Source organism: Patulibacter defluvii (assembly GCF_034096925.1).
GTDB classification, from domain to species: Bacteria; Actinomycetota; Thermoleophilia; order Solirubrobacterales; family Solirubrobacteraceae; genus Patulibacter; species Patulibacter defluvii.
The window spans coordinates 1-115,343 of the sequence record NZ_JAWZSQ010000018.1; the positions used below are offsets into that span (position 1 = coordinate 1).

Annotated in this window: 91 protein-coding genes and 1 tRNA gene (1 of these 92 running past the window's edge); 58 read left to right on the top strand and 34 right to left on the bottom strand. The window is 75.4% G+C overall.

What is annotated here, in order from left to right:
• Positions 1-95: 95 nt before the first annotated feature.
• Together SH587_RS17025 and SH587_RS17030 are read left to right on the top strand one after the other, a co-directional pair.
• Positions 96-893 (top strand): 2-oxo acid dehydrogenase subunit E2, encoded by a 798-nt coding sequence (locus tag SH587_RS17025; RefSeq protein WP_320671839.1) that lies wholly within the window; start codon positions 96-98, stop codon positions 891-893.
• Between the two features lie 135 nt (positions 894-1,028).
• Entirely contained in the window at positions 1,029-2,843 is a 1,815-nt protein-coding gene (locus tag SH587_RS17030) for a hypothetical protein (protein ID WP_320671840.1), read from the top strand.
• Positions 2,844-2,963: 120 nt separating this feature from the next.
• Here the strand turns inward: SH587_RS17030 and SH587_RS17035 are convergent, their stop codons facing one another.
• The gene (locus tag SH587_RS17035) at positions 2,964-4,397 is read right to left on the bottom strand and encodes an NAD-dependent epimerase/dehydratase family protein (RefSeq protein WP_320671841.1); all 1,434 of its coding nucleotides are present in this window, start codon (positions 4,395-4,397) and stop codon (positions 2,964-2,966) included.
• A gap of 59 nt (positions 4,398-4,456) precedes the next feature.
• On the bottom strand, positions 4,457-5,821 hold the full coding sequence (locus SH587_RS17040; protein WP_320671842.1) for an FAD-binding oxidoreductase: 1,365 nt from the start codon (positions 5,819-5,821) through the stop codon (positions 4,457-4,459).
• A gap of 169 nt (positions 5,822-5,990) precedes the next feature.
• Between SH587_RS17040 and SH587_RS17045 the strand changes: the two genes are divergently transcribed.
• Positions 5,991-7,163, top strand: coding sequence for a LuxR C-terminal-related transcriptional regulator (locus SH587_RS17045; protein WP_320671843.1), 1,173 nt, complete (start codon positions 5,991-5,993; stop codon positions 7,161-7,163).
• 8 nt (positions 7,164-7,171) lie between these two features.
• On the opposite strand, the gene SH587_RS17050 is transcribed toward SH587_RS17045, so the two are convergent.
• Positions 7,172-8,677: a DUF3089 domain-containing protein gene (locus SH587_RS17050; protein WP_320671844.1), complete on the bottom strand. Its 1,506-nt coding sequence runs from the start codon at positions 8,675-8,677 to the stop codon at positions 7,172-7,174.
• A 67-nt stretch (positions 8,678-8,744) separates the two neighbouring features.
• Between SH587_RS17050 and SH587_RS17055 the strand changes: the two genes are divergently transcribed.
• Entirely contained in the window at positions 8,745-9,545 is an 801-nt protein-coding gene (locus SH587_RS17055) for an enoyl-CoA hydratase/isomerase family protein (protein WP_320671845.1), read from the top strand.
• Positions 9,535-9,942, top strand: a complete 408-nt coding sequence (locus tag SH587_RS17060) for a nuclear transport factor 2 family protein (RefSeq protein ID WP_320671846.1) — start codon at positions 9,535-9,537, stop codon at positions 9,940-9,942. Before SH587_RS17055 ends, SH587_RS17060 begins: the two co-directional genes overlap by 11 nt.
• Positions 9,943-9,960: 18 nt before the next feature.
• Here SH587_RS17060 and SH587_RS17065 read toward each other — a convergent pair whose 3' ends face one another.
• Positions 9,961-11,070: an AAA family ATPase gene (locus tag SH587_RS17065; RefSeq protein ID WP_320671847.1), complete on the bottom strand. Its 1,110-nt coding sequence runs from the start codon at positions 11,068-11,070 to the stop codon at positions 9,961-9,963.
• Between the two features lie 185 nt (positions 11,071-11,255).
• Between SH587_RS17065 and SH587_RS17070 the strand changes: the two genes are divergently transcribed.
• Positions 11,256-12,308: a DUF7064 domain-containing protein gene (locus SH587_RS17070; RefSeq protein WP_320671848.1), complete on the top strand. Its 1,053-nt coding sequence runs from the start codon at positions 11,256-11,258 to the stop codon at positions 12,306-12,308.
• 34 nt (positions 12,309-12,342) lie between these two features.
• On the opposite strand, the gene SH587_RS17075 is transcribed toward SH587_RS17070, so the two are convergent.
• On the bottom strand, positions 12,343-13,011 hold the full coding sequence (locus SH587_RS17075) for a TetR/AcrR family transcriptional regulator (RefSeq protein WP_320671849.1): 669 nt from the start codon (positions 13,009-13,011) through the stop codon (positions 12,343-12,345).
• Between the two features lie 199 nt (positions 13,012-13,210).
• Between SH587_RS17075 and SH587_RS17080 the strand changes: the two genes are divergently transcribed.
• The 12 genes from SH587_RS17080 to SH587_RS17135 all read left to right on the top strand — a co-directional run bounded on the left by SH587_RS17080 (position 13,211) and on the right by SH587_RS17135 (position 27,882).
• Positions 13,211-14,056, top strand: a complete 846-nt coding sequence (locus SH587_RS17080) for a hypothetical protein (RefSeq protein ID WP_375341782.1) — start codon at positions 13,211-13,213, stop codon at positions 14,054-14,056.
• 25 nt (positions 14,057-14,081) lie between these two features.
• A complete protein-coding gene (locus tag SH587_RS17085) occupies positions 14,082-15,197 on the top strand; it encodes a phosphotransferase family protein (RefSeq protein WP_320671851.1) in 1,116 nt (371 codons plus the stop codon).
• Positions 15,194-16,177 carry a DUF7064 domain-containing protein gene (locus SH587_RS17090; protein ID WP_320671852.1) on the top strand — a complete coding sequence of 328 codons (984 nt, stop codon included), beginning with the start codon at positions 15,194-15,196 and terminating at the stop codon, positions 16,175-16,177. The genes SH587_RS17085 and SH587_RS17090 overlap by 4 nt, the downstream gene beginning before the upstream one ends.
• Before the next feature lie 20 nt (positions 16,178-16,197).
• A complete protein-coding gene (locus SH587_RS17095) occupies positions 16,198-17,832 on the top strand; it encodes a phytoene desaturase family protein (RefSeq protein WP_320671853.1) in 1,635 nt (544 codons plus the stop codon).
• Between the two features lie 263 nt (positions 17,833-18,095).
• Positions 18,096-18,956 carry an MlaE family ABC transporter permease gene (locus tag SH587_RS17100; RefSeq protein ID WP_320671854.1) on the top strand — a complete coding sequence of 287 codons (861 nt, stop codon included), beginning with the start codon at positions 18,096-18,098 and terminating at the stop codon, positions 18,954-18,956.
• A 4-nt stretch (positions 18,957-18,960) separates the two neighbouring features.
• Positions 18,961-19,785, top strand: coding sequence for an MlaE family ABC transporter permease (locus SH587_RS17105; RefSeq protein ID WP_320671855.1), 825 nt, complete (start codon positions 18,961-18,963; stop codon positions 19,783-19,785).
• A 3-nt stretch (positions 19,786-19,788) separates the two neighbouring features.
• On the top strand, positions 19,789-21,159 hold the full coding sequence (locus SH587_RS17110) for an Mce/MlaD family protein (RefSeq protein ID WP_320671856.1): 1,371 nt from the start codon (positions 19,789-19,791) through the stop codon (positions 21,157-21,159).
• Positions 21,156-22,484 (top strand): MlaD family protein, encoded by a 1,329-nt coding sequence (locus tag SH587_RS17115; protein ID WP_320671857.1) that lies wholly within the window; start codon positions 21,156-21,158, stop codon positions 22,482-22,484. The genes SH587_RS17110 and SH587_RS17115 overlap by 4 nt, the downstream gene beginning before the upstream one ends.
• Positions 22,481-23,839: an MlaD family protein gene (locus SH587_RS17120; protein WP_320671858.1), complete on the top strand. Its 1,359-nt coding sequence runs from the start codon at positions 22,481-22,483 to the stop codon at positions 23,837-23,839. Before SH587_RS17115 ends, SH587_RS17120 begins: the two co-directional genes overlap by 4 nt.
• Complete coding sequence (locus tag SH587_RS17125; protein ID WP_320671859.1) at positions 23,836-25,188, top strand: MlaD family protein; 1,353 nt, start codon at positions 23,836-23,838, stop codon at positions 25,186-25,188. The genes SH587_RS17120 and SH587_RS17125 overlap by 4 nt, the downstream gene beginning before the upstream one ends.
• Complete coding sequence (locus SH587_RS17130; RefSeq protein ID WP_320671860.1) at positions 25,185-26,498, top strand: MlaD family protein; 1,314 nt, start codon at positions 25,185-25,187, stop codon at positions 26,496-26,498. The genes SH587_RS17125 and SH587_RS17130 overlap by 4 nt, the downstream gene beginning before the upstream one ends.
• 16 nt (positions 26,499-26,514) lie before the next feature.
• Entirely contained in the window at positions 26,515-27,882 is a 1,368-nt protein-coding gene (locus tag SH587_RS17135; RefSeq protein WP_320671861.1) for an MlaD family protein, read from the top strand.
• Between the two features lie 21 nt (positions 27,883-27,903).
• Here the strand turns inward: SH587_RS17135 and SH587_RS17140 are convergent, their stop codons facing one another.
• The 4 genes from SH587_RS17140 to SH587_RS17155 all read right to left on the bottom strand — a co-directional run bounded on the left by SH587_RS17140 (position 27,904) and on the right by SH587_RS17155 (position 31,433).
• Positions 27,904-28,818, bottom strand: a complete 915-nt coding sequence (locus SH587_RS17140; protein ID WP_320671862.1) for a helix-turn-helix transcriptional regulator — start codon at positions 28,816-28,818, stop codon at positions 27,904-27,906.
• A gap of 23 nt (positions 28,819-28,841) precedes the next feature.
• On the bottom strand, positions 28,842-30,062 hold the full coding sequence (locus tag SH587_RS17145; protein ID WP_320671863.1) for an ABC transporter ATP-binding protein: 1,221 nt from the start codon (positions 30,060-30,062) through the stop codon (positions 28,842-28,844).
• A 127-nt stretch (positions 30,063-30,189) separates the two neighbouring features.
• Positions 30,190-30,804 carry a TetR/AcrR family transcriptional regulator gene (locus SH587_RS17150; protein WP_320671864.1) on the bottom strand — a complete coding sequence of 205 codons (615 nt, stop codon included), beginning with the start codon at positions 30,802-30,804 and terminating at the stop codon, positions 30,190-30,192.
• Complete coding sequence (locus tag SH587_RS17155) at positions 30,801-31,433, bottom strand: TetR/AcrR family transcriptional regulator (protein ID WP_320671865.1); 633 nt, start codon at positions 31,431-31,433, stop codon at positions 30,801-30,803. Before SH587_RS17155 ends, SH587_RS17150 begins: the two co-directional genes overlap by 4 nt.
• Before the next feature lie 122 nt (positions 31,434-31,555).
• Between SH587_RS17155 and SH587_RS17160 the strand changes: the two genes are divergently transcribed.
• The 6 genes from SH587_RS17160 to SH587_RS17185 all read left to right on the top strand — a co-directional run bounded on the left by SH587_RS17160 (position 31,556) and on the right by SH587_RS17185 (position 37,013).
• On the top strand, positions 31,556-32,383 hold the full coding sequence (locus SH587_RS17160; RefSeq protein WP_320671866.1) for an SDR family NAD(P)-dependent oxidoreductase: 828 nt from the start codon (positions 31,556-31,558) through the stop codon (positions 32,381-32,383).
• Positions 32,384-32,418: 35 nt separating this feature from the next.
• The gene (locus SH587_RS17165; protein WP_320671867.1) at positions 32,419-33,576 is read left to right on the top strand and encodes an acyl-CoA dehydrogenase family protein; all 1,158 of its coding nucleotides are present in this window, start codon (positions 32,419-32,421) and stop codon (positions 33,574-33,576) included.
• An 89-nt stretch (positions 33,577-33,665) separates the two neighbouring features.
• The gene (locus SH587_RS17170) at positions 33,666-35,006 is read left to right on the top strand and encodes a phytoene desaturase family protein (protein ID WP_320671868.1); all 1,341 of its coding nucleotides are present in this window, start codon (positions 33,666-33,668) and stop codon (positions 35,004-35,006) included.
• Positions 35,003-36,256, top strand: coding sequence for an aromatic ring-hydroxylating oxygenase subunit alpha (locus SH587_RS17175; protein WP_320671869.1), 1,254 nt, complete (start codon positions 35,003-35,005; stop codon positions 36,254-36,256). The genes SH587_RS17170 and SH587_RS17175 overlap by 4 nt, the downstream gene beginning before the upstream one ends.
• A complete protein-coding gene (locus SH587_RS17180; protein ID WP_320671870.1) occupies positions 36,253-36,741 on the top strand; it encodes an aromatic-ring-hydroxylating dioxygenase subunit beta in 489 nt (162 codons plus the stop codon). Before SH587_RS17175 ends, SH587_RS17180 begins: the two co-directional genes overlap by 4 nt.
• Positions 36,741-37,013, top strand: coding sequence for a hypothetical protein (locus tag SH587_RS17185; protein WP_320671871.1), 273 nt, complete (start codon positions 36,741-36,743; stop codon positions 37,011-37,013). The genes SH587_RS17180 and SH587_RS17185 overlap by 1 nt, the downstream gene beginning before the upstream one ends.
• 43 nt (positions 37,014-37,056) lie before the next feature.
• Here SH587_RS17185 and SH587_RS17190 read toward each other — a convergent pair whose 3' ends face one another.
• The 6 genes from SH587_RS17190 to SH587_RS17215 all read right to left on the bottom strand — a co-directional run bounded on the left by SH587_RS17190 (position 37,057) and on the right by SH587_RS17215 (position 44,362).
• Complete coding sequence (locus SH587_RS17190; protein WP_320671872.1) at positions 37,057-38,874, bottom strand: AMP-dependent synthetase/ligase; 1,818 nt, start codon at positions 38,872-38,874, stop codon at positions 37,057-37,059.
• A 239-nt stretch (positions 38,875-39,113) separates the two neighbouring features.
• Entirely contained in the window at positions 39,114-40,202 is a 1,089-nt protein-coding gene (locus tag SH587_RS17195) for an ABC transporter permease (protein ID WP_320671873.1), read from the bottom strand.
• Entirely contained in the window at positions 40,199-41,194 is a 996-nt protein-coding gene (locus SH587_RS17200; protein WP_320671874.1) for an ABC transporter ATP-binding protein, read from the bottom strand. Before SH587_RS17200 ends, SH587_RS17195 begins: the two co-directional genes overlap by 4 nt.
• Positions 41,195-41,256: 62 nt before the next feature.
• The gene (locus tag SH587_RS17205; RefSeq protein ID WP_320671875.1) at positions 41,257-42,498 is read right to left on the bottom strand and encodes a cytochrome P450; all 1,242 of its coding nucleotides are present in this window, start codon (positions 42,496-42,498) and stop codon (positions 41,257-41,259) included.
• 159 nt (positions 42,499-42,657) lie between these two features.
• A complete protein-coding gene (locus SH587_RS17210; RefSeq protein WP_320671876.1) occupies positions 42,658-43,293 on the bottom strand; it encodes a TetR/AcrR family transcriptional regulator in 636 nt (211 codons plus the stop codon).
• A 40-nt stretch (positions 43,294-43,333) separates the two neighbouring features.
• A complete protein-coding gene (locus SH587_RS17215; RefSeq protein WP_320671877.1) occupies positions 43,334-44,362 on the bottom strand; it encodes an MBL fold metallo-hydrolase in 1,029 nt (342 codons plus the stop codon).
• 117 nt (positions 44,363-44,479) lie between these two features.
• Here SH587_RS17215 and SH587_RS17220 point away from each other — a divergent pair, with 117 nt between their 5' ends.
• From SH587_RS17220 to SH587_RS17235, 4 genes are read left to right on the top strand one after another with little or no spacing between them, the layout of a single operon-like run.
• Positions 44,480-45,880, top strand: a complete 1,401-nt coding sequence (locus SH587_RS17220) for an OB-fold domain-containing protein (protein WP_320671878.1) — start codon at positions 44,480-44,482, stop codon at positions 45,878-45,880.
• Positions 45,881-45,890: 10 nt separating this feature from the next.
• The gene (locus SH587_RS17225) at positions 45,891-47,087 is read left to right on the top strand and encodes an acetyl-CoA acetyltransferase (protein WP_320671879.1); all 1,197 of its coding nucleotides are present in this window, start codon (positions 45,891-45,893) and stop codon (positions 47,085-47,087) included.
• 47 nt (positions 47,088-47,134) lie between these two features.
• Positions 47,135-48,868, top strand: a complete 1,734-nt coding sequence (locus SH587_RS17230) for an AMP-binding protein (protein WP_320671880.1) — start codon at positions 47,135-47,137, stop codon at positions 48,866-48,868.
• Complete coding sequence (locus SH587_RS17235; RefSeq protein ID WP_320671881.1) at positions 48,865-50,091, top strand: acetyl-CoA C-acetyltransferase; 1,227 nt, start codon at positions 48,865-48,867, stop codon at positions 50,089-50,091. Before SH587_RS17230 ends, SH587_RS17235 begins: the two co-directional genes overlap by 4 nt.
• A gap of 51 nt (positions 50,092-50,142) precedes the next feature.
• On the opposite strand, the gene SH587_RS17240 is transcribed toward SH587_RS17235, so the two are convergent.
• Positions 50,143-50,703 carry a hypothetical protein gene (locus tag SH587_RS17240; protein ID WP_320671882.1) on the bottom strand — a complete coding sequence of 187 codons (561 nt, stop codon included), beginning with the start codon at positions 50,701-50,703 and terminating at the stop codon, positions 50,143-50,145.
• Between the two features lie 554 nt (positions 50,704-51,257).
• Between SH587_RS17240 and SH587_RS17245 the strand changes: the two genes are divergently transcribed.
• The 5 genes from SH587_RS17245 to SH587_RS17265 all read left to right on the top strand — a co-directional run bounded on the left by SH587_RS17245 (position 51,258) and on the right by SH587_RS17265 (position 55,928).
• A complete protein-coding gene (locus tag SH587_RS17245; RefSeq protein WP_320671883.1) occupies positions 51,258-52,367 on the top strand; it encodes a GmrSD restriction endonuclease domain-containing protein in 1,110 nt (369 codons plus the stop codon).
• 8 nt (positions 52,368-52,375) lie between these two features.
• Entirely contained in the window at positions 52,376-53,059 is a 684-nt protein-coding gene (locus tag SH587_RS17250; protein ID WP_320671884.1) for a HEPN domain-containing protein, read from the top strand.
• 122 nt (positions 53,060-53,181) lie between these two features.
• On the top strand, positions 53,182-54,342 hold the full coding sequence (locus tag SH587_RS17255; protein WP_320671885.1) for an IS481 family transposase: 1,161 nt from the start codon (positions 53,182-53,184) through the stop codon (positions 54,340-54,342).
• Positions 54,299-55,489 carry an AlbA family DNA-binding domain-containing protein gene (locus SH587_RS17260; RefSeq protein WP_320671886.1) on the top strand — a complete coding sequence of 397 codons (1,191 nt, stop codon included), beginning with the start codon at positions 54,299-54,301 and terminating at the stop codon, positions 55,487-55,489. Before SH587_RS17255 ends, SH587_RS17260 begins: the two co-directional genes overlap by 44 nt.
• 124 nt (positions 55,490-55,613) lie before the next feature.
• Positions 55,614-55,928 carry a type 2 periplasmic-binding domain-containing protein gene (locus SH587_RS17265; protein ID WP_320671887.1) on the top strand — a complete coding sequence of 105 codons (315 nt, stop codon included), beginning with the start codon at positions 55,614-55,616 and terminating at the stop codon, positions 55,926-55,928.
• Between the two features lie 184 nt (positions 55,929-56,112).
• On the opposite strand, the gene SH587_RS17270 is transcribed toward SH587_RS17265, so the two are convergent.
• On the bottom strand, positions 56,113-57,294 hold the full coding sequence (locus SH587_RS17270) for an acyl-CoA dehydrogenase family protein (protein ID WP_320671888.1): 1,182 nt from the start codon (positions 57,292-57,294) through the stop codon (positions 56,113-56,115).
• A gap of 82 nt (positions 57,295-57,376) precedes the next feature.
• Positions 57,377-58,165, bottom strand: coding sequence for a crotonase/enoyl-CoA hydratase family protein (locus SH587_RS17275; RefSeq protein ID WP_320671889.1), 789 nt, complete (start codon positions 58,163-58,165; stop codon positions 57,377-57,379).
• Positions 58,166-58,220: 55 nt separating this feature from the next.
• On the opposite strand from SH587_RS17275, the gene SH587_RS17280 reads away from it, so the two are divergent.
• Positions 58,221-59,021 carry an enoyl-CoA hydratase-related protein gene (locus SH587_RS17280; RefSeq protein WP_320671890.1) on the top strand — a complete coding sequence of 267 codons (801 nt, stop codon included), beginning with the start codon at positions 58,221-58,223 and terminating at the stop codon, positions 59,019-59,021.
• A 76-nt stretch (positions 59,022-59,097) separates the two neighbouring features.
• Here SH587_RS17280 and SH587_RS17285 read toward each other — a convergent pair whose 3' ends face one another.
• Together SH587_RS17285 and SH587_RS17290 are read right to left on the bottom strand one after the other, a co-directional pair.
• The gene (locus tag SH587_RS17285) at positions 59,098-59,841 is read right to left on the bottom strand and encodes an SDR family NAD(P)-dependent oxidoreductase (protein WP_320671891.1); all 744 of its coding nucleotides are present in this window, start codon (positions 59,839-59,841) and stop codon (positions 59,098-59,100) included.
• A 12-nt stretch (positions 59,842-59,853) separates the two neighbouring features.
• Positions 59,854-61,434 carry a 3-hydroxyacyl-CoA dehydrogenase NAD-binding domain-containing protein gene (locus SH587_RS17290; RefSeq protein ID WP_320671892.1) on the bottom strand — a complete coding sequence of 527 codons (1,581 nt, stop codon included), beginning with the start codon at positions 61,432-61,434 and terminating at the stop codon, positions 59,854-59,856.
• 94 nt (positions 61,435-61,528) lie between these two features.
• Here SH587_RS17290 and SH587_RS17295 point away from each other — a divergent pair, with 94 nt between their 5' ends.
• Genes SH587_RS17295 through SH587_RS17315 form a run of 5 tightly spaced genes read left to right on the top strand, consistent with a single transcriptional unit; the run spans position 61,529 to position 66,601 of the window.
• Positions 61,529-62,350: an enoyl-CoA hydratase/isomerase family protein gene (locus tag SH587_RS17295; protein ID WP_320671893.1), complete on the top strand. Its 822-nt coding sequence runs from the start codon at positions 61,529-61,531 to the stop codon at positions 62,348-62,350.
• Complete coding sequence (locus tag SH587_RS17300) at positions 62,347-63,174, top strand: enoyl-CoA hydratase/isomerase family protein (protein WP_320671894.1); 828 nt, start codon at positions 62,347-62,349, stop codon at positions 63,172-63,174. Before SH587_RS17295 ends, SH587_RS17300 begins: the two co-directional genes overlap by 4 nt.
• A 29-nt stretch (positions 63,175-63,203) precedes the next feature.
• Positions 63,204-64,607 (top strand): OB-fold domain-containing protein, encoded by a 1,404-nt coding sequence (locus SH587_RS17305; RefSeq protein ID WP_320671895.1) that lies wholly within the window; start codon positions 63,204-63,206, stop codon positions 64,605-64,607.
• Between the two features lies 1 nt (position 64,608).
• Positions 64,609-65,796 carry an acetyl-CoA acetyltransferase gene (locus SH587_RS17310; protein WP_320671896.1) on the top strand — a complete coding sequence of 396 codons (1,188 nt, stop codon included), beginning with the start codon at positions 64,609-64,611 and terminating at the stop codon, positions 65,794-65,796.
• Between the two features lie 58 nt (positions 65,797-65,854).
• A complete protein-coding gene (locus SH587_RS17315; RefSeq protein WP_320671897.1) occupies positions 65,855-66,601 on the top strand; it encodes a tyrosine-protein phosphatase in 747 nt (248 codons plus the stop codon).
• Here the strand turns inward: SH587_RS17315 and SH587_RS17320 are convergent.
• Entirely contained in the window at positions 66,598-67,470 is an 873-nt protein-coding gene (locus SH587_RS17320) for an SDR family oxidoreductase (RefSeq protein ID WP_320671898.1), read from the bottom strand. The two genes, SH587_RS17315 and SH587_RS17320, sit on opposite strands and share 4 nt — an antisense overlap.
• A 125-nt stretch (positions 67,471-67,595) precedes the next feature.
• Between SH587_RS17320 and SH587_RS17325 the strand changes: the two genes are divergently transcribed.
• The 5 genes from SH587_RS17325 (at position 67,596) to SH587_RS17345 (ending at position 75,152) form a co-directional block, all read left to right on the top strand.
• Positions 67,596-68,612: a MaoC family dehydratase gene (locus SH587_RS17325; RefSeq protein ID WP_320671899.1), complete on the top strand. Its 1,017-nt coding sequence runs from the start codon at positions 67,596-67,598 to the stop codon at positions 68,610-68,612.
• On the top strand, positions 68,609-69,841 hold the full coding sequence (locus SH587_RS17330) for a CoA transferase (RefSeq protein ID WP_320671900.1): 1,233 nt from the start codon (positions 68,609-68,611) through the stop codon (positions 69,839-69,841). The genes SH587_RS17325 and SH587_RS17330 overlap by 4 nt, the downstream gene beginning before the upstream one ends.
• 176 nt (positions 69,842-70,017) lie before the next feature.
• On the top strand, positions 70,018-71,877 hold the full coding sequence (locus tag SH587_RS17335; RefSeq protein ID WP_320671901.1) for a DUF7933 domain-containing protein: 1,860 nt from the start codon (positions 70,018-70,020) through the stop codon (positions 71,875-71,877).
• Positions 71,878-71,882: 5 nt separating this feature from the next.
• On the top strand, positions 71,883-72,716 hold the full coding sequence (locus tag SH587_RS17340; RefSeq protein WP_320671902.1) for a L,D-transpeptidase: 834 nt from the start codon (positions 71,883-71,885) through the stop codon (positions 72,714-72,716).
• A 30-nt stretch (positions 72,717-72,746) separates the two neighbouring features.
• Entirely contained in the window at positions 72,747-75,152 is a 2,406-nt protein-coding gene (locus SH587_RS17345; RefSeq protein WP_320671903.1) for an HAD-IC family P-type ATPase, read from the top strand.
• On the opposite strand, the gene SH587_RS17350 is transcribed toward SH587_RS17345, so the two are convergent.
• From SH587_RS17350 to SH587_RS17365, 4 genes are all read right to left on the bottom strand, one after another.
• Positions 75,149-76,645: a hypothetical protein gene (locus tag SH587_RS17350; RefSeq protein ID WP_320671904.1), complete on the bottom strand. Its 1,497-nt coding sequence runs from the start codon at positions 76,643-76,645 to the stop codon at positions 75,149-75,151. The genes SH587_RS17345 and SH587_RS17350 overlap by 4 nt on opposite strands.
• Before the next feature lie 50 nt (positions 76,646-76,695).
• Complete coding sequence (locus SH587_RS17355) at positions 76,696-77,622, bottom strand: hypothetical protein (protein WP_320671905.1); 927 nt, start codon at positions 77,620-77,622, stop codon at positions 76,696-76,698.
• Between the two features lie 221 nt (positions 77,623-77,843).
• Positions 77,844-78,230 carry a DUF1304 domain-containing protein gene (locus tag SH587_RS17360; protein ID WP_320671906.1) on the bottom strand — a complete coding sequence of 129 codons (387 nt, stop codon included), beginning with the start codon at positions 78,228-78,230 and terminating at the stop codon, positions 77,844-77,846.
• Positions 78,231-78,314: 84 nt separating this feature from the next.
• Positions 78,315-79,685: an oxygenase MpaB family protein gene (locus SH587_RS17365; protein ID WP_320671907.1), complete on the bottom strand. Its 1,371-nt coding sequence runs from the start codon at positions 79,683-79,685 to the stop codon at positions 78,315-78,317.
• Between the two features lie 80 nt (positions 79,686-79,765).
• On the opposite strand from SH587_RS17365, the gene SH587_RS17370 reads away from it, so the two are divergent.
• Together SH587_RS17370 and SH587_RS17375 are read left to right on the top strand one after the other, a co-directional pair.
• A complete protein-coding gene (locus SH587_RS17370) occupies positions 79,766-80,374 on the top strand; it encodes a TetR/AcrR family transcriptional regulator (RefSeq protein WP_320671908.1) in 609 nt (202 codons plus the stop codon).
• 75 nt (positions 80,375-80,449) lie between these two features.
• A complete protein-coding gene (locus tag SH587_RS17375; RefSeq protein WP_320671909.1) occupies positions 80,450-81,868 on the top strand; it encodes a TolB-like translocation protein in 1,419 nt (472 codons plus the stop codon).
• A gap of 47 nt (positions 81,869-81,915) precedes the next feature.
• Here SH587_RS17375 and SH587_RS17380 read toward each other — a convergent pair whose 3' ends face one another.
• The 3 genes from SH587_RS17380 to SH587_RS17390 form a co-directional block, all read right to left on the bottom strand.
• Entirely contained in the window at positions 81,916-82,338 is a 423-nt protein-coding gene (locus SH587_RS17380) for a PIN domain nuclease (protein ID WP_320671910.1), read from the bottom strand.
• Positions 82,335-82,556, bottom strand: a complete 222-nt coding sequence (vapB, locus tag SH587_RS17385) for a type II toxin-antitoxin system VapB family antitoxin (RefSeq protein ID WP_320671911.1) — start codon at positions 82,554-82,556, stop codon at positions 82,335-82,337. The genes SH587_RS17380 and vapB overlap by 4 nt, the downstream gene beginning before the upstream one ends.
• Before the next feature lie 119 nt (positions 82,557-82,675).
• Positions 82,676-82,748, bottom strand: a tRNA-Ala gene (locus SH587_RS17390).
• A gap of 76 nt (positions 82,749-82,824) precedes the next feature.
• On the opposite strand from SH587_RS17390, the gene SH587_RS17395 reads away from it, so the two are divergent.
• A complete protein-coding gene (locus SH587_RS17395) occupies positions 82,825-83,436 on the top strand; it encodes a TetR/AcrR family transcriptional regulator (protein WP_320671912.1) in 612 nt (203 codons plus the stop codon).
• A 99-nt stretch (positions 83,437-83,535) separates the two neighbouring features.
• A complete protein-coding gene (locus SH587_RS17400) occupies positions 83,536-85,683 on the top strand; it encodes an MMPL family transporter (protein WP_320671913.1) in 2,148 nt (715 codons plus the stop codon).
• On the opposite strand, the gene SH587_RS17405 is transcribed toward SH587_RS17400, so the two are convergent.
• Positions 85,684-86,511, bottom strand: coding sequence for a hypothetical protein (locus SH587_RS17405; protein ID WP_320671914.1), 828 nt, complete (start codon positions 86,509-86,511; stop codon positions 85,684-85,686).
• A 63-nt stretch (positions 86,512-86,574) separates the two neighbouring features.
• Entirely contained in the window at positions 86,575-87,249 is a 675-nt protein-coding gene (locus SH587_RS17410) for a hypothetical protein (protein ID WP_320671915.1), read from the bottom strand.
• Between the two features lie 91 nt (positions 87,250-87,340).
• On the opposite strand from SH587_RS17410, the gene leuS reads away from it, so the two are divergent.
• The 4 genes from leuS to SH587_RS24705 all read left to right on the top strand — a co-directional run bounded on the left by leuS (position 87,341) and on the right by SH587_RS24705 (position 94,926).
• Positions 87,341-89,956, top strand: a complete 2,616-nt coding sequence (gene leuS, locus SH587_RS17415; protein ID WP_320671916.1) for a leucine--tRNA ligase — start codon at positions 87,341-87,343, stop codon at positions 89,954-89,956.
• 93 nt (positions 89,957-90,049) lie between these two features.
• Entirely contained in the window at positions 90,050-91,057 is a 1,008-nt protein-coding gene (locus SH587_RS17420) for an iron-siderophore ABC transporter substrate-binding protein (RefSeq protein ID WP_320671917.1), read from the top strand.
• 138 nt (positions 91,058-91,195) lie between these two features.
• Positions 91,196-91,831: a ComEA family DNA-binding protein gene (locus SH587_RS17425; protein ID WP_320671918.1), complete on the top strand. Its 636-nt coding sequence runs from the start codon at positions 91,196-91,198 to the stop codon at positions 91,829-91,831.
• The gene (locus tag SH587_RS24705) at positions 91,828-94,926 is read left to right on the top strand and encodes a ComEC/Rec2 family competence protein (RefSeq protein ID WP_320671919.1); all 3,099 of its coding nucleotides are present in this window, start codon (positions 91,828-91,830) and stop codon (positions 94,924-94,926) included. Before SH587_RS17425 ends, SH587_RS24705 begins: the two co-directional genes overlap by 4 nt.
• An 810-nt stretch (positions 94,927-95,736) precedes the next feature.
• Here the strand turns inward: SH587_RS24705 and SH587_RS17435 are convergent.
• The 4 genes from SH587_RS17435 to SH587_RS17450 all read right to left on the bottom strand — a co-directional run bounded on the left by SH587_RS17435 (position 95,737) and on the right by SH587_RS17450 (position 101,781).
• Positions 95,737-96,291 (bottom strand): RNA polymerase sigma factor, encoded by a 555-nt coding sequence (locus SH587_RS17435; RefSeq protein WP_320671920.1) that lies wholly within the window; start codon positions 96,289-96,291, stop codon positions 95,737-95,739.
• A gap of 61 nt (positions 96,292-96,352) precedes the next feature.
• Entirely contained in the window at positions 96,353-97,606 is a 1,254-nt protein-coding gene (locus tag SH587_RS17440) for a hypothetical protein (protein ID WP_320671921.1), read from the bottom strand.
• Between the two features lie 55 nt (positions 97,607-97,661).
• Entirely contained in the window at positions 97,662-99,650 is a 1,989-nt protein-coding gene (gene ftsH, locus SH587_RS17445; RefSeq protein ID WP_320671922.1) for an ATP-dependent zinc metalloprotease FtsH, read from the bottom strand.
• A gap of 205 nt (positions 99,651-99,855) precedes the next feature.
• Positions 99,856-101,781, bottom strand: coding sequence for a hypothetical protein (locus SH587_RS17450; RefSeq protein ID WP_320671923.1), 1,926 nt, complete (start codon positions 101,779-101,781; stop codon positions 99,856-99,858).
• Positions 101,782-101,998: 217 nt separating this feature from the next.
• On the opposite strand from SH587_RS17450, the gene SH587_RS17455 reads away from it, so the two are divergent.
• From SH587_RS17455 to SH587_RS17480, 6 genes are all read left to right on the top strand, one after another.
• The gene (locus SH587_RS17455; RefSeq protein WP_320671924.1) at positions 101,999-102,649 is read left to right on the top strand and encodes a hypothetical protein; all 651 of its coding nucleotides are present in this window, start codon (positions 101,999-102,001) and stop codon (positions 102,647-102,649) included.
• 251 nt (positions 102,650-102,900) lie between these two features.
• A complete protein-coding gene (locus SH587_RS17460) occupies positions 102,901-104,358 on the top strand; it encodes a type 2 periplasmic-binding domain-containing protein (protein WP_320671925.1) in 1,458 nt (485 codons plus the stop codon).
• A 262-nt stretch (positions 104,359-104,620) separates the two neighbouring features.
• Complete coding sequence (locus SH587_RS17465; protein WP_320671926.1) at positions 104,621-107,890, top strand: RHS repeat domain-containing protein; 3,270 nt, start codon at positions 104,621-104,623, stop codon at positions 107,888-107,890.
• Between the two features lie 150 nt (positions 107,891-108,040).
• Positions 108,041-110,077: a hypothetical protein gene (locus SH587_RS17470; protein ID WP_320671927.1), complete on the top strand. Its 2,037-nt coding sequence runs from the start codon at positions 108,041-108,043 to the stop codon at positions 110,075-110,077.
• Positions 110,074-111,792, top strand: a complete 1,719-nt coding sequence (locus SH587_RS17475; RefSeq protein WP_320671928.1) for a hypothetical protein — start codon at positions 110,074-110,076, stop codon at positions 111,790-111,792. The genes SH587_RS17470 and SH587_RS17475 overlap by 4 nt, the downstream gene beginning before the upstream one ends.
• 41 nt (positions 111,793-111,833) lie before the next feature.
• A protein-coding gene (locus SH587_RS17480; protein WP_320671929.1) for a hypothetical protein crosses the window boundary here: on the top strand, positions 111,834-115,343 show its 5' portion. The gene runs 843 nt beyond the window's last position; only the first 3,510 of its 4,353 coding nucleotides appear in the window; its start codon is at positions 111,834-111,836; its stop codon lies beyond the right edge, outside the window.

A 115,343-nucleotide genomic window follows, 5' to 3' on the forward strand; every position in this document is an offset into this window, starting at 1 on the left:
CCAGCAGCGCCCGCGGGTCGGTGCCCTTGACCAGCCCGTGGGCGTGGTTGCGGTGGGTCGAGACGAGCGCGTCGTCGGTCCGCAGGACCCCGGCCATGCCGGCGGCGATCGAGGCCGGGGCGGAGGCCACCCCGACCGCGCCCGTCGCGGCCGCTCCGGCGCCGGCGGCGACGTCGCCACTCGGCCGCGCCGCGGGCGGCACGGGCCAGGTGACGGTCGAGCCGCTCAGCCGCAGCCAGCAGGTCGTGGCCCGGCGGATGCAGGAGGCGAAGTCGACCGTCCCCGAGTTCACCGTCTCGAGCGAGATCGACATGGGCGAGTGCGTCGCCCTCCGCGCGCGGCTGAAGCGGATGGCCGCCGAGGGCGAGCCGGTGCCGTCCTACAACGACATGGTGGTGAAGGCGGCGGCGCTGGCCCTGCGCGACCACCCGCGGGTCAACGGCAGCTTCCGCGAGGAGGGCTTCGCGCTCCACGAGCGGGTCAACGTCGGGGTCGCGGTGGCGGCCGGCGACGGCCTGCTGGTGCCGACCGTCTTCGACGCCGACCGGCTCTCGCTGCGCGACGTCGCGGCCCGCGGCCGGGCGCTGATCGAGGCGGTCCGCGGCGGCACGATCGCCCCCGACGACCTGGCCGGCGGCACCTTCACGGTCTCGAACCTGGGGATGTTCGGCGTCAGCGACTTCACCGCGGTCCTGAACCTGCCGCAGGCGGCGATCCTGGCCGTCGGCGCGCTCGAGCAGGTGCCGGTCGTCCGCGACGGCGCGCTGGTCCCCGGTCACCGGCTGCGGCTGACCCTGACCTGCGACCACCGGATCGTCTACGGCGCCGACGCGGCGCGGTTCCTGGCCCGGCTCCGCGAGCTGCTGGAGGAGCCGCTCGCGCTGCTCGTCTGACCGCGGCGGCCCCGCCCGCGCCGCCCAGCCGGCGGCTGCGACGTTCCGGTCCCCCAGCGACCGGAACGTCGCAGCGGCCGGCTAGCCGGGGCGGGCGGCGCGTCGCACGCGGTGGGCCTGGCAAGATCTCCGCCGGTGAGGGCGTGGGGAGCAGGGGGTCGGACCCGATCACGGGCGCTGGCGGTCGCCGCCGCGCTCGCGCTGCCGCTGGCCGCGGCGCCGGCCGCCGACGCGCTGCCGGTGCCCTCGGCGGCCGACATCCGCGCCTACAGCGACGAGATCGCCGCCGCCTGGGTGCCGCAGGTCGGGCCCGGCGGCGAGGTCGCCGATCCCGCCCCGCAGCCGCGGACCGCGGCCTACGGCAACGAGATGCTGGGCTACGCGATGCTGCGCCGCTACGCCCGCACCGGCGACCGGGCGGCGAAGCTGGCCGGCCTGCGGGCGCTGCTCTACCCGGCCAACACCACCGTCACCAACCCCTTCACGCTCTGGGCGCTGACCGAGGCGTTCGCGTGGGCCGACCGCAACCTCGCCGGCGACGCCGAGTGGCTGCCGGCGCGGGCGCGGCTGGTCGACTTCCTCTCCGGTCTGACCGGGACGATCGGCCGCTGCGTGCCGCCGCAGCCGTGCGTCACCAACTGGACGCTGATCGACGCCCAGGCGAAGCTGGCGCTGCTGCACCTGGGGCTGCCGGGCAAGCCGGGCTCGCTGATCGCCCGCGGCGCCGAGGTCAAGCGCGACGCGCGCGAGTTGCTGGGCGAGCGGATGCGCCACTCGGCGCCGGCCGCCGGCACCTCGAACTGGACCAACGGCCCGGTCCAGGTGCTCTCCGACCCCGGCGACGAGCCGCTCGCCTACCACGCCTTCTCGCTGGTCCAGCTCCAGCACGTGCGCGAGGACGACCCCGACCTGTTCCCGGCCAAGAACTGGACCCTGGTCGACGAGATGGCCGAGCTGCTGGGCGCGATGACCGCCCCCGACGGCCAGGTCGCCTGGTACGGCCGCTCGTTCGACGAGTCGTTCGCGTTGGCGGCGGCGCTGCGCGGGGCGGCCGGCGAGCTGTACTCCGGCTTCCTCTCCTCCAGCCGCGCCGGCGGGGTCCTGGCCCAGACCTGGCAGCGGCTGCTGGAGCGCCACGGCCGGGTTCCGGGCAGCGGCGTGATCGCCGTCGTGCCGGCCCTCCGCCAGCGGCTGACCTACGCCGGGATCGACGCCTACGCCGGGCTGGCGGTCTACAACGGCCTGACCCTGCTGCTGCTGGAGGAGGCCGCCGACCTGCTCGACCGGATCATCGTCCCGCGCAACGGCGAGGCCGCCTCCGCTCGCCGCGACGGGGTCCTGATCGACCGCCGCGGAAGCGGGGTGGTGGCGCTGCGCCGCGACCGGGTCTGGATCGGCGTCGCCACCCGCACCACCGACCTGCGGCGGTTCGCCCGCGATCCCCGCTACCGGGTCGGCCTGAACGTGCTCCAGGTCCGCGACGGCCGTGGCCGCTGGCGCAGCGTGCTGCCCGCGCCGCCGCCGACCGGCGAGTCGCTGCCGGCGATGCCGGTGCCGGTGGTGGAGGGACGCGCCTGCGAGCCCTCGATCACCGCCGTGCGGGTGGTCGGCGGCGCGCGGCTGTCGCTGCGGGGACGGTGGCGCTGCGGCCGCCAGCGCCCGCGGCTCGACGTCGGCCTCCGTCCCTCCGGCGGCGGCGTGACGGTGACGATCGCCGCCCGCCGCGGGTGGAAGCTGCGGGGCGCGCTCGACGTGCCCGGCGACGCTCGCGGACAGGCGACCGGCGCCCGCTGGCCGACCGGCCGGATCACCGTCCCGGCCGGCGCGACGGTCGCCCCGCTGGAGCCGCTGGCCGCACCCTCCTCCTCGCACGCCGAGCTGCGGCGGCTGCGCTGGTCGCTGCCGGTCCGCCGCGACCGCACCGTCGCGATGCGGGTCGCCGCCGGCTAGCGCCCCCGCCCGAACTGGCGCCGATCGACTCCGCTATCCGGGGCGGATCGCCACCGCTTCGCGACCGCAGGGGCCAGATGACGCCAGTTCGCCGGCGCGCGCGGCCGGCCGCCGGCCGGCTCAGGCGCGGGTCTGCTCGGCGCGGGCGCGGGCGCGGACCCCGCGGACGACGGCAACGGCCAGCAGCAGCACCAGCGTGACCGTCGTCGCGCGGCTGCGGCCGACGTCGGCCAGCTGCTCGGGCGTCAGCGAGGTCGAGAGCACCACGCCGAGCACGCCGAGGCTGGCGGCCAGCGTCCGCTGGGCCCGCCGCAGCGCCTCCGGCCAGTCGCCGGCGGCGATCGCCCACAGCGGCAGCACCAGCACCAGCGCCAGCGTCATCACCCCGAGCGCGTCGGCGCGGCCGTGGGTGGCGGTCACCGCCGGCAGCAGCGTCGAGACGATCGCGATCAGCGAGACCAGCCCGATCGTCAGCGGATCGCGGGCGATCGCGGCCACCCGCGCCACCGCCCGTCGCGGGCGCCCCGGTCGGCTGGCCACCGTCGCCGCCGGCTCCGACGCGGGCTCCGTGCTCGTCGCCTCCGCCGCCACGACCGCCTCCGGCTCCGATGCCGCGGCGGTGGCCGCCCGCCGCTCCTCCTCGGCCACCCACTCGGCGTAACGGCGGACGCCCTCGCGGAGCGGGGTCGCCGCCCGCCAGCCCAGCTCGGCCGCCGCCCGGTCGTTGCGGATCGTCGCGCCCCGCAGGTCGCCGGCGCGGCCCTCGCGGTGGACGATCTCGACCGGGGCGACCACGTCGCGGACCACCTCGGCCAGCGCGCGGATCGTCGTCGTCTCGTCGCTGCCGAGGTTGTAGGTGCGGCCGGCGGCGGCCGGGGCCAGCGCGCGGACGACGCCGTCGGCCAGGTCCTCGACGTAGACGAACGACCGCTCCTGCTCGCCGCCGCCGGCGATCGTCAGCGGCTCGCCGCGGCGAGCACGGTCGACGAAGCTCGGGATCACCGCCGCCGGCCGCGCCCGCGGGCCGTAGGGGATCCCGAACCGCAGCACCGTCGAGACCACCCCGTAGAGCTCGGCGTAGGAGCGGCAGTAGAGCTCGCCCGAGAGCTTGCCGGCGGTGTACAGGTGCGCCGGCAGCTGCAGCGGGGCGTCCTCGTCGACCTCCTCGGCGTCGACGTCGGAGTAGACCCAGACCGTCGACGCGTAGACCACCCGCGGCGTCTGCAGCCGGCGGGCGGCCTCGAGCACGCTGAGGGTGCCGATGCCGTTCAGCTCGGTCGCCCAGTGCGGCCGCTCCAGCACGTCGTTGACGTCGGCCGCGGCGGCCAGGTGGCAGATCGCCGCGCAGCCCTCGGCGGCGGCGACCACGTCGTCGACCGAGCGCACGTCCCCGATCACCGTCTCGACGGCGTCGGGGTCGTGCCACGGCGAGGGCCGCGCGTCGAGCAGCCGCGGACGGTGTCCGGCGGCGGCCAGCCGGTCGACCACGTGCGAGCCGATGAAGCCCGCCCCGCCGGTGACGAGGACGGTCGACGGGACGGCGACGTCGCGCATGCGCAGAGCCTAAGCCCCCCGTCGGCCGCCTCGGTGACGATCGCGTGGCGTCGGCTCGCTCAGGCCTCCGACAGCGGATGGGCGCCGGCCAGCAGGCGATCGCCGTCGACGGTCGCGCGGATCTCGCGCAGCCGCGCGACCGCGGCGGCCGGCACGCAGGCGTCGAGCGCCGTCGCGGGGGCCTCGGAGAAGCTGGAGAAGCGGGTGCCGGTCGCCCAGGCGCCCAGCTCCTGCTGCATCCGCCGCAGGTGGGCGGCGATCGCGTCGCCGTCGCCCGGGCCCATCGGCACCCCGACGCCGAAGAGCAGGAAGCGGCCTTCCAGCGCCCCGCGGACGCCGGCGCCGGCCGGGGCCTCGGCCAGCGCGCCGCCCAGCTGCCGCAGCTCGGCGGCCAGCAGCGGCGAGCCCGATCCGGCCCCGGCCAGCGCCAGGAAGGCGTCGATCGCGGCGTCGTCCAGCTCGTCGAGCAGGATCGCGTCGCTGACGCCCGGGGTCGGGGGCTCGGGGTCGCCGTGCAGCCGCAGCACGGCCAGCGACGGCATCGTCTGCCAGCCGCCGAGCAGCGGCGTCGCGGCGGCCAGCAGCCGCTCGACCAGCGCCTGGCCGTCGGCCGCCTCCAGCGCCACGCCGTCGACGCAGACCACCGGGGTCGCGCGCAGCGGCGGCGGCACCTCGTCGAGCGGCGGCAGGCAGAGGATCCGCAGCGAGGTGGTGACGCTGCGCGGGGCCTCGCGGGTCCACTCGTGCCAGGCCCGCACGACCGCCGGGGCGGCGTCGACCGGGAAGAACAGCGCCCCGCCGAAGACCTCGGCGATCGGCAGCGCGGTCAGCTCGACCGCGGTCACGATCGCGAACCCGCCGCCCCCGCCGCGCAGGGCCCAGAACAGGTCGGGGTCGCTGCCGGCGTCGACCCGGCGGGCGGCGCCGTCGGCGGTCACGACCTCGAACGCGGTCACGTGGTTGACGGCCAGGCCGTGCTCGCGGGCGTAGAAGCTGAGCCCGCCGCCGAGCAGGTAGCCGATCACGCCGACCGTCGGCGAGGACCCGTGCAGGACCGTCAGCCCGTGCGGCGCGCAGGCCTCGGCGACCTCGCCCCAGAGCGCGCCGGCCTGGATCCGGACCCGCCGCGCGATCGGGTCGACCGCGACCTCGCCGTCGTGGAGCGCGGTCCGCAGCAGCAGCGTGCGGTCGAGCGACCCGAGCGCGGCGGCCAGGTGGCCGGTCGCCTGGGCAGCGATCCGCAGGCCGTGGGCGCGGGCGTAGCGGACGGCGGCCTGGACGTCGGCGACCGAGGTCGCCACGCAGACGGCCGCGGGCCGTTGGTCGACCGCCAGGTTCCAGGCCCGGCGGGCGGTGTCGTAGGCCTCGTCGTCGGGCCGGACGATCAGGGGCGACGGCGTGGTCGGGAGGAGGGGCGTGCTCATGGCCAGCACTGTGCGGCAGCCGGCCCTCGCCGCCCATCCCACGCCCCGGGGTCGTCGCGCACCCCCAGGACCCCTCGATCGTGGGGTGGGGTGGGAACGGCCCCAACCTTGGGGTGCCCCCCACGATCTTGGGGTAGGCGGACTCCCCTCCAAGCCCTACCTTGCAGCCATGGGACGATCAGGGGGAGTGGGGACGCTGGCCGCGATCGAGCGGATCTGCGACAGCGGGCTCGGCGCGCAGGCGCTGCTGGAGGAGGTCGTGGCGCGGATCGTGCCGACCCTCGGGGCGGAGGCGTTCTTCGCCGGGGCGACCGATCCGGAGACCGGCCTCTGCATGGGCGCCGGCGTCGTCGACGGGATGGCGTCGAGCATCTGCGCGCCCTTCTGGGACCACGAGTTCTTCGTCCCCGACTACAACAAGTTCGCCGACCTGACGCCCGCCCGGCCCGCCGCCGACCTCCACGAGGCGACCGGCGGCCGGGTCCAGCGGAGCGCGCGCTGGCGGGCCTTCCACGGGATCTCCGACCTCGACGCCGAGCTGCGCGTGGCCTTCCACGACGGCGGCCGGACCTGGGGCGTGCTGCAGCTGAACCGCCACAGCGGGGCGCGGCCGTTCGCCCCCGAGCACCGCGAGCTGCTGGAGCGGGTGGCGCCGATGATCGGCCGCGGGCTGCGGACGGCGATGGTCGCCGAGCCGGCCGAGCACGGCGTCGGCCGCGGTCCCGGGATCCTGATCCTCGACGAGCGCGGGACGGTCGTCTCCTGCACCTCCGAGGCCGAGGCGTGGCTGGCCGAGCTGCGCGAGGGCGACTGGTGCGGCGGCGCGTCGGGGCTGCCGGTCCCGATCGAGGTCTTCGCGCTGAGCCTGACCGCCGGCGACCCGGCCCAGCCGGCCGCGGCCCGCCAGGCGCGGCTGCGGACCCGCAGCGGGATGTGGTTGATGGCCCACGCCTCGCCGCTCGGCGCCGGCGGCCAGGTGGCGATGGTGATCGAGCCGGCGAAGGCCTCGCAGGTGGCGCCGGTGATCGTCGAGGCCTACGGGCTGACCGCGCGCGAGGTCGACGTCACCCGGCTGGTCGCCCGCGGCCTCAAGACCGACGAGATCGGGGCCGAGCTGTACCTCTCCCCGCACACCGTCCGCGACCACCTGAAGGCGGTCTTCGAGAAGGTCGGCGTCTCGTCGCGCGGCGAGCTGGTCTCGCAGCTGTTCGCCGAGCACTACCACGGCTCGCTGGCCAGCTGCGCGGAGGACGGCGGGGCGCGGGTCAGCGCCCGCCTCGGCCGCCCGACGGAGAACGCCCGGCCGCTGCGCGACTGCGACCGGATCGCCGACTTCACCTGAGCCGCGGGTCAGCCGCAGATCCGCACGCTGCGCCCGACCCGGCGGGCGCGGCCGTCGGCCAGCGTCACCCGCACGTCGACCCGCGCGACCCGCCCGGGCCGCAGCCGGTCGCGGGCGACGGCGGCGGCGAACGGCGCCCGGCGGTCCTCTCCGGCGGCCCGCCGGTCGACCCGGAAGGCGGCCCGCCGGACGAGCCTGCGGTCGCCGCCGGTCAGCGTGGCCCGCAGCGGCGGCCGGGCGCAGCGGCGGTCGCGCGCGTCGCGGGCGCGGCGGTAGCGCAGCCGCAGCCCGACCCGGACCGGCGCCGGGGCGGCGGCGGGCGGGGCGGCCGCGGGGGCCAGGTAGGTGCGGGTCTGGGCGGCGACCGCCCGCACCAGGTCGCCGAGCGGCAGGTTGCCGTCGACGATGTGCAGGCCCCAGCCCGGCTCCGGCGCCGGGTTCAGGTGCGGGGCGCTGCCGATCGACCGGATCATCAGCACGTGGGCGCCGCCGACCCGCTCGCAGCGCCCGCGGTAGCGGTCGGCCGGCTGGACCCACGGCGTCGGCGCGCTCGGCGGCCGGCCGCCCAGGTAGAGCGCCACCAGGTCGAGCGCGATCAGGCCCAGCGGGTACTGGGCGGTCGGCATCAGGGTCTCGAACGGGCGGTCGGCGTTGGCCCCGAGCGAGGCCGGGTTGGTGCAGGCGACCTCGTACTCGGCCCCGCCGGGAAGGCCGGAGATCCGGTCCTCGCCGCTCGGCGCGCGGCCGAAGGCGCTGCCGTCCGGCGGCGGGGCGTTGAAGATCGAGTAGGCGATCACGCAGCCCGCCTGGCCGTCGCGGGTGCAGATCGGGATCCGCTGGAAGTCGCCGCCGCGGTCGCTGCCGCGGCGGGTCAGGACGTTGCCGCCGAGCAGGATCGCCGAGACCAGCTTCGACCGCACCGCGGGGACCGGGTCGATCTCGTCGTGGATCAGTCGCCGCAGCACGCCGGTCCCCTGCGAGTGCCCGATCAGGACTACGCCGCGGCCGTGGTTGTCCCGCGCCAGGTACTGCCGCCAGGCGGCCCGCACGTCGCCGTAGCCCAGCTCGCGGTCGGGGCGGGTGATCGGGCTGGCGAAGATGCTGAGGATCGTCGCCTGCCGGTAGAGCGGGGCGAAGACCCGGCAGACCGAGGAGAAGCGCTGGGCCTGGAGCCGGGCGATCGCGTCGACCTCGGGCTCGCGGGTGGCGGTGGCCAGCGGCGTCAGCTGGTTGCTGACCGTCGGGTAGACGTAGAAGCAGTCGATCGGCGGGTTGGCGGGCAGCGGCGGGTCGACCACGCGGGTGCCGCCGTCCGGCTCCTGGATCGTGGTCGTCAGCGGCTCGCGGCAGGGGTCGGGGGAGCGGTCGGGGCGGCAGAGCCAGGCGACGTCGGCCGCCGCCGCCGGCGCGGCACTGGCGCCCGCCCCGAGCCCGACCGCGACCGCCAGCACCGCGATCGCGATCGCGGCCAGCCGCCGTGGTCGTCCGAGCCCGATCCCCCCGCGCGCACCCATCGCGCGAGACTAGAAGATCGAGCGGTCGTGGACATCATGTGTGGACGACCTGTAGCGTGAACCGACGATGACGGAGACCGAGACCCCGACCCGCGTGGCCGTCGTCCGCGAGGGCGACCTGGCGCGGCTGCGGCTGATCGCGCCCCAGCGCCGCAACGCGATCGACCAGCGGTTCGTCGACGAGCTGGCGGCGGCGGTCGCGACGCTGCGGACCGCCGACGGCCTGCGGGCGCTGCTGATCGAGGCCGAGGGGCCGGCGTTCACCGTCGGCGGCGACCTCGACCACATCGCGCCCCGCGCCGACGACCTGGCCGCGACCCTCGACGCGATGATCGGCGGCTTCCACGCCGCGCTCGGCGAGCTCGGCGAGCTGGACCTGCCGGTGGTCTGCGCGGTCCAGGGTGGCGCGGCCGGGGGCGGGCTCGGGCTGCTGTGGGTGGCCGACGTGGTGGTGGCCGCCGACGACCTGAAGCTGGCGACCGGCTTCGACCGGCTGGGTCTGACCGGCGACGGCAACAGCTCCTGGTGGCTGCCGCGGCTGGTCGGGCTGCGGCGGGCCCAGGAGCTGCTGATCGAGGGCCGCGTGCTCGGCGCCCAGGAGGCCCGCGAGTGGGGGCTGGTGACCCGCGTGGTGGCGGCCGCGGCGCTGGCCGAGGAGGCGGCGGCGACCGCCCGGCGGCTGGCCGACGGGCCGACGGTGGCGCTCGGCCGGATCCGCCGGCTGCTGCGCGAGAGCGGCGACGTCGGCGTCCGCGAGCGGCTGGCCGAGGAGCACCGCGCGATGCGCGAGGTCGCCACGACCGAGGACGCCCGGGCCGGCGTCCGCGCCTTCGTCGCCCGCGAGCGGCCGCGGTTCCGTGGCCGCTGAGCCGACCGTCGAGGCGCTGGTCCGCCGCGCCTACCCGGCCCTGGGGACCGGCGACGAGGCGACGCTGCTGGCGCTGCTCGACCCGGCCTTCGTCGGGCGGCTGGCCGAGGGGATGCCGCTCGGCCTCGGCGGCGTCCGCGACGGCGCGCGGGCGATGATCGAGGACGGCTGGTGGGCGGTCGGGCGGGCGTTCGCCGTACGCGCCGAGCCCGAGCAGTGGATCGCCTGCGCCGACGGTCGGCTGCTGGTGCTGGGCGCCTACCGCGGTCGCCACCGGACCAGCGGTGGGCGGGTCGAGGCCGCGTTCGCGCACCTCTGGAGCGCCCGCGGCGGGCGGCTGGTCGAGCTGGTCCAGCTGACCGACACCGCGCGCTGGGCGGCCGCGGTCGACGGCTGAGCCAGGCTGAGCGGGCCGTCAGCGGTGGCGGATCCAGCTGGCGAACAGCGGATCGAGCAGCTGCGGGGGACCGCCGTCGCGACGGCCGACGTGCTGGCCGTCGTCGAGCAGCCGCTCGACCGCCCGTTGCAGCGTCGACCGCGGGATCCCGTGCTCGGCGGCGAGCACCGTCGAGGTCGGCGGGACCCCGTCGGCGAGCGCCGCGCAGATCACCCGCTCGCCGCGGTCGAGCGAGCGCCAGATCGCGTCGCAGACGTCGGAGACCTCGTCGCGCGCGGTCGCCACCGCCTGCTCCGCGGCCGCGGCCGCCGGCGCGCCGCGGTCGAGCCGGTCGTAGAGGTGGTGGGCCAGCAGCATCGTCCGCTGGGGATGGCCGCCGGCGGCGGCGACGATCCGCGCGGTCGCGTCGGCGACCCCGGGAGCGGCGGGGTCGGGCAGCAGCGCCAGCACCTCGCGGGTGGTCTCCTCGGTCGGCAGCGGCGGCAGGTCGAGCGGCCGGGCCTGGCCGAAGAACGGCCGCTGGCGGTCGGCGAACAGGACCCGCATCATCGAGGGCGAGCTGCCGGCGAAGACGTAGGCCACGCGCTCCCGCTGGTGCTGGACGACCGAGCGGAGCAGCCCGTCGAGCCGGTCGTCGGCGGTCAGCAGGTCCTGGAACTCGTCGATCGCGACCACCACCAGGTCGCCCTGCGCGGCCAGCTCGGCGGGCAGCTCCAGCAGGTCGCGGATCGCGGCCCGGCTCTCGTCGGGACCGGGGGCGCCGCGGGCGGCGCGCGGCGCCACCTGCAGCTGCAGCCCGCCGGGCCCGACCGTCAGCCCCAGCCGTGCCAGCCGGCCCTCGAGCAGGCCGGGACCGACGCCTGGCAGCTGGCGGAGCCCGTCGACGATCCGGTCGGCGACGTCGGCGACGGTCGCGACCCGGTCGAGGTCGATCAGGCAGGCGTGGTGGCCGGCGTCGCGCATCGCCTGCAGGTGGGCGCCGAGCAGCGTCGTCTTGCCGAACCGGCGCGGCGACGCCAGCCGCACCGCGATCCGGTCGGCGGCGGCCCGCTGGAGCGCGTCCAGCTCCTCGCGACGGTCGATCAGGCGCGCCGGGTCGAGCGGTCGCTGGTAGTGGAACGGATTCACCGTCCCCGATTGTACGCAAACCCGGAGCAATCCTGTTCGCAATCCGCGTACAGTTTGGTATGCGAGCTGCGTACAGCGAGTCGGCTTGCCCCGGCCCGGGGCGCTCTATACAGTCTGTCCGGACACGATGATTGTGGGTGGGGACGCCGACGACGGCGCCGCCGCTCGGAGACGAGGAGAGAGCCGTGCCGCACGCGATCCAGCCGCCCGAGACCGACCTGCTGCTGCCGCGACCGGCCGGCGACGCGGTCTGGGATCCGCACACGATCCACACCCACTACTTCGGCTTCGCCGTGCCGGAGGCGCGGATCGGGGCCTTCCTCTACGTCCGCTACCAGCCCGCGTTCCCGCTCAGCCAGGGCGGGGTCTGCCTGTTCCGCGGCACCGACAACGTGGCCCCGATCGACATCGACTTCCTCGACTACCAGATGACGATGCCGTGGCCGGAGGTCGACGGGACGACGATCACGACCGCCAACGGCCTCCGGATCGCGTTCCTGGAGCCCGGTCGCCAGGCCCGCGTGACCTACGCCAGCGCCGACGGCCGGACCTCGATCGACGTCACCCAGACGGCGGTCTCGCCGCTGCTCGCGCGCGGCCACGTGGTGCCGGGGGAGGAGGCGCACCACGCGAGCACCAAGCTCGAGCCGGGCGGCTCGGAGCAGTTCATGCACTGCGTCGGCGAGCTGGTGCTGGACGGCGAGCGGTTCGCCGTCGACTCGTACTACCCGCGCGACCGCTCCTGGAGCCAGGTCCGGACCGAGGTCCAGGGCGGCCAGGCGCCGATCCCGCCGGTCGGCTGGTCGCCGATGTGCTTCGGCGAGGACCTGATCTTCAACCAGATCAGCTTCGAGTCGCCCGACGCCGACCCGGCCTGGGCCGGCCACTTCCAGATCCCCGACGGCGCGCCGACCCACCACTTCGCCTGGGTGGTCCTCGACGGCGAGGTCCGCGAGATCACCCACGTCCGCCGCGAGGTGCTGGAGTACCACCCCGAGTCCTTCATGGCGATGCGGCAGCTGGTCGAGGCCCGCGACGAGCAGGGCGCCGAGTACCGCTTCAGCGGCGAGGCGATCGCCGCCGCGACCCTGCCGGCCTGGCCCAACGCCTCGTTCCACGACAGCGTCTACCGCTGGGAGGACGACCAGGGCCGGATCGCCCACTGCACCTACCAGGAGCTGTGGGCCGACCGCTACCAGCGGGCGATGAAGCGCCGCTTCCGCCCCGTCGCGGCCTGAGCGGGCCCGCCCGGCGCGCGCGGCCCGGCCCGGCTCAGCCCTCCGACGGCATCGGGGCGAGCGGGCGGCGGCTGATCTCGCGGGCTTCGTCGGTCGGGACGCCGATCGCCCGCAGCACCGTCTCGGCGTGCGGGCGGTCGGCGTCGGGGCCGTGGTGGCCCTCCAGCAACGACCGCATCAGGGTCAGCGCGCCGCCCACGAGCACGGTCAGGGTGACGTCGACGTCGCTGATCTCGAAGCGGCCGCTGGCGACGCCGCGGTCGAGCGCGATCCGGCCGAAGGGGTGGGTGGCGGCGGCGAACAGCGCGTCGGCGTGGCTGAGGTTGACCAGCAGCCGCGCGAACTCCGGGTCGTCGTAGGCCAGCCGTACGAAGCGGCGGTTGGCGACGCTGACCAGGATCGCCGGGTCGGCGTCGGCCGGCGCCTCGTCGACGACCGCCGCGGCGAGCGCCTCGAGGCTCTCCGAGACGATCGCCTCGACCAGCTCCTCCTTCGACTTGAAGTGGTTGTAGAACGACCCGAGGGCGACGTCGGCGGCCTCGGTGATCTCGCTGATCCGGAGGCCGGCCACGCCCTTCTCAGCGATCAGCTCGCGGCCGGCCACCACCAGCCGGCCGCGGGTCCGCTCGCGCCGCCGGTCGCTGCGGGACGTCGGCTTGCCCGGCGTCGCCGGGTCGTCGGGGTCGGTCGCTGCGCGTGCCATCACAGTGAAAGATACCTCACTCTTGAAAGTTCTTTCATTAATCGGCTAGGGTGCCGGCAGCGAGCGCCGGAGGAGCGCCCGCGAACGAGAGCGTATGCCCACGGCGCGCCTCGTCCCCGCCAGCCCGGAGGACCCCGTGACCCTGCCCGCCACCAGCGTGCTCGCCGCCGCCGCCGTTCCCCAGCACCCGAGCACGGAGATGCCCTACACGCCGGAGGTCATCTTCACGATCTTCCTCGGCATCCCGGTGGCGATCGGCGTCTTCTTCGCCGTCCGCCACCTGCTGACCGGACGCGGGCCGCTGCTGCTGATGTGCCTGATCGGCGGCGGCATCGCCTGCCTCTTCGAGCCGATCGTCGACGTCCTCGGCCTGGTCTACATCCGCGAGGGCGCGTCGACGACGACCTTCTACTCGATGGGCCGCGACTTCCCGCTGTTCATCAACTTCGTCTACATCTGGTACGTCGGCGGCCTGGCCTACCTGGCCTACCGGATCTACTCGACCGGCGTCTCGCGGAAGGGGCTCTTCGGGCTCTACCTGATGGACGTCTGCATCAACATCTTCCTCGAGAGCCCCGGCGTGCTGATGGGGGCCTACGAGTACTACGGGCCGCAGCCGCTGAACTTCTGGGGCCTGCCGCTCTGGTGGGTCTGCGTCAACCCGCTGATGCCGCTGATCGCCGGCGCGCTGATCTACCGGCTGAAGCCGCACCTGCCCGGCTGGCGGATCGCGCTGGTGATCCCGATGATCCCGATGGCCGACGGGATGGCCAACGGCGCGCTGGCCTGGCCGATCTGGACGACGCTCAACTGGGACGCGTCGATGGTCGTCACCCACCTGGCCTGGCTGGTGTCGCTCGGGCTCGCCCTGACCGCCGTCTGGATCCTGTCGTTCGTCGTCGCCCGGCCCGAGGAGGAGGTGACGATCAGCTCCAAGCTGGGGCTGATCAAGGCCGCGATCTTCGGCGTCCCCGACGAGCAGCCGGCGGCCGCTCGCGCCGCCGCCGGCGAGCCGTCCCCCGTCGCGGTCGGCGCGGCGTCCTGACCCACCCCACGAGGAGCGAGAGACCATGGCCCTGTCCAACACCACCGATCCGGCGGTCGCCGCCGAGCAGCTGACCGCCTGGCTCGGCCGCGTGCTGCCCGACGCCGGCGAGATCGAGGTGACCGACCTCGTCGTGCCGCAGTCGAGCGGCCTGTCGAACGAGACGATCCTCTTCGACGCCGGCTGGACCGTCGCCGGCGAGCGCCACCAGCAGCGGTTCGTGGCTCGCGTGGCGCCGGCCGGCGAGGGCGTCTTCCGGACCTACGACCTGGCCAAGGAGTTCCGGATCCTGCGGGCGCTCGGCGAGCAGCCGGGCGTGCCGGTGCCGCGCGTCTGGTGGCTGGAGGAGGACCCGTCGGTGCTCGGCGCCGCCTTCCTGGTGATGTCGCGGGTCGACGGCCGGGTGCCCTCGGACGACCCGCCCTTCACCGCCAGCGGCTGGGTGCTCGACCTGGCGCCGGAGCAGCGCGGCCGGCTGCACGACAACGCGCTGCGGGCACTGGCGGCGATCCACGCCGTCGACTGGCGGGCGATCGGCCTCGGCGACCTGGCCCCGGCGGCCGGCGTCAGCGCCCTCGACCACGACATCGCGCAGTGGCGGGCGACCTTCGACTGGGCCCGCGCCGGCGACGAGAACCCGACGGTCGAGGCCGCCTTCCGCTGGATCGCCGAGCACCGGCCCGCCGACGAGGGCGAGGCGGTCCTCAACTGGGGCGACGCGCGGGTCGGCAACGTCCTCTTCGGCGATGACCTGGAGGCGGCCGCGGTGCTCGACTGGGAGATGGTGACCGTCGGCCCGCGCGAGCTGGAGCTGGGCTGGTGGCTGTTCCTCCAGCGTCACCACACGGAGGGGATCGGGGTGCCGCGCCCCGAGGGCTGGCCGACCCGCGAGCAGGTGATCGCCCGCTACGAGGAGCTGACCGGCCACGAGGTCCGCGAGATCGACTTCTACGAGGTCTGGGCGGCGACCCGGCTGGCGAGCATCATGCACCGCGCCGGCAACATGATGATCGCGGCCGGGCTGCTGCCGCCCGACGCGCCGATGCGGACGAACAACCCGGCCTCGCAGCTGCTGGCGCGGCTGATCGGGCTCGAGGCGCCGACCGGCGAGGCCCAGAGCTTCATCGGGAACCGCGGATGAGCGGCTTCGTCCAGCACCCGGACGCGTCGGAGCTGCGCCAGCGGCCCGACCCGTCCGACGAGTGGTGGCAGGACAGCGTCTTCGTCACCTGGCACGCCCACGACGCGGGGATCGGCGGGACGATGCGGATCGGCCACGAGCCGCACCACGCGGGCGGGATCGCCGCGCTCTGGTTCGGCCTCGTGACCGCCGACGGCCAGCGCTACCGCCGCAACCTGGCGACGCGCCTGACCGACGGCGACCGCCTGCCCGACGGCTTCGGCGCGCTCGGGGGCCGCTACCGCCAGCGCTTCGACGGCCGGGTCCGGATCGAGGCCGTCGACGACGAGCTGGAGCTGGCGCTGGAGATCGAGGACTTCTACCCCCGGACCGACTTCTTCCCGTCCGACGCGGGGACGGTCAGCGACGACTTCGCCAGCGCCCACTTCGAGACCTCGGGCCGGATCGTCGGCCACGTGCGGCTGGGGGAGAGGGCCTACGAGGTCGACGGGCTCTGCCACCGCGACCACAGCTGGGGCACCCGCCGCTGGGACACGCTGCTGAACCACCGCTGGATCCCCGGCACCTTCGGGCCCGAGCTGTCGTTCGGCTCGATCGCCTGGCACGGGGTCGACGGCACGGTCCGCCAGTTCGGGTACCTGGTCCGCGACGGGGCGGTGACCCGGGCCGACGCGGTCGACATCACCGTCACCTTCGAGCCCGACGGCACCACCTACCGTGGCGGCCGGGCCGTCTGGACGATGCCTGACGGCGAGCGGTTCGCGATCGACTGCGCGCCGATCGACGCGACGCTCTCCGAGCACCACGGCGTCGCCGTCGTCGACGCGATCTGCCCGCTCGAGCGCGACGGCCGCCGCGGCTTCTGCGACCTCGAGGTCTCGACCAACCCGCGCGGCGGCGCGGGCCCGATCACCGCCGCCCTGCGCGCCAACGTCAGCGACGGCCGTTCGCGCCGGGCCGCCGCGCCGGTCGCGGCGTGACCGCAACGAGGAGGAACCAGATGCACCAGATCAGCGGCCACGACCGCGCCGACGTGATCGTGATCGGCGCCGGCCACAACGGCCTGACCGCCGCCTGCTACCTGCAGAAGGCCGGCCGCGACGTGCTGGTGCTCGAGGCCTCGCCGACGGTCGGCGGGATGCTCGGCACCAACGCGCTCTTCCCCGGCGCGCCGGGGCACCTCCACAACGAGGGCGGGATCCAGGCCTCGCTGTTCCGGGCGACGACGATCGAGGCCGACCTCGACCTGCGCCGCTACGGCTTCGCGCAGCTCGACGCCGATCCGTACCACGTCCACCTGGAGCCGGAGGGCGCGTCGCTGGCCTTCTGGCGCGATCCGCGCCGGACCGCCGCCGAGATGGAGCGCTTCTCGCGCCGCGACGCCGCGGCGTTCCTCGAGTTCGCCGCCCTGCTCGACTCGGCGCTCGACCTGATGCTGCCGCTGCTGGTCGGCCACCCGACCCGGCCCGAGCCGCGGGTGCTGCTGCGCCAGCTGCCGGTGGCGGTCCGCCGCCGCAAGGACGTCGGCGCGCTGATCCGGTTCTTCGCCGGCGGCCACCGCGAGCTGATCGAGGAGCTGTTCGACCACCCGCTGGTGCGGGCGGCGATGGCCTCGATGCCGCCGTTCTGCTGGATGACCCAGGACGGCACCGGCTGGGCCCTGATCTACCTGGGGATCTGCCACCGGACCGGGTCGAGCCGCTTCGAGGGCGGCAGCGGTGCGCTGCCGCGGGCGCTCCACGCCTGCCTCGAGGACCACGGCGGCCGCGTCCGGACCTCGGCCCCGGTGGCGGAGATCGTCGTCCGCGGCGGGGGCGTCGCCGGCGTCCGGCTGGAGAGCGGCGAGCAGATCGACGCCGCGACGGTGATGGCGTCCTGCAGCCCGAAGAAGACGCTCAACGAGCTGCTGCCGGCGGGCTCGCTGCCGGAGCGGCTGGAGCGGCGGGCGGCCCAGATCCCGACCACCAGCACCGGCGCGGCGAACCTGAAGATCGACGTCGCCGTCTCCGGTCGGCTGTCGCTGCCGCGCCACGAGGCGTGGCGCGAGGACGGGCTGGACCTGCGGCGGCCGATCGTCAGCTGGCACAGCTACGAGGAGCACCTGGAGGCGTGGGACGACGCCGTCGCCGGCCGCTGGCCGCAGCGGATCCCCTTCATCGGGATCGCGCCGTCGGCGATCGACCCGAGCCAGGCCCCGGACGGGCAGGACACCTTCTGGCTCTGGTCGGGGATCGTGCCGTCGAAGCCGGACCAGCCGTGGGAGACGGTCCGCGACGAGATCGGCCGCCGGGTGCTGGCCGACGCCGCCGATTACTACGAGGGCCTCGACCGGCTGGAGATCGACCGCCGCGTGTTCTGCGCGCCGGACCTGGCCGAGCGGTTCAACGTGCCCGACGGCAACGTCTACCACGTCGATCCGTTCATGCTGCGGTTCGGCCCGCTGCGCCCGGCCCCGGGCCTCGGGTCCTACGACACGCCGGTTCCGGGGCTCTTCCTGACCGGCGCCGGCACCCATCCGACCGGCGGCATCAGCGGGATCCCGGGCCAGCAGGCGGCCAAGCGGCTGCTGCGGCTGCAGCGCCGCGGCGAGGGCGTCGGCTCGCGGGTCCGGGGGCGGGTCGCGGCCGGGCGCTGACCCACCGTCAACTGCCGGGAACGACAGCGCGTCCGGTCAGTCGATCGGGTGACGGTCGATCGGCGACGGCAGGCGGCCGGCAGGACGCCGGGAGCGCCGTCGATAGCCCAGTTTCCAAGCGATGTTCCCTGCGACTCCGGCCTCCCGCCGGAGTCGTCGTCGTACGCCGCCAACACCACCGGAAAAGAGCGCCCGTCCGGGGGTGTCGTAGCCCCCGAACGGGCGTACCGCCGGCGGCGGCCAGCTGGGAGGCTGCTCGCGCTGTGTCGAGCCCCGACGTCACCCCCGCCCGGCGCCCCCGCCGCCGTGTCGCGACCGCCCTGGTCGACACCTTCGCGGGGGGCTCGGCCTACGGCGCGATCCGCGAGGCCGGCGACATGGGCGCGCTCGGCGTGCGCGCCGTGCGGCTGGCGCTGACGCCGCCGTTCCCGTGGATCCGCGACGCGGTCAGCGAGGGCTCGCGGGCGATCCGCCGCTGCCTGATCCCGCTCTCGCTCTCGGTCTCGGCGTTCATGATCGGGTTCGCGATCATCGTCTTCGGCAACCTGCTCGGCTCGCTGGGGGCGACCGACCGCGAGGCCGGCGGCATGTGGGTCGCCTTCTCGCGCGAGGTCTGCGTCTGGATCACCACGATGATCTTCGCCGGGGTCGCCGGCAGCGCGATCACCGCCGACCTCGGCGCCCGCAAGATCCGCGAGGAGCTGGACGCGCTGGCCGTGCTCGGCGTCGACCGCTTCCGCTCGCTGGTGGTCCCGCGGGTCGTGGCGATGACCCTCGGCGCGCCGATCCTCGGGATGCTCGCGCTGCTCGTCAGCCAGGCGGTCAACTTCGCCGTCGCGCCCGGCCACCTGGGGCTGACCGACGAGGTCTTCGCCGACAACCTGGTGCTCAACGTGCTGCCGCTCGACCTCTACGCGTCGATCGTCAAGTACCTGCTGATCGGCTTCTTCGTCGGCGTCGTCAGCTGCCAGAAGGGGCTCTCCTGCGACGGCGGCGCCGAGGGCGTCGGCCGGGCCGTGAACCAGACGGTGGTCGTCTGCTTCCTCGGCATCTGGATCATCAACAGCCTCTTCAACCTCGGCTACCTGACGATCTTCCCCGAGACCGCGATCCTGCGCGGCTGACCCGATGGCGACGAGCGAGACCAGTCGACCAGCGGCCGAGCCGCCGCGCGAGGGGGCGATCGTCGCCGGCCTGCGCGAGGCGGGCGAGCTGACCGAGTTCTACGGCCGAGCGATGGTCGGGCTGCCGGGGACGCTCCGCTACACGTCGGAGATCCTGCGCCAGACCGCGATCCTGATCCGCGGCACGACGGTGCTGATGTTCTTCCTCAGCGCCTTCCTCGGGATCAGCGTCGTCAACTTCGCGTTCTTCTTCCTGCGCTCGATCGGGGCCTCGGACTTCACCGGCGCGGCGACCGGGTTCGCCAACCCGCTGCTCGGCGCGACGCTGATGTTCGGCTACGTCTTCACCGCCAAGGTCTGCTGCGGGATGGTCGCCGAGCTGGGCGCGATGAAGATCCAGCAGGAGATCGACGCCCTCGACTCGACCGGCGTCGACCCGATGCGCTACGTGGTCGGCACCCGGCTGCTGGCCGTGCTGCTCTACATCCCGATCGGCGGCACGGTCGCGCTGCTGGGGGCCACGGCCGGCTCCTACTTCGTCGGCGTGATCGTGCTCCAGGGGATCGGGTCGGAGGCGTTCCTGCAGGTCAACTGGGCGGTCCAGCCGCTCCAGGTCCAGATCAACTCGCTGATCACCCAGGGCGCGATCGCGATGGTGACGTCGGTCGTGGCCTGCTTCTACGGGCTGCGAACGACCGGCGGCCCGGCCGCGGTCGGCGACTCGGTCGCCCGCTCGCTGATCGCGAACCTCGTCCTCGTCCACCTGATCGCCGGCTTCCTGGTGGTCTTCTTCTACGGCACCGAGCTCCTGATGCCGATCGGCGGCTGAGGCGTGCCCGTCCGCCGCGTCCGCCGGATCGCCACCGGCGCCCTCCTGCTCGCGGTGCTCGCCGTGCTGGTCGCGCTGCGGCTCGACCGCGACGAGCCGCGCAACACGCTCTGGGTGACCGTCCCCGACGCGACCAACGCGATCGCCGGCCAGGAGATCCGCGCCGCCGGCCGCCGGGTCGGGCGGATCGCGTCGGCCGACCCGGTCCGCGGCGGCCGCGCCGTCCGGCTGCGGCTGCAGATCGAGGACGAGGCGTGGCCGATCGCGGCCGGCTCGCGGATCGACCTCCGCTGGGGCGGGACGATCTCGATCGTCAACCGCTACCTGGCCCTGACCCGCGCCCGCGGCGGTCGTCCGCTGCCGCAGGGCGGCAGCTTCCCGGCCCGCGACTTCCACGTCCCGGTCGAGCTCGACCAGCTGGTGGCCAGCTTCCCGGCCGGCGTCCGCCGCGACCTGAAGCAGTTCCTCGACGAGGGCGGCACGACCGCGGCCAAGGGCCAGGAGGGCCTGAAGCGCTCGCTCGACCGCGCGCCGGCCGCCGTCGACCGGGTGGCGGGGCTGATGGAGGACCTCGACCGCGACCCGTCGGGGCTGCGGACGCTGATCCGGACCACCGACGGGGTCGTCGACGCGGTCCACCGCGCCGATCCCGGGATCGAGCGGCTGGTCAGCGGCGCCGCCACCACCCTCGACGCGCTCGGCGACGAGGCCAGCGACCTGGAGCGGACGCTGGCGCGGATGCCGGCGACGCTGGCCGGCGCCCGCGGCACGCTCGGCCGCGCCGACGCGACGCTGCGCGCCGCGGTGGCCGTGACCGACCGGATCGCCCCCGGCGTCAGCGAGGTCCGCCGGATCACGCGGCCGCTCGACCGCGTGCTCGGCACCGTCGCCGACGTCGGGCCGGACGTGCGCCGGACGGTCGCGACGCTGCGGACCGCGGCCCCCGACCTGACCGGGCTGCTGGACCGCGGGCGCGCGCTGCTGCCGCAGGTCGAGTCGATCGGTCGTCAGGCGGTCAGGCAGCTGCGCTGCATCCGGCCGTACACGCCCGACATCGTCGCCTTCTTCACCAACTGGGGCGGGTTCCTGGCCAACTCCGACGGCAAGGACAAGTACCTGCGGGCGACGGTCCAGAACCTGCTGCCGGCGGAGACGAACATCGACACCCGCGACTCGGCGCAGGCGGCCGAGATGCACCCGGGCCTGGCCTACGCCTTCCCGCAGCCGCCGGGGCTCAGCGCCGACCAGCCGTGGTTCCTGCCCGAGTGCGGGATCGGCCCCGAGGTGATGGATCCGAAGAAGGACCCCGAGTCGCGGCTGCGCAACCCGCTCTCGAACCTGCAGAACGTCCCCGACATGCGGTCCGGCCGATGAGGCGCGCGCGGCTGATCGCGGTCTCGGTGGTGCTGCTGGCGCTGGTCGCGGCCGTCGCCGCGGTGGCCAGCGGCGGCGACGGCGACGACGGCGGCTACCGGCTGCGGCTGCCGCTGGAGAACGCCGCCGGCCTCCGCGACGGCTCGCAGGTGGTCAGCGGCGGCGTCCCGGTCGGGACGGTCGCCCTGAAGCTCGGCCGCGACGACCGGGTCGAGGCCGAGCTGCGGCTGGAGCGGCGCGCGGCGCCGGTGGCCAAGGACGTCCAGGTGGCGATCGCCGCCGTCAACCTGCTGGGCCAGAAGCGGGTCGAGCTGCTGCGCGGCGACGGGGGAGACCCGGCGCCGTCCGGCTACGTGGTGCCGGCCCGCAACATCGCCGTCTCGACCGACCTCGACCAGGTGCTGGCGACCCTCGACGACGACACCCGCACGCGGCTGTCGGTGCTGATCAACGAGGCCGGCGCGGCGCTCGGCGGCCGCCGCGAGGCGTTCAGCCAGGTGATCGGGGAGCTGCCCGGATCGCTGGTCAGCGCCAAGCGCCTGCTCGGCGAGCTGGTCGGCGACAACCGAGTCCTGGCCGACCTGGTCACCCGCAGCGACCGGGTGGTCGGGGCGCTGGCCGGCGAGCGCCAGGCGCTCTCGCGGGTGGTCGACGTCGCCGGTCGCGCCGCCGAATCGGTCGAGCAGCGGCGGGCGGGGCTCCAGCGGTCGCTGGCCGCGGCCCCGGCGACCCTCGACCAGCTGCGCCGGTTCCTGGCCGAGCTGCGCGCGACGACCGGTCCGCTCGGCCCGGCCGCGCGCGACATCACCGCCGTCGCGCCCGACCTGCAGGCGACCCTCGACCGGGTCGAGGGCTTCCGGCGGTCGGCCGACCCGGCGCTCCGCCGCGCCCGCGAGGTCGCTCCCGACCTGACCCGGCTCGGCGACCGCGCGACGCCGGTGCTGACGCGGGCGATGCCGACCCTGAAGTCGCTGGCGACCGTCTCGGCCGCGCTGACCCCGGTCAGCGACACGCTGCTCCACAGCGCCAACAACCTGGTCGCGACGGTCGAGAACTGGGCCCGCGCGATCCAGTTCCGCGACGGCCTGTCGCACGTCTTCCGCGGCGAGGCGTCGGTCACGCTCAACACCCTCACCAGCGTCCTCGACCGCTTCGGCGCGCTGGCGGCCAAGCAGACCGGCGGCAGCACCGCGGTGCCGCTCGACCAGGAGCTGCCGGCCGACGAACGCGCCCGGGGCCGCGACCGCCGCGGCGCCCGCGCCGACGATCGCGCGACCGCGCTGCGCGCCGCGACCCGCGGGCTGGAGGCCCTGCTCGGACCATGACCCGCCGCCCGACCCCGACCCCGACCGCGACCGGCCGCCGGCGTCCGCCCCGTCGCCGCAACCCGGACGCGCCCCACCGCGTGCTGCTGCGCGGCGGGCTGGTGCTGGCGGTCGCCGGCGTCCTGGCCTGGATCGCCCTCAGCGCCTACTCCGGCGTCCCCGGTCGCTCCTACACCCGGATCTACGTCACCGCGCCCCAGATCGGCAACCTGCTGCCGCACGACGCGGTCCGGATCGCCGGCGTCCGCGTCGGCCAGGTCCAGCGGCGCGAGGCGACCGCCGACGGCGGCGCCCGGCTCGAGCTGCAGCTGGAGGACGGGATCCGGCTGCCCGCCGACAGCGGCGTCCGGATCCGCGCCAACGGCCTGCTCGGCGCCCGCTACGTCCAGCTGCTGCCGGGCCGCAGCGCGCGGATGCTGCGGGCCGACGCCACGATCCGCGGCGGCGACGACACGATCACCTACGGCGTCCCCGAGGCGCTCGACAGCTTCGACCGCGAGACCCGCGGCGCGCTCGGCACCAGCGTCCGCGAGCTCGGCCGCGGCCTGGCCGGTCGCGGCCGCGACGTCCACCGGATGCTGCCGGTCTTCGGCCACGCCCAGCCCGGGTTCCAGGCGATGGTGCGGACCGTGCTGGAGCGCCCCGGCGCCGTCGCGCGGCTGCTGCCGTCGCTCGACCGGACGATGGTCCCGCTCGACGACGCCCGCGCCGACCTGACCGGCCTGCTGCGGCCGGCGGCCGACGCGCTCGCCCCGCTCGTCGACCGCCGCGACGCGCTCCAGCGGACGCTCGACCAGGCGCCGGCCGCGCTCGTCGCCGCCACCGACGGGCTCCGCCGCGGCACCCGCCTGGTCGCCGCCGCCCGGCGGCTGACCGTCGCCGCGCACGGCACCCTGCCGGCCGCCCCGCGCGCCCTGCGGGCCACCACCGCGCTGCTGCGCGAGAGCCCGCGGCCGCTGCGGCGGGCCGCCGCGCTGCTCGACGCGGCCAAGCCGGCGGTGCCCGCCGCGACCGGGGTCACGACCGCGCTCTCGCCGCTGCTGCCGCGGCTCGACGGGGCGCTCGGCGACGCGCTGCCGATGGTCCGGCGGATCGGCCGCTACGGCTGCGACATCGTCAACCTCGGGATCGTCTTCCGCAGCATGACCGGCTTCGGCGGCCTCGGGCAGGGCCCGGCCGGCCCGCCGATGGCCTTCCGGCTGCAGGCGATCGTCTCGCCGGGGAGCGAGTCGATCGGGGTCACCGATCCGACCGGCTTCCTGATCAAGGACGGCTACCCGAAGCCGTGCCAGTACCTGGGCGGCAGCTACCCGGCGATCAGCGTCCACGGCCTGCTGCGGAGCAAAGCGCGATGACCGTCCTCCGCCGCAACCGCACCGTCGCGCTCGGCGCGGCCACGATCGGGATCGTCGCGCTGCTCCTGCTGCTGGCCTTCTCCGGCACCCTCAACCGGCTCCAGCAGGGCGGCGGGCGGACGACGATCCGGGTCCAGCTGGCCGACGCCCAGCAGCTGCGGGCCGGCGACAAGGTCCGGATCCAGGGCGTCGACGTCGGCCGCGTCGAGCGGATCGAGCGCGACCGCGGCGCCCGCACGGCGACCGCCTCGCTGGCGCTCGACGACGACGCGGGACCGATCTACGGCGACGCCAGCGTGGCGATCCGCTTCCGGACCCTGCTCGGGGCGGCGTTCTTCGTCGACCTCGACCGCGGCCGCGCCACCGCCGGCCCGCTGGGGTCGCGCGGGATCCCCGCCTCGCGCAGCAGCAACCAGGTCGAGCTGGAGCAGATCACCTCGATCGTCCAGGGCGACGCGCGCCGCGGGCTCCAGACCCTCGCCGGCGAGCTGGCCACGACCTTCACCGACACCGATTCGCCCGGTCGCGCGGTCGACGCGCTGGCCGACGTCGCGCCCGACGTCCGCCGCGGGATCGGCGCGCTGCGCGGGCTCGAGCCCGGGCGCGACGTGCCGGAGCTGGTCCGCAACGCCGAGCGCGCGATGCGGGCCCTGAACCAGTCGTCGGAGCAGCTGCGGACGCTGGTCGCGGCCGGCGCCCGCACGCTGGAGACCGTCGCCGGCCGCCAGGCCGACCTGCGCGCGACCCTCGACCGGGCCCCGCGGACGCTCGCCGACACCGACCGGACGCTGGTCCGGCTCGACGGCACGCTGCGGACCGCCAATCCGCTGCTCGACGAGCTCCGGGTCGGCGCCGGCGACGTCGCCCCGACGGTCCGGGCGCTGCGGCCGACCGTCGTCCGCGCCGACCGGCTGGTCCACCGCGCGGTGCCGCTGGTGCGGGCGCTGCGGCCGGCCTCGACCGCGCTCGCCCACACCGCCCGCGACGGCGTGCCGCTGCTGAACGACCTCCAGCCGAGCGTCGACCGGCTCGACCGCACGATCCTGCCCTACCTCGACGAGGTCGATCCCGAGACCCAGCACAGCACCGCCCAGATGATCGGCCCGACCTTCGTCGGCGTCGGCTCGGGCGCCGCCGGGCAGGAGGACGGCAACGGGCGCTTCATCCGCTTCCCGCTGACGACCGGGAACAACTTCCTCTACCTGCCGTGCCAGCTGATGATCAACGACCCGTCGGCGAAGAAGCTGCTGGAGTGCCAGTCGCTGGAGGGGCTGCTCAACCAGGTCCTCTCCTACGACCCGACCAAGCCGCCGGCCGGCTCGTCGGAGAATCCGGGGCCGGGCCGATGATCGAGGTCCGCGACCGGATCAGCGGCCGGATCAACCGCGCCCGCCTGCAGCTCGAGGTCCGCCGCGCGGCCCGCCCGTCGCTGGTCGTGCTGCTGGGCGTGGCGATCTTCCTCGCCGCCGGCGGCTACATCGTCAGCCAGGTCAGCCGCACGCTGCTGGCCGACACCTACGAGGTCCGGATCGAGGTCGCTGACGCGCGCGGGGTCGTGGTCAACGCCGACGACGTCCGCTTCCGCGGGATCCCGGCCGGCAGCGTGACGAAGGTCGAGATGGTCGACGGCCAGCCGGTCCTGACCGCCCGGATCCAGCGCGAGTACGGCCGGATCTACCAGGACGCGCGGGCGATGCTGCGACCGAACACGGCGCTCCAGGACATGTTCGTCGACATCGTCGACCGCGGCACCCCCGCTGCCGGCCCGGTCGACGCGCAGCGACCGCTGCGGCGCGACCGCACGACCACCCCGGTCCACGTCGACGAGGTGCTCGACGTCTTCCGCGGCGACGAGCGGGCGCGGATGGCCGCGCTGCTCGACGGGCTCGGCAACGGGATGGAGGACCGCGGCGCCCGGCTGCGGACCGCGTTCGCCGAGCTGGTCCCGGTGCTGCGGGTCGCGGGCGACATCACGCGCCAGCTGGGCGACCGGCGGCCGCTGGTGCAGCGGCTGGTCCGCAACAGCTCGCTGCTGACCGCCGAGCTCGGCGCCCGCGAGCAGCAGCTGCGGCGGCTGATCGGCTCCGGCAGCCGCACCGCCGGCGCGCTCGCCGAGCGCTCGGGCGACCTCGACGCGGTCCTCCGCGGCCTGCCGCCGACGCTGACCGAGGTCGACACGTCGTTCGCCGCCGTCCGCGGCGTGCTCGGCGACGTCGACCGCGCGGTCCGCGCGCTGCGGCCGGTCGCGCGGCGGCTGCCGGGCACGCTCGCCGACCTGCGGCGGCTGAACGCGACGGCGGCCCCCGCCGTGCGGTCGCTCGAGCGGCCGGTCGGGCGGCTGCTGCCGCTGGCCGACGCGCTGCCGCCGCTGTCGGCCGACGCCAGCGCCGCGGTCGCCGCGCTGCGCCCGCAGGTGCCGGCGGTCGAGCACACCGTCAAGGCGCTGGCCGGCTGCAAGAAGGGCGTCCAGGGCTTCTTCCAGTGGAACGCGTCGATGAGCAAGTTCGGCGACTCCCGCGGGTCGGTGCCGCGCGGCAACCTCGTGGTCGGGCTGAACAGCAACGGGATCCTGCCGACGCCGTTCGAGTTCGCGCCCAAGGCCTGCACGCCGGGCGCGCCGATCCCCGGCCGGCCGCCGCGACCCGAGGACGGCAGCTGACGATGGGGGAGGACCGATGAGAGGGCCGATCGCGGGGTTCCGCGGGCACGTCGTCACGGCGCTGGTCGCGACGGCGATCGCGGTCGCCTTCCTGCTGGCCTTCGTCGGCGTCGGCGGCGGCCTGCCGCGCACGTCGCAGCCGTACGAGCTGCGGGCGCTGGTGCCGACCGCCTCGTCGCTGACCACCGGCTCGCGGGTCACGATGGCCGGCGTCAAGGTCGGCACGGTGACCGAGGTCCGCCGCCAGGGCCTCGGCGCGCTGGTCTCGATGGAGCTCACCGACGAGCGCGTGACCCCGGTCCCGGAGGACTCGGTGGTGCGGATGCGGGCCCGGACCGCGGTCGGCGAGAACTACGTCTCGATCGATCCGGGCCGATCGCGGACGACGCTCGCCTCGGGCCACGTGCTGCCGCTGCGGCAGGCGGCCGAGTACGTCGACGTCGACCAGATCGCGTCGGTCCTGCAGGGCCGGACCCGGGCGCAGGCGCGCAAGATCGTGCGCGGCCTCGGCTACGCGCTCGACCGCCGCGGCGAGCGGGTCAACGGACTGGTCGCGGGCGCCTCGCGGGCGCTCGGAACCGGCTCGCACGTGGTCGAGACGCTGGCCGGCGAACGGCGCCAGATCAGCCGCCTGATCGCCCAGCTCGGCGACCTGACCGCCGCGGTCGGCGACCGCGGCGACGCGATCCGGCTGCTGGCCCGGCAGGGACGGACCGCGTTCACCGCCGTGGCCCGCCGCGACGACGCGGTCCGGCGGATCCTCGACGAGCTGCCGCCGACGCTCGACCGCGTGCGGCGCACCACCCGCACCGTCGCCGACGTCGCCGACCGCGCGACGCCGGTGGTGGAGAACCTGACCCGGGCGGTGACCGAGGTCCGCCCGGTCGTCGCCGCGCTGCGGCCGGCCGCCCAGGAGGGTCGCTCGATCCTGCGCGAGGTCGACACCGCCGCCGGCCCGCTGACCGGCACCCTCGCCGCGCTCGAGCGGGCCGCCGGTCCGGCGACCAAGGCGCTGCCCCAGGTCGACCAGGTGCTCTGCCAGGTCAACCCGATGCTGCGCTACGCCAAGCCGTACACCCAGGACGTGATCTCGGCGCTGGTCGGCCTCGGCTCGGCCTCGAACGCCTACGACGCGATCGGCCACACGATCCGGCTGGTGCCGGTGATCACCGACAACACGCTCGTCGGCCTGCCGCGCGACGTCTCCAAGTTCCTCTACTCGGCGATCCACGAGGGCCTGCTGGAGAAGCTGCTGCCGCTCAACTGGAACCCGTACCCGAAGCCCGGAGAGCAGGGCCAGCCCTACCGCGGCAAGGGCATCCACGGCCCGCGCGAGCTGCGCGAGTCCGGCTTCGTCTACCCCCGGATCCACGAGGACTGCTGAGCGGGGGAGGCGGGCGGCCGCTCAGCGGCCGCGGGCGGCGGCGTCCTCGCCGACCAGCGCCAGGTAGCGCGCGACCGCCTCGACCCGGTTGCCGGCGCCGAGCTTGCGCAGCAGCCGGGCGACGTGGTCCTTGACCGTCTCCGGCGAGAGCATCAGCTGGCCGGCGATCTCGCGGTTCGAGCGGCCTTCGACCAGCAGCGACGCGACCTGGATCTCGCGCGGGCTGAGCAGCGAGAGCGGGCCGTCGGCCGTCGCCACCGGCTCGAGCACGTCGAAGCGGGGGAAGGCCGATCCGTGGCCGCGGCCGGTCGGGATCGCGATCGGGGCGTCGTTGACCTCGCCGATCAGGGCCTGGGTCGAGGAGGTCAGGTGCCGCAGCTCGCGCGAGAGCTCGCCGATCCGGGCCCGCAGCACCACCCGTTCGAGCGCGACGGCGAGCATCGCCGCGAACGCCCCGACTTGGGCCCGGTCGAGCGGCCCGACGGCGGGCTCGGCGCGGTCGACGACGAGCAGGGCCAGGACCCGCGCCTCGGGCTGGATCGCGCCGAGCGCGAACGACCGCAGCCCGAGCGCCGCCGCCAGCGGGCTCGGCCGGCCGTCGGTGGCGACGTCGGCGTCCGGGCGCCGGATCAGCTCGGCCTCGGGGCTGCCGGGCTCCAGCCGCACCGGCGCGGCCAGCGCCCGCCGCCGCAGCTCGTCGCTGGCCGGGTCGCTGAGGACCGCGCCGCCGCCGGCCCGCAGCCGGTCGCCGTCGAGGGTCAGCACCAGCGCCCGGTCGAAGCCGCACTCCTCGCGGGCGGCCTGGGCGCCGGCGGCGAGCAGCGCCGCGACGTCGGGCGCGTCGCGCAGCCGCCGGTGGACGGCCGGCATCCGGCGCAGCCGGCGCAGGTGCTCGAGCGGGGCGGCGGCGTCCGCGGGCGGGCGGGATGGAGGCATCGGCAGCCAGGATAGGGCGGCGATCAGGCGTCCATGCCGAGCGGGCCGACCGAGCCGCCGGAGAGGAACTGGCGGACGAAGGCGCTCTCGGACGCGAGCACGTCCGACGCCATCCCCGCCTCGAGCACCCGGCCCCGCCAGAGGACCGAGATGTGGTCGGCGATCCGCTTCGCCAGCGGGACGTTGTGGGTGACGACGATCATCGTGCCGCCGTACTGGGAGTGCTGCTCGACCAGCAGGTCGCCGAGCAGCGCCGTCCGGACCGGGTCGAGCCCCGAGTCGGGCTCGTCGCAGAGCAGGATCCCCGGGTTCAGGGCCAGCGCCCGGGCCAGGCCGGCGCGCTTGCGCATCCCGCCGGAGAGCTCGTTCGGCATCCGGTGGCTGGCGTTGGCCAGGCCGACGGCGGCCAGGTGGTCCATCACCACCTCGCGGACCTCGCGGTCGTCGAGGTCGGTGTGCTGGCGGAGCGGGAAGGCGACGTTGTCGTAGACGTTCATCGCGCTGAACAGCGCGCCGTCCTGGAACATCACGCCGATCTCGCGCCGCAGCGCGAGCACCTCCGAGCGGCTCATCCGGCTGAGCGGCCGGCCGCGGATCAGCACGTCGCCGCCGTCGGGTCGCAGCAGCCCGATGATGTGCTGCAGCATCACGCTCTTGCCGGTGCCGGAGGGCCCCAGGATCACCGAGATCACGCCCTCGGGGATCGCCAGGTCGACGCCGGCCAGGATCTGGTTGCGGCCGAACGCCTTGCGCAGGTCGGTGGTCCGGATCGCCATCAGGTCGGGGTCGGCGGCCGCGAACGGCAGCTCGCCGACGGCCAGCCGGTCGACCGACCGCTGGGGCTCGGGCTCGCGGCCCTGGCTGATCGCCAGCAGGCCGCGGAGGATCGCGTCGACCTCCAGGTACTTGCGGACCGGCCCGTGGGTGGTGACCGCCCCGCTGACGACCGCCTGCGGCATCGCCAGCCGGCCCTCGGCGACCCGCTCCAGCTGCTCGGCGGTCAGCTCGATCCGGACCTCGGCCGAGCCGTCGGCGACGATCTGCGGCGGCGTCCGGTCGAGCAGCGCGGTGACCGCTCCGCGCTGGCCGCGGAGGGCGAAGGCGACGCTGGTGCGGGCGTAGCTCAGCCGCCCGACGGCCGAGGAGGGGACGGCGATCGCGGCCTCCAGCCGCGCGCGCAGCCGGGCCAGGGCGGGGACGCCGAGTGGGTCGGCCAGGGCGGCGCCCGGTGGTTGCTCTGTCATCGCCACGTTCGTCGTTCCTCCCCTCGGCCGGCGCGCGCATGGGCACGGATCGCGGAACGGTCCGGCGCTGGGCCCGTCCGGAATGTACATGATGTCCGGACACCGTGCGTGATATTTCGGGGGTGGGTCAGCGGGCGGCCGGAGCGAGCGCGTAGAGTGTGTTCCAGACCACGTCGGCGAAGCCGACCACCAGCCGCTCCAGCGCCGCGTCGTCGCTGTGGGCGACCACCTGGTGCTCGACCCGCTCGGCCATCCAGATCAGCCAGGCGGCCGTCTCGTGGGGCAGCAGGTCGGGAGCCACCCAGCCGCCCTCCTGGCCGCGGCGGATGTGCGCCTCGAGGCTGCCGACGTGCTCGCGCATCATCGCGGCGACCTCCTCGCGCAGGTCGTCGTCGTAGACCGCCGCGTCGTAGACCGAGGCCATCACCCGGGCGTGGGGCCGGTACTCGCGCATCACGTGCCGCAGCGCGTCCTCCAGCGCCTCGCGGGTGAGGTCGGTGCCCAGCGCCCACCAGCGTCCGGAGGCGACGCGGGTGGTCTCGCTGGCGCGCACCGACCAGGCCCGCAGCAGGTCGCCCTTGTCGGTGAAGTAGGCGTAGAAGGTCGAGCGCGAGAGGCCGGCCTCGGCCATCAGCCGCTCGATGCTGATCGAGGCGTAGCTCTCGTCCTCGTCGAGCAGCGCCTCGACCGCGATCCGCAGCCGCTCGGCCAGCTGCAGGCGCCGCTCGTCGCGGCTGCTCACGGGGTCCTCGTGCGGGCGTAGAGCGTGTTCCAGACGATGTCGGTCAGGGCCCGCATCAGCCGCTCGGTCTCGTCGGCGCCGGCCGGGGTGACGAGCTGGAAGAGCCCGCGCTCGGTCATCCAGGTCAGCCACAGCGCGGTCTGCTCGGGGTCGACGTCGGCGTGGGCGAAGCCGCGCCGCTGGCCGTCGACCACGTGGGCGGCGACCTCGGCGATCGTCCGCTCCAGCAGGACCGCGAACTGCTCGCGGATCCGCTCGTCGTAGGAGGTGGCCTCGACCACCGCGGTCATCACCACGCGGTGGGTGCGGTAGGTGTCGGCGATCCGCTCCATCGCCTCGCGCAGGTCCTCGCGGGTGGCCTCGGGCGGCAGCGACCACCAGTAGCCGGCCGACTCGATGATCTCGGCGATCACGTCCTCGGCCAGCGCCCGCAGCAGGTCGCCCTTGTCCTCGAAGTAGACGTAGAAGGTCGAGCGCGCGATGCCGGCCTCGCGGACCAGCCGCTCGACGCTGACGTCGGTGTAGGTCTCGCGCTCCAGGCAGTGCTCGACCGCGCGCAGCAGCCGGGCGCGGATCTCCTCGCGGCGCTTCGCGCGGGCGGCCTGGGTGGTGCGGGTGATCGACGGCATGCGCTGACCGGACGCAGTGTATGGCAGCGCGCGGACCCACCACGATCGCGTGCTCTGGTCAATATGACTGGACAGGTTGTACGATCAGTCCTTCGACGAGGGCGAAGCGGAGGAGCGGGGACGTGGGCGAGCTGGACGGGAAGGTCGCGATCGTGACCGGGGCCGGGCGCGGGATCGGCGAGCAGGTGGCGCGCAAGCTGAGCGCGGCCGGGGCCCGGGTGCTGCTGAGCGACCTCGACGGCGACGCGGTCGCCGCGGTTGCCGCCGCGCTGCCCGGCCCGGCGGCGGTCCGCGCCGGAGACCTGACCGCCGCCGGCGAGCCAGACGCCGTCGTCGCCGCGGCGGTTGCCGCGTGGGGGCGGCTCGACATCGTCGTCAACAACGCCGGCTACGCCTGGGACGGGCCGATCCACAAGGTCAGCGACGAGCAGTTCCAGGCGATGCTCGACATCCACACCGTGGTCCCGTTCCGGATCCTGCGGGCCGCCGCGCCGCACCTGCGCGAGCCGGCCAAGCGCGAGGCGGCGACCGGCGCCGAGGTCTTCCGCAAGGTCGTCAACGTCGTCTCGCTGGCCGGGGTGATGGGCAACGCCGGCCAGGTCGCCTACGCCAGCGCGAAGGGCGGCGCCGTCGGCCTGACCCGGGCGCTGGCCAAGGAGTGGGGGCCGCTGAAGATCAACGTCAACGCGGTCGCCTTCGGCTTCATCGACACCCGCTTGACCGCGGCCGCCGGCGAGGCCGGGGCGATCGAGGCCGCCGGCCGCACGATCGCGCTCGGGATCCCCGCGGCCGCCCGCGCCGGGGCCGAGGCCGCGACCGCGCTCGGCCGCTCGGCGACCGCCGACGAGGCGGCCCGCGGCATCTACTTCCTCTGCTCGCCCGGCTCGGACTACGTCCACGGCCAGGTCCTCAACGTCAGCGGCGGCCTCCAGCTCGGCATGGCCGGCTGATCCGCCCGTCCCCGCCCCTCCCGGAGAACCACGCCATGACCGTCACCGCCGACCTGGCCGACCTCAGCGACGAGCGCCGCGCGCTCGTCGAGACGATCCGCGACTACGCCCGCCGCAACGCCGGCACGCCGGAGCAGCGCGCCGCGCTGACCGAGGACGGCGTCGAGCAGCACCACGACCCGACCTACCGCGAGCTGGCCGAGCTGGGCTTCGTCGGGATCGGCTTCCCCGAGGAGGACGGCGGGGGCGGCGGGACGATCGTCGACGTCAGCCTGTTCTTGGAGGAGGCCTTCCACGGCCAGCTGCCGATCATGGGCATCTCGACTTCGCTGGTGGCCGGCGAGGCGATCGAGCGCCACGCCCACGCGGCGCTCAGGCACGAGCTGCTGGGGCGGATCTGCGCCGGCGACACGATCGCGATCGGGATGTCCGAGCCGGAGGCCGGGTCGGACCTGGCCAACCTGCGTTGCCGGGCCGAGCGGGTCGACGGCGGCTGGCTGGTCAACGGCCAGAAGACCTGGAGCTCGAACGCGCACTTCGCCAAGCGCTGCATGCTGATGGTCCGGACCGACGCCTCGGGCCGCAAGCACGAGGGGATCACGATGCTCGACGTCGACCTGGCCGCGCCGGGCGTCGCGATCAACCTGATCCCGACGATGGGCGGGCGCGAGACCAACGACGTCTTCTACAGCGACGTCTTCGTGCCCGAGGACCGGGTGATCGGCGAGGTCGGCGAGGGCTGGCGGCAGCTGATGGGCGGGCTCAACCGCGAGCGGATCCTGATCGCGGCGATCTTCGTCGGCCACGCCCGGCGGGCGCTCGACGACACCCTCGCCTACATCACGGAGCGGCAGCAGTTCGGGCGGCCGATCGGCAGCTTCCAGGCGCTCCGCCACCGCTTCGCCGACCTCGCCACCGAGGTCGAGGTCTCGCGGCTGATGGTCCACGAGATGGCCCGCCGGCTGGAGGCCGATCCGCAGCGGGTGACCGCTCGCCAGGCGTCGATGCTGAAGCTGAAGATCACCGAGACGGCCAAGCAGGTCGCGCTCGAGGGGATGCAGATGATGGGCGGCTACGGCTACGCCAACGAGTACGGGATGGAGCGCCACGTGCGGATCGCGCTGGCGTCGACGATCTACGGCGGGACCAACGAGATCCAGCGGGACATCATCGGCAAGAGCTTCGGGCTCTGAGCGGGGCCCCGCGCGGTTGCCGGGTCACATTGTCTGGACAGACTGTGCGATACTGGCCGCGACCCCCGCAGAGCGAAGGAGCCCGTCCCGTGAGCAGCGCACCCGATCCCGAGCCCGAGCACTACGACGTCCTGGTCGTCGGGGCCGGCATGGGCGGCGTCTGCGCCGCCGCCCGGCTGGCCGACGCCGGCCAGCGGCCGCTGCTCGTCGAGCGGCTCGACCGGGTCGGCGGGCGGGCCTCGACGTTCGAGGTCGACGGCTTCCGGATCAACACCGGTGCGGTCGCGATCGAGTACGGCGGGACGATGGAGCGGACCTTCGACGAGCTCGGGATCGGCGACCGCTTCGCCCTCCGCGACCCGCAGCCGGCGAACCTCTTCCAGGTCAAGGGCAAGGTCATCGACCCGGCCAAGGGCGGCTGGAAGTTCCTGATCGACCAGATGACGCGCAAGGGCGCCGGGGTTCTGCAGAAGCTCGGCGGGGCCCGCAAGGGCGAGCTGCCGGAGGAGCAGGTGACGCTGGCCGACTGGGTCGGCGGGGCGACCTCGAACGCGACCGTCCACCGGCTCTTCCGCAACCTGGCGGCGGCGATCTTCGCGGTCAACGCCGACGAGATCCCGGCCCGCGCGTTCCTCACCTACTTCACCCAGAAGGGCGCCTTCAAGCACTTCGGCTTCCACCCCGAGGGGACGATCGGGATCACCGGCGCGCTGGCCGACGTCGCGGTCGAGCGCGGCGGCGAGCTGTGGCTGGAGAGCGAGGTCGTGCGGCTGCACGTCGACGGCGGCCGCGTGACCGGGGCGACGATCCGGCGGGCCGGCGGCGCGGAGGTCGAGGTCACCGTCGGCGCGGTGATCTCGAACGTCGGGCCGGTGGCGACCGTCGACCTGGTCGGCGACGAGGCGATCGGGGCCGACTACGCGGCGCGGATCCGCGAGCGGTCGAACCCGAGCGCCAACATCATCGTCCACGTCGCCAGCCGCCGGCCGCTGATCGACGCGCCCGGGCTGCTGCTCTGCTCCGACACCGACCGGGTCTGCAACCTCGGCAACATGACCGCGACCTGCCCCGAGCTGGCGCCCGAGGGCTGGCACCTGACGGTCGCCTACGCGGTCCCGATCCCGGCCGTCGGCGACTTCGACGCCGAGCACGAGGTCGAGCGGTCGCTGGAGGAGCTGCGCGACGCCTTCCCGGTCATGAACGACCCCGAGACGCGGGTGCTCGACGTGCGCGTGATGCGCGGCGACTGGCCGGCGCAGCGGGCGGTGTCCGGCTACGAGCTGCCGCGCGAGACCCCGCTCGACAACCTCTTCAACGTCGGCGACGGCGTCCGTGACTACGGCAGCGGCGGCACCCAGTCGTGCGCCGAGACGGCCAAGGCGGTCGTCGACGAGCTGCTCGGCGGCGTCCCGGCCGGGAGCGCGCGATGACCACCGCCGACTGGGACGCCCTGATCGAGGCCGACCGCGTCCACGGATCGCTCTACACCGATCCGGAGATCTACGCGGCCGAGCTGGAGCGGATCTGGTACCGGACCTGGGTCTACGTCGGGCACGAGAGCGAGGTGCCGGAGCCCAACGACTACGTGGTCAAGTCGATCGGCCCGCAGCCGATCATCATGAGCCGCGACAAGCAGGGGCAGATCCACCTGCTGCTCAACCGCTGCACCCACCGGGCGAACCTGGTCTGCGACGCGGCCAAGGGCAACTCCAGCGCCTTCCGCTGCCCGTACCACGGGTGGACGTTCTCGAACACCGGCAAGCTGCTCGGCTACCCGTTCAACTCCGGCTACGGCGGGCCCGAGGCGAAGAAGGACCTCGGCCTCGGCCGGGTCGCGCGGGTGGCCAGCCACCAGGGCTTCGTCTTCGGCTCGTTCGCGGAGGAGGGGCCGTCGCTGCTGGAGCACCTGGGCGCGGCGGCCGAGGCGATCGACCGGCTGGTCGAGCTGTCGCCGAGCGGCAAGATCGAGCTGTCGGCGGGCTGGCTCCAGCACGAGGCGAAGGCCAACTGGAAGATGCTGGTCGAGAACGAGACCGACGGCTACCACCCGCAGTTCGTCCACGCCTCGATCTTCAGCGTCGCCAAGAGCGGGATCGGCGACCTCTACGGCGAGAAGTCGACGGCGGTCGCGCGCGACCTCGGCGGTGGCCACAGCGAGAACGACCTGCGGCCCGAGTTCCGCCGGATCGGCGAGCCGATGGGCTGGTTCGGGACCACCGCCGAGCGGCTGCCGGAGTACGTCGCCCACCTGGAGGCGGCGCGGGGGGCCGAGCGCGCGCGGGAGATCATGATCGACGGCGCCCCGCACGTGATGATCTTCCCCAACCTGTTCATCGCCGAGATCCAGATCTTCGTGATCCAGCCGCTGGCGGTCGACCGCACCGTCCAGCACGTGACGGCGATCCAGTACGCGGGCGAGCCGCAGCTGAACCGGCGGATGCTGCAGCAGACGATCGGCTCGGTCGGGCCGGCGGGGCTGCTGCTGGCCGACGACACCGAGATGTACGAGCGCAACCAGCGGGGCGTGCACGCGCGCAATCCCGAGTGGCTGGTGCTGAAGCGGGGAACCCACCGCGAGCGGCGCGACGAGGCCGGCTTCACGATCGGCGACGCCACCGACGAGGTCCCGCAGCGGGCGATCTGGCGCCACTACCGAGAGCTGATGGAGGAGGAGCGATGAGCGGCGACCTGCTGCGCGAGGTCGAGCGGTTCCTCTACCGCGAGGCACGGCTGGCCGACGAGCACGAGTACGACGCCTGGGAGGCCCTGTGGGCGGACGAGGCGATCTACTGGGTGCCGGCCAACGGCGACGACATCGACCCGACGAAGCAGATGTCGGTGATCTTCGACAACCGCTCGCGGATCGCGACCCGGATCAAGCAGCTCCAGACCGGCAAGCGCCACGCCCAGACCCCGCCCTCGGCGCTGCGCCGGCTGATCGGCAACGTCGAGCTGCTGGAGGCCGATCCGGAGCACCCGGACGAGATCGCGGTCGGCTCGAACTTCCTGATCCACGAGGCGCGCGAGCGGGGGGTGACCCTATGGGCAGGGCGCTACGAGCACCGTCTGCGCCGGACGGCCGACGGCGAGCTGCGGATCGCCTACAAGAAGGTCCGGATCGTCGGCAACGACCGCCCTCTCCACACCCTCGCCTTCCTGATCTGATGAGCGAGCGGCGCGAGCGCTCCCTGCCCCTCGGCGAGGCCGCGGCCGGCGACACCCCGGTCGAGCTGGTCAGCGAGTTCGCCGCGGTGTCGCTGGTCGTCGACCGCGACGGCAACGGCCCGCGGCTGCGGATCGAGGACCTGAAGACCGGCCAGGTCGGCTTCCTCGACCCGCTCGAGCTGGAGACCCTGGCCTGGCTGCCCGAGGGCGCGCTGCAGCGGTTCCTGGATCCGTCGTTCCACCGTTGGCGGGAGGAGGGGGAGCGGGGGTAGGGGCCGGCGCCCGCTGGACCGCGGGCGCCGCGTTGCGGGCGCCCTACTCCCCGTACAGCCGCTCGATCGCCTCGGCGTACTTGGCGTCGATCGGCTTGCGCTTCAGCTTCATCGTCGGCGTCAGCTCGTCGCCGCCGGGCAGCCATTCGTCGGCCAGCAGCAGGTGGCGCTTGATCTGCTCGACCCGGGCCAGCCGGGCGTTGGCCCGCTCGACCGCCTCGGCGACCGCGGCCCGCACGCCCGGGTCGGCGGCGACGGCCGCGACCGAGCCGTCGGGCAGGCCGTGGCGGGCGGCGTGGGCGGCGGCCATGTCGGGGTCGAGCACCAGCAGGGCGACGTTGTAGCGGCGGTCGTTGCCGATCACCGCCGCCTGGCCGATCAGCGGGCTGGCCGCCTTCAGCTCCTGCTCGATGTTCGCCGGCGACATGTTCTTGCCGGCGGCGTTGATGATGATCTCCTTCTTGCGGTCGACGATCGCCACGTGGCCGTCGTCGTCGATCGAGACCACGTCGCCGGTGGCGAGCCAGCCGTCGGCGTCGATCGCCTCGGCGGTCTTGCCCGGCTCGCCGCGGTAGCCGGCCATCACGATCGGCCCGCGGACGAACAGCTCGCCGTCGTCAGCCACCCGCAGCTCGACGCCCGGCGCCGCCCGGCCGACGGTCCCGATCCGCCCCGCGTCGGGCGCGACGGCGGTGATCAGGACCGTCGCTTCGGACATCCCGTAGAGCTCGATCACCGGCAGCCCGATCGCCAGCAGGAACTCGTGGACGTCGCGCGAGAGCGGCGCCGCCCCGATCACGATCCAGCGCACCTGGTCGAGGCCGAGCTTCGCGCGCAGCCGCGAGAGGACCGCCTCGTCGAGCGCGGCGTGGCGCGCGGCCAGCTCGGGCGGGACCGGCTCGCCCGCCTGCTCCAGCCGGACCTTCTCGCGGCCGACCGCGATCGCGCCCTCGAGCGCGGCCCGTCGCTGCTCGTCGGGCTCGCCGGCGATCCCCGCCTCGAGCGCCGCCTTCAGCTTCTCCACCACCCGCGGCACGCCGCCCCAGATCGTCGGCCGCAATGCGGGCAGCACCTGGGCGATCCGCCGCAGGTCGTCGACGCAGGTCACCTGCGTGCCGAGCATCGCGTTGTTGTAGTGGCTCGACCAGCGGTCGGCGGCGTGGGCGGACGGCAGGTAGCTGGTGATCCGGTCGCCGGGGCGGATCTCCAGCACCGAGGCGATCGCGCGGACGCTGAAGACCACGTTGGCGTGGGTCAGCTGGACCCCCTTCGAGGGTCCGGTGGTGCCCGAGGTGTAGATCAGCGTCAGCACGTCCTCCGGCCGCACCGCCCGCCAGGTCGCCTCGAAGTCGAAGCCGGGCGACGGCCGTCGCTCCAGCTCGTCGAGGTCGATCGCGTCCGCGGCCGGGCCGTCGACGGTGACGAAGGTCGTCGGGCGCTCGCGGCCGGCCGCGGCGGCGCGGGCGCGGTCGAGGAAGGCCGCCTCGGTCACCACCACGTCGCAGCCGGCGTTGGCGTACAGGTGGGCGATCTGCTCGGGCGCGAGCGTCTGGTAGATCGAGAACGGGACCGCGCCGAGGTGGAAGGCGGCGCTGTCGACCAGGTGGAACTCGGGCCGGTTGACCAGCAGGATCGCGACCGTGTCGCCGTGGCGCACGCCGAGCGCGTGGAGCCCGCGGGCGATCCGCTCGACCCGCCGCGCGTACTCGCCGAAGGTCAGCTCGACCGTGCCGTCGGCGTCGCGCAGCGCGATCCGGTCGGCGTGGGCCGCCGCCGTCGCCTGGAACGCCGCCGGCAGCGTGGTGGCGGTCGGGTCGGCTTCGACGACGTCGACGCGGCGGGGCGTCGCGGTGGTGGCCATTCGGGGTCCTCCCTCGATCGACAGACTGCACGGCCACTATGGCCGGACACAATGTCCGACGATTGTAGGGTGTGGAGCCGCGGCGGTGGGGCTGGGGCGAACGTCACACCCCCACCGCCCCGTCCGCGTCGTGCGACGTTCGCCCCCGCCGGCGTCGGGGAACGTCGCACGGCGGTGGGGGCGGCCGCGGCGTGTGACGTTCGCCCCGCGCGCCCGGCCCGCCCGCCGGCCCGTTCCGCTCAGCCGCCGCGTCGCTGCAGCGTCCGCGCGAGCAGCGCGAAGCCGGCCACCGCCCAGACCGCCAGCACGGCGACGGCCAGCAGGTGGTGGCCGAAGATGTCCTGGTCGACCGCACCGTCGACCAGCAGCCGCATGCCCTGGGTGGTCGGCAGCGCCTGGAGGATCCCGTCGACCACCGGCGAGAGGCCGGCGTCGACCAGGAAGACCGGCGTCAGCGCAGGGAAGAGCAGCACGCCCATCCAGGTGTTCAGCTTGTCGGGGCTGCGGAACAGGTAGGCCAGCCAGAGCCCGAAGCCGATCAGGGCGATCGCCAGCCCCAGCGCCCCGAGCACGAACAGCCCCGGCCGCGGGACCGGCAATCGGGTCAGCAGCACCGTCCCGGCCGTCGCCACCGCGCCGTAGGTCAGGCCGACCAGCGCCTTGGCCGTCAGCACCTCGCCACCGCGCGCGGCCAGCAGCAGCGCCTCGAGCGTCCGCTTGTCGATCTCCTCGGCGAGCACGATCGGCGTCACCAGCAGGCCGATCATCCCCAGCAGCATCGCGACCGCAGCGAGCGCGAAGAAGCGCCGCAGCCCGAGCGCGTCGTAGGCCGACTGGTCGGCGGCGGGCACCGGTCGCAGCGCCACGCCGACCGCCGGCGGCCGGTCGGCCAGCCGCGCGATCGTCGCCGGCACCAGGTCGGCCAGGCTCGCGACCGTCGGGTCGGGGGAGGGACGGGCCAGCAGCGTCAGCGGCGGCGCGCGGCCGGCGCGGGCGTCGGCCAGCAGCCCGTCGGGCACCACGATCGCCAGGTCGACGTCGCCCTTGGCCACCTGCTGGCGGGCGCGTGGCTGCTCGCGCTCGCGCTCCACCTTCAGGTCGATCGCGCGGTCGACGTCCTTCGGCAGCGCCGCGGCGACGCGGGCCGCGTCGGCGCTGGCGCCGACCACGGCGACCTTCGCCGAGGGCCGCGGGGTGTCGTCGTCGAAGGCCAGGGAGTAGAAGACGCCGAGCCCGATCGGGATCAGGATCGCCACCAGCACCCGGCCGTCGCGGATCGCGTCGACCAGGTCCTTGCGGTAGATCGCCAGCATCCGGCGGAGGTTCATCGGCGGCCCTTCGGCTTGTAGGGCCAGACCAGCCAGTGCCACCAGGGGCGGCGCCCCGGCGGACCGTCGTCGGGCGGGGCCGCGTCGCCCTCGCCCTCCTCGCCGTCGGCGTCGAGGCTGCGGCCGGCCAGCGCCACGAAGACGTCGGCCAGGGTCGGCTCGTCGCTGTGGACGGTCACGATCCGGCCCTCGGCCGTCCACCGCGCCAGCCGGTCGTCGGCGGGGTCGGTCAGCGCCACCTCGTGCTCGCTGCGGTCGTCGAGCAGCACCCGCGCCCGCCGCTCGCCCTGCTGCTCGGCCAGCGACAGCTTCAGCTCGCGCGGGGTGTCGAGCGCGATGATCCGGCCCTCGGCGAGGAACGCGACCCGGTCGCAGAGCTCGTCGGCCTCGGTCATGTCGTGGGTCGTCAGCACCACGGTCGTGCCGCCGGCGCGCAGCTCGCGGACGATCGAGCGCAGGGTCCGGGCCGAGGTCGGGTCGAGCCCGCGGGTCGGCTCGTCGAGGAACAGCACCTCGGGGTCGTTGACCAGCGCCCGCGCCAGCAGCAGCCGCTGGCGCATGCCGGTCGAGTAGGTGCCGACCTTGCGATCGGCGGCGTGCGCGATCCCGACCCGCCGCAGCAACGCCTCGACCCGCTCGCGGGGGACGTCCTGGAGCTCGGCGAACAGCTGCAGGTTCGCCCGCCCGGTCAGGCGGTCGTAGAGGTTCTGGTCCTCGAAGACGAGGTTCAGCCGCGCCCGCGCCTGCTCGCGCTCGTCGACCACGTCGTGGCCGGCGACCGCGGCCCGGCCGGCGGTCGGCGACGTGCGGCCGGTGAGGACGCGGATCGTCGTCGTCTTGCCGGCGCCGTTGTGGCCGAGGAGGCCGAAGACCTCGCCGCGGTGAGCGGTGAAGCTGACCCCGTCGAGGGCGCGGACGTCGCCGTAGTGCTTGGCGAGGCCGTCGACGATCACCGCGGGGGACGGCTGCTCGGCCGCACGCTGGTCGGGCATCGGCGCGGACGTTAGCAGCGGCCCCCGGCGGGATCGTCGGGCGCGTGGGCGCTCGTGGACGTTCAGCCGACCCGGGCGCCCGGGCGGAAGCGGATCGGCAGCGACGTCAGGCCGTTGGCCCACGACGACGCCAGCCGCTGCGCCGGTCCCGCCTGCTCCAGCTCGTGGAGCCGGCGGACCGTCTCCTCGAAGATGATCCGCAGCTCCAGCCGGGCCAGGCCGGCGCCGAGGCAGAAGTGGCGGCCGCCGCCCCCGAACGCCATGTGGGCGTGCTCGGCGCGGGTCACGTCGAACCGCTGCGGGTCCTCGTAGCTGGCCTCGTCGCGCGACGCCGACGCGTACCAGAGCATCACCTTCTCGCCGGCGGCGATCGGCTGGCCGGCGAGCTCGGTGTCGGCGGTCGCGGTCCGCACGAAGTAGTTGACGACGGTCGTCCAGCGCAGGATCTCCTCGACCGCCTGGGGGATCAGCGCCGGGTCGCGGCGCAGCTTCTCCAGCTCCTCGGGGTGCTCCAGCAGCGCCAGCATCCCGCCCGAGGTGGTGTTGCGGGTGGTGTCGTTGCCGGCGAAGACCAGCAGCGCGAAGAAGGTCATGATCTCCGGGTCGGCGAGCGTGTCGCCGTCGACCTCGGCGTTGCGCAGCCGCATCACCAGCGAGTCGTCGTTGCCCTCGGCGGCCTGGCGCTCGACCTGCTCGTGCAGGTACATCGCCATCGCCATGAAGGTCTCGACCGCCTGGGCCGGCTCGATCGCGCGCTGGGCGGCCTCGATCTGCTCGGTCCACTCGTAGAGCTGGGGCACGTCGTCCTCGGGGATCCCCATCAGCTCGGCCAGGACCAGCAGCGGCACCCGGACGGCGACCTCGGCGGTCCAGTCGCAGGCGCCGCGCTCGATCACCTCGTCGAGCACCCGGGTGACGACGGCGCGGACGTCGTCCTCCATCTTCGCCACCGTCGCCGGCACGAACGCGCTCTGCAGGATCTTGCGGTACTTCGTGTGCTCCGGCGGGTCCTTGTAGAGCAGTACCGCCCGCACCAGGTCGAGCGGGGCGACCTGGTCGCGCTGGACGAAGATGCCCTCGGCGTGGGAGGAGAAGGTCGCCGTGTCGCGGCTGACGGCGGCGATCTCGGCCGCCCGGGTGAGGGCCCAGAAGCCGCCGAAGTGCTCGGTCTCGTTCCACCGGATCGGCGCCTCGGCCCGCATCCGCGCGAACAGCTCGTGCGGGGGTCCGTCGCGGAACCAGGTCGGGTCGGTCAGGTCGACCTCGGCCAGGTCGACGGCGGGGGCCGTGGTGGTGGATGTCATGCGCCGGGACCCTCCTCGGGAGTTGTTCGGACACTACGTCCGGACGGTGTGTCACAGGCTACACGAGCGCCGTCGCCCGGTGGGATCGATCGGGCGCGGGAACGCGCGAGGCCGGCGCAGGGCCGGCCTCGGGGCGGGAGGGGCTGTCGACGCGGGCGCTCAGCCGCGGCGGGCCGGGGCGTAGAGCGTGTTCCAGACGATGTCGGTGTAGGCGTCGATCAGCTTCTCCAGCTCGGCCGGCGACGCGGTCCGGACCAGCTGGTGGAGGCCGCGCTCGGCCATCCAGGTCAGCCAGCCCGCGGTCTGGCCGGGCAGCAGGTCGGCGTCGACGAAGCCCGCCTTCTGGCCCGCCTTGATGTGCTTGCGGAGCCCGGCGACGTTGTTGTCCATCATCTCGGTGACGAGATCGCGGACGTTGGCGTCGTAGGCCGCGGCGTCGTAGACGGCGGCCATCAGCGTCGTGTGCGGACGGTAGGTCTTGACGATCTGGTCGAGCGCCGCCCGGACCTCGTCGCGGGTGGCCTCGGCGCCCAGCGCCCACCAGGCGTCGGCGGCCTCGGTCACCTCGGCCCGGATCTCCTCGAACCAGGCGGTCAGCAGGTCGCCCTTGTCCTCGAAGTAGACGTAGAAGGTCGAGCGCGAGACGCCCGCCTCCGAGACCATCCGCTCGACGCTGATCTCGGTGAAGCTCTCGCCGTCGTCCAGCAGCCGCTCGACGACCGCGAGCAGCTTGGCCCGGATCTCCTGGCGCCGGTCGGCGCGACTCCCTTGGCGCTTGCGGGTCACCGACGGCATGGCCCTAACGGTAGCGGCCGCCGCCGTCGCCGAGCCTGGCTCAGGCCGCCTCGAAGCGCACGACCTCGGCCGAGTCGTCCTCGACCACGGTCCCCGCCTCGAGCAGCAGGTCGAGGTGGCCGAGCACCTCGGAGAGGGTCAGGAACGCCTGCGTGACGGCGATGTCGCCCCACATCGTCGTCGCCAGCTGGTGGGCCGAGCGGGGGCCGTGGGTCAGCAGGCTCAGCAGCTGCTCGGCGCGCCGGTCCTGGTGGCGGATCCGGTCGTCGATCAGGGTCCGGTGGTCGGTGACCGGGCCGCCGTGGCCGCCGAGGCCGATCTCGATCTCCAGCTCGCGGGTGGCCAGCAGCGAGCGGCGGTACTGGAGCAGCGGCTGCGGGCGGCGGCCGTCCCAGCTGCCGTCGAGCGGGCGCTGGATCAGGGCGTTCGAGGAGACCTTCGCCAGCAGGTGGTCGCCGCAGATCGCCAGCCGCCGGGCGGGGTCGTGGAAGAGCGTGTCGGAGGGCGAGTGGCCGGGCCGGTGGAGGACGGCGAAGCCGTGGCCGTCGAGCGTGACCGTCTCGCCGACGGTCAGGCGGCGGTCGACGGCGACCGGCGCGCCCCAGTGCTGGACCAGCCGCGCGACCGCGCGCAGGGCGTCGGCCACGTGCGGCTCGACCCCGTGGCGGAGCATCAGCTGGCGGGCGTCGTCGTCGTCCTCGGCGGAGAAGGTCAGCCAGTCCTCCAGCACCGGCGCCAGCAGGTCGAGGCAGGTGACCGGCGCGCCGCTGCGGTGGGCCAGGGTCGCCGCCAGGCCGATGTGGTCGAGGTGCTGGTGGGTGATCAGCAGCTGCTCGACGTCGTCCAGCCGGTGGCCGAGCGTGGCCAGGCCGGCCTCGAGCACGTCGAGGCTGGTGGCCGCGTTGGGACCGCAGTCGACCAGCGTCAGCGGATCGCCCTCGACGAGGTAGACGTTGACGTCGCCGATCGCGAACGGCGTCGGCAGCGGTAGCCGGTGGATGCCCAGCTCGCGGGCCGCGTCGAGCGCCTCGCGTTCGCGGTCGGTGAGCTGGCTGAGGCGAGCGGACATGGGCGCCCGACTCTAGCCGCAGCGCACGTGGGGACGGGTGATCGGGGTCATCCCCGGGGTTCCTGGTACGGTCCGTCTGGACATCATGTGTGAACGACGTGACGGACGGACCGCCCGATGACCACGGGGATCCACGCCTACGCCGCCTACGTGCCGCGCTTCCGGCTCTCCCACGGCGAGCGCGGCGACGCGCTCGGCCAGCCCGGCGGGCGCGGCGAGCGGACCGTCGCCTCGTTCGACGAGGACACGACGACGATGGCCGTCGAGGCCGCCCGCCGGCTGCCGGCGGCGGCGATCGACGGCGCCGTCGACCTCTGGTTCGCCACCACCGCCCCCGCCTACGCCGACAAGGCCAACGCGACCGCGATCCACGCCGCGCTCGGGCTCGACCGGGCGGGCTTCGCCGTCGACCTGGTGGGCTCGGTCCGCTCGGCGGTCGGCGCGCTGCGGGCGGCGGCGGCCGGCGGCGGGCTGGCCGTCCTCTCCGACCTCCGTGGCGGCCGCCCCGGCTCGGCCGACGAGCGCGACGGCGGCGACGGCGCGGCCGCGCTGCGCTTCGGTCCCGCCGAGGGCGCGCTGGCGGTGGTCGTCGCCCACGCCTCGGCGACCGCCGAGTTCCTCGACCGCTGGCGCGCCCCGGGCGAGGCCGCCAGCCGCCAGTGGGAGGAGCGGTTCGGGCTCGAGCGCTACCTGCCGCTGGTCGAGGACGCCGTCGCGCGGGCATTGGCGACCGCCGGCCTGGAGGAGGTCGACCACGTCGTCGTCTCGTCGCCGCACGCCCGCAGCGCCGCCCAGGTCGTGCGCCGGTTCCCCGGCCGGACGGCGGCCGCGGCGCCGGCGATCGGGGCCTGCGGCGCGGCCGACCCCGGACTGCGGCTGGCCGCGGTGCTCGACCGCGCCGGACCGGACGAGACGATCCTGCTGGTGGTCGCGGCCGACGGCGCCGACGCGCTGGTGCTGCGGACGACCGCCGCGATCGCCCGCGACCGCCCGGCGCGGACCGCGGCGGGCGTCGCCGCCCAGCTCGCCGGCGGCCGGCCGCTGCGCTACGCCACCTACCTGACCTGGCGCGGCCTGCTGGAGCGGGAGCCGCCGCGGCGGCCCGAGCCGGATCGCCCGGCCGCCCCGCCGTCGGCCCGCTCGGCGGCCTGGAAGTTCGCCTTCACCGGCGCCCGCTGCCGCGACTGCGGGTTCGTCCACGTGCCCCCGATCCGGGTCTGCAAGCGCTGCCACGCCGTCGACCGGATGGAGCCGCTGCCGCTCGCCGGGCGGGCGGGGACGGTCGCCACCTTCACCGTCGACCGGCTGGCGTTCTCGCCCTCGCCGCCGCTGACCGACGTCGTCGTCGACTTCGACGGCGGCGGCCGCTGCACGCTCGAGCTGACCGACGGCGCGCCCGACGAGGTCGCGATCGGGACCCGGGTCGAGACGACGTTCCGGCGGCTCTACACCGTCGAGGGGGTTCACAACTACTTCTGGAAGGCGCGGCCGCTCGCGGTCGCCGCCGGCGAGGACTGAGGAGCGCGCGATGGCCAGCAACGGGATCCGCGATCGGGTGGCGATCGTCGGCATGGGCTGCACGCCGTTCGGCGAGCACTGGGACCGCTCGGCCGACGACCTGCTCGTCGACGCCGTCCAGGAGTGCCTGGCGGCGACGCCCGGCGTGGCGATCGACGACGTCGACGCCTTCTGGCTCGGCACGATGAGCTCCGGCCAGTCGGGGATGGTGCTGTCGAAGCCGCTCGGCCTCGACTACAAGCCGGTGACGCGGGTCGAGAACTTCTGCGCGACCGGCTCGGAGGCGTTCCGCAACGCCTGCTACGCCGTCGCCTCCGGGGCCTACGACCGGGTGATGGCGGTCGGGGTCGAGAAGCTGAAGGACTCCGGCTACTCGGGCCTCGTCCGCAGCAACGTCGCCGGCGACGGGACCGCGCCCGAGCTGACGGTGACCGCGCCGGCGGCCTTCTCGCTGCTCGATCCGGCCTACTGCGCCCGCCACGCCGTCGACCCGCAGGCGATGCGCGACGCGATGACCCACGTGGCGTGGAAGAACCACCGCAACGGTGCGCGCAACGAGCGGGCGCAGTTCCGCCGCGAGATCGCCAAGGAGAAGATCGCCGGATCGCCGATCGTGGCCGGCCGGCTGGGGGTGCTCGACTGCTCGGGGGTCTCCGACGGGGCCGCCTGCGCGCTGATCGTGCGGGCCGAGGACGCCCACGAGTACACCGACCGGCCGGTCTTCGTGAAGGCGCTCTCGTTCGCCGCCGGGCCGGCCCGCGGGCCGATGGATCCGGACTACGACCACACGACCTTCGAGGAGGTCGTGCGGACCGCCCGCGACGCCTACGTCCAGGCCGGCATCGACGACCCGCGGACGGCGATCGACCTGGCCGAGGTCCACGACTGCTTCACCCCGACCGAGATCGTGCTGATGGAGGACATGGGCTTCTCCGACCGCGGGCGGGCCTGGCGCGACGTGCTCGACGGCGCCTTCGACCACGACGGCCGGATCGCGGTCAACGTCGACGGCGGGCTGAAGAGCTTCGGCCATCCGGTCGGGGCCAGCGGCCTGCGGATGCTGTTCGAGTGCTGGCTGCAGTTCCGCGGCGAGGCGGGCGCGCGCCAGCTGCCGGATCCGCGGCTGGCGCTGACGCACAACCTCGGCGGGCGGCCCGGCAGCTGCGTCTCCTTCGTCTCGATCGTCGGCCGCGAGCGCGACCGATGACCGAGGCCGGCCTTCCCCACCCGTTCCCCCCGGAGAGAGAGGACCCCGTGCCGAGCACGATCGACGAGCGCCGCGCCGCCCTGCGCGCGCGCTTCCCCGCGTGGACCCCGCGGACCCTGGACGCCTGGCTCGAGGCCTGCGCGGAGCAGCACGGCGAGCGGCCGCTGGTGATCACCGACGAGCGCACGCTGAGCTACGCCGAGACGGCGGAGTGGGCCCGGCGGCTGGCCGACGGCCTGGTGGCGATCGGCGTCCGGCCCGGCGATCACGTCGGGCTGCTGATGGCCAACGAGCTGGAGTTCGCGCCGCTGAAGTTCGCGATCGCGCGGGCGGGGGCCGTCGCGATCCCCTTCAACTACCTGTACCGGCAGGAGGAGCTGGCCTACGTGCTGGCGCAGTCCTCGTGCCGGACGCTGATCACGATGACCGGGTTCGCCGGGCTCGACTACCCGGCGATGCTCGACGCGGTCGCGCCCGGCTGGGAGCGGCTGGGGGAGGGCGGCGAGCGGACGGCCGAGCTGCCGGAGCTGGCGCGGGTGGTGCAGCTGCCGAACGGCGGCCCGGCGCGCGAGGGCGTGCTGACGGTGGAGGGCCTGGCGGCGCTCGGCGACGCGCACCGCGGGGCGTCGGACGGGGCCCGGCGCGCGCCCGACGACGTCGGCGACATCCTCTACACGTCGGGGACGACGGGCTCGCCGAAGGGCGTGCTGGTGACCCACGACGCGGTCCTGCGGACGGCCCACGGGTCGGCGCTGACGCGGGCCTTCGAGGACGGTCGGCGGATCCTCTTCTCGCTGCCCTGCTACCACATGTTCGGGTACGTGGAGGGGCTGCTGGCGGCGACGATGGTCGGCGGGGCGATCGTCCCGCAGACGGCGTTCGACCCGGGGGGCTACTTCGCGGGAATCGAGCGCCACCGGGCGACCGACGTCCTCTGCGTGCCGACGATGACGGTGGCGCTGCTGGAGCACCCGCAGCGCGAGCGGTACGACCTGTCGTCGCTGACGGCGATCCTCTCGGGCGCGGCACCGGCGCCGGTCTGGCTGTGGGAGAAGGTCCAGGCCGAGCTGGGCGTGAGCGAGATCGTGACCGGCTACGGGATGACGGAGACCGGCGGGGCGATGACGCTGACCCGGCCCGAGGACCCGCTGACGCTGACGTCGGAGACGGTCGGCCGGCCGAAGATCGCGGGCGCGGCGGGGCTGCCCGGCGGCGACGGGCCGCTGACCGAGTACCGGACGATCGACCCGGTGACCGGCGAGCCGCTGCCGGCGGGGGCCGAGGGCGAGCTGGTGTCCCGCGGGCCGACGAACATGCTGGGCTTCTGGGCCAAGCCGGAGGAGACGGCGAAGGCGATCCACGACGGCTGGGTCCACTCGGGGGACCTGGGGCGGGTTCGCGAGGACGGGTACCTGCAGATCACCGGCCGCAGCAAGGAGCTGTACAAGAGCGGCGGCGAGCTGGTGATGCCGAAGGAGATCGAGGAGCTGCTGAGCGCCCACGAGGCGGTCAGCCAGGCGTTCGCGATCGGGGTGCCCGACGACCGCTGGGGCGAGGCGGGCTGCGTCTGCGTCGTTCGTCACCCGGGGGCGGAGCTGGGGGCGGAGGACGTGATCGCGCTCTGCAAGGCCAGCCTGGCGCGGTTCAAGGTGCCCAAGCACGTGCTGTTCCTCGACGCCGACGAGTTGCCGACCACGCCGACGGGCAAGGTCCAGAAGTTCCGGCTGGTGCGGCTGGCCCAGGAGCGACTGACCCCCGTCCCGACCGAAGGATCCCGATGACCCAGCGTCTCCGTTCCGCCGTCGTCTGCGAGCCGCTGCGGACCCCGGTCGGCCGCTACGGCGGGGTCTTCCGCGACCTGACCGCGACCGACCTGGCGGCGACGGTGCTGCGCGAGCTGGTGGCGCGGGCGGGGCTGGGGGAGGGGCAGGTCGACGACGTCCTGTTCGGCCAGTGCTACCCGAGCGGCGAGGCACCGGCGATCGGGCGCGTGGCGGCCCTCGATGCCGGGTTGGGCGTGGAGACGCCGGGCTTGCAGGTCGATCGGCGGTGCGGGTCGAGCCTGCAGGCGGTGGTGATGGCGGCGATGCAGGTCCAGACCGGGGTGAGCGACGTCGTGATCGCCGGCGGGGCGGAGAGCATGAGCCAGGTCGAGCACTACGCGCCGGCGCTGCGCTGGGGCGCCGGAGGGGACGGCGTCCAGCTGCACGACCGGTTGGCGCGGGCCCGGGTGACGGCGGGCGGGCGGGACTTCCCGGTCGAGGGCGGGATGCTGGAGACCGCGGAGAACCTGCGGCACGAGTTCGCGATCCCGCGCGAGGAGCAGGACGAGCTGGCGCTGCGGTCGCACCAGCGGGCGGTGGCGGCCCAGGAGGAGGGGCGGTTCGCGGAGGAGATCGTCCCGGTGACGGTGCCCCAGCGCCGGGGCGAGGCGGTGGTGGTGGACCGGGACGAGCACCCGCGACCGGAGACGACGCCGGAGAGTCTGGCCCGCCTGCGCCCGATCCGCGCGCGGGTGGACCCGGAGTCGACGGTGACGGCGGGGAACGCCAGCGGCCAGAACGACGGGGCGGCGGCCTGCATCGTGACCACGCCGGAGCGGGCGGCCGAGATGGGCCTGCGCCCGTTCGCCCGGTTGGCCTCGTGGGCCGTGGCCGGCGTCCCGCCGCGGACGATGGGCATCGGCCCGGTCCCGGCGACGGCGAGGGCGTTGGAGCGAGCCGGGTTGGAGATCGCCGACCTCGACCTGATCGAGCTGAACGAGGCCTTCGCCGCCCAGGTGCTCGCGTGCACCCGGTCGTGGGGTTTCGGGAAGGCGGACTTCGAGCGCCTGAACGTCAACGGCTCGGGCATCTCCCTGGGCCACCCGGTCGGCGCGACCGGCGTCCGGATCCTGACCACGCTGGTCCGCGAGATGCGACGGCGCGGGGCTCGCTACGGCCTGGAGACGATGTGCATCGGCGGCGGCCAGGGGATGGCGGCGGTGTTCGAGGGGCTGGGGTAGGCCCACACGGCGCGAGACCCCGCACCAGCGGAGGTCTCGCGCCCGTTGCGGCTACGGCAGGATCGGCGGCGCCGCGCCGTGCCGCCGCACCTTCAGCACGCCGACCGACTCGAAGGCGACCGCGAAGCGGTCCGCGGCGCCCGCCGGGGCGTTGGGGAGCCGGCCCTGGCAGACGGCACGGACCGTCCCCGGCTGCTCCAGGCTCACGTGCGAGATCACCTGCACCGTCGCCGCCAGGTTGGCGTCGGCGCTCCAGGTGTTGCGGCCGGCCCCGATCGGCGAGCCTCCGTTGATCGCGAAGAAGCAGTCGACCATGGCGTGCGCCGGGCCGCTGGGGGCCGCCGACATCGTGAGCTGGTAGTCGCCGGCGGGCAGCTCGAAGGCCGGGGACTGGATGCCGCCGACGGCCTCGGCGGTGCTCTCGACGCGCACCGCCGGGTCGAGCTTCCTGCCGAAGGTCGGCCCGTAGGTCCAGAGCTCCGGCAACGCCGCGCCGGCCTCGCCGGGCGGGCCCTGCGGTCCGGCCGGGCCGCGCTGGTTGATGACGAGCTTGCTGCTGTCGTCGCCAGCTGCACGCGAATTGCCGGGTCGTCCGTCGAGGCGACGATCCACCGTGGAAATGCTCGTACCCACCGCGAAACACCTCCCCCGGAGTTTTTGCGCGTCCGGCCAGCATCCGCTGCGGCGCCTCCGGTCGGGTTCGTCGAGAGGGCATCGGCGCGAGTCTGGCGGCGGCGCGAATCCTGGAGCGGGGGGGGGTCTGACGATGGCCGACCTTGATCTGATTGAGCTGAACGGTGCCTTCGCGGCACAGGTCTTGGAGTTTCGGCGAAGGACTCGACGTCACGAGTCCGGGAACCTTCCTGTGCCACCGGTGGAGCGACTCGTGTGCGGGTCCTGGCGACGTTGGTGCGGGAGATGTTGAGGCACGGCGCGTAGCACGGGCTGGAGACGATGTGCGTCGAGTGAGGGCGGGGGCGGCGGCAGCCGAAGGGCGAGCGTGGCACTGGCCGCCGCCCGTCGGAATCAACCGGCCGGGTCACGGTTGTACCCGTTTCGATGCGGCCTGTCGGCGGGAGCGACGAGACTGACAGACACCGGGCGATCTGAGGGGCTCCAGGCCTGCACTAGAGTCGCAAAGGATCGACGGCTACCACAAGGACCCGATGACGACCGATAGCGCCGACCTGGGCGAGTCAGACGAGACTTCGAGCGATGGTTTTCCGCCCGCCGAGCGGAAGGTGGTCACGCAGAGCTACGACCTGTCTGTGCAGACGCTCGACGAGCGCTGGAGCAGCCGGGACCTCATCCTGCCGGACATCCAGCGTGAGTACGTGTGGGACAACCCCCGAGCGTCCCGCTTGGTTGAATCGCTGCTCCTCAATATTCCTATTCCCGTTCTCTACTTGGCCGAGACGACAGACGGTAAGTGGGAGATCTTTGACGGGCACCAGCGAATTCGGTCTGTGGTCCGCTATTTGCACAACGAGTTTCGCTTGAGTCGCCTGTCGGTCCTAGCCGAGCTGAACGGTCTGCGGTTTCATCAACTGCCGGAGAGGGAGCAGCGCTTTCTCAAGAGCCGGATGATGAGAGCAGTGGTCATCGGTGAAGATTCGCACCCCAGTATGAAGTTCGAGATCTTCGAGCGGCTGAACACCGGCGCGGTGGTGCTCAACGCGCAAGAACTTCGCAACTCCCTTTACCGCGGCCCGTTCAACGACCTGCTCCGGGACCTCGCGAAGAACGATGTCTACCGACAAGCAATCGGGACTCGGGCACCGCGGAAGAGGATGGTCGACGAGGAGTTCGCGCTCCGGTTTTTCGCCCTCGCGGACCGCGTCGAGGCCTACAAGCCGCCGCTGAAGAAGTTCCTAAACGAGTATATGAGGAGTGTGCAAGACGCTTCGGAAACGACCATCAAAGGTCTCCGTGGTCGCTTCTTCGAGACCGTCGCGCCCATCGTCGAGGTATGGGGTGCCAGTGCGTACCGCCAAACCAATCGCCGAGGCGTCGCCACGGAACGGGCCCCGAATCGCGCGCTGTTCGACGCTCAAATGGTCGCGTTCGATCTGGTGAATGACAAGGAACGGATCCCGTCGATGACAAAGTCGATCGTCCGGGAGTTCGCGGATCTCTACGAGGACGAAGACTTCCGGTCGGCAGTTAGCCTGGCCACGGGCGATAGATCGCGGACGCTACTCCGCATTCGGCGTTCGGCGGAGGCGCTGCAGGCGGCGGGACTGGACGTGACCATACCCCCCGCTCTCTTGTCCTGACCGTTGCCATGGCTTCATCCGCATTGCGAGCCTTCCAGCGGGCGCTGGGAGAAATCCAGGATCTGGAGCGGGCGGACCCAACTCCCTCAGGAGGAACACCTGCTGACTCCCGCGTCGCTCGAGCGGTGGGACGGGCATCGGTAGTTCTACTGACGAGCCACTTTGAGCGCTACGTCTACGCTGCGAACGAAGAAGCTTCGCGGGCCTTGGTTGCCGCACTGGACGGTGCAGAGCGGATCCCCGAAAGCATGAAGCTGTTGCATTCTCGACCGGCGATCGAGGAAATGATCGAGACGGGCTGGGAGAAGCGTGGGGCCAAGCTCCACGACTTCATGGCGTCTGACGGATGGCTCTGGAGCGGCGGAGGAACCATTGTCCTTGAGCACGATCGGCTGCTGCGCTGGATGAAGACCCCGTCGCCGAAGAACCTTGTCCGCTATTACAAGTATTGGGGTGTCGACGACGTCTTTAGGGCTGTGACGCGAACTGCGCACACGCGCACTGAGTTGTGGCTTCGGATCGATGAGATGGTCACCAAGCGGAACAACATTGCGCATGGCGACGCCAGCACCGAAGCGACACCGGCAGACCTCCGGTCCTACAAGGCCGCAGCTAGGCGCTTCTGTGCGCGAGCGGACCGGCAGTTGGCACGCGCCGTATCGAGGATCGGCGGGTCTGCTCGCCCCTGGTAGGTGCGCGGCCATGGGGCTGGCTAGGTGTAGTTCCTAGGGACGTTGTTCCATCCGGGGAGCCCCTGTTCGGGGAGGCTGGGAATCGCCAGAACCCCAGTCACCGAACACGAAGGGCTTCCCGGATGGACCTCCACGCTAACGCGGCACTCACGCTGCGCGGGAGACGACGCGTCATCGAGATGCGTCGACAGCAGCGCTCGTTCGCGGAGATCGCGCAAGCGATCGGAGCGAGCGAGCGCTGCTGTCGCACGTGGTGGCGGCGGTGGCAGACCGAGGGCGACCCGGGGCTGCGGGACCGCTCCAGCCGCCCAGAACGATCGCCGAACCAGACCCCGCCCGATCGCGTCGACGCGATCCGGCTGCTCCGGGGCCTGCGATTCACCGGGCCCGAGATCGCGGAGGTCCTGACGATGCCTGTCTCGACCGTCTCCCGGGTGCTGAAGCGCGAAGGACTGGGCAAGCTCGGCCGGATCGGACTCGAGCCCGCCAAGCGGTTCGAGGTGTCCCGGCCCGGCGAGGTGCTGCACATCGACACCAAGAAGCTCGGCCGGATCCAGAACGGGCCCGGGCATCGCGTCACCGGCAACCGCCGCCGCAACGCACCGCGACCGACCGATGCTGCCGGGGTGCGCCGGTTCCAGGTCGGCTGGGAGGCCGTGCACGTCGCGATCGACGGCCACACCCGTCTGGCCTACGCCGAAGTCCTCCCCGACGAGAAGGCCACGACCACCATCGGCTTTATCCACCGCGCCCTGGCGTTCTACGCCCGCCACGGCATCACGGTGCAGCGAATCCACAGCGACAACGGCTCCGCCTACCGCTCCACGATCTTCGCGCTCCATCTGCGCCTGGCCGGGATCCGGCACACCCGCTCCAGGGCCTACCGGCCCCAGACCAACGGCAAAGCCGAACGCTTCATCCGCACCCTCCAAAACGGCTGGGCCTACGGCGCGATCTACGGCTCCTCAACCGACCGAACCGCCGCCCTTGACGGCTGGCTCGACTACTACAACCATCGCAGGCCCCACGCCGCCCTCGGCGGACCCCCCGGCCAGCCGAACCCCCGGCCAACCGGAACAACGTCCTTAGCCCTACATCTAGGAGGGCCTTCGCTGGCCCTTCCGGCCCGCCTGCCGCCTAGCTGCACGTCTCCGTCGCCCGAGCGAGCTTCCGAAGCTGGCGTTCTTGCATCAGCGGACAGAAGCGCATCGGCCAGCCCTTGCGCCTACGATTCAGACCGTGTCTCAAGCCGCTATCCGTTCCCTGGCACTAGCCGACGTTGACTGGGACTGGGTCGCGAGGATGCGCGCTGAAGGCGAGACGCTGTTCGTTGAGTGCAAAGCTGACATCGGGCGAGGTGAAGGGTTTCAGATCGCGAAGGCCGTCTCGGCGTTCGCGAACACCCTTGGTGGCTGGGTCCTCATTGGGGTCATGGACGATGGTTCGCTCAACAGCGAATGGCACCCGCCGACAGTGGAGCTTGTGGACCGTATTCGGCAGGCTCTCCGCGGCCAGGTCGACCCGTTGCCCGCTTTCGCGGCGCGCGTGGTCGAGGGGCCGGCGGGCAGTTCGGTCGGCGTCGTCCGCGTATACGAGTCCAGTGACACCCCGCATGTTCTCAAGACGGGCCAGGTCCTCGTACGGGAGCCGGCTGAGGATCGTCGTGTCTATGTCTCCCGCCCGGTGGCGACCAATTTCGAACTCGCGTCGTTGATCTCACGGGGGCAGTTGTCGCGGGCACGCACCGACGAACTCCTGCGCCGAACTAACCCCACCGGTTCCGCAGGGTTGGCCGTGGCCCATGGCGTCCACTCCCGGATCACTCTAGCCCTCGCGCCGCTGACCCTCAGTGGCCGTTGGCGGGATTGGCCTACGACGAGCGGTGCCGCTGAGGCGATGACGTTGCTCCTAGAAGGGCTGGGAGCAAGCGCCGAAACGGTTCAGATTCGCCCGCGCATGGATGGACTTGATGGCGTTGCTCGTACGTCGGACCTCGTCCCGTGGACTCCGGGTGGCGCGATGGCCTTTCGCAAGTTGATCGAGACGAGCGCCCGCAACGATGGTCTTCTGACCTGCGCCGTATCGTGGTTGGGCGAGCATCAGGACGGGCTCCTGCACTGGGAGCGCAGGCTTGGAGAGGGTGGCCTCGTTGTAGCCGAAATCGAGGGCTTGCTAGGCCCCCTTGCCGACTCGCTTGGAAAGAGTGAGCTCCTTGGCCGCTACGCAGCTCGCATCAAATGGGACGGGTTTGGAACCTTGTTTCGCATAGATCCGCACGATCGCGTTGGTGGTGATGCCATGGCTCATTGGGATGCGAGTGGGGACCTCGTCGTCGACGGTGACGCCGGGCAGAACGAGAGCATCAGCCTCGCACATCGATGGGCGCGTGTCGCTGCCCGCGGATCCGGAGTTCCGGTCTGGGATGCCTGAGGCGAGACGGGACGATCCCCGGCCTGCGGGTGCTGGCGCGGTTCGGCGAGGTGACGGCCAACCGCTCGCTCTGGTTCGCCCGGCGCGACGTCGCGCGCGGGCGGTGGCGGCGGTAGCGGTCGCGTTGCAGGCCGTCCGCGCCTGGGCGCCGATGCACCTGGACCGGCTGGCCGCGATCCACGCCGCCGACCTGGGTGGGACGGTCGAGGACTGGCAGGCGTTCCCGGCCACCGTCCCGTGGTCGTTCTCCCCGGTTGGTGGGCCGTTCCTGGTCGGGCAGCAGCAGGTGGCCGACACACTCCACCGGTCCGGCTCCCTGCCCGAGCCGATGATCGTCGTCGTCGAGGCTCACGAGCCGGCGCCGGCCGAGGCGGTGCGCGCGGCGCTGACGGCGGCGGGCGGGCAGCCGGCGGTGCGGCTCCGAGCGGCGCGGGGGTAGGGGACTGAGGGAGGGGGCCGCGGCGCGTCGGGCCCACTCGCCGCGGCGGACGCGCCGGCCCTGGTTCTCGGGAATGACGACCGTGCCGGGGGAGGGGCGAGCCGAAACAGCAGGTTCGCGCCAGTTGAGGCGGGACCCGGTTCGCCTCGTGGGCGGTGTGGAGCGGGCGGCGGTGGCCCGCCCCTCACAACCCGTACGACTTCCCGATCACGTCCAACAGGATCTCGTCCGCCCCGGCCCCGATCCGGTACAGGCGGATGTCCCGGAAGACGCGCTCGACGTCGTACTCGGTCATGTAGCCGGCACCGCCGAGGATCTGGACGCAGTGGTCGGCGACGTCGAAGGCGACCTGGGTGGCCTTGAGCTTCGCCTGCGAGATCGCGCGCACCGGGTAGTCGCCGTTCGCGTAGGACCAGGCGGTGCCGTAGATCAGCTGCCGCGCCGCCGCGATGTCGGTGGCCATCTGGGCGAACTTGTGGCGGATCGCCTGGTGCTTGCCGAGCGGCCTCCCGAACGTCGCCCGCTCGTTCGCGTAGGCGAGGGCCTTGTCGAAGGCGTACTGGGCGTACCCGAGCGCGCCCGCGGCCCCGATCAGGCGCTCGGCCTGCAGCTCCCACATGATCTGGAAGAAGCCCTTGCCCGGCTCCGGCCCGAGCAGCGCGTCCGCTCCGACGCGCACGTCCTGGAAGGCCAGCAACGCGGTATCCGACGCGTGCATGCCCATCTTCGACAGCTTCTGCTCGCGGACCACGCCCGGCGCGTCCATCGGCACCAGGAAGATCGAGAAGCCGTCGTAGCCCGCCTCGGCGTCGGTCTTGGTGACCAGCATGATCATGCCCGCCCGGTGACCGTTGGTGATGAAGGTCTTCGCGCCGTTGATCACCCACTCGTCGCCGTCGCGCACCGCCCGGGTCTTGATCGCCGCCACGTCCGATCCCGCGTCCGGCTCGGTGATCCCGAGCGCGAACACCGTCTCGCCCCGCACGCCGGCCGGCACCCAGCGCTGCCGCTGCTCCTCGCTGCCGAACTCGAGCAGCGGCGGGATCACCATGTCGGTGTGGACCGAGAGCCCCATCAGCAACCCGCCGCTGCCCCCGCGCGCGATCTCCTCGGCCAGGACGATGTTCGAGAAGTAGTCCCCGCCCTGCCCGCCGTACTGCTCCGGCACCGACAGGCCCAGGAAGCCGACCTCGCCCAGCCGCCGCACGATCGCGTCGGGGAACGTCGTCCGCTCCCACTCGTGCACGTTCGGCACGATCTCGCGGTCGACGAAGGCCCGGATCGAGGCCCGCAGCGCGTCGTGCTCGTCGCCGAAGATGAAGTGCCGGGCGGTCGCGGCGTGGTCGGGCTTGATCACGGTGGCCATCGGGTCTCCTCGATTGTCTGGACAGACTGTGCAGGCAGACTGTCCCGGGAGGGTAGCACCGCGGTTGGCCGCCCGGCCAGGCTCAGCGTCCCTGCCAGCGCGGCGGCCGCTTCTCGGTGAACGCCCGCGCCCCCTCGCGCGCGTCCTCCGAACCCATCACCGGGTCGACGAGCGCCGCCTGCCGGTCCCAGAACTCGTCGTCGCTCCACGACCACTGCTGCTGCACGATCTGCTTCGTCGCCACCAGCGCCAGTGGCCCGTTGGTGGCGATCGCGGTCGCCAGCTCGCGGGCCGCCGCCACCGCCTCGCCCGGCTCGACCAGGCGGTTGATCGCCCCCAGCGCGTAGGCCCGGTCGGCCGTGATCAGCTCGCCGGTCAGCGCCAGCTCCAGCGCCAGCGGGGGCGGCAGCAGCCGCGGCAGCCGTCGCAGCGCCCCGCCCGCCGCCACCAGCGAGCGCTTCGCCTCGGGGATCCCGATCTTCGCGCCCTTGGCGGCCACGATCAGGTCGCAGGCGAGCGCGATCTCCAGTCCGCCGGCGACGGCGAAGCCCTCGATCGCGGCGATCAGCGGCTTGCGCGACGCCCGCCGCACGATCCCGGCGAAGCCGCGGTCGCCCGCCCACGGCCGCTGGCCCGTCTCCGCGAACGCCTTCAGGTCCATTCCGGCGCAGAACCCGCGCCCGGCCCCGGTCACGATCCCGACCGACAGCGACGGCTCGGCGTCGAGGTGGTCGAGCGCGTCGGCCATCGCCTGGGCCAGCGGCAGGTCGACCGCGTTGCGGACCTGCGGCCGGTTGAGGGTCAGCAGCAGCACCCCGTCGTGCTCCTCGCGCAGGAGGGGGGGCGCGTCCGGTCCGTCGTCGGCGGTCATGGCGCCACGATACGTGGTGGACGATCTGTCAGGACAACTCGTATGATCGACGCCGATGCCGACCGCGCCCTACGAGTCGATCCGCGTCGCCCGCCGCGACGGCGTCGCCGCGATCGAGCTCCACCGCCCGCAGGCGCTCAACGCCTGGACCCCGCAGATGGGCCGCGAGCTGCTCGACGCGCTGCGGGCGGCGGCCGCCGACGAGACGGTGCGGGCGATCCTGATCACCGGCGCCGGCCGCGCCTTCTCCGCCGGGGCCGACGTCAAGGTCCCGCGCGAGCTGACCGCCGAGGGCGACCCCGACCTCCACAGCCGCCTGCGCGAGATCTACAACCCGATCGTGCTGGCGATCCGGGCCGCGCCGAAGCCGGTGATCGCCGCCGTCCAGGGCGCCGCCGCGGGGCTGGGCTTCTCGCTCGCCCTCGCCTGCGACCTGGTGCTGGCCGCCGAGTCGGCCTACTTCCTGCTCGCCTTCGTCCACATCGCGGTGATGCCCGACGGCGGCGCGACCTTCAACCTGCCGGCGCGGATCGGCTACGCCCGCGCGGCCGAGCTGGCGATGCTCGGCGAGCGGCTGCCTGCCCGGCGGGCGCTGGAGTGGGGGGTCGTCAACGCCATCCACCCGGACGACGAGCTGGCGACCGCGGCCGCGGCGCTGGCCGCGCGGCTGGCCGCCGGGCCGACGGTGGCGATCGCCTCGGCCAAGGCCGCGCTGGGCGCCGCGACCGCGGCCGGCCTGGAGGCCCACCTGGCGCTCGAGGCCGACCTGCAGCAGCGCCACGCCACCACCGCCGACTACGCCGAAGGGGTCGCCGCCTTCAAGGAGAAGCGGCGGCCGAGGTTCTCCGGCCGCTGAGCGCGCCATTTGGTGCGCCAGAGGTCCTGAACGGCGCGCCGCCGGCCGGCGCCGCCGCCGGGAGCGCGCGTCGGGCCTAGGCCGACCCGATCCCCATCCCGCCCGAGACCCCGATGTTCTCGCCGGTCACGTAGCCGGCCTGCTCGGAGGCGAGGAACGCCACCATCGCCGCGACCTCCTCGGGCTCGCCGAGCCGCCCGAGCAGCGTGCCCCGCTCCATCGCCGCCACCATCTTGCGGCCCAGCTCGCCCTTGGCCCGGACCTGGTCCATCAGCGGGGTCTCGATCGGGCCGACGGCGATCGTGTTGGCGGTGATCCCGTAGCGGGCGTTCTCGCGTGCGATCGACTTGGTGAACGCGACGATCCCGCCCTTCGTGGCCGCGTAGACGGCGTTGCCCGAGGACCCGATCCGGCCCGCCTCGGAGCCGATGTTGACGATCCGCCCGTAGCCCGCCTGCTGCATCGCCGGCAGCGCGGCGTGGGTGCAGGCGAACATCCCCAGCAGGTTGACGCCGACCACCCGCCGCCAGCGTTCGGGGGTGGTGTCGGTGAACCAGCCCGGGTCGTCGAAGCCGGCGTTGTTGACCAGCACGTCGAGCGGCCCGGCGGCGGTCACCGCCCGCTGCGCGGCGTCGAGGTCGGCGATGTCGCAGGCGACCGCGACGCCGCCGATCTCCTCCGCGACCGCCTGCGCCACGTCGAGCGTGCGGCTGACGATCGTCACCTCCGCGCCCTCGGCGGCCAGGCGGCGGGCGATCCCCTCGCCGATCCCGCGGCCGCCTCCGGTCACCAGGGCCCGGCGGCCCTCCAGCAGCTGCATCCGATGCTCCTCTCAGGACGGGTCGGGGGCGGGGTCGGGGGCGGCCAGGTCGAGCCCGACCGCCAGCCGCTGGCGCAGCAGCGGCGCGACCCGGTAGCGCGGCTCGCCCCGCTCGCGGACCAGCGCGTCGAGGATCGCCACGACGTGCTCCAACCCCAGCGCCCGCGACCAGGCGACCGGCCCGCGCGGGTGGTTGACGCCCAGCCGCATCCCGGCGTCGACGTCGTCGGGGGTCCCGTTGCCCTCGCCGATCAGGAACGCGGCCTCGTTGATCAGCTGGGCGACGATCCGGCCGAGCGCCAGGCCCGGGGCGTCGGCGACCGGCTGCGGACGGCGGCCGATCGCGGTCACGAAGGCGGCCAGCCGCTCGACGGCCGCCGGCGCGCTGCGGACGGTCGACGTGACCTCGACCAGCGCCGACGGGGCCAGCGGCGCCAGCGCGTGGAAGCCGGCGGCGGTCGGGTCGAGCTGGTGCAGCGACCCGCGGGCCAGCAGCAGCGCCCGCGGACCGGCCGGCAGCGGGCCGTCGTCGGCGACGCGGGCGTCGATCGTCAGCCACGGCTCGGGGCCGCCGCCGTCGGCCGCGACGACCGCGAAGCCGGCGGCCTCCGCCGCCTGGCGCAGCTCGTCGGCGATCGGGAGCGCGCCGGCGATCGCCAGCGTCCGCCCATCGCCGCCGCCGGCCGCGGGCAGCGGCTCGTCCGCGGGGCGGTGCGGCGTGCCGTCGGCGTAGGCGAACCAGCCGTGGCCGCTCTTGCGTCCGAGCTGCCCGGCCTGGATCTTGCGCGCGGCCAGCGGCGAGGGCTGGTAGCGCGGCTCGCCGTAGGTCTGGCGCTGGAAGGCCTCGGCGACGGCGTGGTTGGTCTCGATCCCGATCAGGTCCATCAGCTCGAACGGGCCCATCCGGAAGCCGCCGCCCTGGCGCACGATCCGGTCGATCGTGGCGACGTCGGCGATCCGCTCCTGGAGCAGCCGCAGCGCCTCGAGCGAGAACGGCCGGTTGACCCGGTTGACCAGGAACCCGGCGACGTCGGCGGCGTCGACGACGTGCTTGCCCATCGCCTCGCCGGTGGCGCGCGCCACGGCCAGCGCGGCGGGGGAGGAATGCTCGCCGGCCACGACCTCGACCAGCTTCATCACCGGCGCGGGGTTGAAGAAGTGGAGGCCGACGACCCGCTCGCTGCCGGGGGTGCCGGCGGCGATCTCGGTCACCGACAGCGACGAGGTGTTGGTGGCCAGGACCGCGTCGGGGGCGACGATCGCCGCCAGCCGCCCGAACAGCTCCAGCTTCAGCTCCAGCCGCTCGGGCGCGGCCTCGATCACCAGACCGGCCGGGGCCAGCTCCTCCAGCGTCGCCGCCGGGGCGATCCGCTCGCGGACGGCCGCGGCCTGCTCGGCGCTGCGCCGGCCCTTCGCCACCAGCCGGTCGAGCGCGGCGCCGATCCCGGCGATTCCGCGCTCCAGCGCCTCCGGGACCGGGTCGTGCAGCAGCGTCCGCGCGCCGGCCTCGGCCGCGAGCTGCGCGATTCCCGTGCCCATCGTGCCGGCGCCGATCACGGCGATCGTGGCGGGAACTCCGGGGGGACCGCTCATGGCTGGGCAGCGTAGCGCCGGATCGGCCCGGCGTGCGGTCTCCTCGAACAAGATGTCCAGACAAGGCGTTGGTGCTTCGGCTAGGATCGGGACGATGGCCGCTCCCGCCGACGACGACGCCCCGGTCGTGCTCGCCGCCCGCGACGGCGCGATCGGCCGGATCACCCTCAACCGCCCTGCGGCCCGCAACGCGATCACCACCGAGCTGGCCGTCGCGCTGGAGGCGGACCTGCGGTCGCTGGCCGCCGACGACGAGGTGGCGGTGATCGTGATCCGCGGCGCCGGCGGTCAGCTCTCGGTCGGCGGCGACTTCCACGAGCTGGAGCGGCTGCGGACCAGCGTCGACCCGCCGCCGGCGGAGGCGATGGCCGGGCTCTTCCGGGCCTTCCGCGGCGCCTGCGACGCGATCGCCGAGCTGCCGATCCCGGTCGTCGTCGCCGTCGAGGGCTACGCGATGGCCGGCGGCTTCGAGCTGATCCAGGCCGCCGACGTGGCGATCGCCCGCGACGACGCGGTGCTGGCCGACAACCACGCCAACTTCGGCCAGGTGCCCGGGGGCGGGGGGTCGCAGCGGCTGGCGCGGCTGGTCGGGCGGCCGCGGGCGCTCGGGCTGCTCCTGACCGGCGACCGCCTGAGCGGGGCCCAGGCCGCGGCCTGGGGCCTGGTCTACCGGGCCGTTCCCGCCGACGACTTCGAGGACGCGCTGGCGGCGCTGCTCGACCAGCTGGCCGGCAAGGACCGGACCGCCGCCGCCCGCACCAAGGCCCTCGTCCGCGGCGGGCTCGACGGCCCGCTCGCCGCCGGCCTCGACCGCGAGCTGGAGGTCGTCCTCGAGCACCTGGGCAGCGCCGCGGCGGCCGCCGGCATCGACCGCTTCGCCACCCGTTCCCGACCGTCCGCAGGAGACCCGCGATGACCGACGCCCCGATCACCAGCGAGCCGTTGATCGGCGACGGGCCGGTGCTGCTCGACCTGGAGTCGACCGGCGTCGCGCGGCTGCGGCTGAACCGGCCCGAGGCGGCCAACGGGATGAACGTGCCGCTGCTGGAGGCGCTCTACGCCGCGATCCTCCGCTGCCTCGGCGAGCGCCGGGTGCGGGCGCTGCTGCTGACCGGCGAGGGCAAGAACTTCTGCGCCGGCGGCGACGTGCGCGAGTTCGCCAGCAAGGGCGAGGCGCTGCCCGAGTACCTGCGCGAGGCGACCGCCCACCTGCAGAACGCGGCCTCCGGGCTGATGCGGCTGGAGGTGCCCGTGATCGCCGCCGTCCAGGGCTTCGCGGCCGGCGGCGGCGGCTTCGGCCTGGTCTGCGCCGCCGACCTGGTCTACGCCGGCGCGTCGGCCCGCTTCATGTCGGCCGCGACCCGCGCCGGGATGGCGCCCGACGCCGGCACCTCGGTGACCCTGTCGCGGATCGTCGGCCACCGGCGGGCGATGGAGATCGTGCTCGGCGACCGGATCCTGAGCGCCGACGAGGCGCTGGAGATCGGCCTGATCACGCGCGTGGTGCCGGACGAGGCGCTGCTCGACGAGGCGCTGGCCTTCGCGCGCCGGCTGGCCGCCGGGCCGACGCTGGCGCTCGGCGCCACCAAGCGGCTGCTGTGGGAGGGGCTCGGCGCGACCGTCGAGGCGCGGCTGCCGGACGAGGCCCGAACCGTCTCCGAGCTGTCGGGCACCCACGACGCCCGCGAGGGCCTGGCGGCCGTGATCGAGCGCCGCGCGCCGCGCTACCAGGGCCGCTGAGCCCGTCCTTCGACCCAGGAGCGAGCGCCGTGAACGGCATCGTCAGCTACGGGGCCTACCTGCCCCGCCACCGGCTCGATCGCGCGGCGATCCGGGCCACGCTCGGCCAGGGCGGCGGCCGCGGCGCCCGCACCGTCGCCGGCTACGACGAGGACACCACCTCGATGGCCGTCGAGGCGGCCCGCCGCGCCCGCTGGGGCGGCGCGCTGGCCCCGGCCTCGCTGCACTTCGCGACCACCGCCCCGGCCTACGCCGACAAGGCCAACGCGACCGCGATCCACGCCGCGCTCGGGCTCGACGCCGGGGTCTTCGCCGACGACCACGCCAGCAGCGTCCGCTCGGCGATCGGCGCGCTGCGGGCGGCCGCGGCCGACGGCGGGCTGGCGGTGCTCGCCGACGTCCGCGTCGGCCGCCCCGGATCGGCCGACGAGGCCGGCGGCGGCGACGGCGCCGCGGCCTTCCTCTTCGGCCGCGGCGACGACGTGGTGGCCGAGGTCGTCGGCCGGGCCGCGGTGACCGCCGAGTTCCTCGACCGCTGGCGGACCCCGGGCGAGAGCGCCTCGTCGACCTGGGAGGAGCGCTTCGGCCTCGGCGAGTACCTGCCGCTGGCCGAGCAAGCGGCCCAGCGGGCGCTCGCCGCCGCCGGGATCGAGCGGCCGGACCGGGTGCTGGTGGCCTCGCCCCACGGCCGGGTGGCGAAGACCGTCGCCCGCGGCTTCGGCGACGCGGCGGCCGACCGCCTGGAGCCGCTCGCCGGCAACCTCGGCGCGGCCCACCTCGGCGTCCTGCTGGTCGACGCGCTCGACCGCGCCGCGCCCGGCGACCACCTGCTGGCGCTCTCGGTCGCGGACGGCGCCGACGCGCTCGTGCTGCGGGTGACCGACGCGATCGCGCGCCGGCCGGCGGGGCAGCGGATCGACGACCAGCTGGCCGCCGCCGCCGAGGTCGACTACGCGAGCTTCCTGACCTGGCGCGGCCGGCTCGACCGCGAGCCGCCGCGGCGGCCCGACCCGGTCCGCTACGAGGCGCCGCCGGCGGCCCGCGCCGCGGCCTGGAAGTTCGCCTTCGTCGGCAGCCGCTGCGACGGCTGCGCGCGGATGCACGTGCCGCCGCAGCGGGTCTGCGCCGGCTGCGGGACGGTCGACCGGATGACGGCCGAGTCGCTGGCCGACGTCCGCGGCACGATCGCCACCTACACCGTCGACCGGCTCGCCTACTCGCTGTCGCCGCCGACGGTCACGGTCGCGGTCGACTTCGACGGCGGCGGCCGCTTCAGCTGCGAGCTGACCGACGGCGACCCGGCCGCGGTCGCCGTCGGCGGGCGGGTCGAGATGAGCTTCCGCCGGATGTACAGCGCGCAGGGCGTCCACAACTACTTCTGGAAGGCGCGGCCGGTGGTCGCCGCGCCCGCCGCCACCACCGGGGAGCACTGAGATGGCCAGCAACGGGATCCGCGATCGGGTCGCGATCGTCGGGATGGGCTGCACGACCTTCGGCGAGCACTGGGGCCGGTCGATCGACGACCTGCTGATCGACGCCGTCCAGGAGTGCGTGGGCTCGGTCGACGGCTTCGACCAGGACCGCGTCGACGCCTACTGGCTCGGCACGATGGGGTCGGGGACGTCGGGGATGACGCTCTCGCGGCCGCTGAAGGTCGACCGGCCGGTGACCCGGGTCGAGAACTACTGCGCGACCGGCTCCGAGGCGGTCCGCAACGCCGCCTACGCGGTCGCGTCGGGCGCCTACGACTGCGTGATGGCGGTCGGCGGCGAGAAGCTGAAGGACTCAGGCTTCTCCGGCCTGGTGGTTCCGCCGGCCTCGAACGACGGCACCGCGTCCGAGCCCTCGGCGCCGGCGATGTTCTCGCTGCTGGCCCCGGCCTACTGCGCGCGCTACGGCGTCTCGGAGCAGGAGCTGAAGGAGGTCCTGACGCGGATCGCCTGGAAGAACCACCGCAACGGGGCGCTCAACGAGCGGGCCCAGTTCCGGTCCGAGGTGCCGATCGAGAAGATCGCCGCCTCGCCGATCGTCGCCGGCCAGCTGGGGATCTTCGACTGCTCCGGCGTCGCCGACGGCGCGGCGGCGGCGCTGATCGTGCGGGCCGAGGACGCCCACCGCTACAGCGAGCGGCCGATGTACATCAAGGGCCTGTCGTTCGTGGCCGGCGCCGCCCAGGGACCGGTAGACCCGGACTACGACTTCACGAGCTTCGGCGAGGTCGTGCTGTCGGCCCAGGACGCCTACCGCCAGGCCGGGATCGACGACCCACGCCGGCAGCTGTCGCTGGCCGAGGTCCACGACTGCTTCACCCCGACCGAGCTGGTGCTGATGGAGGACCTGGGCTTCTCGGAGCGCGGCGCGGGCTGGAGGGACGTGCAGGCGGGCGTCTTCGACCTCGACGGCGAGCTGCCGGTCAACCCCGACGGCGGCCTCAAGAGCTTCGGCCACCCGATCGGCGCCAGCGGGCTGCGGATGCTGTTCGAGTGCTGGCAGCAGTTCCGGGGCGAGGCCGGCGAGCGGCAGCTGGAGCGTCCCGAGCTGGGCCTGACCCACAACCTCGGCGGCTCGCCCGGGGCCTGCGTCTCGTTCGTCTCGATCGTCGGGGCCGAGCGCGACGTCTGAGCCCGGTTCCACCGATCCGTCACACCGCGGCGGCCCGCGGCTGCGATCGTCCTCCTGGATGGTCGACCAGCGGCACGAAGCGATCGCCGGCTGGCGGCTGATGGCGGCCCCGGGGACCGCGAACTTCCGCGACTTCGGCGGCTACGCGACTGCCCGGGGCACGGTCGCCCGCGGGCGGCTGTTCCGGGCCGACGGCCTGGCCGACCTGGGCCCCGACGGCCGCGACGCGCTGGCGGCGCTCGGCCTGCGCACGGTCGTCGACCTGCGCGAGCCGGTCGAGCGCGAGCAGCACCCGGACGACCTCGGCGATCTCGCGGTCCGCTGGCAGGGCGTGGCGGTGCTCGGCGAGCTCGGCACGGCGGCGGTCACCGACCTCGGCGAGCTCTACGTCGAGCTGCTCGACGGTCGTGGCTGGGCGCTGACCGAGGCGGTCCGCGCGCTGGCCGCGCCCGACGCGCTGCCGGCGGTCGTCCACTGCTCGGCGGGCAAGGACCGGACCGGGCTGGTGGCGGCGCTGACGCTGGCCCTGCTCGGCGTCGACGAGCAGGAGATCGTCGCCGACTACGCGCTGACCGGGGTGCTGCTGCGGGGCCGGCGGCTGGCCGAGATCCGCCGCCGCGCCGTCGAGGCCGGGCTCGACGAGCAGACGATCGCGGTCGCGCTGGACGCGCCGCCGGCGGCGATGCGGCGGGCGCTCGACCACGTCCGGCGGGCCCACGGCGGCGCCGAGGCCTACCTCCGCGCCCACGGCGCCACGGCCCGCGAGCTGGACGCGCTGCGGGCGGCGACGCTCGAGCGGGACTAGCGCGCCGCTGGCGCCCGCTCGTCGGTCGGGGTTGGAGCCGGAGCAGACGGGGCGGCGATCCGCGCGTCGTAGTCGGCGCGGGCCGCCTGGTCGACCTCGAGGAAGGTGCGGTCGGCGCCGAGCGCCCGGTTCATCGCGTCGCGCCCGCGACGGCCGAGCAGCGCCTGCAGCCGCAGCACGGCGGGCAGTGTGCGGGGGACGTAGACGTCGGGCCGCGGGCGTGCGATCGCGCCGGCGATCGCCGCCGCCACCGCCTCGGGGGTGACCGTGGCCAGGAACCGCGTGCCCTTGGTGCCGGCGATCAGCTCGGTGGCGGTGAACGAGGGCATCACGCAGGTGAACGCGACGCCGCGGCCGGCGTGCTCGACCCGCGCGGTCTCGGTCAGCGAGACGATCGCGGCCTTCGAGGCGCAGTACGACGCGCCGCCCGGGGCCGGCGCCTTGCCGGCCACCGACGCGACGTTGACGACGTGGCCGGCACCGCGCTCCAGCATCGCCGGCAGCACCCGCTTCATCCCCGCCATCGCCCCGAGCACGTTGACCTCGAGCACCCGCCGGGCGGTCGCCATCGACTCGTCGACGAACGGGCCGAGCGGCATGATCCCGGCGTTGTTGACGAGCACGTCGATCGTGCCGGCCCGCTCCTCGGCGAAGCTCGCGAAGCGGTCGAACGACGCCGGGTCGGTGACGTCGAGCGGCGCGGCCAGCGCCCGCTCGCCGAGCGCGGCGGCCGCGTCCTCGGCGGTCTCGACGTCGACGTCGCCGAGCACCACGGTGGCCCCGCGGGCGTGCAGCGCCCGTGCCGTCGCCAGGCCGATCCCTCGACCGCCGCCGGTGATCAGCACCACCCGTCCCTGGATTCCGGTCATGGCGCCACTATCGCAGAAAATGCACAGACTGTCCGAACAATCTGTAGGAGCTGCTGCCCCCGGATCGGGGGGACGATCGGCCGCGACCATCCGGGCCGCCCGCCGGCAGCGCGTACGTTGGGTCGATGACCGCCGCCCGGATCCCGCCCGCGCCGTGGTTCGAGGACCTGGAGCGCGGCGCGGTGCTCGACGACGCGCCGGCGGCGACGCTGACCTCGGGGCTCGCCGCCGCCCACCAGGCGATCCTCGGCGACCGCCTGCGGCTGGCGCTCGACGCGCCGCTGGCCACGCGGGTGACCGGCCTCGACGGGCCGCTGGCCCACCCGGCGCTGGTCTGCGACCTGGCGATCGGCCAGTCGACCGGCGTCACCCAGCGGGTGCGGGCGAACCTCTTCTACCGCGGGCTGGTGCTGCTGCGGCCGGTGGCGATCGGCGACACGCTGCGGACCACCACCACGATCGAGGGCCTGCGGGAGAACCGCCGCCGCGAGGGCCGGCCGCCGACCGGGCTCGCCGTCCTCCACATCGTCACCGTCGACCAGCAGCAGCGGCCGGTGCTCGACTTCCGCCGCTGCGCGATGCTGCCGCTGCGGCCCGACGCCCCGGCGACCGGCTGCGCCGACGACGTCGACGCCGTGCCCGACGCGCTCGACCCGCGGGCGCTGCGGGCGGTCACCGCCGGCTGGGACCTGGAGGGCTTCCGGGCCGCGTCGCCCCACGGCCGTCACGCCGCCGACCTGGCCGTCGGCGAGCGGATCGCGGTGGTCGGCGGCGACGTCGTCAGCAGCGCCCCGGAGCTGGCGCGGCTGTCGCTGAACGTCGCCAGCGTCCACCACGACGCGCGCGAGGCCGGCGGCCGGCGGCTGGTCTACGGCGGGCACACGATCGGGATCGCGGCGGCCCAGCTGACGCGGGCGCTGCCGAACCTGCTGACGATCGTCGGCTGGAAGCGCTGCGACCACCTGGCGCCGGTCCACGAGGGCGACACGCTGCGCAGCGCGGTCGAGGTGACGGCGATCGAGCCGCTCGACGGCGGGGGCGCGCTGGTCCACCTGCGGGTGAGCGTCCGGGCCGACGGCCCCGGGACCGAGGACGAGGGCACGCCGGTGCTGGCGTGGGAGCTGATCGGAGCGATGGCATGAGCGGGATCCTGGACGGCCTGCGGGTGATCGAGGGCTCGGCGTTCGTCGCCGCGCCGCTGGGCGGGATGACCCTCGCCCAACTCGGCGCGGAGGTGATCCGCTTCGACCAGATCGGCGGCGGGCTCGACCACCACCGGTGGCCGGTCGCGCGCGACGGGCAGAGCCTCTTCTGGGCCGGGCTCAACAAGGGCAAGCGGTCGATCCAGGTCGACCTGCGGCGGCCCAAGGGACGCGAGCTGGTCGGCGCGCTCGTCGGTGCTCCCGGACCGGACGCCGGGCTCTTCCTGACCAACTTCCCGGCCCGCGGCTGGCTGGCCTACGACGAGCTGCGGAAGCGCCGCGACGACCTGGTGATGGTGGCGCTGGCCGGCAACCCGGACGGCACCAGCGAGGTCGACTACACGGTCAACCCGGCGACCGGCTTCCCCTGGGCGACCGGTCCCCGCAACCTGGCCGAGCCGCTCAACAGCGTGCTGCCGGCGTGGGACATCGCGCTCGGCGAGCTGGCGGCGATCGGGCTGCTGGCGGCTGAGCGGCGGCGGTCGCGGACGGGGGAGGGGACGCTGGTGCGGCTGGCGCTCTCCGACGTCGCCTTCGCGATGGTCGGCAACCTCGGCCGGATCGCCGAGGCCCAGCTCGGCGCCCGCGACCAGGCCAAGGACGGCAACTACCTGTACGGCGCCTTCGGCCACGACTTCGAGACCCGCGACGGGCGGCGGGTGATGGTCGTCGCGCTGACCGGCCGCCAGTGGAGCGCGCTGAAGGACGCGACCGCGATCCACGAGGCCTGCGGCAAGATCGAGGAGGTCACCGGCTACGACCTGGCCACCGAGACGGGCCGCTTCGAGGGCCGCGACCTGATCGCCGCGCTGCTGCGGCCGTGGTTCGCCGCCCGCGACCTGGCGACGATCCGCGAGACCTTCGCCGGCACCTCGGTCTCGTGGGGGCCGTACCAGACCTTCCGCCAGCTGGTCGAGGAGGATCCCCGCTGCTCGACCGCCAACCCGATGTTCGCCGAGGTCGACCAGCCGGGCGCCGGCCGCTACCTGTCGCCGGCCTCGCCGCTCGACTTCAGCGCCGTCCCGCGGGTGCCGGTGGCGCCCGCCCCACGGCTCGGCGAGCACACCGACCAGGTGCTGCTCGACGTGCTCGGGCTGTCGGAGGCGGAGGTCGGCCGGCTGCACGACGACGGCGTCGTGGCCGGCGCCGGGACGGCCGCGGCGGCCTAGGCGGCCGCCGAGAATCACCCAGGTGAACATCCCCCGTACAGGGGATGCGGGCGGCCGGCGGCGCTAGTCTCGACGGTCCCTTCCTGGTGCGCGGGCTGGGTCAGCGGCGCGTTCCCCCGGACGGCCGCCGGGGTTCCGCGCGCCGCCGATCGACACGAAGCAAGGAGCCCCTGCCGGTGCTTGGTTCTCGCCTTCCCTTCGCGCGCCGCGCGTCGTCCGCCGCGCTGCTCGCGGCCACCGCGGCGGCGCTCGCCGCCGCCCCGGCCGTGGCCGCGCCCGGCGTGCCCGCGCCGCCGACCGAGATCTTCGCCGAGGGGTTCGAGAACGCCCCGGCGGCCACGCCGCAGCAGCTGTCCGACTACGTCGGGGCCGCGCCGCTGGCGATGACCTACACCGCGCACCCGAACTGGCTGTCCGCGGCGCAGTGCAACGGGATCGTGCTGACCGGGATCGCGTCCGACGCCCCGACCTGCGGCTCGAACCCGTCGCTGCGGACGCTGGCGACCGCCCTCGGCGAGGCCAACGGCGTGACCCCGGCGACCGCCAACCACGCGCTCGCGGCCTTCACCGCCGGCAACCCCGGCGCCGGCAACGTCCAGCTCGAGACGGTCGACATGGTGCCGCTGGCCGGGGCCGGCCGCTTCCTGGCCTTCTCGGTCGACTCCGTGGCGGTCAACTGCGGCGTCAGCGCACCGCTCTACGCCTTCTCGCTGCTCAACCCGGACGGCGCGACGCCGGCCGAGCAGGAGATCGCGACCGGTCCGGCGATCAACGGCTGCAGCGCGCCGTTCCAGACGGTCGGAGGCGCCCGCGTCAAGCGCAACTTCAGCGCCCAGGGGATCTACTTCTCCGGCTCGCGGGTCGGCGTGCGGCTGCGGAACGAGAACGGCTCGGGCATCGGCAACGACGCCGCGATCGACAACCTGCGGATCCTCGACGCGACCCCGCGGCTGGACAAGCAGTTCCTCAGCAGCGACGTGGCGCAGGGCGGGACGGTGCGGCTGCGGCTGACCGTCACCAACACCAGCGACCTGGCCGAGAAGGACGGCTGGTCGTTCGTCGACGCGCTCGCCTCCGGCCTGCGGGTGGCCGCGACGCCGAACGTGGCGATCGACTGCCGCGACGACGCCGGCGGCGCGACCGCGACCGGCGGGGTCCAGGTGACCGCGCCCGCCGGCGGCACCAGCGTCGCCGTCGAGGGCGCGCTGGCCCAGGGCGACGCGTCCTGCGCCGTCGAGGTCGACCTGACCGCCGACGTCGTCGGCGAGGCGGTCAACGGCGCCGGCCAGATCAGCTCCCGCGTCGGCATCGACCTGCCGCCCGCCCCGGCCACGGTCACCGTCCACGGCCCGCCGACGGTCGCGATCGACGGTCCCGACGCGGTGGTCGCGACCGGCACCACGGTGCCCGGCCGCTTCCACTGCGCGGCCAGCGCCGGCGTCGCCAGCTGCACCGCGACGGTGACCCTGCCCGACGGCAGCACCGTCGCGCTCCGCGACGGCGATCCGCTGCCGACCGGCGTTGCCGGCGACCACGTGATCACCGCCAAGGTCGTCGACGCGCTCGGTCAGGAGCGGACGGTCACCCGCGGCTACCGGGTCGAGACCCCCGTGCCCCCCGTCGTCCCGCCGGTGGTGCCGCCCGCGCCCGAGCCGCCGACCGGCGAGCTGCTGATCACCAAGCGGGTGCTCACCCCGACCCTGCGCCCGGGTCGCAGCACCGAGGTCCGGATCCGCGTCACCAACCGCACCAGCGCCCCGCTGACCAACGTGCGGGTCTGCGAGCGGGTGCCGGCCGGCCTGCGGTTCGTCTCCTCGCGCCCGGCGGCGCGGCTCAGCGGCGGTCAGCGCTGCTGGACCGTCAAGCGGCTGGCGCCCGGCCAGGCGGTGACGCTGCGCTACCGCGCCCGGGCGCTCAACCGTCCCGGTCGCGTGACCACCCGGGCGACCGCCCGCGCCGCCGTCGCCAGCGCCCAGGCCAACGCCGTCGTCCGGATCCTGCGCGCTCCGGCCCGTCGCGGGGGCGTGACGGGCTGAGCGGCGTGGCGGCGCGCCGCACCCTCATCGCCGCCGTCGCCGTCGGGCTGACGGCGGCGCCGGCCGCCGCGCCGGCCGCGTCCGTCGGTCCGGCGAGCGCGGCCGAGCGGCGGGCCGCGCTGCGCCAGGCCGTCGCGGCGACCCCCGACGGTGCCGCGCCGCCGGCCGTCAGCGCCGACGGCGACGAGCCGGACTGGCCGCTGGGGCCGCCGTCGCCGGTCGGCGGCGCGACGATCGCCCTGGTCGTCGAGCCGGTCGCCGCGCTCCGCCACGCCGGCTCCGGGGCGACGGTCTGGAAGGTGCCGCCGGAGACGACCTGGTCGCGGCAGCCGATGACGCTGCTGGTGCTGGAGACGGTGCTCCGCGACGGCCGCCGCTGGCTGCGGGTGCGGCTGCCGATCCGGCCGTCCGGCCGCAGCGCCTGGATCCCGGCCGACGCCGTGCTGCTCGGCCGGACGCGGTTCTGGGTCGACGTCGACACCCGCCGGCGGACCGTCGTCGTCCGGCGGCTGGGGCGGATCCTGCGCCGCTTCCGGGCGGTGGTCGGCGCCCCGCGGACGCCGACGCCGAGGGGCCTGACTGCCGTCTACGAGCGCAACCCGCAGCCGAACCCGCGGGCCTTCCTCGGCCCCTGGGCGGTCGCCCTGGCGGCGACCTCGCACGTGCTCCAGGAGTTCGACGGCGGGCCGGGGCGGATCGGGATCCACGGCCGTGGCGGCGCCAGCTTCCGCGATCCGCTCGGCAGCGCCCGCTCGCACGGCTGCATCCGGATCGACAACGCGCCGATCGCCTGGATCGCGCGCAACGTCCCGGCCGGGGCGCCGGTCCTGATCCGCTGAGCGGCGGGCGGTGGCGGTAGCGTTGCCCGCGTGAGCGAGGTCGTGGCGGAGCCCACGGCGGCCGGTGAGCCGGTCGGCCTGACGGAGGCGGAGGCCGCGCGGCGGCTGCGCGAGCGCGGTCCGCTGCCACCGCCGACCACCAGCCGCTCGTACCGCTCGATCGCGGCGGCGAACACCTTCACCGTCTTCAACCTGATCCTGGCCGTCTTCGGGGCGGCGACGATCGCGTTCGGCAATCCCAAGGACGCGCTGTTCCTGGGGATCCTGGTCGCCAACACCGCGATCGGGACCTTCCAGGAGGTGCGGGCGAAGCGGGCGCTCGACCGGCTGGCGGCGCTGGTCGCCCCGCAGGCGACGGTCGTCCGCGACGGCCAGCCGCGGGCGGTCGCGGTCGACCAGGTGGTGGTCGGCGACCTGGTCCAGGTCGTGGCCGGCAACCAGCTGGTGGCCGACGGGCAGCTGACCGCCGCCGACGGGCTGGCGCTCGACGAGGCGAACCTGACCGGGGAGTCGGAGCCGGTGGTCCGGGCGGCCGGCGACCCGGTCCTCTCGGGCTCGTTCGCGGTCGAGGGCCAGGGCCGCTACCTGGCGACCGCGGTCGGGCCGGACAGCCGCGCCGCCCAGCTGGCCGCGACCGCGCGCGCCTTCCGTCACCCGCGCTCGCCGCTGGAGCGGGCGATGGACCGGCTGCTGATCGTGCTGGTCGGGGTGATGGTGCCGCTGGGCGTGGCGCTCGGGGTCTCGCTGGCGCTGCGCGACGTCTCGCAGGCGCAGGCGGTCGAGACGCTGACCGCGGCGATCGTGAACATCGTCCCCGAGGGCCTGATCCTGCTGGTCTCGCTGACCGCGGCGGTCTCGGCGGCGAAGATGGCGCGGCGCGGGGTGCTGGCCCAGCAGCTGAACGCGATCGAGTCGCTGGCGTCGGTCTCGGTCCTCTGCACGGACAAGACCGGGACCCTGACCGAGGCGTCGCTGCGGGTGGTGGCGCTGCACCCCGGCGACGGCGTCGAGGAGCCGCGGCTGGCGCGGGCGCTCGGCCGGTTCGCGGCCAGCGCGCCGTCGCGCAACGGCACGCTCGAGGCGGTCCACGAGGCGGCGCTCGGCGGCGGGGTCGCGGCCGAGCCGATCCGCGAGCAGGTGCCGTTCTCCTCCCGGCGGCGCTGGAGCGCGCTCGAGCTGGGGGAGGACCGGCTGGTGCTGGGCGCGCCCGAGGCGCTGCTCGACGGCGGTGCGCTGGCCGGTCGGGCGGCGGACGAGGCCGGCCGCGGGCGGCGGGTGCTGGCGCTGGTGGCGGCCGAGGGGCCGCTGCCGCCGGCCGCGCCCGACGCGCCGCTGCCGGCGGGGCTGCGACCGCTGGGGATCGTGGTCCTGGCCGAGCGGCTGCGCAACGACGCGGGCCGGACGGTGGTCTTCTTCGGCGAGGAGGAGGTGACGCTGAAGGTGCTCTCGGGCGACAACCCGGCGACGGTCGGGGCGATCGCCCGCGACGCCGGGATCGACGCCGAGGCGGACGCGCTCGACGGCGGCGCCCTGCCCGAGGCCGAGGAGGAGCTGCTGCGGGCGGTGCGGGCGGCGCCGGCGGTCGGGCGGATCTCGCCCGAGGACAAGGCGCGGGTGGTCGGGGCGCTGGCCGACGACGGCGAGTACGTCGGGATGCTGGGGGACGGGGTCAACGACGTGCCGGCGCTGAAGCGGGCGCGGCTGGCGATCGCCCAGGGCAGCGGCACCGAGATGGCGCGCAGCGTCTCCGATCTGGTGCTGGTCTCGGGCGAGTTCTCCGAGGTGCCGCGGATGGTCCACGAGGGCCGGCAGATCCTGCGCAACATCCAGCGGGTCGCGCGCCTGTTCGTGACGAAGGCGCTGTTCACCGCCTTCCTGCTGGTGACGATCGCGCTGCCGTCGGGGATCTTCCCGCTGCTGCCGCGCCAGTTCACGCTGACGTCGAGCCTGACGATCGGGATCCCGGCGTTCTTCCTGGCGCTGGCGCCCTCGACCGGTCCGTGGCGGCCCGAGGGCTTCCTGCGCGCGATCGCCCGCTTCTCGATTCCCGCGGGGCTGGCGACCGGCTGCGGGATCCTGGTGGCGTACTTGATGATCCGCCACCCCTTCGGCGGCTCGCTCGAGCAGGCTCGGACGGTGACGGCGGCGACGGTCGTGACGGCCGGGCTGATGATCGTGCTGGCGCTGGAGGACGAGCCGGGCCGGCGGCGGCTGGCGGTGATCGGCCTCTGCGCCCTGATGGCCGCCGGCTTCGTGCTGATGAGCGCGGTCCCGGCCGGCCGGCGGTTCTTCGAGCTGGCGACGCCGACCGGCGAGATGGCTGCCGCCTGGGCGATCGGCGCGGCGGTCGCGGCGGTGCTGCTGGTGGTGGCGCTGCGGGTGGTGCGGGAGCTGGAGCGGCGGGCGGGCGCCGGGGAGGCGGGGGCCGCGGCCTAGCCGGCGGCCGTCGCGTCCCAGGCCCGCCGGACCGCGGCGATCGCGGCGGCGTCGGTGCAGGCGGCGCCGGGCTTGGCCGAGCGGGCCCGGCCGCCGCTGGTCGACGAGATCCGGACCGTCGCCTGGGCGCGCGGCGTGCCCGCGCAGTCGCCGCGGCCGGCGATCAGCTCGAAGCGGGCGACGCCCGGCCACCCGATCCGTCGCACGGCACGAGCCAGGCGCCGCAGCGCGGCCGGCTGGTCGCCGGGGGCGGTATCGGGCGCCAGCCAGGCCGGTTGCGGCAGGGTCAGCAGCGGGACGGCGCCGGGCTGGCCGCTCCAGCTGATGCGCTGCAGGCCGGCGGCACGGGCGCGGGCGAGGCCGGGCAGCAGACGGCGGACGACGGTCGGCGCGTCGTCGACCGTGATCGCGGGGTCGTCGTCGCCGTCGGAGTCGAGGTCGGCGCCGCGCGGCCAGCGGAGCCGCAGCCGACGGGCCCCGGCGCGCTCGGCGGCGGTGGCGGCGCGGACGGCGTCGGCGGCCCGGCGCAGGTCGGCCTGGGCGTAGCCGAGGTCGCTGTTGGCGAACGGTTCGCCGGCGTCGGGGCCGAGCGCGCGCACCAGGGCGAGGGCTCGGCGCGGGTCGTCGCCGGCGGGACCGGAGACGACCGGCAGCCAGCGCCGGCGGCCGTCGCGACCGTCGGCGGCGGCGGCGTCGGCGGCCGGGACGTCGACGTAGAGGATGGCCGGATCGGGGTCGGGGATCGCCCGGTCGTGGCCGAGCGCTCGGGCGGCCCGGCGCCAGACGCGATCGGCGTCGGCGGGCCGGTCGGCGCGCAGGCGCAGCTCGACGTTGGTGCCGTTGGCGACCACCCGCGGGACGTGGTCGTCGAGCCGGGCCGCCGCGGAGAGCGCCACCATCGTGGCGTTGCGCGCCGAACCAGCGAGGCGGCCGATGGTGACTGGGGGCTCGTCGCGGCCGCCGACGCCGCGGACGGCCACCTCCAGGCCTCCGACGCCGGGCCGCCAGACGCCCTCGGACACCAGGCGGGCGAGGATCCGGCGGGCCAGCGGCGCGGCCTGCGACCGGCGGTCGACCGCGACCGTGATCCGCTCCGAGCTGTAGCCCTCGTGCAGCTCGATCGGCCCGCCGGGGACGGCGATCGTCGCCAGGGCGAGCAGCGTGGGGGCGAGCCGGTCGAGCGCCTGGCCGCGGTCGTCGAACTCCAGCAGCGCCTGGCCGACCCGCAGGCGGCCGCCGTCGGCGTCGGCGGGCAGGCGGTCGCGGACGGCGAGGACGGCGCGGGCGTCGGCGTCCGGCCGCAGCCGGACGTCGATCTCGCGACCGTCGCCGTCGCGGCGGGCGTCGGCCACGGCGGGCAGCGCCCGCAGCCCGTCGAGCGGGTCGTCGTCACCGCCGGCGGCGAGCAGCAGGACGCCGGCGACGACGAGCAGGGCCAGCAGCGCCAGGAGGGCGCCCATCCACCGACGACGGCCGACACGCACGCGGGACACGGGATCACCCTGCCACACGGCGCGCCGGCGCTCGCCGGTTGCCGGCCGGGTCAGCGCACCGTCAGGCGCAGCGTCTTCGCCTTCGACGCGTTGCCGCTGGTGTCGGTGGCGACCACCCGCAGCTCGTAGCGGCCGCGGCGCAGCTTGCGGGTCGGGAGGGTCAGGCGCTTGCTGCCCTGGGCGACGCGGACGCTGCGCTTGGCGGCGGTCTTGCCGGAGCGGCGGATCCGGAGGTCGATCGTCGCGGTCTCGGAGACGGTCAGCCGCAGCGTCCGGCCCCTGATCTTCAGGCGGCTCAGGCGCGGGGCGGTGGTGTCGCGCGAGGAGTCGGGGCAGCGCTTGGCGGCGCTGTCGACGCAGGGGTCCTGGGTCTCGTCGCCGAGGCCGTCGCCGTCGGCGTCGGGCTCGATGTCGGCCTGGACCAGCAGCTCACCGGTGGCCGCGGTCGCGGGGCGGGCGGCGGCGCCGTCGGCGAGCGCGGGGTCGAAGAGGTGGGTGAACTTGTCGCCCGAGGTGTTGTAGGTGGCGGCGACGTTGGTGCCGTCGAGGCCCAGGAACTGCCCGCGCTTGATCCGCATCCGGGTGGCGTAGGTCTGGACGACGACGTCGGCCCCGTCCTCGTCGGTCGGCACGACCACCTGGTCGCCGCTGGCCGCGCCGGCGCCGTCGGCCGTGGCGGCGCCGAGGCCACTGAGCTGGATCACCCGCGGGCGGACGGTGGCGGGACCGCCGATGCCGTAGCCCTTGATCCGGAAGCGGGTGACGACCCCGTCGACCGGCGCGCCGGTGTCGGCGAGGACGCCGTCGGCGGGGTGGATGCGGCCGGCGAGGGTGCAGGGCGCGGCGAGCATCGCGCACTCGCCGGAGTTGGCGGGATCGTTGGCCAGGCGGCTGCCGAAGGTGGTGGCGGCGTCCGCGGGCGCGGTGACGGCGAGGGCGGCGGCGATCGCCGCGCCGCCGGTCAGGAGGCGCTTCATCTGGGGGGTCCTTTGGGGTCGTGGTCGGACGCGCGGGGCGCCGCGGCGGTGTCCGCGGGGCCGGTGTGGGGCGCGATCCGACGCTAGTCGTGCCTGAGTGGCGTCCTCCACGGTGGTGGACGGCGGCGGGGCCGGCAATCCGGGGCCGACCCGGACGTTTGGCGCGCCGACGACCCCTAGTCGACGCGCGGGGGGGGGCGGGGCCGGAGGCGGCGGCCCGGTCAGGCGACCAGGCCGACGACGAGCAGCGCGCCGCCGACCAGCGCCGGCCCGAGCTGCTTGACGGCGGCGCCGGCCTTGTCGGGGGCCGAGGCCAGCAGGACCAGCCCGGCGGCGACCATCGAGGCCGCGCCGGCGAGCACCAGGGTGGCGCCGACCGCGCGGTCGCCGGCGGCCAGGACCACGATCCCGACGCCGATCTCGACGGCCAGGAAGAGGTTGTAGAAGCCCTGGTTGAAGGCCAGCGTCCGCGTCGTCTCCGCCTCCTCCGGACTGGTGCCGAAGAGCTTGCGCGTGCCGGGAGCGGTCCAGGCCAGCGACTCCAGGTAGAAGATGTAGACGTGGATCAGGGCGGCGAGGCCCGTGATCGCAGCTCCGGCGGCCACCACGGCGCGCTCCCCTCCGGGCCCCGCGGGCCCGCCGACGACGGGCGGAGCATCGTCCAGGCGGGCGGTGGGGTCAAGGGTGGCGGATCAATCCGCCGCCAGCGGCCGGGCCGACGGCTTCCGCTGCGCCTGCGGCTTCGGCGGTGCGTAGGTGGCCGCGTCGGTGGTGAACTCGGGTCGGCCGTAGGTCGCCAGCCGGCCCTTCAGCATCCAGAGCACGTAGGCGTCGCTGATCTCGCGCAGGATCGGCAGCTCGTTGACCGCGTTGACCGCCATCAGTCGACCGAAGACGAACGGCGCCGTGGTGGCCACGCGGAGGACGTCGGTCAGGTCGAGGGTGACGCCCATCTCGGCCGCCTTGCGCCGGTCGCCGCCGGCGAAGGCCCGGATGAAGAAGGTCTTGCTGTAGCTCTTCTCGACCGCCTCGGCCAGGCGCTCGAACGGGTGGTCGCTCTCCCGCAGCCGCGCCGCCATCGTGGCCCGGACCAGCCCCCCGCAGACGTCGTCGTCGAAGTCGGCCCGCAGCAGCGCGGCGCGGGCGTGGAGCGCGTGGAGGATGCCGTCGGGCGTGGTCGGCAGCAGCTCCTCGGGCAGGCCGAGCAGGAAGCAGCGGTAGCGGCCGAACTCGACCACGGCCCGTTCGCGATCGGTCCATTCGCTGCGCCCCTGCTGGCGGGCGCGGGCGGCGAGCAGGTAGATGTTGATCAGGCCAGCGGGCATCTGGTCGACCTGGGGGATCGGGATGCCGAAGACCGCCGGATCCCAGCGATCGGACCGCTTGAGCGCGTTGTAGCGGACCATCGAGTGCATCAGGCGCACCATCGCGGCGGCCTCGAAGCCGGCGCCGTGGCGCTCCATCGCGCCCGGCAGGGTGGTGATCGAGAAGAAGCTCGACGTCTCGTTGACGCGGCGGGCGGCCATCCGCCCCCCGAGCGCGCCGGTGAGGGCCATCGGCAGCGCGGCGTAGGTGTTGAGGAAGGTGGCGACGAACGCGCCGCGGGTGACGAAGGGGGCGAGCAGGGCGGCGGGGATCCGCTGCTGGCGCGCGCCCTCCTGGACGAGGTCCATGTCGAGCCAGTCGGGCGTGGCCTCCATCGAGCGGATGAAGGCGACCAGCTCGGGCGGGGCATCCGGGACGGCGTCCAGGCCCTCGCGGCAGGCCGTGCGGAGCATCTCGATCAGGCCCTTGAAGCTGCGCTGCGCCATCAGCGACGCGTAGGGGTCGGCGACCACGTCGCCGAGCATCGTGGCGGTGCTCATCAGCTCGACCGTCCGGGCGTCCTCGAGGATCGCGCCGCGGTCGGCCATCCGCGCGGGCAGCGAGGACTCGTCGTCGGGGGAGAGGGCCAGGCGGTGGGGGCGGGCCTCGAAGTCGATCTCGCCGTACAGCAGCGGCTGCAGCTCCCGCTGGCGGCGGACCCGCTCGGCGAGGGCGGGGTAGTAGAGGCTCTGGGTCACTGCAGGCTCCGGACTTCAGGAGGAGAGGTACTTACAGATTGAAAGTCCAACTTACGGTCCGCAAGTTAGAGTGTCAAGCGATGGCCGGACAACTTCGAACGCGGCAGCGGATGACCGCCGAGGACCGGCGCGAGCAGATCCTCGACATCGCCCACGCGATCGTCGCAGGTGAGGGCTTCCATGCCGCCACCCTCAACCGGATCGCCGCCGAGGCGGGCGTCACGCGGACGGTGCTCTACCAGCAGTTCGGCGACCTGGCCGGTGTCTTCGTCGCCCTCGTCGACCGCGAGGCGGAGCGGGCCGGGATGCAGTTCGCCGCCGCGATCGCGGCCGCGGGCGAGCCGGACGAGGACGACGGGGCGTTCGGCCGCACCTTCGCCGGCCTCCTGCGCGCGATCGACGACCACCCCGCCACCTGGCGCCTGTTCCTGACCCCGCCCGAGGGCGCGCCGCCGGCGCTGCACCAGCGGATGGGGGACGCGCAGGCGATCGTCCGCGAGCACCTCCAGGAGGTGCTGCTGACGATCAACCCCGAGCTGCCGGACCCGGAGTACACGGCCCGGATCCTGCACGCCGCCGGCGCCGAGATGCTGCGCCTGCGGCTGACCGACCCGGTCGAGGCGACCCACGAGAGGATCCTCGCCCAGGTGCGGCGGCTGACGCCGGGGCTGGTGCGGCAGGCGCGTTGAGGGGGGTGCGCGGCGTCAGGACCCCCCGTTCTGGGGAGGGTGGCGTGCGCGGGCGGGTCCTACGGTTCGGCGCCGATGCAGCCGACGAAGGAGACCTCGATGACCGCGACCGTCCACCGCCAGGCGGCCGCCGGACGCCCACCCCGCGGCCGCGGGCGTTCGCGGGCGCGCTTGGCCGCCGCGGCCGCGCTGGCGCTCGGCGTGGCCGCGACGCTGCCCGCCGCCGCCGGGGCCGACTCGATCAGCTACGTCCACGACGGCGACGTGCACCTGGCGACGCCGGACGGCAGCCGCACGGTGCGGCTGACCACGACCGGCGGCTACCGGTCGGCGTCGCAGGCCGACGACGGCCGGATCGTCGCCCTGCACGGCAACCGCTTCCGGCTGCTCGACCGGCGCGGGACCGTGTTGGCCGACTTCTCGCCGGTCGCCGCCGGCACGGCCGGGACGGTCACGCTGAGCGGACCGTTCGACCCGGCGATCTCGCCCGACGGCAGCCGGGTCGCCTACGGCTTCTTCGTCCAGTACCGGGCGGGGGATCCGAACTGCGGCCGGCCGGGCGGCTGCCAGGTCGGCCAGCAGTACGCGGGCACCGGCTACTCGCGCTCGACCGGGCCGGTCGACTGGAACGACGCGGGCTTCCGGCCCGAGTGGGGCTGGATCGACCCGTCCTGGATCGACGATCAGCGGACGCTGCTGTCGGGACCGAGCTCGGCGCTGGTGAAGCAGGTCGCGATCGACGTCGCCGGCGGCCCCGCGACGGCGACCGAGTGGTTCAGCGAGGGCGCGGTGTCGAACCTCTACGACGGCGAGCTGAACCGCCAGGGCAGCGGGGTGGCGTTCGTCGCCAACGCCGCCGGCGACCACCTGATCGTCTACCGGACGACCGCGCCGCCGGCCCCGGGTGCGGCGCCCCAGGGGTGCCTCGACGCACCCGCCCAGGGCGGGCCGTGGTCGTCGCCGAGCTGGTCGCCGAGCGGCGACCAGCTGGTCTGGGCGGGGCCGAAGGGCCTCTACGTCGCCCAGCTGCCGGGGCTGGCGGCTGGCTGCCCGGCCGGCGATCGGGTGGCGGTGCGGACGATGCTGCCCGGCGCCACGTCGCCGGACTGGGGGCCGGCGGACGTGCCGGCGGCCGGCGCGGGACCGGGTGGCGGTGGCGGCGGCGCGGGTGGCGGTGGCGGCGGTGCCGGCGGCGGCTCCGGCGCGGGCGGGACGGACGGCGCCGGCGGCCACGAGCTGCGCCTGGCGCGGCGGTCCTGGACGCTGCGGCGCGGGGCGCGGCTGACGCTGTCGTTCCGCGCGCCCACCGCCGGCCGCTGGGAGCTGCGGCTGCTGCGCGGTACGCGGACGGTGGCCCGTGCGCGGGGCACCGCCCGCGCCGGCAGCAACCGCGCGCGGCTGACGGTCCCCGCCCGGCCGGGCCGCTACCGGCTGTCGCTGCGCCTGACCCGTCCGTCCGGGCCGGCGACGACGGGGACGGTGCAGGTGCGCTAGGCGAGGCCGGAACGCAGAAGGCGCCTGGAATCCAGGCGCCTCGGGGCCTAGCCTTCGATCCGCTCCAGCGCCTGCCCCGTCATCGCCGCGATCAGCTCGAAGTCCTTGTCGCAGTGCAGGACCGTCAACCCTGCGATCTCCGCGGTGGCGGCGATCAGCAGGTCGGGGATCGACGGCGCTCGATGCTGGCCGCGACCGGCGAGCAGCGTGAGCACCTCGACCGCTCGGTCTTCCGCACGCGGGGTCGCATGCTCGACCGGCATCGAGCCGACCGGCGGCTGACGCAGCCCTGCGTGCAGGTCGTCGGCGCTGCGGGCGGAGTAGCCGACCTCCAGCAGCGTCACGGTCGCGATACGCACCAGTCCGCGCTCGATCCGGCCTGCCCACGCCGCGGCATCGCGGCTACGACCAAGGCGGACCAGCGCTGACTTGTCGATCAACCAGCCCGCGCCCGGAACGTGGTCGGTCACGACCAAGCCTGCCGCATGACCTCGGGATCCTCGAGATCCCCGAACCGGTCCGCGAACCGCTCCAGATCCGAAACGGCCACCGGCGCATCGACCCGCGCGGCGTCTTCCCGCAACCGGCGCCGCAGGTACTCCGTCCGGGACAACCCCTGACGGGCGGCGTGCGCGTCCAAGCGCGCCAGGTCCTCGGCGGGAAGATCGCGGATCAGGACGTCGGGCATACGGCGATGATATCCGCAGATATCAACCCGGGCAAGCGCCAGTGCGACCGTGGCCTGGGCGTTCCCCGAGAACCAAGAAGCCCCCGCTCTCGCGGGGGCCTCGGTCCTGCTTCTCCTAGTGGAGCTAGCCGGGCTCGAACCGGCGACCTCCTGCATGCCATGCAGGCGCTCTCCCAGCTGAGCTATAGCCCCTGGGGTCGGAAAAGGTAGCACCTGGCGGCGGCGGGCGCGGCGAGGTCGGGGGCGTCGCGTCCTAGACTCGGAGGCGATGTCCGACCTGCGCGAACGGAAGCGGCGGAAGACGCTGACGGCGATCCACGAGGCCGCCATGGCGCTGTTCGCGGAGCGCGGCTACGGCAACGTCACGGTGGCCGAGATCGCCGACGCCGCCGACGTCGGGCGGGCCACTGTCTTCTCCTACTACGGGAGCAAGGAGGAGATCGTCCTCGGCGAGTCGGCGGTCGCCGTCGAGGGGCTGCGGGCGGCGCTCGCCGGCGTGCCCGACCAGTCCGGGGTGCTCGCCGCGGTCCGCGAATGGCTCCGCACGCTGGTCGGCTGGGTCGAGCCCGACCTGCTGCTCCAGATGCGCCTGGCCGACGAGGTGCCCGCCGTCGCCGCCGCCCGCTCGCGACTCCAGCGCGCGATCGAGGAGGAGATCGCCGTCGCCCTCGCGCACACGATGCCCGCTGGCTCGCCACTGCTGCCGCGGCTGGTCGCCGGTGCCCTCGGGGCCGCGCTCTCGACCGTCGAGCTGGAGGCCGCCCGGCGGTTGCGCGACGCCGCCGATCCGCTGACCGCGGACGAGGTCGACCGGCTCTTCGACGCCGCGGTCTCCTTCGTCGACGGCGGGGTCGCGCGGCTCGCCGACGGCGCCCGCTGAACGCCGCCGCTCCGGCCTTCCGCAGCCCCGGGGGTGGGGCTACCTGGCGTATTTCCAGACGCAGTCCAATTTTGGACTACGTCTCGCTAGGGTCGCGCCATGACCGCGCTGCTCCGCTCCCTCGCCTCCCGCACGACGCGCCGGCCCGGCCGCGCGATCGCGCTGCTGCTCGTGCTGCTGCTGGCCGTGATCGCCGGCGGCGTCTCGGCCGGCGGCCAGACCGTCGACGACTTCACCGTCCCCGGGATCGAGTCGCAGAAGGCCCAGGACCTGATCGGCGAACGGTTCCCGGCCCAGAAGGGGGACTCGGCCACCGTCGTCCTGCACGTCGACCGCGGCCAGCTGCGCGACGGTCACCGGGCCTCCGCCATCCGTTCCGCCGTCCGCGCGATCGAGCGCCAGCCCCACGTCACCGGGGTCGAGGACCCGCTCGCCGCCGGTCAGCTCTCGCGCGACGGCCGCACCGCCTTCACCACCGTCTCCTACGACGCCGAGGCCGGCGACGACGGCATGAAGGCCAAGCCACGCGAACGGCTGGAGGACGCCACCGCGCCGCTCGCCAAGGCCGGCGTCGAGGTCTCGATGCAGGGCCAGGTGGTCGACGCCGGCAACGAGGGCTCGATGCCGATCGGCGAGCTGGCCGGCGTGGTCCTGGCCCTCGCCCTGCTGCTGCTCGTGCTGCGCTCGGCCCGCGCCGCCCTTTCCTCGCTGCTGACCGCGTTCCTCGGCCTGGCCCTCGGCTTCGGGTTGATGGGCCTGGCCACGCTCGGCGTCGACATCCCCAGCCTGGCTCCCCAGATGGCCGCGATGCTCGGCCTCGGCGCCGGGATCGACTACGCGCTGCTCAGCGCCGCCCGCCACCAGGAGGAGCTGCGCCGCGGCCGCACGCCCGCGCAGGCCGCCGTCCGCACCAACGCCACCGCCGGCCACTCGGCCGTCACCGCCGCCGGGATCGTCCTGGTCTCGATCAGCGGCCTGCTGGTGACCGGCATCCCCTTCGTCGGCAAGGTCGGCGTGGTCGCGGGCCTCTTCGTCGTCGTCAGCTCGATCGTCGCCGTGCTGCTGCTGCCGCCGCTGTTCGCCGCCGGCGGCCGCCGGATGCTGCCCCGCCGCGAGCGCGCGCACCCGGCCGAGCCGGACGAGGCGGTCGCCCGTCCCGGGTTGGCCGTCCGCCGGCCGTGGATCGCCTTGACGCTCGGCGCGGTCGTCGCGATCGGGCTGGCGATCCCCGCCACCGGCCTCGAGCTCGGCCAGCCCGACAACGGCAACCAACCGACCGACCAGACCCAGCGGACCGCCTACGACCGGCTCGCCGCCGCCTTCGGCCCGGGCTTCAACGGCCCGCTCGTGATCACCGTCGACGGCGACCGCGGCCGCGACGTCGCCACCGCCGCCAGCCGCGTCGAGCGGGCCGTCGCCGGTCGGCCGGACGTTGCCTCGGTCACGCCGCCGACGCTGAACGGCGACCGCGACGCCGCGCTCCTGACCGTCTTCCCGCGCAGTTCGCCGCAGGATTCGCGGACCGCCGACCTGGTCCACGACCTGCGCGACGAGACGATCCCGCTGGCGCTCCAGGGCACCGACGGCCGGGCGCTCGTCGGCGGCTACAACGCGCGGCTGGTCGACGAAGCCCAGCGGATCAGCGACCGGCTGCCGCTCTTCGCCGTCGTGGTCGTCGGCCTCTCGCTGCTGCTGCTGGCGATCACCTTCCGCTCGCTGAAGGTGGCGATCCTCTCAGCGGTCCTCAACCTGGTCTCGATCGCGGCCGCCTACGGGATCATCCACCTGCTGTTCCAGACCAGCGGCGGAACCGACCTGATCGGCGTCGAGATCCAGCCGGTCGTGCCCTACGTGCCGCTGTTCATGTTCGCGATCCTGTTCGGGCTCTCGACCGACTACAACGTCTTCCTGCTCTCGCGCGTGCGCGAGGAGTGGAAGCGGCTCGGCCACGTGCCGCCGGCGGTCGCCCAGGCCAGCGCCCGCACCCGCTGGACGATCACCGCGGCCGGCCTGATCATGATCGTCGTCTTCCTCGGCTTCGCCACCGATCCCGACACGACGATCAAGATGTCCGGCTTCGGGCTGGCGAGCGCGATCCTCGTCGACATCACGCTGGTCCGCTGGCTGCTCGCCCCGGCCGCGCTGACCCTGCTCGGCGACCGGCTGTGGGGACCGGGACCCGACCGCGGCGACGCGCCGACGCCCGGTCGTCCGGGCCGGCCGGCGACCGTCGAGCCGCGGCCCTAGTCAGCGGCGCAGGAACTCGGGCGGCTCGAGCGGGTCGTCGCGGCGGGGGGCGCGGCCCTCCGCCGGGCGGCCCGCGCCGCGGCGCAGCTGGCTCTGCGGCACGTGGCCGGGGGAGACCCGGTCGAGCGCGGTCATCAGCGCCGCGTGGCTGGCGCGGACGTCGTCCAGCAGCAGCCGCGCGTTGCTCTCCAGCGACCGCCCCAGCTCGCGCAGGTTGGCGGCCAGCGCCTCGCCCTCGGTCAGGACGTCGGTGGCGACCGAGCGGGCCGCCGCCAGCTGGGCCTGGGCCCGGCGGTGGGCGTCGTCGGTGGTCTTCTCCGCCTCGGCCGCCGCCTGCTCGCGGGCGGCCGCGGCCTCGTCGGTCAGCCGCCGCGCGGCCTGGGCGGCGCCGTCGCGCAGCTGGCGCGCGGCCTCCTCGGCCTCGCGGCGGACGCGGGCCACGTGCTCCTCGGCCGCCTGCCGCACCTGGGCGGCGTACTGCTCGGCCTCGCGACTGCTCGTCACCTGCTCGTGGTCGACGGTGACCTGGGTGTCGCGCAGCAGCCGCTCGGCGGAGCGGCGGGCCTCGGCCACCAGGTCCTCGGCCTCGGCGTCGGCGGCCTGGACCCGCATCCGCGCCGCCCGCTCGGCCTCGGCGATCCGCTCGTCGGCGCGCCGCTCGGCCTCCATCCGGACGCGGCTGGCGGCCGTCTCCGCGGCGGCGATGATCTCCGCCACGCGGCTCGCCGCGGCCTGGCTGCTGAGCGCGTGGGTCGCGGGCGCGGCGTCGCCGCCGGGCTGGCCGGCGTCGGGCGGGGGAACCGCGTGCAGGTGGGGGTCGCCTGCCATCCCTCCCAGGATCCCAGAGCCGCGGGCGGGTGGCGAGCCCCGCACGCCGCGGCCCACGCCCGCTCACTGCAGGACGTTGACCGCCCGCGCCGTCACCAGCACGATCGTCACCAGCGACGCCAGCGCGTGGCCGGCCATCAGCGCCTTCGCCCGCAGCGAGACGGGCATCGTGTCGGTCGGGCTGAACGCGGTCCCGTTGGTGAAGGCCACGTACAGGTAGTCGGCCAGCGTCGGCCGCCAGCCGCCGGCGCGCAGGTCGGGGTCGCCCTGCTGGGGGAAGAGGAAGTCCGGTGCCGTCGCGCCGCCGCCCGAGCGCTGGTCCGGCCCGCCGCGGTCCAGCTCCCAGAACCAGAGCCCGAAGACCAGCAGGTTGCAGGTCCAGACGATCAGCGCCGCCTGCAGCAGCTCGCGCCCGTCGACCGCGTGGTGGACCCCGAGCAGGTCGCGGACCAGCATCGCCAGCGAGCTGAGGTTGGCCACCGCGACCAGCCCCAGCAGGGCGAAGCCGCTGATCCGCAGGATCCGCGACTCCTCGACGTGGCGGGTGGGGGCGACGATCGCCAGCGGGACCGCCAGCAGCAGCGCCAGCGCCGGGAACAGGTAGGTGGGGCCGAGCGAGAGCCGGTCGGGCAGCAGCAGGTAGAGGGCCGAGAGCGCGACCACGACCACGGTCGCGGGCCAGCGCGGCTCGCGGCCGGCGACCAGGACCGGCGTGGGGGCCAGCTCGCGCGCGGACATCCCGGCGGAGTTCGCCGGCGGCGCGCGGCTCCCTGCGGCCGCGCCCGCAACGCGGCGCCCGCACGGCCCGACCTACACTTGCTCGACGCCCATGGAGCACCGCTACGAGCCACGAGAGATCGAGCCGCGCTGGCAGCGCGTGTGGGAGGACGAGCAGACCTGGCACGTCCCCAACGCGGGCCTCGACGAGGCCGGCGCGAACCCGGTCTACGTGCTCGAGATGCTCCCCTACCCGAGTGGCGAGCCGCACGTCGGGCACCTGAAGAACTACGCGATCGGCGACGCGGTCGCGCACTTCCGCCGGCGCCGCGGCGACACCGTCCTGCACCCGATGGGCTTCGACTCGTTCGGCCTGCCGGCGGAGAACAACGCGATCAAGACCGGGCAGCACCCGCGCGAGGCGACCGAGGCGTCGATCGCGTCGTTCCAGCGCCAGTTCCGCGACTGGGGCGTGTCGATCGACTGGTCGCGCGAGATCGCCTCGCACCGGCCCGAGTACTACCGCTGGACGCAGTGGATCTTCCTCGAGCTGTTCCGGGCCGGCCTGGTCGAGCGCCGCAGCGCCGCCGTCAACTGGGATCCGGTCGAGGAGACCGTGCTCGCCAACGAGCAGGTGATCGACGGCCGTGGCGAGCGCTCCGGCGCGCTGGTCGAGATCCGCCAGCTGGAGCAGTGGTTCCTGCGGATCACCGACTACGCCCAGCGGCTGCTCGACGATCTCGACACGATCCAGTGGCCCGAGCACGTGAAGACGATGCAGCGGAACTGGATCGGCCGCTCGCAGGGCGCCCAGGTCGTCTTCCGCTGCGAGGAGCTGGAGACCGACTACGAGGTCTTCACCACCCGCCCCGACACGCTCTTCGGCGCGACCTTCTTCGTGATGGCGCCGGAGCACGCCGACGTGCTGCGGCTGGCCGAGGGCACGGCGCAGGAGGACGAGGTCCGGGCCTACGTCAACCGCGCGCTGACCGCCGACCGCAGCGAGCGGGGCGCGGCCGACAAGGAGAAGACCGGCGTCTTCCTGGGCCGCCACGTCGTCAACCCGGTCAACGGCGAGCGGCTGCCGATGTACGTCGCCGACTACGTGCTGATGGACTACGGCACCGGCGCGATCATGGCCGTGCCCGGCCACGACCAGCGCGACTTCGACTTCGCGCGCGCGTACGACCTGCCGGTCAAGCGCGTGATCGCCGATCCGGAGGAGGCGGCCGAGGGCGGTCCGCTCTCCGACGCGGCGGCCGCCGGCGGCGCGCCGTCGCCGGACGACGACGGGCTGCCCTACGTCGGCGACGGCCCGCTGGTCGACAGCCACCCCGACTTCGACGGCACCCACAACCGCGAGGCGCTGGCGGCGATCGTCGACTGGCTGGCCGCCGAGGGCAAGGGCCAGGCGTCGGTCAACTTCCGGCTCCGCGACTGGCTGGTCAGCCGCCAGCGCTACTGGGGCTGCCCGATCCCGATCGTCCACTGCGCCGCCTGCGGCGTCGTGCCGGTGCCCGTCGACCAGCTGCCGGTGGTGCTGCCGGACGTCGAGGACTACAAGCCGAAGGGCCGCTCGCCGCTGGCCGCGGCCGAGGAGTGGGTGGCGACCAGCTGCCCGACCTGCGGTGGTCCGGCGCGGCGCGAGACCGACACGCTCGACACCTTCGTCGACTCCTCCTGGTACTTCCTGCGCTACACCGACGCGCTCAACGAGGGCGCCGCCTGGGATCCGGCCGTGACCAACCGCTGGATGCCGGTCGACCAGTACATCGGCGGCGTCGAGCACGCGATCCTGCACCTGCTCTACGCGCGCTTCTTCTGCAAGGCGCTCTCCGACATCGGGGTCCTGGACGTCAACGAGCCGTTCCAGAACCTCTTCACGCAGGGGATGATCACCAAGGACGGGGCGAAGATGTCCAAGTCCAAGGGCAACACGGTCGCCCCGCGCGAGATCGTGGAGCGGTTCGGGGCCGACAGCGCTCGCACCTACGTGCTCTTCCTCGGCCCGCCGGACCAGGACGCCGACTGGTCGGACGAGGGCGTCGAGGGCGTCAACCGCTTCCTCTCGCGGCTGTGGCGGTTCGCCGCCGAGGCGGCCGAGGCCGGCGGGGCCGTGGTCGCGGAGGACGGAACGGTCAGCGGCGCGCCGGGCGCGCTGCCGCCGGCCGATCCGAAGGGCGACGACCTCGAGCTGGTCCGCAAGGCCCACTGGGCGATCGACAAGGTCACCCACGGCCTCGACGGGCGGTTCGCGTTCAACACCGCCGTCGCCGCGGTGATGGAGCTGACCAACGCGATCTCGGCCCGCCGCAACGCGGTCGTCCAGGACGGCGGCAACCCGGACGCGGCCGGCATGGGCGCGGGCGCCGACGACGCCGACGGCTGGGCGGCGATCCGCTTCGCGACGGCGACGGCGGTCTCGCTGCTGCAGCCGTTCGCGCCGCACCTGGCCGCCGACGCCTACGAGCGGCTGACCGGCCTGCGGATCTGGGAGCAGCCCTGGCCCGCCGCCGAGCAGCGGTTCCTGGAGCGCGACGAGTTCGAGCTGGTCGTCCAGGTCCAGGGCAAGGTCCGCGACCGGCTGACGGCGCCGGTCTCGGCCAGCCGCGAGCAGCTGGAGGAGCTGGCGCTGGCCAGCGACAAGGTCCGCGCGCACCTCGACGGCAAGACGGTCGTGAAGGTGATCGTCGTGCCCGGCAAGCTGGTCAACGTCGTCGTGCGCTGAGCGGCGCGGCGCCCGCGGCGGCGTCGATGGTAGGTTGCCCTAATTTGAGCGTCGGCCGCCGGGTCGACGCTCCCCCGCAACCACGGAGACGCCGTGTCCGCCCCGCCTCGCTCCCGTCCGCTGACGCGGCTGCTGCTCGCCCTGGTCGTCCTGCTGGCGCTGCCGCTGGCCGCCTGCGGGGACGACGAGCCGGCTGCGACGACCACCGCTGTCGGCGGTGGGTCGCCGGTGACGATCGCCCACAAGTTCGGCCGCACGACGGTGCCGGCCGACCCGCAGCGGGTGGTCAGCGTCGGCTTCGGCGAGCAGGACGCGGTCCTCGCCCTCGGGATCGTCCCGCTGGGGGCACGCGACTGGTACGGGGAGCAGCCGTTCGGCTCGTTCCCCTGGGAGCGCGACCGCTGGGGCGGCAGGCTGCCGCAGGTCGTCGGCGACACCGCCGAGGTCGACTACGAGCGGATCGCGGCGCTGCGTCCGGACCTGATCGTCGGGGTGACGTCGGCGATGGACGGGGCGACCTATGCCAAGCTCGCGAAGATCGCCCCGACGGTCGCCCAGCCGGCCAGCTTCAAGGACTCGGAGTCGCCGCCGTGGCAGCAGGTGACGGAGCTGGTCGGGCGGGCACTGGGCCGTGAGGCGCAGGCCCGCGAGCTGGTCCGGGACGTCGAGCGGCGGTTCGCCACGGCCCGCGAGCGGCGGCCGGAGATGGCGCGGATGACGGGGATCAACGTCGCCCCCTCCGGCAACGGCACGTTCGACCATTACCACGCGCGCGATAGCCGCGGCCGCTTCCTCACCGAGCTCGGCTTCCGGGTACCGAAGGCGCTGGCCACGCGCGCGGACTGGACGCCGGTCTCCTCCGAGCGGCTGGACCTCTTCGACGTCGACGTGCTCTTCGTCGAGAGCGACGCGGCGGGCGAGCGGCGGTTCCGGCGCGAGAAGCTCTACCCGTCGCTCGACGTGGTCCGGCGCGGCGACGTGGTCTACCTCCAGACCAACCGTGGCGACCACGTCGGCGAGGCGGTCGCCTACGCCTCGGTCCTCAGCCTGCCCTACGCGATCGACCGCGTGATGGCGCAGCTGGACCGGGTCCTGGAGTGAGGCGGCCAGGGTCCGCCGGCCGGGCGGGGGTGCGCCGGGCCCGGGCCGGGCCGCTGGCACGAAGTTGGCACAGGATCGGCGCCTAGTTGGCGCAGCGCGCCACCCACGTTCCGCGGTTTCCCGCGTAGCGTCGGGACGGTGCTCGACCGACCCTGGATCCGCTTCCTGCTGGGGGTCCTGGCCGCCGCCGCGCTGGGCGCGCTGGCGGCCCGGATCGCGGGGCCGGCGGCGGGTGGCGCGGGCCCGATCGGCGGCGCCGAGGGCCGTGCCGCCGGCGGCGGTGGGCCGGGAGCGGGACCGGCGCGAACGGCGGACCGCGGCGCCGTCCGCGTCGAGGGCGGGGCCGGCCGGGTCACCGTCCACGTGGCCGGCGCGGTCCGCCGACCGGGCGTCTACGCGCTGCGCGAGGGCGCCCGGGTCTACGAGGCGGTGCGCAGGGCGGGCGGCGCCGTCGGCCGTGCCGACCGCCAGCGGCTGAACCTGGCCGCGACGCTGCGCGACGGGCAGCAGGTGGTCGTGCCGGAGCGGCCGCGGCCGGGCGGTGATGGCGCTGCCAGTGCGGGTGGCGCCGGCGCGGGCGGCGGTCCGGTCGACCTCAACTCGGCCACCGCCGAGCAGCTCGACGGGCTCGACGGCGTCGGGCCGACCACCGCCCGCAAGATCCTCGAGCTGCGCGAGCAGCGGGGTGGGCTCGGCTCGGTCGACGACCTGGACGAGATCCCCGGGATCGGCCCGAAGCGGCTGGAGGCGCTGCGCGAGCAGCTGGGCGGATGACCGCGCGCTGGCCCCAGCACCACCTGGTCGCGTTCGCGGTCCTGACCCTGATCGCCGGGCCGCGGTGGCCGATCGCCGTCCCGCTACTGGCGGCCGCGGCCTGGATCAGCCAGCCGCGCCGCGGGTGGGCCGCGGCGGCGGTCGCGGCGGTCGTGCTGGCCGCCGTCGGCGGCAGCTGGCGGACCGCGCAGGCGTGGCGGGCGGCCCAGGCGCCGCTGGTCCACGGGGCGGCCGTCGCCCTCGACGAGCCGGTCGAGCTGCTGGAGCGGCCGCGGCCGACGTTCGACGGCGGCTGGCGGGCCGACGTGCGGCTGCGCGGCGCGACGGTCGAGCTGCGGCTGCCGGTCGCCACCGCCCCGCCGCGGCTGGCCGTCGGCGCGCTGATCCGCGTCCGCGGGCGGCTGCGCCCGGTCGGACCACGAGCGCGGGCGGCCCGGGCGCGGGGCGTGGCGCTGGCCCTCGACGGGGTCGTGGCGGGAGCGCCGGTCGGCCGGCGGGGCGGCTGGCGCGGCGCGCTCGACGGCGTCCGCGAGCGGGCCGAGCGGACGCTGGCGCCGGCGGGCGGCGACGACCGGGCGGCGGCGCGGGGTGCGCTGCTGCGGGGGATGGTGCTGGGCCAGGACGACGGCTTCAGCGCCGCCCAGACCGAGGCCTTCCGGCGCAGCGGGCTGGCCCACCTGGTCGCGGCGAGCGGGCAGAACGTGGCCTTGGTCGCCGCGCTGGTGCTGGGGCTCGGGGCGGTTGCCGGCGTGCGCCGTCGCTGGCGGATCGTGGTCGCCGCGGCCGCGGTCATCGCCTACGTGCCGCTGGCCGGGGGCGGCGCGTCGATCCGCCGGGCCGGGGTGATGGGCGTGCTCGGGCTGACGGCGCTGGCCCTCGGCCGGCCGGCCGACCGCTGGTGGGCGCTGCTGGCGGCCGCGCTGGTCACGGTCCTGGTCGATCCGTTCTCGCCCGACCAGCTCGGCTGGCGGCTGAGCTTCGCCGCCGTCGTCGGGCTGCTGCTCCTGACCGAGCCGCTGGTCGGCGCCCTCCGGCGGCTGCGGGTGCCGCCGTGGCTGGCGCTGCTCGTCGCCGTGCCGCTGGCGGCCGGCGTGGCGACGGCGCCGGTGCTGGCGGCGGCCGTCGGCGACGTCTCGCTGACCAGCCTGGCCGCCAACGTCCTGGCCGAGCCGCTGGTCGCCCCGATCACGTGGCTGGGGATGGTGGCCGGGCTGCTGGGGCCCGAGGGCGCGCCGCTCAGCGGCGCGCTGGTCGCCGCCCTCGGACCGGCGCTCGACTGGATCGACGGCGTCGCGCGGTGGGCGGCGGCTCCGAGCTGGGCGGTCGTGCGGCCGGGGCCGGTCGCGGCTGCGCTGCCGGTGGTCGCGGCGTTGGTCGTCGCTTGGGTGGCGGGCGCGGGCCGACGACCGCCGGCGGCTCTCGTGCGGATCCGCCGACGGCTCGGTGGCGCCGGGGGAAGGCAGCGCGGCCGGAACCTGGCGGTCGGTCGGGCAGCGCTCGCGGCGGTGGCCGCCGCCGCGGCGGTCGTGGGCGTCGTCGTCTGGCGGGGCGGCCACGACGGCACGGCCCCGCGAGCGGATGGCGTGGTGGTGCTCGACGTCGGCCAGGGCAGTGCCACGCTGCTGCGCCGGGGTGGCCGGGCGATTCTGGTCGACGCCGGGCCGGTGGCGGGCCGGGTGCTGGACCGGCTGGGGGAGGAGGGCGTCGAGCGGCTCGACGCGCTGGTCCTGACCCACGCCGCCGCCGACCACACCGGTGGAGCCCCGGCGGTCGTGCGGCGGCTGCGGCCGGCGCTGCTGGTCGACGGCACCGACGGACGGCCCGATCCGGCGGCCGCCGTCGCCGCGCAGGCGGTGCGGACCGACGGCGGACAGGTGGTGCGGGCGCGGGCAGGCCTGCGGATCGCGGCGGGGTCGCTGCGGGCGGAGCTGCGGTGGCCACCGTCGCGTCCGCCTGGGCCGCCGGCCGCGGACGAGGACCCGAACGAGCGGGCCGCTGTGGTCCGCGCCGACGTCGGCGGTCTGCGGGTCCTGATCCCGAGCGACCGCGAGGGCGTGGCGTTGCGGACCGCGGCCGGCGGGCCGGTCGACCTGCTGGTGCTGCCCCACCACGGCAGCGCCGATCCCGATCTGCCGCGGCTGCTGACCGAGCTGCGGCCGCGGCTGGCGGTCGCCCAGGTCGGGGCCGACAACGGCTACGGCCATCCGGCGGGGCCGACGGTCGCGGCCCTGCGTCGGGCCGGGGTGCCGCTGCGGCGGACCGACCGCGACGGCACGGTGCGGATCGATGCGCCCGTGCCAGGGCCCGGGCGCGTCGATCCGGGCTCAGGCGGCGACGGGGCTGGCCGCGCCGTCCGGCAGGCGGACGCCGCGCTCCTGCGGCTCCAGCTCGCCGATCCGCTTGAGGCGGCTGACGGTCGAGGCGACGACCGTCCGCTTCATGCCGGTCATCCGCGCGATCTCGGCGGCGGTGATCCCGGGGTGCTTGGCGATCACGGCCAGGATCGCCTGCTTGTTCGCGCCCTGCCGGGTGCGCTGCCCGGTGCCGGACGCGGCGGGCTCCGGGTTGTCGATCGCGGTCAGGATCGAGCGCAGCTGCTCGGCCTCGGCCAGGTACGGCTGAAGCTCGGCCAGGCGACCCTCGATGGTCTGGCGGACGTTGTCGACGACTTCGGAGGTGGCGGCGTTCTCGATCATCGGCAGGCCTTGGACGGCCGGGTGACCCGTGTGCTGAGGAACTTCGTGACCCATCGTGACGCGAGTTTACAGCCCCGTGACAACCGACGCCAGGACCAAGAGGCCCGCAGAGGCCGGAAATCGGCCCTCTCGCAACGTAAGCACCGTCCTTTCACAGGACGGTCACGACGTAATCAACGTCGTCTGTGGCGTCTGTTCACGTTTGCGGTGCGCGAGGCGCCGCCACGACCCGGACGTCGGTCGGCGCCGGGCCCCGGCGCCGCGCCAGGTCGACCACGAAGGTCCGCGCGTCGCTGGGCAGGCCGTGATCGGCCGCCGGGCCCGGGACGGGACGGGTCGCGACCGTCCGCGCGCGGCCCGCCACCGTCGCCCGGACCGCGCGGGTCCGGCCAGCGGTGACGCCGAAGACGAGCAGTCGCTGGGGTGCGACGGTCAGCTGGCGGAGAACGGTGTGGCCACGCGGCGCGGCGCCGCAGACGGTGTCGAGGCCGGCACCGTCGAGCAGCAGCGACGCGCACAGCTGGCCGTCGCGCCGCACCAGGTCGAGGCTCCAGGCGACGTCGCCCGCGCGGCCGCGGTCGACGGTCAGCGGCTGGCCGACGTGCCGGCCGCCGCGCGAGGGCAGCGTCGCCACCGCGCCCGCCGAGGCGCCGACCAGGCAGACGATCCCCGCCAGCACCACGGCCCGCCGCGGCTGACGGAGGGCGGCGCCGAGCCGGCGACCCGGCCGCGACCGGGCCGGCGCCGGCGAGCCCGGCGAAAGGCCCTCCGGCGTCCGGCCACCCCGCGCGCCCGCGCCGTCGTCACCGGCGGTCGCGGGGTGCTCCGGCCGGGCTGCGCCGCCGCGCCGGGCCGCTCCGGGTGCGCTGCCCGGGTCGGTCGCCCCGACCGCGCCGGCGGGACCGCTTGCGCTTGCCCCGCCCGTCGCGCGGCCCGCGCCTGCTGCGCTGGCCGGGCGACTCATGTCTGCTGCGCCGGCCGCTCGGCTCGCGTCCGCTGCGCCGGCCGGGCGGCCTGCGTGGCCGGTGCGGACCGCGTCGGCCACGTCGACCGTGCCGACTCTGCCGATTCCGACGGCCCGGCCCACCGCGCCTCCGGCACGAGCCGAGCCGGCCGGCGCCACCGCGGCGACGGCGGCGCGGTGGATCGTCGCCTCCAGCTCGTCGAGGATCGGCAGCGCCGCGTCGATCGGGGGCCGGCGGTCCTGCATCAGTCGTGCTCCCAGGCGTCGCGGTCGTCGCGCAGCAGGCGGCCGAGGATCCGCAGCCCGCGCGAGACGCGGGCGCGGGCGGCGTCGGGGCGGAGGCCGAGGAGGGTGGCGACCTCGGCGTACGGACGCTCCTCGACGACGTGGAGGAGGACGGCCTGGCGGGTCTCGGGCGGCAGCTCGACGAGGTGGCGGGAGACGGCGGCGCGGAGGTCGCGCATGCCGGCCAGCTCGTCGATCCGCTCCAGCTCGCGGTCGCTGAGGGCGCGGCGCTCGGTGGCGATCGCCGAGCGGCTGCGGCGCTCCTGGTCGAGGCGGTGCTCGGCCGCGGCCAGCTCGGACTGGGCGATCCGCCAGAGCCAGCCCGACAGCTCGCGCTCGCTGCTGCCGCGGAACTGGTCGCGGCGCTCGATCACGCGGGCGAAGGTGTCGGCGAGCAGGTCGACGGCCAGCTCGGGATCGTCGACGCGGCGTTGGAAGAACACGAGCAGGGAGCGGGCGTGGCGACGGTAGAGCCGGGTGACGCCGTCGGGATCCAGCAGCGGGCCCGGGCTCATCCCGTACCCCCGCGGCGCCTGACGCTCATCGGCTCGCCCAGTGTAAACGTTCGTGCGAATGTCAACGCACCGCCCGCGCGCGTACACGGGCCAGATCGCGAACCAGTGTTGACGCACGGGCGCGCTCGGCGGCGAGGAAGCCCCGGGTCGCCGCCCGGCCGGCCGGCGGAGGCTCCAGGCCCGCCCCTCGCAGCGCCCGTCGCCAGGCCGCCGACCGCACCAACCGCGCCAGCCGCCGCGCCGTCGGACTGGCCTCACCCGCCGGCGCGACGATCGCCACCCACTGCCGCGGCCGTTCGCCCGCCGGCCACGCTCCGCGCAGCAGCCGTACGACGCCGGACTGCCGCGACGCCGCGTCGACGGGCGCAGACGTGGCCGTGCTCCGCTTCGTCGGGCCCGGCCGCCGCTCCGTCACGCTGGCCGCGGACCCGCCGCGCGGCGCCGCCGCCCCGGCCTCCGCCGACGGGCCGCGCTCCGCCACGCCCGTGCGCCGTACCGCCGTCCCGCCATCGTCCGCCGCCCCCGCACGCCGCGCCGCCGCCCCGGCGGCCCCGCCCTCCGCCACCGCCCCCGCGGACCCGGACCCGGCCCCAACCCCCGACCGCCGCAGTGCGCTCCGGGGGCCGACCACCGCTCGCGCGTCGTGGCCGCCGGTCGCCGCCGCCGCCTCGCGGGCGCCGGCGAAGGGGCGGTACGGCACCCGGCCCGCCACGCCGCTGCGCGCCACCAGCTGGGCCAGGAGGGCTCGCGACCACAGGTCCTGACCGACGCCGACCACGGCGCGGCCGCGGCGCAGCTCGCGCGTCAGATCACCGTAGTCGCGCAGGGGCGAGCGCTCGGCGACCGCGACCGCCACCGGGTCGAGGGCCAGCAGGGCCAGGGGCCGGGCCTCGGCCAGGCGGCGCCAGGCCCGCGCGGCCCGTTCGGCGACGCCGGGGATGATCGTCTCCCGCCGGTCCTGCTCGAGCTGGACCAGGGTCTCGCCCGACACGACCAGCAGCCGCTGCTGGGCTCCGCGATCGACGCCGATCACCGACTCGACCGCCGCCGTCGCCCCACCGCGCTGGCGGACCGGCTCGACGACGATGCCGCGGCGCCGGGCCTCGGTCGCCAGCAGTCGCACGACGCCGGTCGAGTCGCCGCCCAGCTCGCTTCCCGGCAGCACCAGCGACACCCGCTGCCGACGCTCGGCGGCGTTGCCGGCCGGCGCCGCTCCGCGGAACGGGTGCTGCACCAGGTCGACGACGACGAACAGCACCGCAGCTGCCAGCGCGGTCGGCCACACCAGGCTCCGTCGCGCCGCCAGGGCCGCCATGGCACGGAGCATAGGTCGGGGCGCCACCGCGCCCGGACGGCCGCCACCCGCCCGGCTACCGGTCGTCGCGGGGATCGGGCGCGACCTCCCGGGCCGGCAGGGCGATCTCGGCCAGCGGCATCTCCCGCACGCTCGACAGCACCGCGTCGAGCGCGACGCCGGAGAGCGTCTCCAGCTCCAGCAGCGAGCGCGCGACCTCGCGGACCGGATCCCAGTTGGCCCGCAGCACCACCGTCGCCCGGGCCTCGGCCTCGCCGACCAGCCGCTCGATCTCGCGGTCGATCAGGTTCAGCGTCTCCGGTCCCGTCGACCCCAGGTCCTGCAGCGCGTTGCCGAGGAACACCTCGCCGCCCGGCTCGCCGATCGTCACGTGCCCCAACCCGTGCGACATGCCGAACGAGGTCACCATCGAGCGCGCCAGCTTGGTCGCCGCGTGGAGGTCGTCGCTGACGCCGGTCGACTCCTCGCCGAACTCGATCAGCTCGCCCGCCGTGCCCGCCATGATCGCCGTCAGCTGCCGCTCCAGGTCGCTGCGGCCGTGCATCACCGCATCCCGATCCGTGAGCATGTGCGCCGCCGTCCCCAGCTGCCGTCCACGAGCCACGATCGACAGCTTCTGGGCACTGACCGCCTGGCCCGTCGCCCGCGTCACCACCGCGTGGCTGGCCTCGTGGATCGCGATCGTCCAGCGCTCGTCCTCGCTCAGGACGTGCTTCTTCGCCGGCCCCGCCACCACCCGGTCGATCGCCTCCTCCAACGTCGGCTGGTCGATCTCGCTGCGGCCCTCGCGCACCGTCAACAGCGCCGCCTCGTTGACGAGGTTGGCCAGCTCCGCGCCCGAGAAGCCCGGGCACAGCTTCGCGATCTCGTGCAGGTCGACGTCGGGGCTGAACGCGCGCCCGCGGGCGTGCAGCGAGAGGATCTCCAGCCGCCCGTGGACGTCCGGCACGTCGACCACCACCTGGCGGTCGAAACGACCCGGCCGCAGCAGCGCCGGATCGAGGATGTCGGGCCGGTTCGTCGCCCCCATCACCACCACCCCGGCGTCGCCGCCGAAGCCGTCCATCTCGACCAGCAGCTGGTTGAGCGTCTGCTCGCGCTCGTCGTTGCCCTGGCCGACGCCCGCGCCGCGCTTGCGCCCGGCCGCGTCGAGCTCGTCGATGAAGATGATCGCCGGCGCCGCCTTACGGGCCTTCGCGAACAGGTCGCGGATCCGGGCCGCCCCGACCCCGACCAGCGACTCGACGAACTCGGCCCCCGAGGCCGAGAAGAACGCGGCGTCGGCCTCGCCCGCGGTCGCCCGCGCCAGCAGCGTTTTGCCGGTCCCCGGCGGCCCCACCAGCAGCACGCCCTTCGGGGCCGCCGCGCCCGCCGACAGGTACTTGCTCGGATCGTCGAGGAAGTCCTTGATCTCGCGCAGCTCGACCAGCGCCTCCGGCGCGCCCGCCACCGAGTCGAAGGTGATCGGCGCCTTGCCCTTCTTCTTCCGCCCCCGTCCGCGGAAGGCCGAGAACGACGCGATCCCGCCGCTGCCGTCGCCGGCCTGGCGGGTGAAGAACGCGAACAGCGTCACCAGCAGCAGGATCGGCAGCAGGAACTGGACCACGATCGTCCGCAGCGGCTTGCCCGGCTGGGGATCGATCCGGACCTGGGCACCCGCCCGGTGCAGCCGCAGCAGCAGGTCCTGGGTGGCCGTGTCCGAGCTCGGGTAGTCGGCGAAGACCCGCTGGCCGGTGTCGGTGGTGACCACCACCTGGTGGTCGCGGTCCAGCAGCACCGCGCTCCGCGCCCGGTCGCCGCGCGCCAGCGAGATCACGTTGCTGAGCGAGACCTCCTGGCCCTGCCCCCGGCCCTGCGGGGAGAGCGAGCCGAGCAGCGAGAAGAAGGCGATCGTCAACGCGATCGCCGCCGCCAGCAGGAAGGTGGCCAGCGGATCGCGGCGCAGCAGCCGTCCGACCGCGCGCAGCGCCTCGACCGCGGTCGCGGCGGCGCGCTGCGTCGGCGTCGGCTTGCGGTGGGAGGCGGACAGCCGTGGATTGCTCACGTGAACTCGCTCGCGGTCGGGTCGGACGGATGACGAGAGGGGAGAAGGGGGAGGGCCCGCCGCGGACAGCTGGGTCAGGGCGGTCGCGGCGGGCCGAGGCGCCGATGCGGGGGGTGCTCCGCTGCGCCTGGCGCGCCACCCTAACGGCCCCGTCAGCACACGTCATCAACGTGACGTGAAGTTCACCGAACGGTCACAGGCAGGTTTACGGACGACCGCGCGGGGCCCGGACCGTCAGCCGGATCGTGGCGCGGTTGCCCGCCTGGTCCCGGGCGACGACGACGATCCGGCGGCGACCGGCGCGGCGGTAGCGGTGGCGGGCGCGGACGCCGACGCCGCTGCTGCGACGGCCGTCGCCCCAGGCGACCGTGCTCGCCCCCGGCGCCGCTCCCGACCCGCCGCGCCCGTCGCCGATCCGGACCTCGATCGCGCCCCCGCGGCGGACCGCGGTCGCGGTCGGCGGGCGGCGGTCGGTCCGCAGCCGGACCGGGTCGGTGGCGGTCGTCTGGCCGGCGCGGTCGCTGGCGATCACCCGCACCCGGTGGCTGCCGTCGGGCACCGCGCCCTCGCGCAGCCGGACCGCCGTGCCGCGGACCCGGGCCGCCCGGCGGCCGTCGATCTCGACCGTGTAGTGGAGCGGGCGGAAGCCCTCCGGCGCCGGCTGCCAGGCGATCAGCGGCCGGCGGGCGCGGGTCCAGTCGTCCGACAGCTCGAGCGCGAACGGGACCGGGGCCGCCGTCACGCGGGCGACCGCGATCTGGCCCTCGTCCGGCTCGCCCTCGTGGAAGGCGACCAGCGCGTCGCCGGTGCCCGCCCCGGCGATCCGCAGGCTCCGGATCGGCCCGCCCTGGGCCGCCGCGACGGCCTGGGAGACGGTCGTCCGGGTGCCGTCCAGCTGCTCGACCAGCACCCGCCCGCCACCGTCGGCGCTGGCGGTCGCGAGCGTGCCGCGACCGGCGACCCCGGCGTCGAGCACCGCCGGCGGGTCGGCCAGCGCCGGGGCCTCGCGGAAGCCGCTCGGGGCGGCGCCGTCGCCCTGGCCGATCGCCTGCGCGCCGCCGCGGGCGAAGCCGACCAGCAGCCCGGTGCGGCCGCCGAGCGCGACCTGCGGCGGGCCGGGCGCCGCCCCCGGCCCGCCGTCGCCGGCGGCGGTGCCGGCGAAGCTCCCGGCGCCGTCGTCGGTGATCTCGGACAGCGCGCTGAGCCAGATCCGCGGCGGGGTCCCGCGGTCGCGCGGATCGGGCTGCTGGCGGACGGCGACGATCGCGCGGCCGAAGGCGGTCATCGCCAGGTCGAGCCCGTCGGCGGCGCCGCGCTCGGGCCGCTCGCGGCTGCCGGCGCGCGAGGCGGCCAGCGGCACCCCGACCCGGCTGGCGAAGATCCGGCGGGTCCAGACGCGGTCGATCAGCGACTCGTCCGGCTCCTGCCAGGCGACGACGCCGCTGCCGTCGGGCGCGATCGCCACCCGCGGCGCGACCGCCGGCAGCGGGATCCGGACCGGCACCGAGCGGTTGCGGTTGAGCACGCTGCCCTGGCGCTTCCAGCGGCTGCCGTCGAAGCGGGCCAGCCGCAGGTCGCTGCGGACGTAGCCCGGCAGCCCGACCTGGGTGCTGCGGACCGCGTGGTAGACGAGCAGCGCGTCGCCGCCGGGGGCCATCGCCAGCGACGGGTAGGTCATGGTCGCCTCGCCGACGGTGTAGTCGACGAGCGTCGGCGGCAGGAACCGGCGGCCGCCGCGGGGGAGAACCGCCGAGTAGAGCGCGTCCTGGTCGGGCGGCCCGTCCTGGACCCAGGTGACGACCAGCCGCCCGTTGTCGGCCGCGCCGATCCGCGGCCACGAGGAAGCGAACCGCTGGCCGACGTCGATCCGCTGCGGCGGGTCCCAGCGCTCGCCGTCGTAGCGGGCGGCGAAGACGTGCGGGCGGCCGTCCTCGGTCCGCAGGTAGACGACCCCGCCGCTGCCGTCGGCGGCCATCGCGACCCCGCCCAGCTCGACGATCGCCGGGTCGGGCCCGGCGATCGTGGTCGCGGACTCGACCCGTGCGCTCGCCGCCGGCGCGCCGGCCAGGCCGGCCAGGGCCGTCGCGAGGACGCAGGCGATCGCGGGCGAACAGAGCGGGGGACGGCGCATGACCGTGAACACCCTAGGCGGCCGATCGTGCCGCGCCGAGGCGTGGTAACGGAATCGCTACATCGCGGATCGCCAGCGTCGACGGTATCGGGAGCCGCCCGACCGCGACGTGGACGGCGCACGGCCACAGGATGTTGACGTAAACGACTCGCGGGCGACCGTAGGGTCGCGTCGCCCGGCGTCCGGCCGGGTGGACCACGAACCGAGGAGCATCCTCATGCAGCGTTCCCTGGCGCTCGGCGCGGCGACGGTCGTCGCCGCCCTGGCCCTCTCATCGTCCGCCCCGGCGGCCGATCCGACGCCGTCGCCGACGGTCTGCAACGGCACCATCAGCAACCAGGTGGTCGGCGACGTCGTCGTCCCCTACCGCGCCTCGTGCGTGCTCGACGGGGTCTACGTCGACGGCGCGGTGACCGCCACCGTCAGCTCGCGCGACCTGACCCTGACGCGGACGATCGTCGCGGGCGACCTCGTCACCGACGGCGCCCGCGGCCTGACCCTCGACCGCGCGATCGTCGCCGGCAAGCTCGACGTCCGCGAGCCCTCGGGCCCGCTGGCGATCACCCGCTCCGCCGTCTCCGGCGCGGCGACGGTCGGCTCGGCGCTGAACGAGGCGACGATCGGCGGCGCCGACGGCGGCACCGGCAACGCCTTCGCCCACGGCCTCACGATCGACGGCGCCTACGGCCCGCTGGCCGTGCGCCGCAACGTCGTCGGCGGCGACCTGGTGGTGCGCGGGGCGGTCGCCGGCAGCGAGCTGCGGCGCAACGTCGTCGGCGGCGAGCTGGCCTGCCGCGACAACGACCCGGCGCCCACCGGCGGCGGCAACCTGGCGTCGTCGACGAGCGGGCAGTGCGCCGGGCTCTGAGCGGCTGAGGAGGGGCGCGGCGAACCGCCGCCGCGCGCCCCGACGACCGCGCCGCCCCGCGCTGCGCGGGCGTCCTGCGAGCCCGCCGCCGCGCGGGCTCGCGGTCGTTCTCCGTCGTCCCGCCGACTGTGAACAGATTTACGCGGAACGGTTACGAAACGTTGACGACTACGACGCGCTGGACCGCTGGAGTGCACGGCGCGGGCAACGAGCCCGCGACCACGATCTCCCAACGGAGGGGCGAAACGCTCATGAGCAAGACGACCATGCGGGCATCGCTGGCGGCGGTTGGCGCCGTCACCGTTCTCGCGCTGGTGCCGGGCGGGGCGCAGGCCGCGTTCGACACCAACCACGACACGCAGTGCGAGAACGCCACGAGCATCCAGGGCCGCGGTGCCTCGTTCCAGCGCTCGGCGCAGCTCGGCTGGGGCGCCGAGATCCTGGCGCCGAACCCGGGCGGCCCGAACGCCGTCGGCTTCGGCTACGCGACGACCGCCAACGGCGGCTGCGCGCAGTTCAAGCTGCCGGCCGACGGCGGCAGCCAGAAGGTGCGGTACGCGCCGACGGGCTCCGGCTCGGGCCGCGCCGCCTTCGGCGCGACCGCCACCGCCAACCAGCGCGACGTGAACGGCACCGACGGGCCGTTCATCTTCGGCGGCGTCGACGAGGCGCCCTCGGACGCGGGCTCCAGCAACGGCGGCGTCCAGCAGCTCGAGAACGCCAACGCCGGCGACACCTCGACCAGCACCGACAACGCCACGCTGCACACGATCCCGATCGCGCAGTCGTCGGTCGCCGTCGACGTCCGGATCCCGGACGGCTGCGAGGTCGTCGCCGATCCGGCCGACCGCCGGATCACCGCGACCAAGCTCGAGCGCGCCTTCGCGGCCGCCAGCTCGGCCGACACCTGGGGCGAGATCCTGCCCTCGATCGCCGGCTCGGCCGGTGGCCTGACCACCGCCCAGTGCCAGGCGAAGCCGGTCGTCCGCGTCGTCCGCTTCGACAGCTCGGGCACGACCTTCGCGTTCAAGCGGCTGCTGCAGAAGATCGCCACCCGCGACAGCTCCGGCACCACCTGGAGCGAGCCGACGCTGGGCAACACCGCCTGGCCGAGCGAGACCGCCGCCAACCTGAAGCGCCCGACCACCAACGGCGCCGGCGCCCAGCTGGACCTGCTGGCCGCGCAGACCGACGGCGGGATCGCCTACGCCGACCTGGCCACCTCGCGGACCAAGCTGTTCGGCTGGGACGGGACCGAGGGCGACCAGGACCGCAAGCTCTGGCTCTACGTCGAGCAGCCGGGCAACCCGACCCCGACCTTCCGCAGCCCGGCCGTCGATGACGACCAGGCCGGCACCAAGGGCTCGAACTGCGGCGCCGTCGCCTACGGCGACAAGGGCACCACGACGCTGCCGACCAACACCACCAAGTCCTGGTACGACGTCGACGCGACCTCGACGACGGTCCAGTACCCGGGCTGCGCGCTGACCTACGGGCTGGCGTGGCAGACCCCGCAGCCGGTCAACGTCGGCATCACCGACCCGGCCAAGCGGTTCACGCAGGATCAGGCCCGCGCGGTCAAGGACTACCTGGCGTACGTCCTCAACACCGCCGGTGGTCAGTCGGTGCTGGCGGCCAACGACTACCAGGCGCTCCCGACCAACGTGCGGACCGCCGCCCAGACGGGCGTCGGCACGCTCAACTGGTAGCGACCCCCTGCCCGGCGGACCGGCGGCCCCGCGCCGACCGCCCGCCGACCGGACGGTCTGCGGCCACCCTCCTGCGAGGGTGGCCGCTCGTCGTTCCGGCTTCGCACGATGTTCACGAGCGACCGTGCCGTCGCTCGTATGGTGCCGCGCACTGTTGTCGTGAACGTTGACGCGACGTGCCGCGCGCACGTCGCCCCGAGGAAGACCCCCCATGCGTACAGCTCCCGTACCGAGAAGGACCGCCGCGTCACGCCGTCTTCGGGTGGCCGCGATCGCCGGCGGCGTGCTCGCCGCGGCCGCGATCGCCGCCGCGCCGGCCGCCGCGGTCCCCAACGACAGCCCCGGCGCGACCCCGCGCTGGACGACCGTCGGCGGCACCGGCCTGACCACGGCGCTGGCCGCCCACGGCGACACGCTCTACCTCGGCGGGGCCTTCCAGGGCGTCGGCCGGCGGGCCGCTGGCCTGGCCGTCGTCGACCGCGACGGCGGCACGCTCGACGAGCGGGTGGCCGAGCTGCAGGCCCTCCCCGACAGCACCGCCGGCGTGCGGATCGCCGCGGCCGATGGGGCCGGCGGTGCCTGGCTCGTGACCTCCGGCGCCGCGTCGGCGGGGCCCAGCGGCCTGGCCCACGCGACGGCCGACGGCCGGATCGCGCCGTCCGCGCTGACCCTCCGGCAGGGGGTCGCGACCGCGCCCGCCGCGACGCTGACCCGGATCGGCGACCAGCTGGTGGTGACCGGCGCCTTCGACAGCGCCGACGGCCAGCCGCGCCCCGGCGTCGCCGCCTTCGACGCCGCCAGCGGCGCGCTCTCCGGCTGGCGCCCGCCGGCCGTCACCGGCGGCCAGATCCTGCGCGCGGTCGCGGCCGGCGACGACGGCGTGCTGCTGCTCGGCAGCTTCACCACGGTCGACGGCCAGCCGCGCGCCGGTGCGGCGCTCGTCGACCGGACCACCGGCAACCTCCGCTCGTGGCGGGCCGACGGCCTGCCGCAGCCGCTGCCCGGCGCGCCGGCGACGGTCGACGGCGGCACGGTGTACGTCGCCGCGCCCGGCGCCGACGGCCAGCCGACGGTCTTCGCGGTCGCGCTCGCCGACGGCGCCGTCCGCGACCTGCGGCTGGGGATCGACGGGCCGGTCGAGGCGCTGGCGGTCGACGGCGGCAAGCTGCTCGTGGCCGGCCAGTTCACCCGCATCGGCAGCCAGGCGAGCCAGCCGACCCGGCTCGGGATCGCCGAGGTGAACCCGGCCGACGGCGTCGCCAGCGGCTGGGACGCGGGCCTGGTCGCGGCCCCGGTCGGCGGGCCGGTGACGGTCACCTCGCTGGTCGTCGACGGCGCGACCGTGCGGCTGTCCGGCTCGTTCGGTCGCGTCGGCGGGGCCGAGCGCTGCGGCGTCGCCGCGGTCGCGCGGGCCGACGCGGCGGCGACCGCGTGGGATCCGCGGACCTGGAACGACCGCGGCAGCTGCGCGGTCGACGCCCAGCTGGCGCTCAGCGGCGACCGGGTCTGGATCGCCAGCGAGTGGCTGCGGGCGGCGAACGTCAGCGCCCGCCGCGGGCTGGCGGCGATCGACGTCGCCGGCGACCGGCTGCTGCCGTGGGCGCCGGTGGTCGGGGCCTCGGGCGCGGCCACCGACGAGCCGAGCCCGAAGGACCTCGAGGTGTCGCACGACGGCGCCACCGTCTACCTGGCGGCGACCGGGATGACGGAGCTGAACGGCGTCCCGCGCAGCCGCGTGGCCGCGCTCGCCTCGGCCGCCGGCGGCGCGGTCGCCGACCAGCCCGGCGCGGTCCGCGACTGGGATCCGGCGCCGACCGGCGCCGTCAACGCGATCGAGCTCTCCGACGACGACGCCACCGCCTACCTCGGAGGCGGCTTCAGCGCGGTCGGCGGGCAGCCGCGGTCGCGGCTGGCGTCGGTCGCCACCAGCGGCAGCGGCGCGGCGAGCGACTGGGCGCCGAACCCGGACGGCACGGTCAACCAGCTGGCTCGCGGCGGCGACGGCGCGCTCTACGTCGCCGGCGGCTTCCGCAACCTCGGCGGCCAGCCGCGCAACGGGCTCGCCGCCTTCGCCGGCGGCAGCGGCGCGCCGACCGCCTTCGACCCGCAGGCCCCCGCGGCCAGCTACAACGACATCGCGGTCGCCGGCGACGTGGTCTACGTCGCGCTCGGCGGGGCCGAGCGCGCGATCGGCGGCCAGACCCGGCGGGCGGTCGCGGCGCTGCGTGCGAGCGACGGCCAGGCCGCGCCCTGGGCGCCGGTGGTCCCGGCGGGCGCGGTCAACCAGGTCTCGACCGTCGGCGGCGCCGTCTACCTGCTCGGGACCTTCGACGAGGTCGGCTCGACCGGCGGCGCGCCCCAGCCGCGCTCGCGGATCGCCGCCGTCGCGGCCGACGGCGCGCTGCTGCCGTGGGCGCCGGCGGTCGGCACCTCGCCCTCGACCGCGGTCCGTCCGCGGGTGGTCGCCGCCGGCAGCCGGCTGGCGATCCCGGTCACCGGCCCGACCGGCCTCGGCGGCGTCGGCCAGTACGGCTTCGCGGTCTTCGGCGAGGCGGTCTCCCCGGTCCTGACCAGCGGCCCGGCGGTCGTCGGCAGCCCGCGGCTGGACGCCGCCGTCACCTGCGCCCCCGGCCGCTACGCGGCGGGCGAGCCGCTCCGCCGCAGCTACCGCTGGCTGCGCGACGGCCAGCCGATCGGCGGCGCGACGGCCAGCGAGCACACGGTCGCCGCCGACGACGTCGGGACGATGCTCGCCTGCGAGGAGACGGCCACCAACCCGGCCGGCAGCTTGACCACGGCCTCCGAGGCGGTGCGCGCGGTCAGCGGCCCGCCGGCCAACGAGGAGCCGCCGCAGGTGATCGGCACGGTCGCGGTCGGACAGACCGCCACCTGCACCACCGGGCGCTGGACGAACGCCGACGCCTACGGCTACCGCTGGCTGCTCGACGGCAGCCCGATCGCCGGCGCCGTCGGCCGCACCTACGCGCCGGCCGACGGGCAGGAGGGCCGCGGGCTGAGCTGCGAGGTGACCGCCCGCAACGGCGCCGGCCCGGGACCGGCCGCGGTCAGCGCGGCGCGGGCGATCGCCGCCCGGCCGGGGCCGCCGGTGACCACCACCGGGCCGACCACGACCACCTCGCCGACCACCACGACCGCCACCACCACGCCGCCGCCGACCACCACCACCCCGACCCCGGGGCCGACGCCGAAGCCGCTCGCGGTCCGGCTCGGCACGCTCGCGGCCAAGCGGACGCTGCTGACGGTCGCGGTCCGGGCCGGCGGCGCCGGCCGGCTGACGCTGGTGCTGACGACGAAGGTCGGCAAGCGGACGCTGACGCTGGCCAGCGGCTACGTCGCGGTCAAGCGCGCCGGGGCGCTGAGCGTGCGGCTGAAGCCGTCGCGCAAGGGCCGCGGCGCGCTGCGCAAGGGCAAGCGGCTGACGATCGCCGTTCGCGCGACGTTGACGCCGAAGGACGCCGCCCGCGCCGCCGTCGGCCGCGCCACGGCGACCCGCAAGGTCAAGGTCCGCTGAGCCGCGACCTGGCTGCGACCGGCCGTTCGGGCCCGCCGGCGCTGCGGCGCGGGCGTGCCCGAACGGCCACGTCGTGTTCACAGGGATGACAACGTGTCTTCTCGCGATGTTCACGTGAGCGCCACGGCGCCGCACCTACAGTGCCTCCCCATGCCCGGCGGCCGACATGCCCTGCGCGGCGCTGCGGTCGGCGCCGCGCTCGCGGTCGCGACCGGGGGCGGGACCGCCGCCGCGGCCTACCTACCCGGCGCGCTGCCCGCCTCGGCGACGGCGACCGAGCTGTCCGACCGCGGCGCCACCGCCCCGCTGGTCTCCGGCGACGGCCGCTACGTCGTCTTCCGGACCAGCTCGCAGGTGCTGCTGGGGCGGCCGTCGCGGGCCGACGAGCACTACGTCGGCGGCCTCGTCCGCAAGGACCTGGAGACCGGCGCCGTCGAGCTTGTCGCGCCGCCGGTGCGGGCGCTGCGGGCGACCGGGGAGCAGGTCGGGACCGGGGTCGACGTGATCCCGAGCGGCGTCAGCCGCGACGGCCGCTACGTGCTCTTCGGGACCACCGTCCAGCTGGCCAGCTCGAGCGTCGACCGCAGCACGATCACCCCCGACGTCTACCTGCGCGACATGGCGGCGCCGGCCTCCGACGTCGGCGCCTACGAGCTGGTCTCGGCCCAGGACGGGCGGGCGACCGGGGCCTCGTACGGCGACGCGACGCTCGGCGCCGTGCCCGGTCGGGCCGGGGCCAGCCTCAGCGACGACGGGCGGCGCGCGGTCTTCGTCACCCGCACCACCACCAACCTGCCGGCTCGCTCGGGGACGACGACGCCGCGCTGGCAGGTGCTGGTGCGCGACCTCGACGCCCAGCGCACGCGGCTGATCACCCGCCGCAGCGACGACCTCTCCGACGACGGCAGCCCGGTCGCGGAGACGTCCGGGGCGCCGCAGCCGCTGGCCGCGCTGAGCGGCGACGGGCGGACCGTCGTCTGGCTCGGCGGCAGCGTCGTCCAGCAGACCCCGCGGCTGGCCGGCGAGCCGGTGCCGCCCTCCGAGCTGCTCTGGCGCGACCTCGACGGCGACCCCGCCGCCCCGGCCGGGCGCGTCGCCGGCGCCGCCGATCCGGCCGATCCCGCTTGCCCACCGGGCAGCGCCTACGTCGCCGACCAGACCGCGACCGGTCCCTGCACCGGTCCGTTCGCGACCTCGGAGGCGCTCGACCGCGACGGCAACGAGGCGTCGCCGCAGTTCTGGCTCGCCGACGACGGCCGCCGGCTGCTCTTCACCTCGGCGGCGCGGGAGCGGCCGTTCGACCCGGTCGCCTACCGCTCGACGACCGTCTACCTGGCCGAGCTGCGGACCGCCGCGCCGCGCCGCGAGGCGGTCCGGCGGGCCTGGTCGACGCCGGCCGACCGCCAGGCGACCCCGCTGGCGCTCGCCGGCGACGGCCGCCAGGCGTTCCTCTGGTCGTCCGACTTCCGCTTCGACGGCCTCCAGCAGGTCGGGAGCGTGCGCAGCCTGCCGGGGGCCGACCTCTACGTCGCCGACCTCGACGCGCGGACCGCCGAGCGGGTCACCACGGCGGTCGACGGCGGCGACTACGTCGTCTCCGGGACCGGCGGCGCGACCGCGGTCGCCGACGCCAGCGACGACGGCGGCGCGATCGTCTTCCTGACCGCCGACGCCAACCTCTTCGTCGGCGACGCCAACGGCGCGGTCGACGTCGTCGTCGCCCGCCGCGAGCCGCCGCGCGGGTCGCGGCTGGACGGTCGCGAGCTGCCGCCGCCCCCGCCGCCCGCGGTCGTCGACGACCAGCCGCTGGCCCCGCTGCCGTCGCGCTACCCGGTGGTCGAGCGGCTGACCGTCTCGCCGCGGACGGGGACGGCGCGGGTGACCGTGCGGCTGCCCGCCGCGGGCCGGCTGCGGAGCACGGCGACCGGCCGCGGCACCTGGCCGGCGCGGCGCGGCCGGCGGGCGCGGACGCTGACCGTCGCCGTCGCCCGCCGGGTCCGCAGCGTCGACCGCGCGCGCCGGATCACCGTCGTGCTGCCGCCGTCGCGGGCCGCGCGGGCGCTGCTGCGGTCGCGCCCGCACCGGCTGCGCGTGCGGCTGCGGCTGCGCTACGAGCCGCGGGCCGCGGCGCCCGTCACCGTCGCCCGCAGCTACGTCGCCCGGCGCCCGGCGGGGAGCGGCCGATGAGGCGGCTGGCCCTGCTGCTGACGCTGGCCGTCGGCGCGCTGCTCGCCGCCAGCGGCCCGGCGTCGGCCGCCAGCTGGCAGCCGTACCCGCTGCCGGCGCCGCCCGGCGGCCAGTTCCCGACCCCGGTCGGCTACGTCTCCGACCTCTCGTTCTGGGCCCCCGACCGCGGCCTGATGGCGGTCTCCGGCAACGCCTCGGTCGCGGCCGGGCTCTACGTCTGGAACGGCGAGCGCTGGCGTCAGCTGGCGACCGTCTGCGGCGGCGGGATCGACGCCCGGATCGCCTGGGCGGGGCCGACCGAGTTCTGGGTGATCTCGACCGCCAGCGGCCGCTCGAACAGCGGCGCCGGGCTCTGCCACTTCCGCGACGGCGAGGTGGTCGCCTCGTACGCGCTGCCGAACGTGCCCGACTTCGACGCCCCGCTGTGGGCGGCGGCCTGCCGGGCGGCCGACGACTGCTGGTTCGGCGGCGGCGGCCGGGTCAGCGGCGACGGCAGCCAGGCCGGCGGCTTCCACCTGCACTGGGACGGCCGCGACGTGCGGGTGGTCTACGGGCCACAGGGCCGGGCGGTCAGCGACCTGCTGGCGTTCGGCGGCCAGCTGCTGGAGAGCGTCCACGTCGGCGCCGGGCCCGACGACGGGGCGACCCCGCCGCCGCTGCTGGAGCCGGAGGCGGTGCCGGCGCTGCTGCACCGGATCGAAGGCGGCGGCTTCCGCAACGACCCGTTCCGGCCGGCGCCGCTGAGCGGGGTGCGCGAGGACGCGGTCGACCTGCGGGCGCTCGACGGCGACGGCACGACGGCCTGGGCGGTCGGCGGTCGCACGCTCAACGGCCCGGCCTCCTTCGGCACGCTGCCCGAGCGGCCGCCGCTGGTCGCGCGGCTCGGGGCCGACGGGGTCTGGCGCGAGCTGGCCCTGAGCGGGCCGGTGGCCTCGGTCACCCGCGCCGCGCTGGCCGACGTCGCGGTCCTGCCCGGCGGGGGCGGGGCCTGGACCACGGTCACCGAGATGCCGACCGCCGGCTTCTCGACCAACGGCGAGGGCGCGCAGCCGCAAGCGGCGCTGATCCGGCCCGACGGCGCCAGCGAGCTGGTTGACCTGGCCGGGCCGGCCGATCCGCTGCGCGGCGCCGCGACCCGCGTCGCCTGCCCGGCGGCCGATGACTGCTGGCTGGCGACCGCCCGCGGCTACCTCTACCGCTGGAGCGACGGGGCGACCTACGCCCCCGACCAGGAGCCGGCGTTCCAGGGCCTGATCACCACCCGCCCCAACGAGGCCGCCGCGCAGGTGATCCCCGACGCGCCGCCGGACGACGACTCGCTGCGCTTCCAGCCGCCCCCGATCGAGGTGATCCCGCCGAAGCCGACCCCGCGCTGCGCGACGCCGCCGCCGCTGGTGACCGCGATCGGCAAGCCGGTCGTGCGCGGGCTCCAGCGACGCGCCCGCGACCCTCGCGCGCGGTTGGTGGTCCGCTTCCGCGCGACCCGCCGGGCGAAGGTCCGGCTGGTCGCCCGGCGCGGCAAGCGGATCGTCGCCCGCAGCGCCCGCAAGACCGTGGCCAAGGGCCGGCGGAGCCTGGAGGTCCGCGTCCGCCGCTCGCGCTGGCCGAACCGGCTGGCGGTCGACGCGACCGGCGTCGGCAAGCCCCCCTGCGTCCCCGAGAGCGGGGGCGACGACGACGTCCTCGTGACCCGCAGCGCCCCGCCGACGCGATGATCGGACGGCGAGCGAGCAACGGCCGGCGGCGTCCGGTCGCGGTGGCCGTCGTGCTGCTGCTGGTGGCGGCGCTGGCCGCCGGGCTGGTCGGCGGCGAGCCGGGCGCCCGCGCGCAGACGGCTCCCGGTCCGCTGGGGATCGAGCTGCAGCGCGGTCCCGGCTACGACGCGCGGCCGCTCGGCGGCGCCCCCGACAGCGGCACCCCCGGCGAGGCCTGGGGCGCGGTCGACCTGGACGGGGTCGGCACCGATCCGGGGCGGATCACCGTCGACGGCCGGGCCCTGAGCTGGGACCCGGACGCGCCGGCGCCGCTGGGGCTGGTCCGCTACCGGCCGGGCGAGGGCTGGCGGGTCGTCGACGTGACCCGCGACGAGCAGGGACGGGCGCTGCCGCTGACGCTGCGCGACGGCCGGGTGACGGCCGTCGGCGGGCTGGTGCTGGTGGCCGACGACGACGGCGGCGCGCGGCGGCTGCTGACCCGCGACCCCGGCGGCGAGACCCGCGCCGCCCCGGCGCCGCCGGACACGGTGCTCCTGCCCCGGAGCGGCAGCGTGCCGGCCGAGACGCTCTCGCCGTCGGCGATCACCGGTCGCAGCGAGAACGGCCGCACCGTCGCCTTCGCCGCGATCGCCGGCCGCCCGCAGCAGCTCGGGATCGCCCGCTGGGACGGCGACGGCTGGACCCGCGAGCCGATCTGCGCCCGCAACGCCGGCGGCGCCGTCCCGCCCGGCTGCGCCGCGGCCGAGAGCCTGCCCGGGACCGCGTTCGGACTGACCGTCGTCGCCCTCGCCGCGCGCGAGGGCGGCGGGGCGTGGGCGCTGGCGCGGGCCCACGAGAGCGCCGGCCTCGGGCTGGTGCTGCTGGAGCGGACGACCGCCGGCGGCCAGGCGCGCTGGGTCCGGCGGCCGCTCGGCGTGCCGGCCTTCGACGCCCGCGCGACGCCGGCGCTCGGGGTCGACGCGGTGACCCCGCTCGACGGCGGCTTCGCGCTGACCGCGACCCGCGACGGGGTCTGGGTCGACGGCGGCTTCCAGGCCCGCGGCGTCGCCCGCCAGGTGACGCTGCGGGTGACCGCCGCCGGCACCGTCAGCTGGTGCGACGTGGCCGGGCTCTGCGACCACCCGCTCGCGATCGAGCTGTCGCCGCGGCAGCGCTCCTACGCCTGGGACGGCCCCGGCAACGGGAGCCGCGTGGTCGGGCCGCTGGCCAGCCGCGGGACGGCGATCGGCCGCTACGCGACGCTCGACGGCGACCGCTGGCGGAGCGTCCCGACCTTCGTCGACCCCAGCCGCCAGCTGGCCTTCGCCGAGCCCGACGAGGGCTGGATCGGTCCCGCCCACGTGACCCGCGACCGGCCGCCGTCGCCGCTCGCCACCTGGCCGCTGCCGGTCCGCCGGCCGCTGCAGGCCCTCGCGGCCGGCCCGGGGACGGCGGGCGCGCTCGAGACCCCGGCGCTGGCCGTCGGCGAGAACGGCACGATCCTCCGCTACACGCCGGGCCAGGGCTGGGACAGCGAGGTGCTGCTGGCCAGCGACGGCGTCGGCACCGCCAACCTGCGCGGCGTGGCGTGGCCCTCGCGCGACGTCGCCTACGCCGTCGGCGACCTCGGGACGATCTGGCGCTGGCGCCGCTCGACCGACCTCTGGGAGGCGGACCCGGCCGCGCCCGACGACTTCGTCGGCAACCTGACCGGGATCGCGTTCGCCGCCGGCGATCCTGATCGCGGCTACGCGGTCGGCCGCGCCGGGACGCTGCTCCGCTACGGCAAGAGCTGGACCCCGGTCGAGCTGCCGGCGGCGGCCCGCGGCGGCGGCCCGCTCGGGGGACCGGTCGACCTGCTGGGGGTCGCCTTCGCCGGCCCGGTCGCCTACGCGGCGGCCGGCCGCACGATCCTGACCGACGGCGGCAACGGCCAGTGGCGGGTCGACGAGCAGGCGACGGCGCTGATGGCGAAGGCCAGCGGCCGCCGCGACCCGCTGGCGACCGCGGTCGCCGGGCTCCCCGACGGCGGGGTGGTGGTGGCCGGGCGTGGCTTCGTGCTCGAGCGCGACGGCGGCGACCGGCCGTGGCGGTTCAGCGACCAGCCGCTGCCGGGCCGCCAGGTGCCGGTCGCCGCGGCCGCCTTCCGCGAGGGCGAGCGGGTCCGCGCGCTGCTCAGCATCGCCCCGGTCGAGCAGTACCCGCTCGCGACCGAGCTCGACCCCGGCCAGAGCGACCCCGACGCCCCGCCGCCGCGGCTGGGGCCGCTCTCGACCCCGCCCGAGGCCTACCTGCTGCGGGAGACGGCGAGCGGCTGGCGCGACGAGGACCGCTCGGGGCTCGGCCGCCGCAGCGACGCCGCGCTGGCGCTGCTGGTCGACGGCGGCGGGCGCGGCTGGGTGGTCGGCGGCTTCAACGGCCGGCCGGCGCTCGGCGCGGCGGCGGTCGACGAGTACGAGACGGCGGGGATCTTCCGCTACGACCCGGCCGGCCCGGCGCTGCCGCCGGCGGTCCGGGCCGCGGGCGTCGACACGCCCTCCGGCGTCGCCCGCTTCGTCGCCGGCGGCCACGCGATCTGCGGCCGCGACTGCGCCGAGTCGGTGCCGCTCGACCTCAGCGCCGACCGGACCCTGGCGCGGGCGCTGCCGCTGGCCGACGCGCTCGGCGACCAGGCCAACGGCCCGCGGGCGCTGCTCTACACCGGCGGCTACCCGCAGCCGACGGGCGACGGGTCGGCGGCGGCCGACGGCGACCAGCAGCGCTACGCCCAGCTGCTGGCCCAGGCGCGGCTGCCGCTGCTGGTGGCGCCGGGGCCGGGCGACGTCGGCGGCCGCACCAGCCTCGGCTTCGAGACCGCGTTCGGGACCTTCCGGGCTCCGCTCGGCCAGGCCCCGGCGCCGGCAGCGATGCGGCTGGTGACGCTCGGCCGGCCGGCGGTCGCGGGCCGCGCCCGGACCCACTACGCGGTCGACCAGGACGGCAACGGCGGCACGGTGCGGCTGGTCGTGATCGACAACGCCGGCGGCTCGCTGGCCGAGCGCGACGACCGCGGCAACCCGGCCGAGGACCAGGCGGCGTGGCTGCGCCAGGTGCTGGCCGACGCCCGCGGCAAGGCGATCCCGACGGTCGTCGCCGGCAGCCTCGGGCTCAACCCGTCGCTGCCGAACGCGGCCGCCGACGGCCCGGCGGTGGCGGCGATCCTGCGCGACGGCGGCGCCTCGGCCTACGTCTACGACGGCGCCGGCGAGCAGCGGCAGACCGCCGTCCCCCAGGGCTCGGGCGAGGTCCCGGCCTTCGCCAGCGGCACGCTCGGGACCCGGGTCGGCAACGACCGCGGCTTCGGTCCGCCCGGGCTGCTGCTGCTGGAGCTGGCCGTCGACCGCCGCGATCCGCGGACCAACCGGGCGCCGGTCGCGGCGCGGCTGGTGCCGGTGATCGAGGACCTGGCGATCGAGGCGGTCGACGGCCGGGTCCTCAACCGCAGCCAGCCGGCGCTCTTCCGCGGGCTCGGCCGGCGTCCGCGCGCGGCCGGCAGCGGCGTCCAGTACACGGAGCTGCCGAACGCGCCGTGC

What these genes read in the sequence shown, in the direction of transcription:
- SH587_RS17025 (WP_320671839.1), top strand. Translation starts at nt 96, where the DNA reads ATGCCGGCGGCGATCGAGGCCGGGGCGGAGGCCACCCCGACCGCGCCC.
- SH587_RS17035 (WP_320671841.1), bottom strand. Translation starts at nt 4,397, where the DNA reads ATGCGCGACGTCGCCGTCCCGTCGACCGTCCTCGTCACCGGCGGGGCG.
- SH587_RS17040 (WP_320671842.1), bottom strand. Translation starts at nt 5,821, where the DNA reads ATGAGCACGCCCCTCCTCCCGACCACGCCGTCGCCCCTGATCGTCCGG.
- SH587_RS17045 (WP_320671843.1), top strand. Translation starts at nt 5,991, where the DNA reads ATGGGACGATCAGGGGGAGTGGGGACGCTGGCCGCGATCGAGCGGATC.
- SH587_RS17050 (WP_320671844.1), bottom strand. Translation starts at nt 8,677, where the DNA reads ATGGGTGCGCGCGGGGGGATCGGGCTCGGACGACCACGGCGGCTGGCC.
- SH587_RS17055 (WP_320671845.1), top strand. Translation starts at nt 8,745, where the DNA reads ATGACGGAGACCGAGACCCCGACCCGCGTGGCCGTCGTCCGCGAGGGC.
- SH587_RS17075 (WP_320671849.1), bottom strand. Translation starts at nt 13,011, where the DNA reads ATGGCACGCGCAGCGACCGACCCCGACGACCCGGCGACGCCGGGCAAG.
- SH587_RS17080 (WP_375341782.1), top strand. Translation starts at nt 13,211, where the DNA reads ATGCCCTACACGCCGGAGGTCATCTTCACGATCTTCCTCGGCATCCCG.
- SH587_RS17085 (WP_320671851.1), top strand. Translation starts at nt 14,082, where the DNA reads ATGGCCCTGTCCAACACCACCGATCCGGCGGTCGCCGCCGAGCAGCTG.
- SH587_RS17090 (WP_320671852.1), top strand. Translation starts at nt 15,194, where the DNA reads ATGAGCGGCTTCGTCCAGCACCCGGACGCGTCGGAGCTGCGCCAGCGG.
- SH587_RS17095 (WP_320671853.1), top strand. Translation starts at nt 16,198, where the DNA reads ATGCACCAGATCAGCGGCCACGACCGCGCCGACGTGATCGTGATCGGC.
- SH587_RS17105 (WP_320671855.1), top strand. Translation starts at nt 18,961, where the DNA reads ATGGCGACGAGCGAGACCAGTCGACCAGCGGCCGAGCCGCCGCGCGAG.
- SH587_RS17115 (WP_320671857.1), top strand. Translation starts at nt 21,156, where the DNA reads ATGAGGCGCGCGCGGCTGATCGCGGTCTCGGTGGTGCTGCTGGCGCTG.
- SH587_RS17120 (WP_320671858.1), top strand. Translation starts at nt 22,481, where the DNA reads ATGACCCGCCGCCCGACCCCGACCCCGACCGCGACCGGCCGCCGGCGT.
- SH587_RS17125 (WP_320671859.1), top strand. Translation starts at nt 23,836, where the DNA reads ATGACCGTCCTCCGCCGCAACCGCACCGTCGCGCTCGGCGCGGCCACG.
- SH587_RS17130 (WP_320671860.1), top strand. Translation starts at nt 25,185, where the DNA reads ATGATCGAGGTCCGCGACCGGATCAGCGGCCGGATCAACCGCGCCCGC.
- SH587_RS17135 (WP_320671861.1), top strand. Translation starts at nt 26,515, where the DNA reads ATGAGAGGGCCGATCGCGGGGTTCCGCGGGCACGTCGTCACGGCGCTG.
- SH587_RS17140 (WP_320671862.1), bottom strand. Translation starts at nt 28,818, where the DNA reads ATGCCTCCATCCCGCCCGCCCGCGGACGCCGCCGCCCCGCTCGAGCAC.
- SH587_RS17145 (WP_320671863.1), bottom strand. Translation starts at nt 30,062, where the DNA reads ATGACAGAGCAACCACCGGGCGCCGCCCTGGCCGACCCACTCGGCGTC.
- SH587_RS17155 (WP_320671865.1), bottom strand. Translation starts at nt 31,433, where the DNA reads ATGCCGTCGATCACCCGCACCACCCAGGCCGCCCGCGCGAAGCGCCGC.
- SH587_RS17165 (WP_320671867.1), top strand. Translation starts at nt 32,419, where the DNA reads ATGACCGTCACCGCCGACCTGGCCGACCTCAGCGACGAGCGCCGCGCG.
- SH587_RS17175 (WP_320671869.1), top strand. Translation starts at nt 35,003, where the DNA reads ATGACCACCGCCGACTGGGACGCCCTGATCGAGGCCGACCGCGTCCAC.
- SH587_RS17180 (WP_320671870.1), top strand. Translation starts at nt 36,253, where the DNA reads ATGAGCGGCGACCTGCTGCGCGAGGTCGAGCGGTTCCTCTACCGCGAG.
- SH587_RS17185 (WP_320671871.1), top strand. Translation starts at nt 36,741, where the DNA reads ATGAGCGAGCGGCGCGAGCGCTCCCTGCCCCTCGGCGAGGCCGCGGCC.
- SH587_RS17190 (WP_320671872.1), bottom strand. Translation starts at nt 38,874, where the DNA reads ATGGCCACCACCGCGACGCCCCGCCGCGTCGACGTCGTCGAAGCCGAC.
- SH587_RS17195 (WP_320671873.1), bottom strand. Translation starts at nt 40,202, where the DNA reads ATGAACCTCCGCCGGATGCTGGCGATCTACCGCAAGGACCTGGTCGAC.
- SH587_RS17200 (WP_320671874.1), bottom strand. Translation starts at nt 41,194, where the DNA reads ATGCCCGACCAGCGTGCGGCCGAGCAGCCGTCCCCCGCGGTGATCGTC.
- SH587_RS17205 (WP_320671875.1), bottom strand. Translation starts at nt 42,498, where the DNA reads ATGACATCCACCACCACGGCCCCCGCCGTCGACCTGGCCGAGGTCGAC.
- SH587_RS17210 (WP_320671876.1), bottom strand. Translation starts at nt 43,293, where the DNA reads ATGCCGTCGGTGACCCGCAAGCGCCAAGGGAGTCGCGCCGACCGGCGC.
- SH587_RS17215 (WP_320671877.1), bottom strand. Translation starts at nt 44,362, where the DNA reads ATGTCCGCTCGCCTCAGCCAGCTCACCGACCGCGAACGCGAGGCGCTC.
- SH587_RS17220 (WP_320671878.1), top strand. Translation starts at nt 44,480, where the DNA reads ATGACCACGGGGATCCACGCCTACGCCGCCTACGTGCCGCGCTTCCGG.
- SH587_RS17225 (WP_320671879.1), top strand. Translation starts at nt 45,891, where the DNA reads ATGGCCAGCAACGGGATCCGCGATCGGGTGGCGATCGTCGGCATGGGC.
- SH587_RS17235 (WP_320671881.1), top strand. Translation starts at nt 48,865, where the DNA reads ATGACCCAGCGTCTCCGTTCCGCCGTCGTCTGCGAGCCGCTGCGGACC.
- SH587_RS17245 (WP_320671883.1), top strand. Translation starts at nt 51,258, where the DNA reads ATGACGACCGATAGCGCCGACCTGGGCGAGTCAGACGAGACTTCGAGC.
- SH587_RS17250 (WP_320671884.1), top strand. Translation starts at nt 52,376, where the DNA reads ATGGCTTCATCCGCATTGCGAGCCTTCCAGCGGGCGCTGGGAGAAATC.
- SH587_RS17255 (WP_320671885.1), top strand. Translation starts at nt 53,182, where the DNA reads ATGGACCTCCACGCTAACGCGGCACTCACGCTGCGCGGGAGACGACGC.
- SH587_RS17270 (WP_320671888.1), bottom strand. Translation starts at nt 57,294, where the DNA reads ATGGCCACCGTGATCAAGCCCGACCACGCCGCGACCGCCCGGCACTTC.
- SH587_RS17275 (WP_320671889.1), bottom strand. Translation starts at nt 58,165, where the DNA reads ATGACCGCCGACGACGGACCGGACGCGCCCCCCCTCCTGCGCGAGGAG.
- SH587_RS17280 (WP_320671890.1), top strand. Translation starts at nt 58,221, where the DNA reads ATGCCGACCGCGCCCTACGAGTCGATCCGCGTCGCCCGCCGCGACGGC.
- SH587_RS17285 (WP_320671891.1), bottom strand. Translation starts at nt 59,841, where the DNA reads ATGCAGCTGCTGGAGGGCCGCCGGGCCCTGGTGACCGGAGGCGGCCGC.
- SH587_RS17290 (WP_320671892.1), bottom strand. Translation starts at nt 61,434, where the DNA reads ATGAGCGGTCCCCCCGGAGTTCCCGCCACGATCGCCGTGATCGGCGCC.
- SH587_RS17295 (WP_320671893.1), top strand. Translation starts at nt 61,529, where the DNA reads ATGGCCGCTCCCGCCGACGACGACGCCCCGGTCGTGCTCGCCGCCCGC.
- SH587_RS17300 (WP_320671894.1), top strand. Translation starts at nt 62,347, where the DNA reads ATGACCGACGCCCCGATCACCAGCGAGCCGTTGATCGGCGACGGGCCG.
- SH587_RS17310 (WP_320671896.1), top strand. Translation starts at nt 64,609, where the DNA reads ATGGCCAGCAACGGGATCCGCGATCGGGTCGCGATCGTCGGGATGGGC.
- SH587_RS17315 (WP_320671897.1), top strand. Translation starts at nt 65,855, where the DNA reads ATGGTCGACCAGCGGCACGAAGCGATCGCCGGCTGGCGGCTGATGGCG.
- SH587_RS17320 (WP_320671898.1), bottom strand. Translation starts at nt 67,470, where the DNA reads ATGACCGGAATCCAGGGACGGGTGGTGCTGATCACCGGCGGCGGTCGA.
- SH587_RS17325 (WP_320671899.1), top strand. Translation starts at nt 67,596, where the DNA reads ATGACCGCCGCCCGGATCCCGCCCGCGCCGTGGTTCGAGGACCTGGAG.
- SH587_RS17330 (WP_320671900.1), top strand. Translation starts at nt 68,609, where the DNA reads ATGAGCGGGATCCTGGACGGCCTGCGGGTGATCGAGGGCTCGGCGTTC.
- SH587_RS17355 (WP_320671905.1), bottom strand. Translation starts at nt 77,622, where the DNA reads ATGAAGCGCCTCCTGACCGGCGGCGCGGCGATCGCCGCCGCCCTCGCC.
- SH587_RS17370 (WP_320671908.1), top strand. Translation starts at nt 79,766, where the DNA reads ATGGCCGGACAACTTCGAACGCGGCAGCGGATGACCGCCGAGGACCGG.
- SH587_RS17375 (WP_320671909.1), top strand. Translation starts at nt 80,450, where the DNA reads ATGCAGCCGACGAAGGAGACCTCGATGACCGCGACCGTCCACCGCCAG.
- vapB (WP_320671911.1), bottom strand. Translation starts at nt 82,556, where the DNA reads ATGCCCGACGTCCTGATCCGCGATCTTCCCGCCGAGGACCTGGCGCGC.
- SH587_RS17395 (WP_320671912.1), top strand. Translation starts at nt 82,825, where the DNA reads ATGTCCGACCTGCGCGAACGGAAGCGGCGGAAGACGCTGACGGCGATC.
- SH587_RS17400 (WP_320671913.1), top strand. Translation starts at nt 83,536, where the DNA reads ATGACCGCGCTGCTCCGCTCCCTCGCCTCCCGCACGACGCGCCGGCCC.
- SH587_RS17405 (WP_320671914.1), bottom strand. Translation starts at nt 86,511, where the DNA reads ATGGCAGGCGACCCCCACCTGCACGCGGTTCCCCCGCCCGACGCCGGC.
- SH587_RS17410 (WP_320671915.1), bottom strand. Translation starts at nt 87,249, where the DNA reads ATGTCCGCGCGCGAGCTGGCCCCCACGCCGGTCCTGGTCGCCGGCCGC.
- leuS (WP_320671916.1), top strand. Translation starts at nt 87,341, where the DNA reads ATGGAGCACCGCTACGAGCCACGAGAGATCGAGCCGCGCTGGCAGCGC.
- SH587_RS24705 (WP_320671919.1), top strand. Translation starts at nt 91,828, where the DNA reads ATGACCGCGCGCTGGCCCCAGCACCACCTGGTCGCGTTCGCGGTCCTG.
- SH587_RS17435 (WP_320671920.1), bottom strand. Translation starts at nt 96,291, where the DNA reads ATGAGCCCGGGCCCGCTGCTGGATCCCGACGGCGTCACCCGGCTCTAC.
- SH587_RS17440 (WP_320671921.1), bottom strand. Translation starts at nt 97,606, where the DNA reads ATGGCGGCCCTGGCGGCGCGACGGAGCCTGGTGTGGCCGACCGCGCTG.
- SH587_RS17450 (WP_320671923.1), bottom strand. Translation starts at nt 101,781, where the DNA reads ATGCGCCGTCCCCCGCTCTGTTCGCCCGCGATCGCCTGCGTCCTCGCG.
- SH587_RS17455 (WP_320671924.1), top strand. Translation starts at nt 101,999, where the DNA reads ATGCAGCGTTCCCTGGCGCTCGGCGCGGCGACGGTCGTCGCCGCCCTG.
- SH587_RS17460 (WP_320671925.1), top strand. Translation starts at nt 102,901, where the DNA reads ATGAGCAAGACGACCATGCGGGCATCGCTGGCGGCGGTTGGCGCCGTC.
- SH587_RS17470 (WP_320671927.1), top strand. Translation starts at nt 108,041, where the DNA reads ATGCCCGGCGGCCGACATGCCCTGCGCGGCGCTGCGGTCGGCGCCGCG.
- SH587_RS17475 (WP_320671928.1), top strand. Translation starts at nt 110,074, where the DNA reads ATGAGGCGGCTGGCCCTGCTGCTGACGCTGGCCGTCGGCGCGCTGCTC.